Origin of the sequence: Rhodoferax saidenbachensis, from assembly GCF_001955715.1 — a bacterium.
Lineage (GTDB): Bacteria > Pseudomonadota > Gammaproteobacteria > Burkholderiales > Burkholderiaceae_C > Allorhodoferax > Allorhodoferax saidenbachensis.
Map to the genome: position 1 here is coordinate 1017692 of NZ_CP019239.1, position 115343 is coordinate 1133034.

103 protein-coding genes, 4 tRNA genes and 1 pseudogene (2 of these 108 running past the window's edge) are annotated in these 115343 nt (G+C 60.2%); 58 read left to right on the forward strand and 50 right to left on the reverse strand.

Features of this window, described 5'->3' with window-relative positions:
- A protein-coding gene (xdhA, locus tag RS694_RS04880) for a xanthine dehydrogenase small subunit (protein ID WP_029709318.1) crosses the window boundary here: on the reverse strand, window positions 1-1241 show its 5' portion. It extends 232 nt beyond the left edge of the window; 1241 of the gene's 1473 nt are visible here — the first part of the coding sequence; the start codon lies at window positions 1239-1241; the stop codon falls past the left edge of the window.
- Between the two features lie 83 nt (window positions 1242-1324).
- Here xdhA and RS694_RS04885 point away from each other — a divergent pair, with 83 nt between their 5' ends.
- From RS694_RS04885 to RS694_RS04915, 7 genes are all read left to right on the forward strand, one after another.
- Window positions 1325-2257 carry a LysR family transcriptional regulator gene (locus RS694_RS04885; protein WP_029709319.1) on the forward strand — a complete coding sequence of 311 codons (933 nt, stop codon included), beginning with the start codon at window positions 1325-1327 and terminating at the stop codon, window positions 2255-2257.
- Window positions 2258-2269: 12 nt separating this feature from the next.
- Window positions 2270-3820, forward strand: a complete 1551-nt coding sequence (locus RS694_RS04890) for an ABC transporter ATP-binding protein (protein WP_029709321.1) — start codon at window positions 2270-2272, stop codon at window positions 3818-3820.
- Window positions 3813-4907: an ABC transporter permease gene (locus RS694_RS04895; protein ID WP_029709322.1), complete on the forward strand. Its 1095-nt coding sequence runs from the start codon at window positions 3813-3815 to the stop codon at window positions 4905-4907. The genes RS694_RS04890 and RS694_RS04895 overlap by 8 nt, the downstream gene beginning before the upstream one ends.
- Window positions 4907-5827 (forward strand): ABC transporter permease, encoded by a 921-nt coding sequence (locus tag RS694_RS04900; RefSeq protein ID WP_029709324.1) that lies wholly within the window; start codon window positions 4907-4909, stop codon window positions 5825-5827. The genes RS694_RS04895 and RS694_RS04900 overlap by 1 nt, the downstream gene beginning before the upstream one ends.
- A 45-nt stretch (window positions 5828-5872) precedes the next feature.
- On the forward strand, window positions 5873-7027 hold the full coding sequence (locus RS694_RS04905; protein ID WP_029709325.1) for a BMP family ABC transporter substrate-binding protein: 1155 nt from the start codon (window positions 5873-5875) through the stop codon (window positions 7025-7027).
- A 75-nt stretch (window positions 7028-7102) separates the two neighbouring features.
- Window positions 7103-8098: an aromatic ring-hydroxylating dioxygenase subunit alpha gene (locus RS694_RS04910; protein WP_029709326.1), complete on the forward strand. Its 996-nt coding sequence runs from the start codon at window positions 7103-7105 to the stop codon at window positions 8096-8098.
- Window positions 8098-9150: an adenosine deaminase gene (locus RS694_RS04915; protein ID WP_029709327.1), complete on the forward strand. Its 1053-nt coding sequence runs from the start codon at window positions 8098-8100 to the stop codon at window positions 9148-9150. The genes RS694_RS04910 and RS694_RS04915 overlap by 1 nt, the downstream gene beginning before the upstream one ends.
- Here the strand turns inward: RS694_RS04915 and RS694_RS04920 are convergent.
- The 5 genes from RS694_RS04920 to RS694_RS04940 all read right to left on the reverse strand — a co-directional run bounded on the left by RS694_RS04920 (window position 9143) and on the right by RS694_RS04940 (window position 14641).
- A complete protein-coding gene (locus tag RS694_RS04920; protein WP_051392084.1) occupies window positions 9143-10651 on the reverse strand; it encodes an aminotransferase-like domain-containing protein in 1509 nt (502 codons plus the stop codon). The genes RS694_RS04915 and RS694_RS04920 overlap by 8 nt on opposite strands.
- Window positions 10652-11164: 513 nt before the next feature.
- Window positions 11165-11959, reverse strand: coding sequence for a tetratricopeptide repeat protein (locus RS694_RS04925; protein ID WP_076069411.1), 795 nt, complete (start codon window positions 11957-11959; stop codon window positions 11165-11167).
- A gap of 55 nt (window positions 11960-12014) precedes the next feature.
- Window positions 12015-12650 (reverse strand): flavin reductase family protein, encoded by a 636-nt coding sequence (locus RS694_RS04930; protein ID WP_029709331.1) that lies wholly within the window; start codon window positions 12648-12650, stop codon window positions 12015-12017.
- Between the two features lie 35 nt (window positions 12651-12685).
- Complete coding sequence (locus tag RS694_RS04935) at window positions 12686-13798, reverse strand: BMP family ABC transporter substrate-binding protein (RefSeq protein ID WP_029709332.1); 1113 nt, start codon at window positions 13796-13798, stop codon at window positions 12686-12688.
- A gap of 57 nt (window positions 13799-13855) precedes the next feature.
- Window positions 13856-14641, reverse strand: coding sequence for a GntR family transcriptional regulator (locus RS694_RS04940; protein WP_076069413.1), 786 nt, complete (start codon window positions 14639-14641; stop codon window positions 13856-13858).
- Between the two features lie 172 nt (window positions 14642-14813).
- On the opposite strand from RS694_RS04940, the gene RS694_RS04945 reads away from it, so the two are divergent.
- Window positions 14814-15887 (forward strand): DUF1989 domain-containing protein, encoded by a 1074-nt coding sequence (locus RS694_RS04945; RefSeq protein ID WP_051392086.1) that lies wholly within the window; start codon window positions 14814-14816, stop codon window positions 15885-15887.
- Between the two features lie 30 nt (window positions 15888-15917).
- Here the strand turns inward: RS694_RS04945 and RS694_RS04950 are convergent, their stop codons facing one another.
- From RS694_RS04950 to atzF, 14 genes are all read right to left on the reverse strand, one after another.
- Window positions 15918-16622 carry a GntR family transcriptional regulator gene (locus RS694_RS04950; RefSeq protein ID WP_029709335.1) on the reverse strand — a complete coding sequence of 235 codons (705 nt, stop codon included), beginning with the start codon at window positions 16620-16622 and terminating at the stop codon, window positions 15918-15920.
- On the reverse strand, window positions 16622-17308 hold the full coding sequence (locus tag RS694_RS04955) for a cysteine hydrolase family protein (protein ID WP_029709336.1): 687 nt from the start codon (window positions 17306-17308) through the stop codon (window positions 16622-16624). The genes RS694_RS04950 and RS694_RS04955 overlap by 1 nt, the downstream gene beginning before the upstream one ends.
- Entirely contained in the window at window positions 17305-18978 is a 1674-nt protein-coding gene (locus RS694_RS04960) for an ABC transporter ATP-binding protein (protein ID WP_051392088.1), read from the reverse strand. The genes RS694_RS04955 and RS694_RS04960 overlap by 4 nt, the downstream gene beginning before the upstream one ends.
- Window positions 18975-19700: a biuret amidohydrolase gene (gene biuH, locus RS694_RS04965; protein ID WP_051392089.1), complete on the reverse strand. Its 726-nt coding sequence runs from the start codon at window positions 19698-19700 to the stop codon at window positions 18975-18977. Before biuH ends, RS694_RS04960 begins: the two co-directional genes overlap by 4 nt.
- 24 nt (window positions 19701-19724) lie before the next feature.
- Window positions 19725-20642, reverse strand: a complete 918-nt coding sequence (locus RS694_RS04970; RefSeq protein WP_029709339.1) for an ABC transporter permease — start codon at window positions 20640-20642, stop codon at window positions 19725-19727.
- Complete coding sequence (locus RS694_RS04975; RefSeq protein ID WP_029709341.1) at window positions 20639-21733, reverse strand: ABC transporter permease; 1095 nt, start codon at window positions 21731-21733, stop codon at window positions 20639-20641. The genes RS694_RS04970 and RS694_RS04975 overlap by 4 nt, the downstream gene beginning before the upstream one ends.
- A gap of 24 nt (window positions 21734-21757) precedes the next feature.
- Window positions 21758-22876: a BMP family ABC transporter substrate-binding protein gene (locus RS694_RS04980; RefSeq protein ID WP_029709342.1), complete on the reverse strand. Its 1119-nt coding sequence runs from the start codon at window positions 22874-22876 to the stop codon at window positions 21758-21760.
- 120 nt (window positions 22877-22996) lie between these two features.
- The gene (gene hpxZ, locus RS694_RS04985) at window positions 22997-23371 is read right to left on the reverse strand and encodes an oxalurate catabolism protein HpxZ (protein WP_029709343.1); all 375 of its coding nucleotides are present in this window, start codon (window positions 23369-23371) and stop codon (window positions 22997-22999) included.
- A gap of 1 nt (window position 23372) precedes the next feature.
- Complete coding sequence (locus tag RS694_RS04990; protein WP_241464179.1) at window positions 23373-24782, reverse strand: AtzE family amidohydrolase; 1410 nt, start codon at window positions 24780-24782, stop codon at window positions 23373-23375.
- A complete protein-coding gene (locus RS694_RS04995) occupies window positions 24779-25000 on the reverse strand; it encodes an AtzG-like protein (RefSeq protein ID WP_029709346.1) in 222 nt (73 codons plus the stop codon). The genes RS694_RS04990 and RS694_RS04995 overlap by 4 nt, the downstream gene beginning before the upstream one ends.
- The gene (locus tag RS694_RS05000; protein ID WP_029709347.1) at window positions 24997-25818 is read right to left on the reverse strand and encodes an ABC transporter ATP-binding protein; all 822 of its coding nucleotides are present in this window, start codon (window positions 25816-25818) and stop codon (window positions 24997-24999) included. The genes RS694_RS04995 and RS694_RS05000 overlap by 4 nt, the downstream gene beginning before the upstream one ends.
- Window positions 25815-26651 carry an ABC transporter permease gene (locus tag RS694_RS05005; RefSeq protein WP_029709348.1) on the reverse strand — a complete coding sequence of 279 codons (837 nt, stop codon included), beginning with the start codon at window positions 26649-26651 and terminating at the stop codon, window positions 25815-25817. The genes RS694_RS05000 and RS694_RS05005 overlap by 4 nt, the downstream gene beginning before the upstream one ends.
- Before the next feature lie 3 nt (window positions 26652-26654).
- Window positions 26655-27671, reverse strand: a complete 1017-nt coding sequence (locus RS694_RS05010; RefSeq protein ID WP_029709349.1) for an ABC transporter substrate-binding protein — start codon at window positions 27669-27671, stop codon at window positions 26655-26657.
- 41 nt (window positions 27672-27712) lie between these two features.
- Complete coding sequence (gene atzF, locus RS694_RS05015) at window positions 27713-29401, reverse strand: allophanate hydrolase (RefSeq protein WP_081708710.1); 1689 nt, start codon at window positions 29399-29401, stop codon at window positions 27713-27715.
- 169 nt (window positions 29402-29570) lie between these two features.
- Between atzF and RS694_RS05020 the strand changes: the two genes are divergently transcribed.
- The 7 genes from RS694_RS05020 (at window position 29571) to RS694_RS05050 (ending at window position 37600) form a co-directional block, all read left to right on the forward strand.
- The gene (locus tag RS694_RS05020) at window positions 29571-30674 is read left to right on the forward strand and encodes a BMP family ABC transporter substrate-binding protein (protein WP_029709351.1); all 1104 of its coding nucleotides are present in this window, start codon (window positions 29571-29573) and stop codon (window positions 30672-30674) included.
- Between the two features lie 74 nt (window positions 30675-30748).
- A complete protein-coding gene (gene guaD, locus RS694_RS05025) occupies window positions 30749-32077 on the forward strand; it encodes a guanine deaminase (RefSeq protein ID WP_029709352.1) in 1329 nt (442 codons plus the stop codon).
- Between the two features lie 164 nt (window positions 32078-32241).
- Complete coding sequence (locus RS694_RS05030; protein WP_029709354.1) at window positions 32242-33489, forward strand: MFS transporter; 1248 nt, start codon at window positions 32242-32244, stop codon at window positions 33487-33489.
- A 59-nt stretch (window positions 33490-33548) separates the two neighbouring features.
- Entirely contained in the window at window positions 33549-34085 is a 537-nt protein-coding gene (locus RS694_RS05035) for a deoxycytidylate deaminase (protein ID WP_076069430.1), read from the forward strand.
- Between the two features lie 228 nt (window positions 34086-34313).
- Window positions 34314-34652 carry a hypothetical protein gene (locus tag RS694_RS05040; RefSeq protein ID WP_076069989.1) on the forward strand — a complete coding sequence of 113 codons (339 nt, stop codon included), beginning with the start codon at window positions 34314-34316 and terminating at the stop codon, window positions 34650-34652.
- A 109-nt stretch (window positions 34653-34761) separates the two neighbouring features.
- On the forward strand, window positions 34762-35661 hold the full coding sequence (ypfJ, locus tag RS694_RS05045; protein ID WP_029709358.1) for a KPN_02809 family neutral zinc metallopeptidase: 900 nt from the start codon (window positions 34762-34764) through the stop codon (window positions 35659-35661).
- A gap of 445 nt (window positions 35662-36106) precedes the next feature.
- Window positions 36107-37600, forward strand: coding sequence for a DEAD/DEAH box helicase (locus RS694_RS05050; RefSeq protein WP_029709359.1), 1494 nt, complete (start codon window positions 36107-36109; stop codon window positions 37598-37600).
- 351 nt (window positions 37601-37951) lie between these two features.
- Here the strand turns inward: RS694_RS05050 and RS694_RS05055 are convergent, their stop codons facing one another.
- On the reverse strand, window positions 37952-38809 hold the full coding sequence (locus tag RS694_RS05055) for a symmetrical bis(5'-nucleosyl)-tetraphosphatase (protein WP_029709360.1): 858 nt from the start codon (window positions 38807-38809) through the stop codon (window positions 37952-37954).
- A 24-nt stretch (window positions 38810-38833) separates the two neighbouring features.
- On the opposite strand from RS694_RS05055, the gene RS694_RS05060 reads away from it, so the two are divergent.
- Window positions 38834-40135 (forward strand): hemolysin family protein, encoded by a 1302-nt coding sequence (locus tag RS694_RS05060; RefSeq protein ID WP_029709361.1) that lies wholly within the window; start codon window positions 38834-38836, stop codon window positions 40133-40135.
- A gap of 37 nt (window positions 40136-40172) precedes the next feature.
- On the opposite strand, the gene RS694_RS05065 is transcribed toward RS694_RS05060, so the two are convergent.
- Together RS694_RS05065 and RS694_RS05070 are read right to left on the reverse strand one after the other, a co-directional pair.
- Window positions 40173-40943, reverse strand: coding sequence for a YdcF family protein (locus RS694_RS05065; RefSeq protein ID WP_029709363.1), 771 nt, complete (start codon window positions 40941-40943; stop codon window positions 40173-40175).
- A 10-nt stretch (window positions 40944-40953) separates the two neighbouring features.
- The gene (locus tag RS694_RS05070; RefSeq protein ID WP_029709364.1) at window positions 40954-41196 is read right to left on the reverse strand and encodes a hypothetical protein; all 243 of its coding nucleotides are present in this window, start codon (window positions 41194-41196) and stop codon (window positions 40954-40956) included.
- Window positions 41197-41382: 186 nt separating this feature from the next.
- On the opposite strand from RS694_RS05070, the gene RS694_RS05075 reads away from it, so the two are divergent.
- The gene (locus tag RS694_RS05075; protein ID WP_029709365.1) at window positions 41383-41970 is read left to right on the forward strand and encodes a PadR family transcriptional regulator; all 588 of its coding nucleotides are present in this window, start codon (window positions 41383-41385) and stop codon (window positions 41968-41970) included.
- Window positions 41970-42824: a siderophore-interacting protein gene (locus tag RS694_RS05080; RefSeq protein WP_051392091.1), complete on the forward strand. Its 855-nt coding sequence runs from the start codon at window positions 41970-41972 to the stop codon at window positions 42822-42824. The genes RS694_RS05075 and RS694_RS05080 overlap by 1 nt, the downstream gene beginning before the upstream one ends.
- Window positions 42825-42835: 11 nt before the next feature.
- On the opposite strand, the gene RS694_RS05085 is transcribed toward RS694_RS05080, so the two are convergent.
- The 7 genes from RS694_RS05085 to RS694_RS05115 form a co-directional block, all read right to left on the reverse strand.
- On the reverse strand, window positions 42836-43789 hold the full coding sequence (locus RS694_RS05085) for a GGDEF domain-containing protein (protein WP_051392092.1): 954 nt from the start codon (window positions 43787-43789) through the stop codon (window positions 42836-42838).
- Window positions 43790-43916: 127 nt separating this feature from the next.
- Window positions 43917-43992, reverse strand: a tRNA-Thr gene (locus RS694_RS05090).
- A gap of 38 nt (window positions 43993-44030) precedes the next feature.
- Window positions 44031-45041 carry a class 1 fructose-bisphosphatase gene (locus RS694_RS05095; protein WP_029709369.1) on the reverse strand — a complete coding sequence of 337 codons (1011 nt, stop codon included), beginning with the start codon at window positions 45039-45041 and terminating at the stop codon, window positions 44031-44033.
- A gap of 118 nt (window positions 45042-45159) precedes the next feature.
- Window positions 45160-47868 (reverse strand): aminopeptidase N, encoded by a 2709-nt coding sequence (pepN, locus tag RS694_RS05100; protein ID WP_029709370.1) that lies wholly within the window; start codon window positions 47866-47868, stop codon window positions 45160-45162.
- On the reverse strand, window positions 47852-48556 hold the full coding sequence (locus tag RS694_RS05105; RefSeq protein ID WP_029709371.1) for an HAD family hydrolase: 705 nt from the start codon (window positions 48554-48556) through the stop codon (window positions 47852-47854). Before RS694_RS05105 ends, pepN begins: the two co-directional genes overlap by 17 nt.
- 65 nt (window positions 48557-48621) lie before the next feature.
- A protein-coding gene (gene prfB / locus RS694_RS05110) for a peptide chain release factor 2 (RefSeq protein ID WP_152528891.1) occupies window positions 48622-49726 on the reverse strand; the annotation gives its coding sequence in 2 pieces (ribosomal slippage) (window positions 48622-49644 and window positions 49646-49726; 1104 coding nt in all).
- 65 nt (window positions 49727-49791) lie between these two features.
- Window positions 49792-50877: an ABC transporter ATP-binding protein gene (locus RS694_RS05115; RefSeq protein WP_029709374.1), complete on the reverse strand. Its 1086-nt coding sequence runs from the start codon at window positions 50875-50877 to the stop codon at window positions 49792-49794.
- 137 nt (window positions 50878-51014) lie between these two features.
- On the opposite strand from RS694_RS05115, the gene RS694_RS05120 reads away from it, so the two are divergent.
- On the forward strand, window positions 51015-52622 hold the full coding sequence (locus RS694_RS05120) for an ABC transporter permease (protein ID WP_051392093.1): 1608 nt from the start codon (window positions 51015-51017) through the stop codon (window positions 52620-52622).
- 92 nt (window positions 52623-52714) lie between these two features.
- Here RS694_RS05120 and RS694_RS05125 read toward each other — a convergent pair whose 3' ends face one another.
- From RS694_RS05125 to RS694_RS05135, 3 genes are all read right to left on the reverse strand, one after another.
- Entirely contained in the window at window positions 52715-53707 is a 993-nt protein-coding gene (locus RS694_RS05125; protein WP_029709377.1) for a hypothetical protein, read from the reverse strand.
- Between the two features lie 215 nt (window positions 53708-53922).
- Window positions 53923-54978, reverse strand: a complete 1056-nt coding sequence (locus RS694_RS05130; RefSeq protein WP_081708712.1) for an extracellular solute-binding protein — start codon at window positions 54976-54978, stop codon at window positions 53923-53925.
- Window positions 54979-55096: 118 nt separating this feature from the next.
- A complete protein-coding gene (locus RS694_RS05135; RefSeq protein ID WP_029709379.1) occupies window positions 55097-55999 on the reverse strand; it encodes an alpha/beta fold hydrolase in 903 nt (300 codons plus the stop codon).
- Window positions 56000-56030: 31 nt separating this feature from the next.
- Between RS694_RS05135 and RS694_RS05140 the strand changes: the two genes are divergently transcribed.
- The 5 genes from RS694_RS05140 to plsY all read left to right on the forward strand — a co-directional run bounded on the left by RS694_RS05140 (window position 56031) and on the right by plsY (window position 61202).
- Window positions 56031-57905: an acetate--CoA ligase gene (locus RS694_RS05140; RefSeq protein WP_076069992.1), complete on the forward strand. Its 1875-nt coding sequence runs from the start codon at window positions 56031-56033 to the stop codon at window positions 57903-57905.
- Window positions 57886-58719: a glycine-rich domain-containing protein gene (locus RS694_RS05145; RefSeq protein WP_029706170.1), complete on the forward strand. Its 834-nt coding sequence runs from the start codon at window positions 57886-57888 to the stop codon at window positions 58717-58719. Before RS694_RS05140 ends, RS694_RS05145 begins: the two co-directional genes overlap by 20 nt.
- Before the next feature lie 68 nt (window positions 58720-58787).
- A complete protein-coding gene (locus RS694_RS05150; RefSeq protein ID WP_029706169.1) occupies window positions 58788-59855 on the forward strand; it encodes an aldo/keto reductase in 1068 nt (355 codons plus the stop codon).
- Window positions 59856-59958: 103 nt separating this feature from the next.
- Entirely contained in the window at window positions 59959-60447 is a 489-nt protein-coding gene (locus RS694_RS05155; protein ID WP_029706168.1) for an aminoacyl-tRNA deacylase, read from the forward strand.
- A 119-nt stretch (window positions 60448-60566) separates the two neighbouring features.
- Window positions 60567-61202, forward strand: a complete 636-nt coding sequence (gene plsY / locus RS694_RS05160; RefSeq protein ID WP_029706167.1) for a glycerol-3-phosphate 1-O-acyltransferase PlsY — start codon at window positions 60567-60569, stop codon at window positions 61200-61202.
- 264 nt (window positions 61203-61466) lie between these two features.
- Here plsY and RS694_RS05165 read toward each other — a convergent pair whose 3' ends face one another.
- From RS694_RS05165 to RS694_RS05175, 3 genes are read right to left on the reverse strand one after another with little or no spacing between them, the layout of a single operon-like run.
- Entirely contained in the window at window positions 61467-62426 is a 960-nt protein-coding gene (locus tag RS694_RS05165) for an HD-GYP domain-containing protein (RefSeq protein WP_029706166.1), read from the reverse strand.
- 9 nt (window positions 62427-62435) lie between these two features.
- Window positions 62436-63083, reverse strand: a complete 648-nt coding sequence (locus tag RS694_RS05170; protein ID WP_051391697.1) for a retropepsin-like aspartic protease family protein — start codon at window positions 63081-63083, stop codon at window positions 62436-62438.
- On the reverse strand, window positions 63083-63568 hold the full coding sequence (locus RS694_RS05175) for a YajQ family cyclic di-GMP-binding protein (RefSeq protein ID WP_029706164.1): 486 nt from the start codon (window positions 63566-63568) through the stop codon (window positions 63083-63085). Before RS694_RS05175 ends, RS694_RS05170 begins: the two co-directional genes overlap by 1 nt.
- A 34-nt stretch (window positions 63569-63602) precedes the next feature.
- Between RS694_RS05175 and murB the strand changes: the two genes are divergently transcribed.
- The 9 genes from murB to RS694_RS05220 all read left to right on the forward strand — a co-directional run bounded on the left by murB (window position 63603) and on the right by RS694_RS05220 (window position 75795).
- A complete protein-coding gene (gene murB, locus RS694_RS05180) occupies window positions 63603-64673 on the forward strand; it encodes a UDP-N-acetylmuramate dehydrogenase (RefSeq protein ID WP_029706163.1) in 1071 nt (356 codons plus the stop codon).
- Window positions 64674-64705: 32 nt separating this feature from the next.
- Entirely contained in the window at window positions 64706-65704 is a 999-nt protein-coding gene (locus RS694_RS05185) for a complex I NDUFA9 subunit family protein (protein ID WP_029706161.1), read from the forward strand.
- Window positions 65705-65939: 235 nt separating this feature from the next.
- Window positions 65940-67085 (forward strand): Fic family protein, encoded by a 1146-nt coding sequence (locus RS694_RS05190; RefSeq protein WP_029706159.1) that lies wholly within the window; start codon window positions 65940-65942, stop codon window positions 67083-67085.
- A gap of 109 nt (window positions 67086-67194) precedes the next feature.
- Window positions 67195-67791 carry a restriction endonuclease subunit S gene (locus RS694_RS05195; RefSeq protein WP_029706157.1) on the forward strand — a complete coding sequence of 199 codons (597 nt, stop codon included), beginning with the start codon at window positions 67195-67197 and terminating at the stop codon, window positions 67789-67791.
- A 33-nt stretch (window positions 67792-67824) separates the two neighbouring features.
- A complete protein-coding gene (locus tag RS694_RS05200; protein WP_051391696.1) occupies window positions 67825-69435 on the forward strand; it encodes a type I restriction-modification system subunit M in 1611 nt (536 codons plus the stop codon).
- Window positions 69428-70555 carry a virulence RhuM family protein gene (locus RS694_RS05205; protein ID WP_051391695.1) on the forward strand — a complete coding sequence of 376 codons (1128 nt, stop codon included), beginning with the start codon at window positions 69428-69430 and terminating at the stop codon, window positions 70553-70555. Before RS694_RS05200 ends, RS694_RS05205 begins: the two co-directional genes overlap by 8 nt.
- A complete protein-coding gene (locus tag RS694_RS05210; protein WP_076069995.1) occupies window positions 70545-71747 on the forward strand; it encodes a restriction endonuclease subunit S in 1203 nt (400 codons plus the stop codon). The genes RS694_RS05205 and RS694_RS05210 overlap by 11 nt, the downstream gene beginning before the upstream one ends.
- On the forward strand, window positions 71744-75043 hold the full coding sequence (locus RS694_RS05215) for a type I restriction endonuclease subunit R (protein WP_029706153.1): 3300 nt from the start codon (window positions 71744-71746) through the stop codon (window positions 75041-75043). Before RS694_RS05210 ends, RS694_RS05215 begins: the two co-directional genes overlap by 4 nt.
- A 2-nt stretch (window positions 75044-75045) precedes the next feature.
- Window positions 75046-75795: a M48 family metallopeptidase gene (locus RS694_RS05220; RefSeq protein ID WP_029706152.1), complete on the forward strand. Its 750-nt coding sequence runs from the start codon at window positions 75046-75048 to the stop codon at window positions 75793-75795.
- Between the two features lie 73 nt (window positions 75796-75868).
- On the opposite strand, the gene argG is transcribed toward RS694_RS05220, so the two are convergent.
- The 4 genes from argG to RS694_RS05240 form a co-directional block, all read right to left on the reverse strand.
- Window positions 75869-77200 carry an argininosuccinate synthase gene (gene argG, locus RS694_RS05225; RefSeq protein WP_029706151.1) on the reverse strand — a complete coding sequence of 444 codons (1332 nt, stop codon included), beginning with the start codon at window positions 77198-77200 and terminating at the stop codon, window positions 75869-75871.
- A 141-nt stretch (window positions 77201-77341) separates the two neighbouring features.
- Complete coding sequence (ppnP, locus tag RS694_RS05230; protein WP_029706150.1) at window positions 77342-77668, reverse strand: pyrimidine/purine nucleoside phosphorylase; 327 nt, start codon at window positions 77666-77668, stop codon at window positions 77342-77344.
- 187 nt (window positions 77669-77855) lie between these two features.
- Window positions 77856-78215: an ArsC family reductase gene (locus RS694_RS05235; protein WP_029706149.1), complete on the reverse strand. Its 360-nt coding sequence runs from the start codon at window positions 78213-78215 to the stop codon at window positions 77856-77858.
- 11 nt (window positions 78216-78226) lie between these two features.
- The gene (locus RS694_RS05240) at window positions 78227-79378 is read right to left on the reverse strand and encodes a PAS domain-containing protein (protein ID WP_076069434.1); all 1152 of its coding nucleotides are present in this window, start codon (window positions 79376-79378) and stop codon (window positions 78227-78229) included.
- A 176-nt stretch (window positions 79379-79554) separates the two neighbouring features.
- Here RS694_RS05240 and folC point away from each other — a divergent pair, with 176 nt between their 5' ends.
- The 11 genes from folC to RS694_RS05295 all read left to right on the forward strand — a co-directional run bounded on the left by folC (window position 79555) and on the right by RS694_RS05295 (window position 88210).
- Entirely contained in the window at window positions 79555-80877 is a 1323-nt protein-coding gene (gene folC / locus RS694_RS05245; protein WP_029706147.1) for a bifunctional tetrahydrofolate synthase/dihydrofolate synthase, read from the forward strand.
- Between the two features lie 11 nt (window positions 80878-80888).
- Window positions 80889-81680 carry an SPOR domain-containing protein gene (locus tag RS694_RS05250; RefSeq protein ID WP_029706146.1) on the forward strand — a complete coding sequence of 264 codons (792 nt, stop codon included), beginning with the start codon at window positions 80889-80891 and terminating at the stop codon, window positions 81678-81680.
- A 15-nt stretch (window positions 81681-81695) separates the two neighbouring features.
- A complete protein-coding gene (locus tag RS694_RS05255) occupies window positions 81696-82181 on the forward strand; it encodes a CvpA family protein (protein WP_029706145.1) in 486 nt (161 codons plus the stop codon).
- Window positions 82182-82195: 14 nt separating this feature from the next.
- On the forward strand, window positions 82196-83698 hold the full coding sequence (purF, locus tag RS694_RS05260) for an amidophosphoribosyltransferase (RefSeq protein WP_076069438.1): 1503 nt from the start codon (window positions 82196-82198) through the stop codon (window positions 83696-83698).
- An 8-nt stretch (window positions 83699-83706) separates the two neighbouring features.
- Window positions 83707-84921 carry an O-succinylhomoserine sulfhydrylase gene (locus tag RS694_RS05265; RefSeq protein ID WP_029706143.1) on the forward strand — a complete coding sequence of 405 codons (1215 nt, stop codon included), beginning with the start codon at window positions 83707-83709 and terminating at the stop codon, window positions 84919-84921.
- A 2-nt stretch (window positions 84922-84923) separates the two neighbouring features.
- The gene (gltX, locus tag RS694_RS05270) at window positions 84924-86324 is read left to right on the forward strand and encodes a glutamate--tRNA ligase (protein ID WP_076069441.1); all 1401 of its coding nucleotides are present in this window, start codon (window positions 84924-84926) and stop codon (window positions 86322-86324) included.
- Window positions 86325-86386: 62 nt separating this feature from the next.
- Window positions 86387-86462 (forward strand) — tRNA-Ala (locus RS694_RS05275).
- A gap of 32 nt (window positions 86463-86494) precedes the next feature.
- Window positions 86495-86570: transfer RNA gene (locus RS694_RS05280), tRNA-Glu, on the forward strand.
- 95 nt (window positions 86571-86665) lie between these two features.
- Window positions 86666-86742 (forward strand) — tRNA-Asp (locus tag RS694_RS05285).
- 150 nt (window positions 86743-86892) lie between these two features.
- Complete coding sequence (locus RS694_RS05290) at window positions 86893-87429, forward strand: hypothetical protein (RefSeq protein ID WP_051391693.1); 537 nt, start codon at window positions 86893-86895, stop codon at window positions 87427-87429.
- Between the two features lie 277 nt (window positions 87430-87706).
- On the forward strand, window positions 87707-88210 hold the full coding sequence (locus tag RS694_RS05295; RefSeq protein WP_152528759.1) for a hypothetical protein: 504 nt from the start codon (window positions 87707-87709) through the stop codon (window positions 88208-88210).
- A 454-nt stretch (window positions 88211-88664) separates the two neighbouring features.
- Here the strand turns inward: RS694_RS05295 and RS694_RS05305 are convergent, their stop codons facing one another.
- Window positions 88665-88931: a helix-turn-helix domain-containing protein gene (locus RS694_RS05305; RefSeq protein ID WP_051391691.1), complete on the reverse strand. Its 267-nt coding sequence runs from the start codon at window positions 88929-88931 to the stop codon at window positions 88665-88667.
- A gap of 106 nt (window positions 88932-89037) precedes the next feature.
- Between RS694_RS05305 and RS694_RS05310 the strand changes: the two genes are divergently transcribed.
- The 7 genes from RS694_RS05310 (at window position 89038) to RS694_RS05340 (ending at window position 94519) form a co-directional block, all read left to right on the forward strand.
- Window positions 89038-89571, forward strand: coding sequence for a hypothetical protein (locus RS694_RS05310; RefSeq protein ID WP_152528758.1), 534 nt, complete (start codon window positions 89038-89040; stop codon window positions 89569-89571).
- A 171-nt stretch (window positions 89572-89742) separates the two neighbouring features.
- On the forward strand, window positions 89743-90918 hold the full coding sequence (locus RS694_RS05315) for a serine hydrolase domain-containing protein (RefSeq protein WP_051391690.1): 1176 nt from the start codon (window positions 89743-89745) through the stop codon (window positions 90916-90918).
- A gap of 27 nt (window positions 90919-90945) precedes the next feature.
- Window positions 90946-92121, forward strand: a complete 1176-nt coding sequence (locus RS694_RS05320) for a serine hydrolase domain-containing protein (protein WP_029706135.1) — start codon at window positions 90946-90948, stop codon at window positions 92119-92121.
- A 139-nt stretch (window positions 92122-92260) separates the two neighbouring features.
- The gene (locus RS694_RS05325; RefSeq protein WP_051391688.1) at window positions 92261-92611 is read left to right on the forward strand and encodes a hypothetical protein; all 351 of its coding nucleotides are present in this window, start codon (window positions 92261-92263) and stop codon (window positions 92609-92611) included.
- Window positions 92612-92654: 43 nt separating this feature from the next.
- Window positions 92655-92960 carry a hypothetical protein gene (locus RS694_RS05330; RefSeq protein ID WP_152528757.1) on the forward strand — a complete coding sequence of 102 codons (306 nt, stop codon included), beginning with the start codon at window positions 92655-92657 and terminating at the stop codon, window positions 92958-92960.
- Between the two features lie 135 nt (window positions 92961-93095).
- A complete protein-coding gene (locus RS694_RS05335) occupies window positions 93096-94046 on the forward strand; it encodes a site-specific integrase (protein WP_241463864.1) in 951 nt (316 codons plus the stop codon).
- The gene (locus RS694_RS05340; protein ID WP_051391687.1) at window positions 94043-94519 is read left to right on the forward strand and encodes an HAD domain-containing protein; all 477 of its coding nucleotides are present in this window, start codon (window positions 94043-94045) and stop codon (window positions 94517-94519) included. The genes RS694_RS05335 and RS694_RS05340 overlap by 4 nt, the downstream gene beginning before the upstream one ends.
- A gap of 91 nt (window positions 94520-94610) precedes the next feature.
- On the opposite strand, the gene RS694_RS05345 is transcribed toward RS694_RS05340, so the two are convergent.
- From RS694_RS05345 to RS694_RS05355, 3 genes are all read right to left on the reverse strand, one after another.
- The gene (locus tag RS694_RS05345) at window positions 94611-97910 is read right to left on the reverse strand and encodes a type I restriction endonuclease subunit R (RefSeq protein WP_051391686.1); all 3300 of its coding nucleotides are present in this window, start codon (window positions 97908-97910) and stop codon (window positions 94611-94613) included.
- Between the two features lie 30 nt (window positions 97911-97940).
- Window positions 97941-99221 carry a restriction endonuclease subunit S gene (locus tag RS694_RS05350; protein WP_206538090.1) on the reverse strand — a complete coding sequence of 427 codons (1281 nt, stop codon included), beginning with the start codon at window positions 99219-99221 and terminating at the stop codon, window positions 97941-97943.
- A gap of 77 nt (window positions 99222-99298) precedes the next feature.
- Window positions 99299-101623: a type I restriction-modification system subunit M gene (locus RS694_RS05355; protein WP_029706127.1), complete on the reverse strand. Its 2325-nt coding sequence runs from the start codon at window positions 101621-101623 to the stop codon at window positions 99299-99301.
- A gap of 589 nt (window positions 101624-102212) precedes the next feature.
- Here RS694_RS05355 and RS694_RS20770 point away from each other — a divergent pair.
- The 7 genes and pseudogenes from RS694_RS20770 to RS694_RS05400 form a co-directional block, all read left to right on the forward strand.
- Window positions 102213-103361: pseudogene (locus RS694_RS20770) on the forward strand (AlbA family DNA-binding domain-containing protein); the annotation flags it as partial.
- Between the two features lie 1536 nt (window positions 103362-104897).
- Window positions 104898-105158 (forward strand): DUF3297 family protein, encoded by a 261-nt coding sequence (locus RS694_RS20775; RefSeq protein WP_076069997.1) that lies wholly within the window; start codon window positions 104898-104900, stop codon window positions 105156-105158.
- 661 nt (window positions 105159-105819) lie between these two features.
- Window positions 105820-106161 carry a helix-turn-helix domain-containing protein gene (locus RS694_RS05375; protein ID WP_029706124.1) on the forward strand — a complete coding sequence of 114 codons (342 nt, stop codon included), beginning with the start codon at window positions 105820-105822 and terminating at the stop codon, window positions 106159-106161.
- Window positions 106139-106990 carry an ImmA/IrrE family metallo-endopeptidase gene (locus RS694_RS05380; RefSeq protein WP_029706123.1) on the forward strand — a complete coding sequence of 284 codons (852 nt, stop codon included), beginning with the start codon at window positions 106139-106141 and terminating at the stop codon, window positions 106988-106990. Before RS694_RS05375 ends, RS694_RS05380 begins: the two co-directional genes overlap by 23 nt.
- Before the next feature lie 89 nt (window positions 106991-107079).
- Window positions 107080-107691 (forward strand): hypothetical protein, encoded by a 612-nt coding sequence (locus RS694_RS20425; RefSeq protein WP_152528756.1) that lies wholly within the window; start codon window positions 107080-107082, stop codon window positions 107689-107691.
- A 199-nt stretch (window positions 107692-107890) separates the two neighbouring features.
- Complete coding sequence (locus RS694_RS05390) at window positions 107891-108073, forward strand: hypothetical protein (RefSeq protein WP_276324422.1); 183 nt, start codon at window positions 107891-107893, stop codon at window positions 108071-108073.
- A 249-nt stretch (window positions 108074-108322) separates the two neighbouring features.
- Complete coding sequence (locus RS694_RS05400) at window positions 108323-110518, forward strand: ankyrin repeat domain-containing protein (RefSeq protein WP_029706121.1); 2196 nt, start codon at window positions 108323-108325, stop codon at window positions 110516-110518.
- A gap of 81 nt (window positions 110519-110599) precedes the next feature.
- On the opposite strand, the gene RS694_RS05405 is transcribed toward RS694_RS05400, so the two are convergent.
- The 6 genes from RS694_RS05405 to RS694_RS05430 all read right to left on the reverse strand — a co-directional run.
- On the reverse strand, window positions 110600-111016 hold the full coding sequence (locus tag RS694_RS05405) for a hypothetical protein (RefSeq protein ID WP_037246461.1): 417 nt from the start codon (window positions 111014-111016) through the stop codon (window positions 110600-110602).
- Between the two features lie 2 nt (window positions 111017-111018).
- Entirely contained in the window at window positions 111019-112119 is a 1101-nt protein-coding gene (locus tag RS694_RS05410) for a hypothetical protein (RefSeq protein WP_029706119.1), read from the reverse strand.
- Window positions 112120-112319: 200 nt separating this feature from the next.
- Entirely contained in the window at window positions 112320-113354 is a 1035-nt protein-coding gene (locus RS694_RS05415; RefSeq protein WP_037246458.1) for an AAA family ATPase, read from the reverse strand.
- A gap of 210 nt (window positions 113355-113564) precedes the next feature.
- Window positions 113565-113945 carry a helix-turn-helix transcriptional regulator gene (locus tag RS694_RS20250; protein ID WP_152528755.1) on the reverse strand — a complete coding sequence of 127 codons (381 nt, stop codon included), beginning with the start codon at window positions 113943-113945 and terminating at the stop codon, window positions 113565-113567.
- A 295-nt stretch (window positions 113946-114240) separates the two neighbouring features.
- Window positions 114241-115170 carry a hypothetical protein gene (locus RS694_RS05425; RefSeq protein WP_029706117.1) on the reverse strand — a complete coding sequence of 310 codons (930 nt, stop codon included), beginning with the start codon at window positions 115168-115170 and terminating at the stop codon, window positions 114241-114243.
- On the reverse strand, window positions 115167-115343 hold the end of the coding sequence (locus tag RS694_RS05430) for a tyrosine-type recombinase/integrase (protein WP_241463862.1). 1098 nt of this gene lie beyond the right edge of the window; 177 of the gene's 1275 nt are visible here — the last part of the coding sequence; its start codon lies beyond the right edge, outside the window; the stop codon is at window positions 115167-115169. The genes RS694_RS05425 and RS694_RS05430 overlap by 4 nt, the downstream gene beginning before the upstream one ends.

The window sequence follows — 115343 nt, forward strand, 5'->3', positions numbered from 1 at the left end:
TTGCGCGCACGCACCGGTGTGGCGGCCACACCACCGACGCCGATGGATGCCTTTTGCACCGCGCCATCCGTGATGTGCAGGTTTAGCGCCAGGCACACGGCGGAGATGTCGTCTTCAAACCGTTTGGAAATCTTGTACACGCGGGAGCGTTCGCTGGCGGTGGCCTTGGGCACCTTGATCCACGCCAGCACCTCGTCCGGTGCCATCACGTTCTTGCGGTAGCCGGTGTACAGGTCTTCCAGCGGCAGCTCGCGGTGGCCACGTTGGCCCATCAGCACGACGTGGGCCCCCAGCGCAATCAAGAGCGGCATGGAGTCGCCAATCGGCGAGCCATTGGCCACATTGCCGCCCAGCGTGCCGGAATTGCGCACTGGCAGGCCGGCAAAGCGGTGGGCAAAGGTGGCCAGTTGCGGCCGGTCGGCCACCAAAGCGGCAAAGGCGTCGGTCAGCGTGACGGCGGCGCCAATGGCGATGTGGTGTGGGTACTGCTCCACACGGAGCAGCTCTTTGACCTGAGTCACATCCAGCACCCGCGCAAACTGCATGTGCATCTTGGTCACCCACAGGCCCACGTCGGTACAGCCGGCGACGATCTGGGCATCCGGGGATTGCGCGCGGGCTTTGAGCAGGGCTTTCAGGCTGCGCGGGGAAATATAAGAAGAATTGGCCTCCAGCCCTTGTGGGGATTGCGCAAGCAGCTGCAGTTTTGATAGCACTTTGGTGTCGTCCAAAGGCACCGCAGGCAGGGTGTGCATGGCTTGCGCGGCATCCAGAATCGGCCGGTAGCCGGTGCAGCGGCACAGGTTGCCGGACAGTGCTGCCTGTGCCTCTTCGCGGGTACAGGTCTGGCCCTGCTGGTTCTGGTACAGACCAAACAGGCTCATCACAAAGCCGGGGGTGCAAAAGCCGCACTGCGAGCCATGGCACTGCACCATGGCCTCTTGCGCCGGGTGCAGTGTGCCGTCTGCCGCGGCAATGTCTTCCACCGTCCACAGCGCCATGCCGTCGATGGAGTGCGCCATGCGGATGCAGCTGTTGATGGCGCTGGTGTGCAACTGGCCGTCGCGCTCCTCGCCGACCACCACGGTGCAGGCACCGCAGTCGCCTTCGCCGCAACCTTCCTTGGTGCCGGTGCAGTGCAGGTCGTCGCGCAGCACTTCCAGCAGCGTGCGCGTGGGCTCCACGCCGTGCAGGGTGACGACTTCGCCACGTCGGATGAATCGCAGGGGTTGGGTGTTCATGGTGCTTCCTCGTGCGGGAGGGTAAATCGGGAGACTGGCCCCGGTCATACGCATTAGCATATGGCACAAATCCACGCACCCGTATGAGAGACCAATCCCTTTTCGACAAGATCGACCTTCATTTGATAAGGGTCCTCCATACCGTGTTGACAGAACGCAGTGTTTCCCGGGCAGCGATCCGGCTGGGCATGCACCAGCCGGCGGTCAGTGCTTCCCTCAAACGCTTGCGCGACTTCGCGGAGGACCCCCTGTTGGTGCGTTCCGGCGCTGGCATGGTGCCCACCGAGACCGGTTTGCGCATGCTGGAGCCCAGTGCCAGCATATTGCGTGCCGCCGAAATGCTGTTCTCCGACGCGCGCGGTTTTGACCCCGCCACCGCACGCACCACCTTTCGCGTGGCGGCCAGCGACTACCTCGATCCGCAATTTTTGCCCCGACTGGTAGCCCAGATCAAGATCCAGGCGCCGCTGGCTGAAATCGAGATCCACCCGCTGTCCGGTGGCTCCGACTACCGCACCCAACTGGCGCAGGGGGAGGTGGATGTGGTCATCGGCAACTGGCTCTCGCCTCCGCAAGACCTGCACCTGGGCCGCCTGTTTGGCGACGAGGTGGTGTGCCTGGTATCCAAAAAACACCCGGCCGCGCGCCGTGGTTGGGACCAGGCATCTTGGCTGGAGGCGGAACACATTGCCCCGAGTGCTACCCACCCGGGCGCCAAGGGCGTGATTGACGAACATCTGGCTTCGCTGGGTCTGCAGCGGCACATCGTGGCGCGCTGCCCGCATTTCGGCCTGATTCCGGGCATGGTGGCATCAACCTTGCTGGTGTTGACCACCGGGCGGCAGTACTGCGAGCGTTTTGTGGACAGCCTGCCCCTGAAGATACTGCCTTGCCCCGTCGCCTTTCCCCGCATGATGTATTACCAGTTATGGCACACACGCACCCACACCTCAGCCTCCAGTCGCTGGCTGCGCGAGCGTGTAAAGTCGGTGGCGGCAGATCTGAAAAAAGAGTGAGACATCCCTAGCATGGCCCCTATTTCCTCTGTAACCCGACTGCAGCTCACCGGTATCACCAAGGCCTACCCCAGCGTGGTGGCCAACAGCGATATCAACCTGACCGTGATGCCCGGCGAAACCCATGCGGTGCTGGGCGAAAACGGCGCCGGCAAGTCCACGCTGATGAAGATCATCTACGGTTCGGTCAAGCCCGATGCCGGCCGCGTGATGTTCAACGGCCAGATCGCCCACATCCGCAACCCCAAGGAAGCGCGGGCCCTGGGCATCAGCATGGTGTTCCAGCACTTCAACCTGTTTGACACCATCACCGTGGCCGAGAACGTCTGGCTGGGCCTGGACAAGTCGCTGAGCCTGGCCGAAGTCACCCAAAGCATTGCCGCCAAGGCTGCCGAATACGGGCTGGACATCGACCCCAGCCGCCCGGTGCACACGCTGAGCGTGGGCGAGATGCAGCGCGTGGAAATCATCCGCGCACTCTTGACCAACCCGCAACTGCTGATCCTGGACGAACCCACCTCGGTGCTGACGCCACAGGCGGTGGAAAAGCTGTTTGTGGTGCTCAAGAAGCTGGCGTCTGAGGGCTGCAGCATTCTCTACATCAGCCACAAGCTCCATGAAATCCGCGAGCTGTGCAATGCCTGCACCGTGCTGCGCGGTGGTGTGGTCACCGGCGTGTGCAACCCTGCTGAAGAATCCAATGCCTCACTTTCGCGCCTGATGATTGGTGCCGAGCCGCCCCAACTCGAACACCGCCCGCAGAAAACCGGTGCCACGGTGCTCTCCGTCAAGAACCTGCGCCTGGCCCGTGAAGACCAGTTTGGTGTCGATCTGGACGGCATTGACCTCGACGTCAAAGCCGGTGAGGTGGTCGGCATCGCCGGTGTTTCGGGCAACGGACAAAAAGAGCTGCTCTACGCACTGTCGGGCGAAGACTGTCGCTCGCCCAAGGGCAGCATCACCATGGGCCAGACCGATGTGTCGGCCCTGCACCCGGGTGGTCGCCGCAATCTGGGGCTGCACTTTGTGCCTGAGGAGCGATTGGGCCGCGGTGCTGTGCCCACGCTGAGCCTGGCGCACAACCTGCTGCTCACGCGCACCGAATCCATTTCTTTCCCGCGGTTTGCCGGCGGCTGGATCCGCGTGAAGCAACTCGAAGAACATGCGGCACGCCTGATCAAGGGGTTCAACGTCAAGGCCGGTGGCCCGCAGGCCGTGGCGCGGTCACTGTCGGGTGGCAACCTGCAAAAGTACATTGTCGGCCGCGAGATCGATGCCAAGCCCAAATTGTTCATCGTGTCCCAGCCCACCTGGGGTGTGGACGTGGGCGCAGCGGCGCAGATCCGCGGTGAAATCCTGGCGTTGCGTGACGCGGGCTGTGCGGTGTTGGTGGTCAGTGAAGAGCTGGACGAGCTGTTTGAAGTGTGTGACCGCCTGCATGTGATTGCACGTGGCCGGTTGTCACCTTCAGTGCCAATGGCAGAGGCCACGGTAGAAAAAATTGGAGAGTGGATGAGCGGTCTGTGGGACAACCAAAAAGCGACTGAGGTGCAACATGCCTAATGTGCGCCTCAAGCTCGAAGCCCGCCCGCAGCCGTCTGCGTTCTGGAGTTATGGCTCGCCCGTGCTGGCGCTGCTGTGCACGGTCATCATTGGAGTCATCTTATTCATGGTGCTGGGCAAAGACCCGGTGCGGGGCCTGCAGGTGTTTTTCTGGGAACCCATCAAGTCCGGCTATGCCCTGGGGGAACTGGTGGTCAAGGCCACGCCGCTGTTGCTGATTGCGCTGGGCCTGGCCGTGTGTTTCCGCTCCAATGTCTGGAACATCGGTGCCGAAGGCCAGTACATTCTGGGCGCGGTCACCGCGAGTGGTGTGGCGCTGCTGGCCGAGCCGGGCACTGGGGGCTGGATCGTGGTGCCGATTGTGCTGGCCGGAATACTGGGCGGCATGTTCTGGGCCGGTATCACTGCCTTTTTGCGTGACCGCTTCAACGCCAACGAAATTTTGGTCAGCCTGATGCTAGTCTACGTGGCCGTACAGGTGCTGGGTTATCTGGTCTACGGACCCTGGAAAGACCCCAATGGCTACAACTTTCCGCAGACCAAAACCTTTGACCTCGCCACCCGCATTCCCCGCCTGTTTGAGGGTTCGCGCATGAGCATTGGCGTGCTGCTGGCCCTGGCGGGTGTGGCGGGTATGTGGATCTTCCTGTTTCGCACGCGTTCCGGCTTTGCCCTGCAGGTGGGTGGGCTGGCACCGGCAGCTTCGCGTTACGCCGGGTTTTCTTCGCGCCGCGCGTTGTGGACGGCGCTGCTGGTGTCTGGCGGTATGGCCGGTCTGGCCGGTGCGCTGGAGGTGGCGGGGCCGATTGGTCAGCTCACGCCCTATGTGCCGGCAGGTTACGGTTTTGCCGCCATCATCGTGGCCTACGTGGGGCGGCTGCACCCGGTGGGCATGGTGTTCTCGGCGGTGCTGATGAGCATGTTCTATATCGGCGGTGAGCTGGCCCAGTCGCGCCTGGGGTTGCCCAAGTCGCTGACCGGGGTGTTCCAAGGCTTGTTGCTGTTTACCTTGCTGGCTTGCGACACGCTGGTGAACTACCGCCTGAAGTGGGTGACACCACAAGTAGCGCCCAAGGGAAGCAAATAATGGAATCCTATGCACTCCTGATCGCCGCCACGCTGAACGCGGGCACCGTACTGGCCATCGCCTCGCTGGGCCTGCTGATCAATGAAAAGGCCGGCATTGTGAACCTAGGTGCCGAGGGCATGATGCTGTGCGCCGCCATTGCCGGCTTTGCCACCGTGGTGCACACCGGCAGCGATGTCATGGGTTTCCTCGCCGGCATGGGCGCAGGTGCCCTGATGGCCGCCATCTTTGGCGGGTTGGTGATCTGGCTCAACACCAACCAGTACGCCACCGGCTTGGCGCTCAGTCTTTTTGGCGCAGGGTTTTCCGCGTTTGCCGGTATCTCCTATGTGCAGGAAAAAATCCCTGAGCGCCCCAGCTTTGCCGTGCCCTACCTGTCCGACATCCCATTGCTGGGCTCGGCCCTGTTTCGCCAGCATCCGCTGGTGTACCTGACCGTGGCCTTTGCCCTGGCCCTGATCTGGTGGCTGTACCGCACGCGTTCCGGCCTGATCCTGCGCAGCGTGGGCGAAAGCCCCGAGTCTGCCCATGCACTGGGTTACCCGGTGCGGCTGATCCGCCTGGGGGCGGTGGTGCTGGGAGGCGCCTTGTGCGGCCTGGCGGGCGCCTATATTTCCGTTATTTACACACCCCTGTGGGTGGAGGGCATGGTGGCTGGCAAGGGCTGGATCGCCCTGGCGCTCACCACCTTTGCCACCTGGCGCCCGGCGCGGGTGCTGTTGGGGGCCTATTTGTTTGGTGGCGTGACCATGCTGCAGTTCCACCTGCAAGGCATTGGTGTCGAAGTCCCCAGCCAGTTCCTGACCATGCTGCCTTACGTCGCCACCATCGTGGTGTTGGCCCTGATCTCACGCAATCCGCGCTGGATTCGGATTAACATGCCAGCTTCCATTGGCAAACCGTTTTATCCGGGCTCCTGATTTTTGACCCCTGCGTTTTTTCTCTCGTTTATTAAAGGAAGTGACATGACAGATCTGCAAAAGCGTTCATTACTCAAGGTGGCAGCGCTCACCGCGGTGGCCACGGCTGCCCTGGTGGGTTGCGGCAAGAAGGAAGAGCCGGCACCTGCTCCCGCGCCCGCACCGGCTGCGGCCGCTCCCGCCAAGCCTGCGCCTCTGAAGATTGCCTTCGCCTACGTCGGCCCTGTCGGTGACGGCGGCTGGACTTTCGCCCATGACAATGGTCGCAAGGCGCTGGAAAAGGAATTTGGCGACAAGATCGTGACCTCCTTTGTGGAAAACGTGCCTGAGTCGGCCGATGCCGAACGCGTGATCCGCGAAATGGCCAGCAGCGGCAACAAGCTGATTTTCGGCACCACCTTCGGTTACATGGAGCCCATCCAGAAGGTCGCACCTGAATTCAAGGACGTGAAGTTCGAACACGCCACCGGCTATAAGCAGGGCGAGAACATCCGCACTTACGACAGCCGCACCTACGAAGGCGCGTACATGGCAGGTGTGATCGCCGGCAAGATGAGCAAGACTGGCACGCTGGGCGTGGTGGCTTCCATCCCAATTCCCGAAGTGATCCGCAACATCAACAGCTTCACCCTGGGCGCCCAGAGCAGCAACCCCAAGATCAAGACCAAAGTGGTGTGGGTGAACGGCTGGTTTGACCCACCCAAGGAAACCGAAGCTGCGACTTCGCTGATCAACGGTGGCGCCGACGTTCTGTTCCAGAACACCGACTCTCCCGCGGTGCTGAAGACCGCTGAATCCAAGGGCAAACGCGCCTTCGGTTGGGATTCCGACATGACCGCCTACGGCCCCAAGGCCCACTTGGCCTCTTCCGTGATCAACTGGGGTCCTTACTACATCCAGGCCACCAAAGCGGCACTGGACGGCTCCTGGAAGGGTGGCACAGGTTCCTGGCTCGGTGTGAAGGACGGTGCCATTGACATCGTTTCCATCGCCGAAGACGTGCCTGCTGAAACCAAGGCCAAGATCGACGAGATCAAGAAGGGCTTGACCGATGGCAGCTTCGCCATCTGGAAAGGTCCTCTGAAGGACAACACCGGCAAGGACATCCTGAAAGACGGCGAAACCGCTGACGACAAGTTCCTCTCCGGCGTGAACTTCTACGTCAAGGGCGTGGAAGGCAAGGTTCCCGGCGCCAAGTAATTGGCGGTGGAATAAACCCAAGGGCCGCCCACGAGCGGCCCTTTTTTGTTGTGGTCTGAAACAAGGAATTGAGGCATGGACTCCGCGGACAAGGAAAACACACTGTGGCATCCGGTGGCGCTGGCACACGAGGTGGCGCAAGCGCCGCTGGCCGTGCGTCTGCTGGACCAGGCGGTGGTGTTGTGGCGCGATACCGCGCAGCAGGTCCACGCCTGGGCCGACCAGTGCCCGCACCGTGGCGCCCAGCTGTCGCTGGGCCGCGTCTGTGGCGACCGGCTGGAGTGCCCGTACCACGGCTGGCAGTTTGGCAGCATCGGCCAGTGTGTGCACGTGCCTGCCTTGCCCCAGTTTGTGCCGCCCGCCACGCACACGGCGCGCACTTTTTCTGCCTGTGAGCGCTATGGCCTGGTCTGGGTGGCTCTGCAGGCGGATGCCGACGAAATGCATATACCCGCCTTTGCCGCAGAGACCGATGTACAACTGCGCACCGTGAACTGCGGCCCCTACGATGTGGCGACCAGCGCGCCGCGCATCGTCGAAAATTTTCTGGACATGGCGCACTTTGGATTTGTGCACGACGGCTGGTTGGGTATGCGCGAAGCCACCGCCATTGACGATTACACCGTAGAGGCCACACCCAACGGCCTGCGCGCCACCCAATGCAAGGCCTGGCAGCCGCAGAGCAATGTGCACTCCACCGCGCCGGCGCAAGTGGAATACACCTACGAGGTGCTGGCGCCGTACACCGCCGTGCTGACCAAGGTGCCCGATGCCGCCAGTGTGGCGGTGCAGGGCTTTCGCGAGTCGATTGGTCTGTTCATCTGTCCTGTCACGCCCGAGAGCAGCCGCGTCTGGTTTCGCCTGGCCATGGCCGACTTTGACAGCCCGGACAAAAAATTGCAGGATTTCCAGCACACCATCTTCATGCAGGACAAGCCAGTGCTGGAATCACAACGCCCCCGGCGTTTGCCGCTGGATGTGCGCGCCGAAGTACACACCGCGGCAGACCGGGCATCGTCGGCCTACCGCCGCTTTTTGAAACAACAAAACATTATTTTTGGAGTCTGCTGATGGCCTCTACACACCCCTCCGTCCAACCCGTTGCCGCAGACCGCATGCCAGCCCTGTTGCGCGCCATGCCCAAAGCCGAGCTGCATATGCACATCGAAGGATCGCTGGAGCCAGAGCTGATGTTCGCATTGGCCAAACGCAACCACGTGCCGCTGCGCTTCCCCAGCGAGCAGGCGCTGCGCGACGCCTATGTGTTCAACAACCTGCAGGAGTTTCTGGACATTTACCACGAAGGCACCATGGTGCTCAAGACCGAGCAGGATTTCTACGACATGACGTGCGCCTACCTGGCCCGCGCGCAGGCCGACAACGTGCTGCACACGGAGATCTTCTTTGACACGCAGACGCACACCGGCCACGGTCTGAGCGCGGAGGTGGTCATCAACGGTCTGTACCGCGCCTGTGCCGATGCGCCCGCCAAGTTCGGCATGACGGCCTCGCTGATCCTGTGCTTCCTGCGCCACCTGAGTGAAGAAGAGGCCTTTGAATGCCTGGAGCAGGCGCTGCCGCTGCGCGACAAGATCGTCGGCATCGGTTTGGCGTCCAGCGAAGTGGGCCACCCGCCCGAGAAGTTTGCCAAGGTCTATGCGCGCGCCAAACAACTGGGCTTCCGCCTGGTGGCCCATGCGGGCGAAGAAGCACCCCCGGCCTACATCTGGAGCGCGCTCGATGTGCTCAAGGTCGAGCGCATCGACCATGGTGTGCAGGCCATCCATGACGCCGCGCTGATGCAGCGCCTGGCCAAAGACCGTATCCCGCTGACGGTGTGCCCACTGTCCAACCTCAAGTTACGCGTGTTTCCCACACTGGCGCAGCACAACATTGGAGCCATGCTGGACGCCGGCATCATGGCCACGGTCAACTCCGACGACCCGGCCTACTTCGGCGGCTACATCAACGAGAACTTCACCCAGACCTTTGCGGCGCTGGGCCTGACGGCACAACATGCCTATACGCTGGCACGCAACAGCTTTGACGCTAGCTTCATCGATGCGAGCCTGCGAGCCAAATACCTGGAGCGGCTGGACGCGGCGTTTGAGACGTTCAGGTAGGCGCCTGGGTTTCCAGCAGTGTCGTCACGATCTGCCCCAACCGGCGCAGGCCCTGTTCCACGTCCTGCTGTTGCGGCCAGCCGCAGTTGATGCGCAGGTAGGGGTCAAAGCGCAGGCTGTTGGAAAACATCTGCCCCGGCGTGACCAGAATCTGCTGCGCCAGGGCTGCATCAAACACGCGCCGACTGGACAGTTTTTGCGGTAATTCCACCCAGAGTGACAGGCCGCCATCCGGCACATTCAGGCGCGTGCCTTCGGGGAAGTAGCTGGCAATGGCCTGCGCTGTCGTTTCACGTTGGACATGCAGGCTGCTGCGCAGGCGGCGCAAATGGCGGTCATAGGCAGGTGAGGCCATGTAGTCTGCTAGGGCCAGCTGTGACAACTCCTCGTTGCTGCGGGTCTGGCTGAACTTCAGCATCTCCACCCGCGCTTGCCAGCGACCTGCAGTCATCCAGCCCACCCGCGCACCGGGCGCCAGTATCTTGTGCAGCGAGGCGCAATAAATCACATTGCCTGTGGTGTCCCAGGATTTCATCGCCCGCAAGGGGGTGTCACCACGGGTGCTTTCGTTGACCAGCTCGCTGTAAGTGTCGTCTTCGATGAGGGCGATGCCTTGGCGCTCGCAGAGCTGCACCAGCCCTTGTTTGTGCGCGTCCGGCATGATGCTGCCCAGCGGGTTTTGCAAATGCGGTACCACCACCACGGCCTTGATGTTGTCGTAGGTCTGCATCGCCATTTCCAGCGCGTCCAGCGAGATACCGGTCTGCGGGCTGGTGGGTATTTCCAGCGCACGCAGGCCCTGCGCCTCCAGAACCTGCAGCAGGCCATAGAAGGTGGGCGATTCCACCGCAATGGTGTCCCCGGGCTGGGCCACGGCGCGCAGTGCCAGGTTCAGCGCCTCAATGCAGCCATTGGTGACCTGCACCTCGTCAGGTGACAAAGTGACGCCCAGACTCAGCGCGCGTTTGGCCAGTACCGCACGAAACACCGCGTTGCCGCGCGGGGACGAGGCCGATACCAACAGTTGGGGGTGCGTGCGCAGCACCCGCATGGCGGCCAGTTTCAGGGCCTCGGCCGGGTAGAGCTCGGGCGCGCAGCGCGCCACGGCCAGATTGGTCTTGACCATCTGCAGCCGGCCACGTGCGATGAAGTCGGATACCCGGGCGTGGATGCCGACGTACTGTGCCGGGTCGGGCGTGACGTCCATGCGTGGCTCGCTCACCGTGGCCAGCGTGTTGCGCAAGGGCCTGCGCACAAAGTAGCCGGAGCGCGGTCGCGCCTCCAGCCAACCTTCGCTTTCCAGTTGCCGACTCAACTGCATGGCCGTGGACAGACTGACCTCGTGTTGGCGCATCAGGCTGCGCAACGAGGGCATACGGTCGCCCACGACCAGCGAACCCGCCTGAATGGCGCCACGGTAGTGCGTCGCAAGGCGCTGGTAGATAGGCGCTGTTGCGGGCTGGTGGGGGCGACTTGTGGCGGTGGTCAATGCAGTGTCCATGGCCCATATTCCTAGATCTGCGGTGTAGAGAACAGATACAGATTTGTCAAAACCGTACCGTAACAGATGCCCGGTGCGGTGTCTGTTCTGGCGAAGACAGTGCGTCGCTGTGCCTGTTGCGAATGTGGGGCGACGCCTACGATTTCCCCTGTGCCCAAGCCCCATCGGACCGGGCCTTTAACGCAGAAAACAGGAGGTCGTGTATGCAAAGACGCTCAGGATCATCATTCCAAATCTATCAGCGCACGCTGGCCCGAGGGCAATCCCTGTTCGAGAAGATGCCGCGGGGCACGGTGATCCACATCGCAGTCGGAACGGCAGTCTTGGTGCAGCGTATTCCCCTGGAGCACGCCACCCTGGTGCAGCATACGGCGATGGCGCGCGGTGCGGTGCGTGGGGTGCAGGTGTCGGGCTGGCTGGAAATCGTGGCGCAGTCAGATGCCGAACTGGTGTTGCAGGTGCCCCAGTCTGTGTCCTTGCGGCCTTTGGCCCGCGCCCTGATGGCTTGGCTTGCTAGGGCGTTGCCGCGCTGGGCAGTGCGTCCAGCATCTGCTGTCCCACCGCCTGAAATGCGGCGTGGGGCGACTGCAGCAGTTGCGCACCCACCAGACGCTTGTAGCCCGGCGTGGCCGTGAGCGGCACTTTGCGCAACCACTCCAGTGCTTCGTCCATCTGGCCGCGCGCGGCCAGCATGCTGGCGTAGTTGTACTGGCCACGGAAGTCGCCACCGCGCGCGCCGCCTTCAAACCAGGTGAACGCGGCTGCGGTGTCTTGCGCCACCACGCGGCCGTCTTCGTAGAAAAAACCGATCTTGGTCATGGACTTGGCGTGGCCCAGCGCTGCAGCCTTGCGGTACCACTGCAGGGCTTCTGCAGGGTTCTGCTTCACGCCCTGGCCCGTGGCCAGCAGGTTGGCGTAGTTGTACATGCCCGCGTCCAGCCCCATGTGGGCGGCCTGGCGGTACCAGTTGGCGGCAGCAAAGTTGTCGGCGTCCGCACCCCAGCCATTCTCGAAACAGCGGCCAGCCATGTTGATGCCCATGGGGTGGCCTTGTGCTGCGGCCTTCAGAAACCAGGCCAGCGCGCCCACGGGGTCACGGTCGAGACCGTGGCCGTTCAGCAGCCACTGGCCCAGGATGGTCTGGGCATCGGCGTGGCCCAGGCGGGCACTGTGCAACATCCACTCTGCGGCCGCTACCGGCTCTGCCGCAGTGGCGGCACGCCAATCGGCGGGTGTCAGGGCAGACGCCTGCTCAAGCGTATCGGGAAGCGGTGGCAGTGGGGAAGGGGCAGCAGAAGGCGAGGACATGCGAACGATTCAAATAGGAACTGTTCTCAATTATGCCAAGCTTGTCCTTGTCTGTTTAGAGTTCGTCGATGGGCGTGACCGTGGCGTCGGCCGCGCCGGGGTCGGCAATCGCAAAGCGGTCGTTTGTTTTTACATAGAAGCTCGCGCCAAAGCGGCCCACCGGGTGGTAGTCCTGCAGGCGTACGCGCCAGGTCTCGGTGTCGATCAGGCCATCACGCGCATGCATCCACAGCACCTTGCCGATGAAGATCTGCCGGCTCGCGGTTTCCAGCGTTTCCCACAGCGTGCATTCAAAGGCCACGGGCGCTTCGACGATGCAGGGCGGTGCCACGGCTTTGGAGGGCCGCACATGCAGGCCCACACGGTCCAGTTCACTCACATCGGGCGGCAGACGCTCGCCGCAGCGGTGCATCTTGTCGGCCATGGCCTCGTCGGTCATGTGTACGACAAACTCCTTGGTGCGCACGATGTTGGCGGCCGTGTCCTTCAACGCGCCGTTGTCCAGCCGGTTGATGCTGACCATCACGATGGGCGGCTCTTCGCCCAGCATGTTGAACATGCTGAACGGGGCGGCGTTGATGACGCCGTTGGCGCCCACCGTGGTGATCAGTGCAATAGGCCTGGGAACGATCAGGCTCGCCATCAGCTTGTAGCGTTGGTATTCCGTGAGCTCGGCGAAATTGATGTCCATAGGGCCTATTGCTTGTCAGTTTGCGTGTCAGGTGTTCAGAGAGAACCGACCACACCTTCCACCAGGTAGTCCATGTGGTCCAGGAAGGGATCGTACAGACCGTAGCTCTTGTCGATGACGACCTTGCCGGTATTGCTCTTGATGGGGCCCACAAAGATCGGCTTGCCGGCCTTCATCTCGGCAATGGCTGCGGTGGCAGCATTGCGGGCTTTTTCGGTAGCACCGGCACCAAACGGGGTGCTCAGCACCATGTCCTTGTCGTAGCCACCAAAGAATGTGTTGGGCAGTTTTTCGCCGGCCGCGATCTTGGCCGCGAACGACTTGTACACGGTTTCCCATTTGTTCTCGGCGCCGGTGATGAAGCCTTTGGGCGCCAACTTGGCTTGCGACGCGTTATGGCCCAGGGTCTTCACGCCTTTGCGTTCGGCCGTTTCGATGACGATCTTGGGGCTGTCCACGTGGCAGGCAATCACGTCGCAGCCGGAGCCGATCAGCGAGTTGGTGGCTTCTGCCTCACGCACCGGCGCCGACCATTCGCCGGTGATTACCAGTTGCACGGTGGCCTTGGGGTTGACCTTGCGCACACCCATCATGAAGGCGTTGATGTTACGCAAAACAATTGGGATCGGTTTGGCCGCCACATAACCAATCTTGTTGCTGGTGGTGGACAGGCCGGCGGCAACGCCGTTGACATAGTGCGCCTGGTCCAGGAAGCAGAAATAGCCGCCCAGGTTCATGGGGTGTTTGTCGGCAGACCACAGCGATGTGGGGTGGCGGAACTCCACCTTGGGGTACTTCTTGGCCATGTCGATCATGAAGGGGTCAAAGTAGCCGAACGACGTGCCGAAGATCAGCGAAGCGCCGTCGGTCTGCACCATGGCTTCCAGGGTTTTGCGCACGGCCGTGGTTTCGGGCACGTTTTCTTCTTCCACCACTTTCACACCGGGCACCTGGCTCAGCGCCTTCGCGGCCACGGCATGGGCCTGGTTCCAGCCGTAGTCGTCACGCGGGCCCACGTAAATGATGCCCACCGTGGTGGTTTTGCCCTGCGCCAGCGCAGACAGCGGCGAGCCCCCCACGGCCAGCGCGGCGGCACCGGCGATGCTGCTGCCCAGAAACTGGCGACGGTCAAAAGAAGGTGATGTCATGGTGAACTCCTAAAGGTTAAGGACAGGCGGGAAGGGACGGCAAAAATGGAGGAAATGTCATGCGCCGGACGCGCGGCGTTTGGGCGCCGCTTTGCGCACGGTTTTCAGCACGGGTTGGAGCGCCACGGTGGTCTCGGGTGTGCTCAGCTCTTCGGTGTAGCGTGACAACACGCTGGACAGTTCCTGGCCGTCGTGGAACAGCTCGGGCAGCAGCGCACGTTTCTCAATACCGTGGATGTGTTCGGCCATCAACTGGATAGCGCGCTCGGTGTCTTGTTGGCGAAAGGCGTCGATCAGGCCGTGGTGCTCGCTGCAGGCGCAGTCGGACGAGTGGGGGCGCCCGTACACCGCCAGGATCAGCGAGCAGCGCGTCACCACCTCCGACAGGTAACGTTCCATCAGTGGGTTGCCCGTCATCTGCGCCAGCCGGGTGTGGAATTCACCGGCCAGCCGCACCGCCACGGGCGCTTTGCCGTCGCGTGCAGCCTGTTCTTCCTGGCGCACATGGCCTTCCAGGGCGGCGCCCATGGCGGGCTGCCAGCGTGCCATCACCATGCGCACGGCCTCGGCTTCCAGCGCGCGGCGCATCTCAAACACGGCACGGGCTTCGTCCAGGCTGGGCTGGGCCACGGTGGCGGTGCGTTTGTTGCCGATGTCGACCAGCGCCTCGGAGGACAAGCGACTCAACACCGAGCGAATTAAGGTGCGGCTCACACCAAACTGCAGTCCGAGTTGGTCTTCCGGCAACTTGGTGCCGGGGCCCAGGGCCTGTTCGATGATGGCGCGCCGAATCGACTTGTAGGCGAGGTCGGCTTTTTTTGCGGGGGTCAGTAAGTTTGGCACAGCAGGTATACAAAATGTGGTGTGCCTAGCAGCAAACTCTGTGCCAGCCATTTCATGCACTTTCGCACCATGGAGAGGCGCGGTCAGGTGGTGGTTCCGGGCGCATCTGGCATGTTCATTGCTCGCTTTCAATGCAATCACGTATACAAGATTTACACCGCAAAGGAGCACCATGCCAAGCCGCACCATCACCCTTCTGCTGAACCAGCAGCAGCTCACGCTGATCGACAACACCGTGGCGCTGGGCGCCGCGCCGGACCGCGCCGCACTGGTCAAGCGCGCCCTGAACGAGCGTGCGCTGCCTGCACCGGTGCGGCCGGTAGTGGCCGCACCCGATGTGAGCGGGCTGGACGCCACGCGCGAACTGCTGCAAGAACTGGTCATCGAGCCCGGCACCGGTAAGGCGCTGGAGTTGAAGCAAGGGCAGTTTTTGCGCATCGAGCAGATCGAGGGCGGGCAGTGCCTGGACTTCAACTGCTTCAACCTGCACGATTACAAGGAGTTCATGCACACCGGTCGCACAAGAACGGTGCACGGCCTGCTGCCCACCACGGGGCATTTCCTGTGGTCGGCTCCGCCGCGCGAGCGGGCCATGATGTATATCCAGGAAGACACGGCGCAGTGCAACGATGTGCTGTTCCCGCGCTGCAGTGCCTACCTGTATGAGTCCAGCTACGGCATGCCGGTGCACACCAACTGCCATGACATCCAGGCCGAGGCGCAGCGCGAATACGGCCTCACGCCCGACGATGTGCACGACTCGTTCAACCTGTTCATGAGCACCGAGGTGCACGGCGGGCGCGGCCACATCCAGCGCCAGCGCTCCAAGCCGGGAGACCACGTCGACCTGCTGGCGCTGATGGACCTGCTGGCGGTGCCCAATATCTGCGGCGCCGACATCATGCGCACCAGCAACTTTTCGCTCAAAGCCGTCAAGCTGCAAATCTGGCGTGCCAGTGCACGTGATCTGGCCAGCGTGCCGACCCTCACCAGTTACACCAACCAGCGCACCCCGGCCGATTTCAAACAACCCCAGATCAAGGTGGAGCGCGCCCTGCGGCGCGACCCGACCTACCAGGCCAGTTTCACCAATGTGCCGCTGCGTATCAGCCCGGTGGAGGTGCAACTGGACGAGGCCGAATACGCATCCCTCAAGCAAGCCGGGCTCGACGTCTACTACGGCGAAGACGACGGCGCTGCCCTGCGCGATGTGTTGTTCAGCTGGTGGGAGATGCAGCACCTTTAGGCCCCAAGCCCAGCAGGCACTGCAGCGGCACTAGACCTGCCGCGCCATGTGCATCTGGTGCAGCGTGATCTTGCGCACCTCGGCCTGGCTGGTGGCAATGTGCGCGCGCAGCAGCATGGCGGCCTGGTCGCCACGCTTGGCGCGTATCGCCTTGAGGATCTTGCCGTGTTCGTCGTAGGTGGCGTCAATACGCGCCTGCTTGGTGAAGTCCAACCGGCGGATGATGCGGATGCGGTCCGTCACGTCGCGGTGCACACGCGCCATTTCGGCGTTGCCTGCGGCCTCCACCAGCGTGCAGTGAAAGGCCTCGTCCCACTGGCTCACCAGTGCGGCGTCGGTGCTGCGTTCGGCCACGGGGACCAGCCAGCGCGCAATCAGGCCATCCAGCAGCGCGCGGTTTTTGGTGTTGGCGGCGTGCAGACCGTCTTCACACAAGCGGTGCGCAGCGGTGGACTCCAGCACCATGCGCAGGTCATAGAGCTGCTCGAACTTGTCAAAGTCAAAGGGCAGCACGCGCCAGCCGCTGCGGTACATGACCTCGACATAGCCTTCCTGCTGCAGGCGGGTCAACGCCTGGCGCACCGGGGTGCGTGACACGTCCAGCCGCGCGCAGACCGACTGCTCGGTAAAGCGGTCACCGGGCACCAGCCGGAATTCGGCCACATCACGCTTGAGTTGCTCGTACACCGTTTCGGCGCGCGAGATGCGTTCGGTGGTGGGTTTTGGGGTTGCCACTATGCTGCCAGCGCCGTCAACACCATCGTGCTGGGCGCGGTCCAGCCGACGATGGCACCTTGCGCGTGGATCATCTCCACGGCGGCAGCCTTGAAGTGCGGGAAATAACTCTCGGTGCAGTCCACCAGCAGCAGGCAGTCATAACCGCGGTCGTTGGCTTCGCGCATCGAGGTCTGTACACACACCTCGGTGGTCACGCCCATGAACAGCAAGTGGGTGATGGCACGTTCGGCCAGCATCTCCTGCAGACCGGTGGCATAAAACGCACCCTTGCCGGGTTTGTCGATGACGATCTCGCCGGGCATGGGCGCCAGCTCGGGAATGATCTGGTTGCCTGGCTCACCCGCCACCAGGATGCGGCCCATGGGGCCCACATCACCAATGCGCAGTTTCGGGTTGCCACGGTTGCGTTTGGCGGGAGGGCAATCTGACAGATCGGCGCTGTGCGCCTCGCGGGTGTGCACCACGGTGCCACCAGCTTTGCGCCAAGCGCTCAGCATAGTCTGGCAGGCCGGCACGATGGCCGTGAGCAGCGACACATCGTTGCCCAGGGTTTCGCCAAAGCCGCCGGGCTCTACAAAATCGCGCTGCATGTCGATGATGACCAGCGCCGTGTGGGCCACGGCAAAGTCGTAGGCAAAGGGCGTGGCGGGCAGTGAGAGAACGGGGGAGGAGGGCGAGGTCATGCGGCGGCTTTTTCAGCAGGAATGGTAGCAGTTGATGCGGTGTCGCCATGGGCGTCCCCATGCGCGCCGCCGCCCATGTGCGCGCCCAGCACGTGGCGGTCGGCGGCCGCGGCGCTGGTCTCGAACACGATACGGCCTTCGCTCATCACCACAATGCGGTCGGCCAGCTCCAGCAGTTCGTCCAGGTCTTCGCTGATCAGCAGCACACCGGCGCCCCGACCACGCACCTGGCGCAGGCGGCTGTGGATCTCGGCCACGGCGGCAAAGTCCAGCCCGAACACCGGGTTGGCGGCGATCAGCACATTGATGTCACCAGCCAGTTCGCGCGCGAGCACAGTACGCTGCACATTGCCGCCCGACAGGCTGCGGATGGGGGCGTTTTCGCCCTGGGTCTTGATGCCGTACTCGGTGATCCATGCGCGGGCGCGGGCCCGCCAGGTCGGGAAACGCAGCACGCCGCCGAACGCCGAACTCGCCAGCGGCGGCTGGTCAAAGTCGCGCAGGGCCATGTTTTCAGCGACGCTCAGGTCGCCCACGCAGGCATTGCGCAGGGGTTCTTCAGGCAGGCTGCGCACCTTGAGTTCGCGGTTCTCCTGGCGCGTGGCGAGGTAGGGTTGGCCCATGACGCTGACCTTGCCCGAGAGCCGGGTGCGTTGGCCCACCAGGGCCTCCACCAGCTCGCGTTGCCCATTGCCGGAGACACCGGCAATGCCGAGTATTTCGCCGGGCATGACGGACAGGCTTAAGGCCTGCACGGCCAGCGTGCCACGGTCGCCCAGCGCGTGCAGGTCTTCCACCTGCAATGCCGGGATGCCGGATTTTGCTATTGAATCAGGAGCTGCCTGCGCAGACTCCACGGGGGCTACAGGCACTTTTTCTTCTGAATCTGCGGTGGATGCGGATTCGCCCATCATGGCCTGCGCCAGCAGCGCGGGCGTGGTGTCGGCCACGCGGCAGTGGTGCACGGCCTTGCCCTTGCGCAGCACGGTGACCGCATCGGCATAGGCCATGACTTCGCGGAACTTGTGCGTGATGATGATGACGGTGCATTCGCCGCGCCGCGCAAAGTCGCGGATATGGCCCAGCACTTCGTCGGCCTCCTGCGGTGTCAGCACCGAGGTCGGTTCGTCCAGGATCAACAGGCGCGGCTTCAGGTACAGCTGTTTGAGCAACTCCAGCTTCTGTTTCTCGCCAGCCGCCAGGTCGGCCGGGCAGGCGTCCAGGTTCAGGCTGAACGGTGTGGTGCCTAAAAAGGCCTGCAGCTCGGCGCGCTTGGCTTTCCAGTCGACGAGGAACGGCACCTTGTCGGCTGCCAGCAGCAGGTTTTCGGCCACCGTCATGCCCGGTGCCAGCGTGAAGTGCTGGTACACCATGCCGATACCCAAGGCACGCGCGATGACGGGGTTGGCAATGTCCTGCTCGCGCCCGTCAATCATGATGCTGCCTTCTTCGGCACGCTGAAAGCCGGCCACACATTTCACCAGTGTGCTTTTGCCGGCGCCGTTTTCGCCGAGCAAGGCGTGTACGGTGCCGGGTTCGACCTTCATCGTCACGCGGTCCATGGCCGTGAAGCTGCCGAAGCGCTTGGTCAGCTCGTAAGTGTCCAGCGCCAGCGCGCCGGTCTGGGCGGGCAGGGCGCCAATGGGCGTGGTGAGGGTGGCAGAGGTCATTGAAGAATCCCTTCGACAGGCTCAGGGCGAACGGTGGTGTTGGACAGCGCTGCCAGAACAGCACTTGAGGGCGCATGAGCGCCAAACACGCCGCCCTGCATGGTGACCATCTTCAGCGCGGCGAGATGGTTGCCGTGGTCGGTGGCAGCGGTGCAGTCGGACAGCAGCAGGCACTCGAAACCGCGGTCATTGGCATCGCGCATGGTGGTGTGCACACACACGTCGGTGGTGATGCCCGCCAGCAACAGGTTGGTGATGCCGCGCGTGCGCAGCACCAGCTCCAGGTCGGTGGCGTAAAACGAGCCTTTGCCGGGTTTGTCGATCACCACCTCGCCGGGCAACGGTGCCAGCTCGGGGATGAGTTCCCAGCCCGGCTCGCCGCGCACCAGAATGCGCCCGCAGGGACCTGCGTCGCCAATGCCCACGCCGTTGGTGCCAATCTGCTGCGAGCGCCAGCGCTTGTTGGCCGGCAGGTCCGACAGGTCGGGGCGGTGTCCCTCGCGCGTGTGCATGACCGGGTAGCCCGCGGCACGCAGCGCGGCCATCAAAACCTTGAGCGGCTCGATAGGCGCGCGCGTCAGCGAGATGTCGTAGCCCATCTTGTCGACATAACCACCGGCACCGCAGAAGTCGGTCTGCATATCGATCACGATGAGGGCCGTGTTGTCAGGGCGCAGGTCGCCGTTCCAGGGCCAGGCGTAAGGGTTGGCGTGGATGTGCATGGTGCTGGCGGTGCTGTGGGTGGGTCAGCGGGAAGAGAGCTCGCCCGGGCTGCCCTGGGCCACGCTGCCGGGTTTGCACGTGATCACCAGAATCAGCAGCGTGAGCGCATACGGAACGGTGTTGAACAGGTGGTAGCCCCAGCCAATGCCCGCAGACTGCAGGGCAGGGCCAATGGCGCCCGCACCGCCAAATAGGGCGGCAGCCATGATGCAGCGCAAGGGGCTCCAGCGCGCAAAGATGACCAGTGCCACGGCAATCAGGCCCTGCCCGCTGGAGATGCCTTCGTTCCAGCTACCGGGGTAGAACAGGGTGAGGGATGCCCCGCCCAGGCCGGCAATCATGCCGCCCAGCGTGGTAGCCAGCACGCGAATGCCCACCACCGAATAGCCCAGTGCCCGTGCGGCATTGGCCGAATCACCGGCCATGCGCACCAGCAGCCCATAACGCGTGCGCTTGAAGGCCCACCACATCAGCACGGCCAGCGCCAGGCCCAGCGGCAGCAGCATGTTCACCTGCAGGGCCGAACGCACAGCGGAGGAATCACTCCAAAGCCCCAGCTCCATCGCCGGGATTTGCGGTGCCTGGGGCTGGATCAGCGGCTTGCCCAGATAAAAAGCCAAGCCAGTACCGAGCAGCATCAGTGCAATGCCAGTAGCCACGTCATTGACCCGCGCTAGCGAGCACAGCGCACCGTGCAGCGCTGCCAGCAAGCCGCCGGCCAGCGCCCCTGCCAGTACTCCCACCCAGGGCGAGCCACTGAGGTAGGCGCCACCGAATGCGGCCATGGCGGACAGCACCAGCACGCCCTCCAGGCCCAGGTTGATGCGGCCGGATTTTTCGGTCAGGCATTCGCCCAGGCTCACAAACAGAAACGGTGTGCCCACACGCAGTGCGCCGCCCACGATGCCCGCAAACAGGGCCACCCATTGGTCTGGTGTCATGATGGGGTTCCTTCGGTGGTTGTCTTGGCATCCGGGTCAGGGCCGGCCATGCGCATGAGCTTGGTCATCAGGCTCTTCCAGTTCACATCGCGCAGGGCTTCGCTGGCCAGAATCAGCACAAAAGCCATGCCCTGCAGCACCAGCACCGATGCGTCCGGCAGGCCCAGGCGGCGCTGCAGCAAACTGCCCGCAGCCCCGAAGCCCCCAAACAGAATGGCCACCGGAATGATGGCCAGCGGGTGGTGGCGCGCGATGAAGGACACCAGAATGCCGGTGTAGCCATAAAAGGCAATCAAGGACGCATTGGCATTGGTGTGCACCGCCAACACCTCGACCGAACCTGCCAGCCCGGCGCATGCGCCGCCAATGACACAGGCCGTCAAAATCAGTTGTGATGCAGGCAGGCCCATCAGCTGCGCGGTGCGCGGGTTGCCACCCACCACGCGGACCGAGAATCCCGACGCCGTCCAGCGCATCCACACGGCCAATCCCAGGCAGGCCAACACGCCCAGCACCAGGCCCCAGTGCACGTCGGTGCCGAAAATGCCGCCCATCAGCAGGGGTTCGGGCACGCTGTGGGTCGATGGTTTGTTCAGGCTGGCGGGGTCGCGCAGCGGGCCTTCCACCAGGTGCTTGAACAGGCCAATGGCAATGTAGGCCAGTAGCAGGCTGCTGATGGTCTCGTTGATGCCGCGGTACTGGCGCAGCCAGCCCGCCAGGCCCACCCATAACGCCCCCACCACGGCACCCGCAGCACACGCCACAGCGGTGCCGATGACGTTGCCGGGGAGTGGCAGGTAGTAGGCGGCTGCCGCACAGGCCAGCCCGCCCAATACCAGTGCGCCTTCACCGCCAATGACCACCAGCCCTGCACGGGCCGGTACCGCCACGCACAGCGCTGTGAGCATCAGCGGCGCGGCGCGCTGCAGGGTGTTCTGCCACGAGAACGCGTCGCCAAACGCGCCCTTGAACAAGAGCATCCATACGTCCACCGGGTTGACCCCGGCAAAGCTGACAAACACGCCAAACACGGCCAATGCCGCAGCGATGGCCAGAATGGGGAGCCCGATGTCGTACAGGGTGTCGCGCATGGCAGCTTTCGGCGGGTGCGGGTGTTAGATGGAACCGATCACGCCTTCGACCAGGTAGTTCATGCCTTCCAACGCAATGTCGGTCTGCTTGAAGCTCTTGCCTGCGGGGATCACCACGTTGCCCTTGTTGTCCTTGATCGGGCCCTTGAAGATGTCGAAAGTGCCGGCCAGCATCTGGGCCTTGGTGGCATCGGCATTTTTCTTGGCAGCGTCTGTGACCATCGCGCCGTACGGAGACATCTTCACGTAACCGTCCTTCAGGCCGCCACGCAGGAAGTTGGGGTGCGGCTTGCCGGATTGGGCGGCTTCGATCAGTGTCTTGTAGGCCGTGGTCCAGTTCCATTCGGCACCGGTGAGGTAGGCATTGGGAGCCAGCTTGGCCTGGCTGGCGTGGTAGCCACACACCATCTTGCCGCGTTTGGCTGCCGTCTCGACCACCACCTTGGGGCCGTCCACGTGCATGGTGAATACATCCACGCCCTGGTCGGCCAGGCTGTTGGTGGCTTCGGCTTCCTTGATGGCCATGGACCATTCACCGGTGAAGATCACGCTGCAAGTGATACCCGGCTTGACCGAGCGCGCGCCGAGCAGAAAGGCGTTGATGTTGCGCAGCACTTGGGGGATGGGCTTGGCGGCTACGAAGCCGATCTTGCCGCTCTTGCTCATGTGGCCGGCAATCACGCCGTTGAGGTATTGGCACTCGTCGATATAGCCAAAGAAGCTGCCCACATTCTTGGGGTGTTTGCCTTCGGTCCACAGGCCGCCACAATGCGCAAAACGCACGTCGGGGTATTTGGGGGCGAGTGCCAGGATGTGCGGGTCAAAGTAGCCGTACGAGGTGGGGATGACCAGCGAGGCACCGTCCTGCACGATCATGCCGGTCATGGTCTTTTGCACCGCAGCGGTTTCGGGCACGTTTTCTTCTTCCACCACTTTCACGCCCGCCATCTTCTTGATTTCGGCAGCGGCCTGGGCGTGTGCCTGGTTGTAGCCGTAGTCGTCGCGCGGCCCCACATAGATGATGCCCACCGTGAGCGGCTTCTGCGCCAGGGCGCTTTGGCTCCAGGCGCCGAGGGTGCCCGCAGCGCTCAGTGCGGCCAGGGATTTGAGGGTGTCGCGGCGATTCAGTTTGCTGGGGTGCATGTTCGGTTCTCCGGTGGATGGGGACGTTGAAAGGGATGCATCAAGATGGTGCTGAATAGGGAGCATTAATCTTGTATCCAAGATTGGATGCAATATGTGTGCCTGTTTGCAGGGTGCGTTTCAGCCCAGCAGGCTCACATGGGCGGCGACCACGCGCCAGCCCTGGGGTGTGCGCATCCAGGTCTGGCTTTGGCGGCCGGTTTTGGCACTGCCGAGGCGCTGGAATTCCACGTTCGCGGTGGCGAAGTCGCGGCCGTAGGTGGTGATCACGTTTTTCAGCACGGCGCGCTGCAAACCCTGTGATGGACGCCCGGCCCGGAACGCCGCAATCGCGTCATAGCCGTACAGGTTTTCGGTGGCGCCATACCGCAGCGTGTGCGGGCTGTTCCAGAACAGTTCGTCCAGCACATCGACCTGGTTGTTGACCAGTGCGTACTCATACCGTTCGCATTGCAGGGTGACTTCGGCCAGCACTTCGGGAATATTGATGTCCACGTTAAAGCTCCACAGTTTTGAGGTGTGCAATGCCAGCTGCCTGCAGCGCAAACGCCGCACGCAGCGCCAGGTCTTCGCGCCAGGGCGCGGCAATGATCTGCACGCCGATGGGCAGACCACCGGTGCCGCTGGGCCATACCGGTGCCGCCACCACGGGGCAACCGGCGAACGAGACGGGTTGGGTCAGCAGACCGATGGACGGGCGTGTGGGCATTTGCGTGCCGTTGATGTCCAGCCACTCGGAGCCCAGTACCGGCGCCGCTACCGGCGTGGCCGGCGCCAGCAACACATCCCAATGCTGGAAGAGGGCGTTGACCTTGTCGCGGTAGATGCGGCGAAAGCGCTGCGCGCGCAGGTACCAGGCGGCGGGGATCAGCGCACCGGCAATAAAGCGGTCTACCGACAGCGGCTCGAAGTCGTCGGCTTGCGTGCGCAGGTCTTCCAGATGCTGGCTGCCGCCTTCGCTGGCACTGATGATGAAAGCGGCAGCCCGGCCCAGTGCGGCGTCGGGCCACTCCACGGCGTCCATGGCACCGAGCATCTGTGCCGCGGTCTGTACGGCCTCACGTGCCGGGGCGGTGGCGAATTCATGGAAGTAGCCACCCAACAAGCCTATGCGCAAGCCTTGCACGCCTTGGTGCAGGGAGCCTACGGGCTGCACCTGCAGTGCATGGCTGCCGGGGTCCAGCGGGTCCGGGCCTTGCAGCACGTCGTAAGCCAGCGCCAGGCTCTCCACCGAATCGGCAAACGGGCCGAGGTGGTCAATGCTTTGCACAAACGGGTAGGAGCCGCGGCGCGACAGCCGCCCGAACGTGGGCTTCAGGCCCCAGATGCCGCAGAACGACGAGGGCACGCGGATCGAGCCATTGGTGTCCGAACCCAAGGCGATGCCCACCTGGCGTGCCGCCACCGCTGCGCCGCAGCCACCGGACGAACCGCCTGCCGTGCGCGTCAGGTCATGCGGGTTGTGGGTGGGGCCGTAGTGCGTGTTCTCGGTGGTGAAGCCGTAGGCGTACTCGTCCATGTTGAGTGAGCCCACCAGCACCGCACCGGCGGATTGCATTTGCGAAACCAAAAATGCGTCTTGTGCAGCGGGCGGGTTGTTGCGGTTGACCTTGGAGCCGGCACGCGTGACCTCACCGGCCACATCAAACAAATCCTTCACCGCATAGGGCACACCGGCCAGTGGGGGCAGCACCTCGCCGCGCGCACGTCTCGCGTCCACCGCGTCGGCCTCCTGCAGGGCGCGCGGGTAGCTGGTACTGGTGAAGGCGTTGATGGCGTCGTCGGTGCTGTCAATCCGCGTGATGCTGGCCAGCGTGGCCTCACGCGCGCTGATCTCGCCCGCCGCGATGGCCCGGGCCAGCGCAAAGCTGGTCATGTCACCGATCTCATCTGCTCCTGTTTTCATAGCTTATTGCGCATGTTGGATGCGGGCTGAAAGTCCAAAGGCTTGTAAATTTCGGCCAGCTCGTCGTGTGGCTCCATGGGGGCATCCAGCAGCAGCTGCGCCAGCGCGGCCGTGCGCGTCAGGTGTGCCGCCACACGCTGGGTGCGGCCTGCGTCCAGCGGCAGGCCCAGCGCGGCGGCGCTGGCCTGCACGTAGCTCAGGATTTCTGCCTCTGTCATCGGCGCACCTCGCGCTGGAAGATTTCCAGACTCAGCTTTTTGGTCTGGATGAAGCTGGGCTCGCTCAGCGTTTCCACGGTGCGTGGGCGCGGGTCGTTGTAGCGCAGGATTTCGGCCACCTTGGTCGGCCGTTTGGTCAGCAGCAGCACCTCGTCGGCCAGGTAGACGGCTTCTTCCAGGTCGTGCGAGACCAGCAGCATGGTGGTGCCGGTTTGCATGAACACCTCTTGCAGCTTCTCGCGGATGAACAGCGTCATCTCGAAGTCCAGCGCCGAGAATGGTTCGTCCAGAAACAGCACCTCGGGCTTGGGCGCAAGCGCACGCATGATGGACGCTGTTTGTTGTTGGCCACCCGAGAGTTCATAGGGGTAGCGGTTCAGGTCGAACTTGACATCAAACGAGGCCACCAGTTCGGCCATGCGGCGGTCCACCTCGGCTTTGGACTTACCCTCCAGTTTGAGGGGGTAGGCGATGTTGTCGATGGTGCGCATCCATGGGAACATGGCCTCACGGTAGTTCTGGAACACGTAGCCAATCTTGGTGTCCTTCAGCGACTTGCCGTCGAACAGGATTTCGCCGCTGTCGATGGGCACCAGCCCGGCGATCATGTTGATCAGTGTGGACTTGCCGCAACCGTTGGGCCCGAACACCGAGACGATCTTGTTCTTGGGGATGTCCAGGTCAAAGTTTTCGTACAGTGGCCAGCCCGCAAAGTACTTGGTCAGACCACGGATGGTGATGTGGGTGCCTGCGGGGCCCGGAGTGAAAACAGGGGCGGGTACATCGGCGTACACCGGGCCGTTGAGAACTGCGTTCATCTTCCACTCCAATGCACGATACGGCGCTCGGCCACTAAAAAGAGGATGTTGAGGGCGTAGCCCAGCGCACCGGCGGCCAGGATGGCGGCGTACATGGTCTTCACGTTGAGCACCTGCTGCGCGTCGATGATGCGGTGGCCCAGGCCGGCGTCTGAACCAATGAACATCTCCGCCACGATGACAATCACCAGCGCCATGGACACGGCAGAGCGCAGGCCCACAAAGGTCGGTTGCAGGCTCTCCCACACCAGCACATCGCGGAAGATTTGCCAGTTGGATGCGCCCATCACCTTGGCGGCCATGACACGCTGCTTGCGTGCGTTGATGACGCCATAGGCGCTGTTGAAGATCACGATCAAAAAGGCGCCAAAGGCTGCGATGGCCACCTTGTTGATATCGGACACACCAAAGATCAGCAGGAACAACGGGATCAGCGCCGAGCTGGGCGTGGAGCGGAAGAAATCGATCAGAAACTCCACGCTGCGGTAGGCCTTCTCGTTGCTGCCCAAGAGCACACCCAGCGGCACGCCCACCACGGCTGCAATCACAAAGGCCTGTACCGTGCGCCACACGGTTACGGCAAAGTCGGTCAACAGCGGGCCACCGAGCAAGCCGGTGACCAGCGTGGCCACGGTGGCCGACGGGGGTGGCAACAGGATGGCGCGTATCCAGCCCGCGCGCACCACGAGGTCCCAGACGATGAACAGCACCAGCGGGCCGATAAAGGGCAGCAGGCGCCCCCAGTTAATGCGCTTGGGTGCCGCGGTGGCCGCAGGCGCCGCGTCACCTGCGGCCCAGGGTTTGGTGGCAACGGGGGTGGATGCGTCAGCCATCGCTTAGCCTTTGAACAACATGGAGGCCACGTCGAGCTTCTTCTCGAACACGCCTTTTTCGGTGAACAGGTCAAAGAACTTCTGGAACGCAGCAATGTCGGCCGGTTTGAACTCGTTGTAGAGCATGTACGAGGCCAGTGGCACTTCACCCGTGAGCGGGCCTTCGATCGCGGTGTAGCCCTTGAGGTACTGGCGTGCTTCGTCGGGTTTGCTGCGCACCAGCTCGATGCCCTTGGCGTAGGCGGCGATGTATTTCTTGGCCTCTGCCGGGTATTTCTTGATGAACTCGGTGGTCAGCGTGGCCGAGCCGCCGTGCCATGGGGCCAGCGCATCGCCCAGGATGTACTTGGCAATCACGCCCGCTTCGAGCATGCGCGTGGTGCCGTTGAGGCGGCCTACCGTGCCCGTGGGCTCCAGCGTGTACACGGCGTCCACCTGGCCTGCGGCCAGCGCGGCGACGTGTTGGCCAATGGGCAACTCCATCACGGTGGCGCCGGTAGCGCCTGCGCGTTCCAGGACCACCGTGGCGAGTACCTTGTTCTGGATGCCGGGGCCGGAGGCCACGCGTTTGCCTTTGAGTTCGGCAATGCTTTTGACCGGGCTGTCCTTGGGCACCAGAAACTCATCGAGCACGTATTTGGCATTGCTCGGGTTGGTGGCGATGATCTTGAACAGACCGGGCGACGCCAGTTCACCCACGCCCAGGTTGCCCGAGCCGGTGCCGTTGGCGCTGCCGTCGCTGCGGCCGGCCAGCATGGCCTCCATCACCTGCTGCGCACCGGCGAACTTGAGCGCCTCCACGTCCAGGCCGGCTTCTTTGAAGTAGCCTTTCTCCACCGCCGCAAAGAAGGGCAAACCGGCTGCGACGGGCCAGTAGCCGATGCGAATCTTGAGGCCACTCTGGGCGCGCACGATGGCGGGTGCGGCCAGCACACCGAGTGCCGCTGCGCCGTGCTTGAGCAGGCTGCGACGCGTGGCTCCGGTGGTGATCTCGGAGGTGGGGGCTTCTTGTCGGGTCATGGTGGTTCCAGTTCAGGGTTAAGGGGTTTGGGTGTTTGAAATCAATTGGGTTTGCGCGATGCCACGTAGGCGCGCCAGCCGCCGTGTTCGCTGACGTCCTGGGCGGCTTCGAGGGCATGGCCTTCGCAAATGAAGCCGGTGACCCAGGTGCCGTCGGCCAGTTCCACATTGCCCAGGCCCAGCGGCTGCGGAATCAGCGCCAGAAAGCTGCCTATCTGTGCCTGTGGCATGTCCCACACTTCGAGTGCGATGGCAGCGCCACCCGCGGCAACGCGGCGCAGGCCGGGTTTGGGTGGCACGGTGCCGGGCAGGGCGTAGAGGCGGTAATTGGCAGACGTCGTGGAGGCCTGTAGCAGGCGGCCATCGCGCTCGGTCAACTGTCCGTTGAGCGGCATGCCTGAGAGGTGTGCGCCGACCACGGCGACCTTCATGCGCGAGCCACTGTCCGCCAGGCCAGCGATGGGTTCAGGTGCAGGCAGAGGCAATTGCAACGCGCCTTGCAGCATGCCGCTGGCATGGTGGTAGCGCTGGCCTAATTCGGCCAGTTGCCAGTCACTGCCGCACGGGCCGATGAAGGTGATGCCAAACGGCAGGCCGTCGGGCCGGATGCTGCTGGGGACGGAGATGGCGGCGTAGTCCAGCAGGTTCACAAAGTTGGTGTAGGCCCCCAGGTTGCGGTTCAGCACCACTGGGTTGGCCAGCATGGCGGCAATGGTGTAGTGCGTGGGTGCGGTGGGCACCAGCAGCACGTCGATGCCGCCCCACATGGCTGCAGCCTGCTGGCCATAGGCGCGCAATTGCGCCTGCGCAGTGCACAGGTCGGCGGCGCTGAAGTCGCGTCCCCGGGCAATGATGCTGCGCACCGGCTCCATCACCTTGTTTTCATGGGCATCGAAGAACGGGCGGATGGCGGCGTAGCGCTCTGCTACCAGTGCGCTTTCATACAACAGTGCAGCGGCCTGGGCCAACGGTGTGTAGTCAATGGAGACGGCCACACCACCCATGGCGGTGAGTCTCTCCAGCGCCTGTGCGAAAGCGGCTTCTGCGGCGGTATCGCCAAAAAACTCCAGTGTGGACGGCACACCAAAACGGAAGCTTTTGCCAAAGGGTTGGCTGGCCAGTTGCAAGGTGCGCGAATACGGGTCTTGTACATCTGGCCCCATGGCTGCCTGCAACACACGCGCAGCCACATCCACCGTGCGCGCGAAGATGGAGACACAGTCCACGCTCTGCGCCGCTGGCACCACGCCGCGTGTGCTCAACAGTCCCTTGCTGGGTTTGATACCAACGATGTTGTTCAGGCCCGCCGGTACGCGCCCGGAGCCTGCGGTGTCGGTGCCCAATGAAAAGTCCACCTCACCGTTGGCCACCACATAGGCCGAGCCTGCGCTGGAGCCGCCGGAGACATAGTCGGGGTTGAAAGCGTTGGGCACCGCGCCGTAGGGCGAGCGTGTGCCGTTGAGACCACAGGCAAACTGGTCCAGGTTGGTTTTGCCGACCAGCGTCGCACCAGAATCGAGCAGCTTCTGCACCACGCTGGCGTGTGCCTTGGGCAGGTAGGCAAACTCCTTGCAGGCCGCAGTCGTGGGCCAACCGAACGCGTCGATGTTGTCCTTGATGGCAAAGCGCAGCCCGGCCAGCGGGCCACTGGCACTGCCAGCCAGTGGCGGTTCAATATGTTCTATCCAGGCCTGGGGCGCTCCGGCCTTCTGGGTAATGTTTTGCACCATTGTTGGGTCCAATCTTGTATCCAAGATGGGATTGCAAGAGCTGTGCCAGAAATACCGGTGTGCGACAGCATTCCGTTTGTTGCAGAAGCACGCCGGTTAAAATACGTCCAAGGCCCGCTGCTCCGGCGGGCCTTGCCTTTTGTGTTTCGGAGCCATGTAGAGGACTACCATGTACAAAAACCTCGCAGCCACGTTCGTGGCGGCCTGCGCTTTTTCGCTGGCACCTAGCGGTGCTTTTTCCCAATCCAAAGATGCTGTCAAGGCAGAGCCGTTGAAGATCGGTTTTGTCTATGTCGCGCCCTTGTCCGACGCCGGCTGGGTGCACCAGCACGACGAAGGCCGCAAGGCGGTGGAAGCCGCTTTGGGCAAACAGGTGCAAACCAGCTTTGTCGAAAACGTGGCCGAAGGGCCCGATGCCGAGCGCGTGATCCGCGATCTGGCGCGCCAGGGCAACAAGCTGATCTTCACGCCCAGCTTTGGTTATATGGAACCCACGCTCAAAGTGGCGCAGGAGTTCCCGGACGTCAAGTTCGAGTCCGTCACCGGCTACAAGACCGCACCCAATGTGGCCGTGTCCAACGCGCGTTATTACGAAGGCCGTTACCTGGCCGGTATCGCCGCGGGCCGCATGACCCAAACCAATCTGGCCGGTTACGTGGCGGGTTTCCCGATCCCCGAAGTGTTGCAGGGCATCAATGCCTTCACGCTGGGGTTGCGTTCGGTCAACCCCAAGGCCGAAGTCAAGGTGGTGTGGCTGGGCGAATGGTTCAATCCGCCGCGCGAGCGTGATGCGGCCATGACCCTGTTCAACCAGAACGTGGACGTGATCGCCTTCCACACTGGCTCCACCGCCGTGATGGCGGCTGCCCAGGAGCGCGGCAAGATGGCCGTGGCCTACCACTCCGACATGCGCAAGATCGCGCCCGATGCCCAGATCATCGCCGTCACCCACGAGTGGGGTGCCTACTACACAGCGCGTGCCAAGGCCGTGCTGGCCGGCACCTGGAAGAGCGCGGGCGTGTGGGGTGGTGTCAAGGAAGGGATGATCCGCGTCGGCGACTTTGGCAGCAAGACCCCCAAGACCGTGCAGGCCGAAGTGCTGCAGCGCCAGAAGGATATTGCCGCGGGCAAGCTGCATCCCTTCCATGCCATCGCAGCCGTGCTGGACAACGAAGGCCACGAAGTCATCGCCAAGGGCCAGACCCTGAGCGACGACAAGATTCTGAACATGAACTGGCTGGTGGCGGGTGTGCAAGGCAAACTGAGTCGCTGATCTTGCATGCGTCGATAAGGCTTATTCGCCACGCCATATAGCCGGGCGGGGCGGCCGGTTTAAGCTTGCAACCTATGAAAGCCTACCGCGCCTCCCTTCTCTGGTTTGCCCCGCACAGCGCGGGGCCTCACGCAGCCTCGCCGCAAGCCCTGTTTGAAGAAGACGGCCTGCTGGTCGTCGGCCCCAATGCCCAGGGCGTGCAGGTGGTGCAGGCCATTGGCGCCTGGCGCGCACTTAAAGATAGCTACCCGCAGCTAGTGGTGGAGCATCTGCCGGGGCGCATCATCGCGCCCGGTTTCATCGACCTGCATATCCACTACCCACAGACCAATGTGATCGGTTCACCCGCACCCGGTTTGCTGCCATGGCTGGAGAACTACACATTTCCAGAAGAAAAACGCTTTGCAGCCCCCGAATACAGTGCGCAGGCAGCTGCATTTTTTATAGCGGAATTGCTTCGCAACGGCGTCACCACGGCGCTCACCTTTGCCACCTCGCACACCGAATCGGTCAACGCGCTCTTCACCGAAGCGCAGGCCCAGCGCCTGCGCCTGATCACCGGTCTGTGCCTGATGGACCGCCACGCCCCGGCCGATCTGCTGAACCAGGGGCAGGGCGCCGTGAGCGGTACCGAGCAAAGCCTGCGCGACACCGAGGCACTGATCCAGCGATGGCACGGCAAGGACCGTCTGGGCTACGCCATCACCCCGCGCTTTGCACCGACCAGCACCGACGCGCAGCTGCGCGGCGCGGGCGAACTGGCCCGGCAATACGCCGATGTGTGGATCCAGAGCCACGTGGCCGAGAACAAGGACGAAATCACCTGGGCGCGTGAACTGTTCCCTGCATCCCGTTCATATCTCGCCACCTACGACGACTTTGGCCTGATGCGCAAGCGCGCCATCTATGCCCACTGCATCCACTTTGACGACGCTGACCGCGCGTTGATGCGCGACACCGGCGCGGTGGCCGCCATCAGCCCGACCAGCAATCTGTTTCTGGGCAGCGGTTTTTTTGACTACGAAGGCGCAGACCGCATTGGTTTTGGTTACGGCCTGGCCAGCGATGTCGGTGGTGGTACCTCGTTCAGCCCGTTCCACACCATGCTGGCCGCCTACTACGTGGGCCGGGAAGGGCAGACCAAGCCCGGCCTGTCGCTCTCGCCCCAGCACCTCTGGTGGCAACACACGGCGGGCGGTGCGCGCGCGCTGGGGCTGGACGGTGTGGTGGGCAACCTGCTGCCCGGCTGCGAGGCCGACTTTGTCATCATCAACCCCAAAGCCACGCCCTTGCTGGCGCGCAAAACGGCGCTGGCGTCCAACCTGGACGAGTTGCTGTTCTCGCTGATCGTGCTGGGCGACGACCGCCTGATCGAGCGCACCGTCATTTCCCAAGCGATTTAGGGCGCTAACCCTTACAGGTACTGCGCAAGAAGCTCCTGATTTCATAGCATTGCTACGAAGGGTTATAGGGTAATCCCTTATAGTTCTGGCCATCCACGGGATGACGCCAAACCACGGCTCCCCGCTCAACACAAAGGTGCGACGCACCGCCCCCCAAGGAAACCATGATTGCGACAGAAGCGGTGAAAGAGGCCCAAGAGGCCAGCCCGTTGACACGGATACAGATTGTTTTGGTGATTCTGGCGCTGGCCTGCGGCGGCTTCGCCATCGGTACCGGTGAATTTGCCATCATGGGCCTGCTGCCGGATGTGGCAAGCACTTTTGCCGTCACCACCCCGCAGGCCGGTTATGTCATCAGCGCCTATGCACTGGGCGTGGTCGTAGGCGCACCGCTGATTGCCATTGCGGGCGCCAAGTCCTCGCGCCGCACGCTGCTTCTGATCCTCATGGCGGTTTTCACCGTCGGCAATCTGGCGAGCGCAGTTGCGCCGGATTTTCTGAGCTTCATCGTGTTGCGCTTTTTGTCGGGTCTGCCGCACGGCGCTTACTTTGGCGTCTCTGCGCTGGTGGCCGCGTCGCTGGTTCCATTGGATATGCGGGCGCGCACCGTCGGCTACGTGATGCTGGGGCTGACCGGTGCGACGCTGGTCGGCACACCGGTCATGGCGCTGTTTGGCCAGTACCTCAGCTGGCGCGTCATGTTCCTGGCCGTAGGACTGATCAGCGTGCTGACCGTGACGCTCATCTGGATCTACCTGCCACGCGACAAACCCGCCGTGGGCGCCAGCGTGGTGCGGGAACTGGTGGCTTTCACCCATCCGCAGGTGCTGCTGACACTCACGCTCGCCGCGACCGGTTTTGGCGGCATGTTTTCCATCTTCTCCTACATCGCCAGCACGGCGACCGAAGTGGCGCACATGCCGGTGGGCATGATCCCGGTGATCATGGTCCTGTTCGGCATCGGCATGAATGTGGGCAATGTGGTGGGCTCCAAGCTGGCCGACATCGCGCTCATGGGCACCATAGGCGGCATGCTGGTCTTCAACATCGTGGTGATGACGCTGTTCAGCCTCACCGCTGCCACGCCCTGGATGTTGTGCACGTCCGTGTTCCTGATCGGTTGCACCTTTGCCGCCGGCCCGGCCATCCAGACGCGGCTCATGGATGTGGCGGCAGATGGCCAGACACTGGCGGCCGCGTCCATGCACTCGGCCTTCAACATCGCCAATGCCCTGGGCGCCTGGCTGGGCGGTCTGGCCATTGCCTTTGGCTACGGTTATGCCGCCACCGGTTATGTGGGCGCCTTCCTGTCGTTCATTGGTCTGTTTGTGTTTGCGGCGTCGGTCCTGCTGGAACGGCGTGGCCGCCCCACGCACGGCCCGCGGGCTTTGGTGTCCATCCGGCAGGAGTGATAGGCTTGGGGGACGACCGATTGATAAAGCAAATGTCCCCCGCCTGAACCCGCCCATCCATGAAAAACCTTCCCCTGCTCCACTGGCATTCGATGTTCATGGGCGTGGCGCTGTTGGCGTCCGGCCGCTCCAAGGACGCGCGCAAGCGCAACGGGGCCTGTATCGTCAGCCCGGATAACAAGATTTCCGGCGTGGGCTACAACGGCCTGCCGCGCGGCTGTGATGACAATGACGAGCACTACTGGCAGGACGACGACAGCGACCCGCTGAACTCGCGCCACAGCTACATCGTCCATGCCGAGCAGAACGCCATCCTCAACTGCACAACGCTGCCGTTGCATGGTTCGACCATCTATGCCACCCAGTACCCCTGCCCCAAGTGTGTGCAGTCCATCATCCAGGTCGGTATCAAACGCGTGGTCTATCTGGACAAGAAGGAGCACCAGGAGCGCGTGAATGGGGCGTCTGAAAAGATGCTGGCGGACGCCGGCGTCGAGATTGCGTCCTTGCAGGAACTGCAACCCGAGTCCGCCGACTGGTCGGCTGAACTGGCCCAGTTCATAGAAAGCTCGACGAGCCAAAAAGCCACACCCTGACAGGGATTGCAACCGGGAACCGGGGCCAAGCTCGCGGGACCTCCCCTAAGGCATAAAAGCCGGACCAGACCAGTTGGCGTTCACTTACAAAGCGGTTTGAGAAAAGCTTTGTAAAAAACCTCCTTCTTTCCTACAACACGTCGGCCATTTGGCCGATGGTGGAGGGCAGTTCCATTTCCTAGTATTCAACTTGGTTCTGGACCTTGCACGGTGCAAAAGGAGTTGACCATGGCTGCTACTGATACATCTTCCAGTTTTCCCTCTGCCCCTGCGGCGGCGGACGGCTTTGCAGCGCAGTGGGACGAATGGGGCCCGGTGGCACACCCGTGCCGGTACTGGCCGTGTGAGCTGCTCTCGGCGTTCATGCTGCAAATGGCGGCCCAGGGCCAGTGTGTGAACGAGTCCATGATGCTGGGCAGCCGCCCGTACGCCGTGGAAAAACTCACCCAGGCCCGCACCTTGGACGACGCCAATTTGCGTGAGCTGGCGGTGCGCATGGTGGCCTACTTTGACGACGAACCTAGCCACGCCGTGGCCACGCTGGTTGCGGCCTCGCTGCACCACTGAGCGCATACCTATTACAAGCCCCTCTGTGGCCTGCCCGCGCTGCAGTACAGTGGCGCACACGCTGGCGCATCCGCCAGCACCACCCTGAGTACTACATGACGAGGCCAGCATGAAATGGGAAGGCAACCGCGAATCGGACAACGTCGAAGACCGCCGTGACGGTGGAGGCTCGGGAGGCGGCGGTCTGGGCGGTTTGCTCGGAGGTCTGCTGGGCGGCCGCAACATCGGTGCGGGCACCATCGTCATCGCCCTGGTCGGTGGCTGGGCGCTGGGCATCAATCCGCTGACGATTCTGGGCCTGCTCAGTGGCGACGGTGCGCCGACCGCGCAGGTGCAGCAAGCCCCGGCCAAGCGCCCACCCGCAGACGACCGCATGGCCAAATTCGTCTCCACCGTGCTGGCCGATACCGAAGACGTGTGGACCGATGTGTTCAAAAAAGGTGGTGCCGACTACCAGAAGCCCAAACTGGTGCTGTTCCGCGGCGCTACGCCTACCGCCTGCGGCCAGGGCCAAAGTGCCATGGGCCCGTTTTATTGCCCTGCTGACCAGAAGGTTTATATCGACCTGGGTTTTTACGAAACCCTGCAAAAGCAGTTGGGTGCGCCTGGCGACTTTGCCCAGGCCTATGTGATCGCCCATGAGGTGGGCCACCACGTGCAAAACCTGCTGGGCATCAGCACCAAGGTGCAGCAGGCGCGCAGCCGCGCCAGCACCGCCGAAGCCAACGTCCTGAGCGTGCGCCTGGAGCTGCAGGCCGACTGTTTTGCCGGTGTTTGGGCCCACCACGCCAATAATGCGCGCCAGTTGCTGGAAGCCGGTGATGTGGAAGAGGCCATGAACGCCGCCGCCAAAATTGGCGACGATGCCCTGCAGCGCGGCAGCGGCCACGCCGTGGTGCCCGAGAGCTTTACCCACGGCAGCAGCGCCCAGCGCCAGCGCTGGTTCAACACCGGCTTGCAGGGCGGCAGCGTGCGCGGTTGCGACACCTTTTCGACCCGGAAACTCTGAAAACGGGCGGATTTGGGGCCAATAGAGCCTGTTCAAGGTCTTTTTGGGGCCACGCAAGTGCCTTTTCGGGATGGGCTGCTAGGCGCAAAACGCAGTCGGGCTGGTGCCCGGCAAGGCTTTGCAACGCCGCAGACCGCCCGAAAAGGCACTTGCCCTTCGGGTTGGGACGAAATCGGGCGACTTGCCCACCAAACCCCTTGCATGGGCATGAGCCCACACGGCGAAATGTTGGCAGACAACTCATCCCGATTGCGTCCCAACGTGACCTCAAAAAGACCCTGAACAGGCTCTTAGAGGATAATGCGGGTTTGCCCCCAGACCTAGAGGGCGCCCCGCTATCGGATGGATAGCACACAACTGGCTATGCCTGACCGACTTGAATACTGAACTGACCCCTTCCGTTGCCCCCGCAGTTTCCAACGAACTGAACGCGGACACCCCCATCATGGCCTTTGCCCAGCTGCAACTGGCCGCCCCACTGGCGCGCGCCGTGGCCGAGATGGGCTACGAGTCCATGACCCCGATCCAGGCCCAGGCCATCCCTGTGGTGCTGACCGGCAAAGACGTGATGGGCGCCGCCCAGACCGGTACCGGCAAGACAGCCGCTTTTGCGTTGCCCCTGTTGCAGCGCCTCATGAAGCACGAAAACGCCTCCACCTCTCCTGCCCGCCACCCCGTGCGCGCATTGGTGCTGCTGCCAACCCGTGAGCTGGCCGACCAGGTCGCCCAGCAAGTGAAGCTGTACGCCAAGTACACCAACCTGCGCAGCGCCGTGGTGTTTGGCGGCATGGACATGAAGCCCCAGACCCTGGAGCTGAAAAAAGGCGTGGAAGTGCTGGTGGCCACGCCCGGCCGTCTGCTGGACCATATCGAAGCCAAAAACGCCGTGCTCAACCAGGTTGAGTACGTGGTGCTGGACGAAGCCGACCGCATGCTGGATATCGGCTTCTTGCCGGACCTGCAACGCATCCTGTCCTACCTGCCCAAGCAGCGCACCACGCTCTTGTTCAGCGCGACCTTCTCGCCTGAAATCAAGCGCCTGGCCAACAGCTACCTGCAAAACCCGGTGACCATCGAAGTGGCGCGTTCCAACGCGACGGCTTCCACCGTGGAACAGCATTTCTACAGCGTCAACGAAGACAGCAAGCGCCACGCGCTGCACCAGATCCTCAAGCAACGCGGCATGAAGCAGGCGTTTGTATTCGTGAACAGCAAGCTGGGCTGTGCCCGCCTGGCCCGTTCGCTGGAGCACGAAGGTCTCAAAACCGCTGCACTGCACGGTGACAAGAGCCAGGACGAGCGCCTGAAGGCGCTGGAATCCTTCAAAAAGGGCGAAGTGGATTTGCTGGTGTGTACCGATGTGGCCGCGCGCGGTCTGGACATCAAGGATGTGCCTGCGGTGTTCAACTTCGACATCCCCTTCAACGCCGAAGACTATGTCCACCGCATTGGTCGCACGGGCCGTGCCGGTGCGGCCGGTCTGGCAGTGACTTTTGTGGGTGGTGGCAATGATGCCCGCCTGCTGGCCGACATCGAGAAGCTGATCAAGACCAAGATCGAACTCGAAGCGGTGGAGTTTGAAGAAGACCAGCCCGATATCCGCAAGCAAGGCCGTATCAACGATGGCCGCCGCATGTACCACGAAGATGGCAGCAGTGTCGGTGGCGACAACGGCCGCAGCGCCGGTCGTGGCGAAGGCCGCGGACCCCGTGACGACTCTGGTCGCCCCCGCGTACCCCGCGCTCCGCGCAACGACTACACCCGCCCGGTGCCGGTCTCGCGCGATCCGTTCTTTGACAAACCCTACGAACCGGCTCCGGTCGTGGCTGAAGCCGCATCAACCCCGTCGTGGGAAGCTACGGCCCGTACGACCACACGGAGCATCTCGGCCAACATCAAGCCCAAGCGCAAAGTGGCGGCTCTGTTCAAGACAGAATAAGAAGTTCAGCTTCTGTGAAAACGGCGCCTTGTGCGCCGTTTTGCTTTTGGCAGGCGGGAATATGCGGCGTGTGTTCCTCGCCTGCAGAGGACCAGGGGTGAATGCCTCCGCTCATGTCCCCCGCCCGCTGTGTGGGCTCCTCCTTTACTTCGCTGCGCCACTCACCCCAGTTCCTCCGCTCGAAGCGTAGTTATCGACCGTTGCACTCCAACCAAACCGGATCGGGTGGGGTGGGCGTTCTGCGCAGGTAAAGGAGGAGCCCGCAAAGCGGGCGGGGGACACGGAGCAGAACGTCCACCCTGCCTGAGGCAGCCCACACGGGGCCTTGCGGTTGTTTAGCAAAGGACCTGTCTATTCCCCAGGCTTCTGCGACTGCTCACACTTCACCTGGATCAACTCGGTCTTCCAAGGAGCATCCGCACCAGAAGCTTCCACGCGCAACGCACTCAGACACCCGCCCCACACACAACCGGTATCCAGCGCCAGCACGTCCGGGCGGTCCAGCCAGCCCAGCGTGGACCAGTGGCCGAAGGCTACTGTTACATCGCGCGTTTGCCGGTCCGGCACGTCAAACCAGGGCAGGTAGCCCGCAGGCGCGGTGTCGACATTGCCGGTGCTTGCAAACTCCATAGCGCCTTGCGGTGTGCAAAAGCGCAGGCGCGTGAGGGTGTTGACGATCACACGCAGCCGGTCTGCACCGGTTAGCGCATCGTCCCAGGTGTGCGGGCCATTGCCATACATCTGGTGCAGAAAGTCACCGTACGCCGGTGAGCGCAAAACAGCCTCCACTTCGCCCGCCAATGCTATTGTTTTGGTAGCTGTCCACGCAGGCTGGACGCCAGCGTGGACCATTAAAAGCACTCGATTCCCCAGGTTCTCCTGTATCGCCAGGCGCTGCTGACGCAGCCAGTGCAGCATGGCTTCACGGTCGTCGGCCTGCAGGATGCTGTCCAGTGTGTCGTTGCGCCTGGGCTTGCGCACACCGTGGGCCACAGCCAGCAAATGCAGGTCGTGGTTACCTAGCAGGCAGCGTGCGGCCGCGCCATACCCCATCAGGCGGCGCAGCACGGCAGCCGAGTCCGGGCCGCGGTTGACCAGGTCGCCCAGCAGGTACAGCGTGTCGCGGCTGGGGGAGAAAGCGAGGGTGTCGAGCAGGCGCTGCAGGGCAGCGTCGCAGCCTTGCACATCGCCAATAAGGTACATTGCCATGGTGTTCATTCTCGCTTGGGTTCCATGGATTTTTTGCTGATCATTGTTCTGACTTTGTTGAATGGCGCGTTCGCCATGTCAGAGCTGGCGCTTACCGCCAGCCGCAAAGTGCGGCTGCACACCATGGCCGATGCTGGCGACAAGGGGGCCAAGGCCGCCCTAACGCTGATGGACAACCCCACGCAGTTTCTCTCGTCCGTGCAGGTCGGCATTACCTCCATCGGCATGCTCAACGGCATCGTGGGAGAGGCTGCGTTCAGCGATGACGTGGCCCGCTGGCTGGGCGCCACGCTGCCCATTTCGCACCGTGCAGCGGAAATTTCTGCCACCGCGCTGGTGGTCACCATCATCACCTTCATTACCATTCTGTTTGGCGAACTGGTGCCAAAACGCATCGGCCAGCTCTACCCCGAGACCGTGGCGCGCATCATGTCCCGCCCGATGACCTGGGTGGCCACCGGGGCCAAGCCTTTTGTGCGCCTGCTCTCCATGTGCACGCACGGCATGCTCAAGCTGCTGCGCATTGACACCACCGACACCCGCGCCGTGACCGAGGCCGAAATTTCTGCCAGCCTGGAAGAGGGCGTGGACGCCGGCATCATCGAAGAGCACGAGCACCAGATGGTGCGCAACGTGTTCCACCTGGACAACCGCCCACTCACTTCCATCATGCTGCCGCGTGTGGACATCGAATGGCTGGATGCCTCGTCCACGGTCGCCGAATGCCTGGCGCAGGCCAGTGATGGCGGCAACAAGGGCGCGCATTCCTGGTACCCGGTCTGCCGCGGTTCGCTCGATGACGTGGTCGGACTGGTCAGCGTGGCGCGTCTTCTGGAGCGTGGCGTGCGCTATCCCTATGCCGTGGGCGCCCTGGTGGAGCCCGCCGTGTTCGTGCCCGAAACCCTGAGCGGCATGGAGCTGATCGAACAGTTCCGCGCCAAGTCCGCGCGCATGGTGTTTGTGGTGGATGAGTATGGTGTGGTGCAGGGCCTGCTGACTCCGCATGACGTGCTGGAAGCCATTACCGGCGAGCTGCAGCCCGATGCCCAAACCCAGGCCTGGGCCACGTTGCAGGCTGATGGTTCCTGGCTGCTCGATGGCCTGATGCCGGTGGGTGAACTCAAGTCCCGACTTGACATTGAAGACGACCTGCCCCAGGAAGACCGGGGCCGCTACAACACGCTGGCTGGCCTCTTGATGGTGGTGGCCGGTGATCTGCCCGCCAAGGGCGAATCCATTGTCTGCGCCAACTGGCGTTTTGAAGTGGTGACGCTGGAAGGCCGGCGTGTCGACAAGGTGCTGGCCCGCCGCACCCTGGATAACTGACCGCTCTCCCTACCCGCAACCGCGCGATCTGCGGTGGCTACATGCGCCCGGTGACGCGGTAGGCCAGCAGGCCCACCCATTCGTGCAGGGCTTGTTCCCAACGGCTCGCACCACCCAATAACGAATAGCTGAACCAGTCCATTGGGCCGCCGGTCTGGTAGTCCACCGGATAGGCCGTCACGTTCCAGCCCGCCTTGATAAACGTGCCCATGGAACGCGGCATGTGCGCGGCAGAAGTCACCAACAGCCAGGCTTGTGTTTTGTCCACGCCGGGCAGCTGAGCCGACAGCACCGCGTTCTCATAGGTATTGCGAGAGGCCGATTCGTACTGCACCTGGCCTGCATTCCATCCCACGCTTTCGTAAAAAACGCGCGCCCGGTCGGCTTCGCTGGGCCCGATGCCCATGAGCGCGCCCTCGCCACCGGTGTAGAGCACACGCAAGTGGGGGTTGTGCCGCAGCATGGACAGTGGCGCCGTAATGCGTTCGGCCGCGCCATTGAACAGGGGCTGGGTGTGGACCTGCTGCACCCGGCCGGATTCGGTGGCACCGCCCAGCACCACCACACCCACGTAGCCACGCAAATCAGCCTGGGGCGTGAATTCGGTGTACTGGCCTTCCAGATGCCGTATCAGCAGCTCGGGCAGCGGCATCCAGCCCACGAACAACATCAGCGCCAGTGCGGCCCAGGTAATGCGCAGCCCGGTACGCGGCCAGCGGGCTTGCAACAACAGGCCGGCCAGCAACAGCATAGCGACCCAGAGGAGGGGCTGCGTCAGCAGCGCAATGACTTTGGAGATAAAAAACATCGTGGCTTGTTTATTTGTTGTCGTCTGGCATGGGGCGCGCTTGCATCGCACCCTCCACAGATTGTTGGACCTGCTGCTGTATCTGTTGGCTTTGTTGCTGCGGTGTGGCGTCAGGTGTGACCACCGGCATGGCGACGCCCGAGGTGTTGGGTACTGCAGGCTTGGCACGCATGCTGCCCAATTGCGTCTTGGCCAGCAGGCCCACGATGGCCAGCACGATCAGCAGACCCAACACTCCAACAATGGCACGCATGGCGGCTCCTTCGCAAATAGCAGAGTGCGATTGTGACGCAGGGCTTATGCCTGTCCGGTTGCGGGAGTCAGCGGAGTGCAGGAAGTGCCTGGAACTGAAAAGTCGATGTAAAGACCACGCTCTAAACTTGTTTTAGATGTAATTTAGATATATCATAAATAAATCTAAATAAGACAAGAGAAATCTATGCGACACCATTCCAGACACTTCCATTACCAAATGCGCCATACGGAACATGGCGACGATGGCACGGCCGGCGGTCGGGGCGGCCGACACGGCGAGGGGCTGCACGGCCGCCGCGGGGGCGGGCGCATCTTCAGCCACGGTGGTTTGCGGTTTGTCCTGCTGCAGTTGATCAGCGACAAGCCCAGCCACGGGTATGAGCTGATCAAATTGATCGAAGACCGGCTGGGCGGCAGCTACAGCCCCAGCCCGGGCACGGTTTACCCCACTCTGACCTTGCTCGAAGAACAGGGCTACCTGAAGGGCGAGAGCGCCGACGCAGGCGGGCGCAAGAGTTACGCCATCACCGATGCAGGCCAAGCCTTCCTCGAAGAAAACCGCACCATTGCCGACGCCATGCTGGAGCGTATGAACGGCGGTGTGGATGGTGCTGGTGCCCGGGGCGGCCGCCCGCCACAGGTGATGCGCGCCATTGAAAACCTGAAGCTGGCCATGCGCATGCGCTTGTCCCGCGAAGCGTTGACTCCCGACCAGGCCAATGCCTTCGCCGCCGTGCTGGACCACGCCGCCCAACAGTTGGAGAAAATCTGATGCAAGTCGCAACTATCACGCTGCCGGGCCCTGCCGGCCAGGACGGAGCGGACCTGACACCCACACGTGTGCGCCATCCATTGCGTTTTCGTGTGCTGGATGTGTGCAAGGTTGATCGCCTGACACCGCACCTGGTGCGCGTCACCCTCTCGGGCGATGCACTGGAAGGCTTTGTCAGCGCGGGTTTTGACGACCATGTCAAACTCTTCTTTCCCGACCCCGTGACCGGGCTGGTCACCACCCCCACGCTGGGTGCCGATGGCCCCGTGTGGGCGGAGGGCACGCGCCCTGTCATGCGCGACTACACGCCCCACCACTTTGACCCGGTGGCACATACGCTGGAGATCGACTTTGCGCTGCACCACCCCGGCGGCCCCGCCACGCAGTGGGCAGAGCAGGCCCAAGTGGGTCAGAAACTCGGCGTGGGTGGCCCCAAGGGCTCCTTCATCGTGCCTACCGGTTATGACTGGCATTTGCTGATCGGTGACGACACCGCCTTGCCCGCCATCGCCAGACGGCTGGCCGAACTGCCAGCCGGTGCGCATGCAGAAGTGCTCATTGAAGTGGACAGCCCTGTCGACCATATTCCGTTGCCCAGCGCCGCAGGGGTGGAGGTGGAATGGGTCTACCGCAGTACTGCTGGTGCCCATGAACAGCCCTTGGTCGAAGCGCTGCGCCGCATGCGCATGCCAGCCGGGTTTTTCCATACCTGGATTGGTTGCGAGTCTGCGCAGGCCAAGGCTTTGCGGTCGTACCTGATCACCGAATGTCTGGCAGACCCCAAACGGATTCGCGCGTCAGGTTACTGGCGCCGGGGCAGTGCGGGCACGCACGACGCGCTGGACAACGGATAGCCGCTTCCGGGCTACGCAACAGGGGCAGCAGGCTGCGGGGTGTAGGGCGCAATGCGGTTACGTCCATCGGCTTTTGCGGCGTACAGGGCCTGGTCGGCCAACGCCAGCAGGTCGCTGCCGCTCTTGCCCGGCGCTGCACCGTGCTGCACCAGCCCGCCTGAAAACGTGTAGCTGAAGTCCGCAGCCACCTCGGGCAGGCGTTCCGCCTGCAGCCGCTCCAGTACGCGGTTGAGTACCAGTTGTGCAACGGGCAAGCTGCTATTGGGCAGCAACACGCCAAATTCCTCCCCACCCAAGCGCCCCAACACGTCTTCGGCACGCAGATGCTGCTGCACAAAATTGGCAAAGTGCTTCAGCACCTCATCACCAGCTGCGTGGCCAAAGCGGTCGTTGACCTTCTTGAAGAAATCGAGATCCAGCATCGCCAGGCAAAAAGGCTCCGCGCTGCGCTGTGAACGCGATATCTCCTGTGCCAAGCGTTGCATGAAATTGCGCCGATTGGGAACGCCTGTCAGGTCGTCTGTCAGCGCCAACCGCTCAATATCGCCATGGGCCTTTTTGAGCGCGTTCTCGGTTTCCTTTTGGCGTGTGATGTCAGAGCAAAACATCACCAGCTCGCCATCCGGGCACACCTGTTCGGTCATCAAAATCCAACGCCCACCTTTCAGGTCGACCTCAAAACTGCGAAACGGCGCCGAGCGCTGGCGGCTGCCCGCGTATTCCAGCCAGTCCTGTAGGTTGGCCCACTCGATGTTGGAGCCACGCTGCTGCATGTACATCCACTCCATCAGGTCCCCGTGTGTCTTGCTGATCATCGACTGGTCGGCGAAGTCAAACATCTGCGCGAACGCCGGGTTGTAGTACACAAACCGGTTCTCGGCATCCAGCACCGCAATGCCGTTCTCACTCAGGCCCGCGTACTGCAGTAACAGGTCTGCGAGCTTGGGGTTGTGCGAGGGGGACATAGGTTGGGCGTTTGGACTACGTGAATTTCAGCATAGCGGGTTTTTGCGCGGGCGCCTAGCCTGCGACTTCTCAAACGTAGATTGTTGAGTAGACGAAAAAAATCCCACAGCAAGTGTGGGATTGATTTGGTGCCGCTTGACGGAATCGAACTGTCGACCTTCTCCTTACGAAGGAGCTGCTCTACCAACTGAGCTAAAGCGGCAACTCAGCCCACAATTATAGCGGGCCACCAGAGGAGAATCAGCCCGCTTCGGCGTGGTAACGCGTTACACGTTCCACTTCGTTTTTGCTGCCCAGAATCACGCTCACACGTTCGTGCAACTTGCTGGGCTGGATGTCCAGCACGCGGTCTTTGCCGTTGGTGATGGCGCCGCCGGCCTGTTCCACGATCCAGCCCATGGGGTTGGCTTCGTACAGTAGGCGCAGCTTGCCGGGTTTGTCCGGCTCACGCTTGTCCCAGGGGTACATGAAGATGCCGCCGCGGGTCAGGATGCGGTGTACGTCGGCCACCATGCTGGCAATCCAGCGCATGTTGAAGTCCTTGCCGCGCGGGCCTTCCTTGCCGGCCAGGCATTCGTCCACATAACGCTTGATGGGCGGTGCCCAGTGGCGCATGTTGCTCATGTTGATGGCGAATTCTTTGGTGTCGGGCGGAATCTGCAGATTCTCTTGCGTCAATACAAACGAGCCTTGCTCGCGGTCCAGCGTGAACATGGCCACGCCGTCACCCACCGTCAACACCAGCGTGGTCTGTGGGCCGTAGATGCAGTAACCCGCCGCGACCTGTTTCACACCGGCCTGCAAAAAGTCTTCTTCCGTCACACCGGGTTGGCCTTCGGGCTTTTTGAGCACGCTGAAGATGGTGCCGATGCTGACGTTCACGTCGATGTTGCTGGAGCCATCCAGGGGATCAAACAGCAGCAGGTATTCACCCTGCGGGTAGCGGTTGGGCACCAGGTAGATGCCTTCCATTTCCTCGCTGGCCATGGCAGCCAGGTGACCGCCCCATTCGTTGGCTTCGATCAGCACTTCGTTGGAAATGATGTCCAGCTTTTTCTGGATTTCACCCTGGATGTTTTCGGTTTCGGCCGTGCCCAGCACGCCACCCAAGGCGCCTTTGTTGACGGCGTGGCTGATGCTCTTGCAGGAGCGCGCCACCACTTCGAGCAGCAGGCGCAGTTGTGATGGGATGTGCCCCTCCTGGCGCTGCTGCTCAACCAGGTAGCGGGTAAGGGAAATTTTGGAACTCATGTTTTTCCTTTCTATCCGTTCGCCCTGAGCCTGTCGAAGGGCTTCGACAGGCTCAGCCCGAACGGTTGTTTGGTTCAGCTTGAACAGTGGTCGGGTTCGGGGCTGGACGGTTTGTTTGCTAGTCGGCCAGCGCGCGGTCTACAACCTCGCGGACATCGTTGCTCAAATCAGCTTTGGCAGCCACGCGGGCCAAGGCCTCGCGGGCAGCGTTGCGGTACGGGTCGGCCAGCTTCTTCCAACGGTCCAGCGCGCGTGCCAGGCGGGCGGCCACCTGGGGATTGATGCTGTCCAGCTCCATGACACGGTCGGCCCAGAACACATAACCTGCGGCGTCAGGGCGGTGGAAGCCACCGGGGTTGGCGCTGCAGTAGCTGAAGATCACACTGCGTGCGCGGTTCGGGTTGCGGATGCTGAAGTCCGCGTGCGTGAGCAGTTGGCGCACGGCGGGCAAGATCTGGCCGCCGCGGTCGGGCGCTCCGGCCTGCAGTGCAAACCATTTGTCCAGCACCAGCGCCTCGTCCTTGAACATCGCGTGAAAGCGTGCCAGCGCGGGCACCGCCAGCGCGTGGCCACTGCCGACCAGCGCGGACAGTGCGTTGAAGCGGTCGGTCATGTTGCTGGCGTCCTTGAAGCGCTGCAACACCTTGCCGGGCCAAACGGCGTCACCACTCTGCACCGCGGCCAGGCACAGATAGGTCAGCGCCATGCCAGCCAGCGCGCGGCGGCCGCTGGAGAGCGGGTCGGGGCTGTAGGCACCGTTGTCGTGGTGGGCTTCATACGCCCACTCCCAATCGACTTGCAGGGCGGTGGCCAGTTGCAGGCGCATGGCTTCGCGCACGGTGTGGATGCGCTGCGGGTCGACCACGTCCAACTGCTCGGCGATGTAGGTCTCGCTTGGCAGCGTCAACACCAATTCCTTGAACGCGGCGTCCAGGGTGGGGTGACGCAGCACCGAGCGCATGGCTGCAATATAAGCATCATTTAGGCCTCCAGCCCCCGCAGGGTCTGCGTGCGCAGCTATCTGTTTGATAGCGCTGCGCAGCGCCAGGCGTTGCCCGGCTTCCCAGCGGTTGAACGGGTCGGGGTCATTGGCCAGCAGCGTTAGCAACTGCGCGTCGGTGTACTCAAAGTCCAGCACCACGGGCGCCGAGAAACCGCGCAGGATGGAAGGCACGGGCTCTTCCTGGATATGGGTGAAGGTGATGCTGGCGCTCTCTTCCGAGACCACAAACAGGTAGTTGCTGTAGGCCTCGCCCGGGCCATCCTGTGCATGCAGGGCCAGTGTCTGGCCGCTGGTACCACCCACCAGGCCCAGCAGGATGGGGATCACATAGGGCTGTTTGCTGGGTTGGCCGCTGGTCGGTGCGCAGCTCTGCGTGAAGTGCAGGGTGTAGGTCTGTGCCTCTGCGTCATAGGTGCCGCGGGCACCCACGCGTGGTGTACCCGCCTGGCTGTACCAGCGCTTGAACTGGGGCAGCAGGTTGGCCAGGGCCGAGCCGGGGTTGGCGTCGGCAATGGCCTGCGCAAAGTCGTCACAGGTCACAGCCTGGCCATCAAAGCGTTCGAAGTACAGTGTCATGCCTTTGGCAAAACCGGCGCGGCTGGTCAGCGTCTGCATCATGCGCACGACCTCGGCACCTTTTTCGTAAATGGTGACGGTGTAGAAGTTGCTGATCTCGATGTAGCTGTCGGGCCGCACCGGGTGGGCCATGGGGCCTGCGTCTTCGGGGAACTGGGCGGTGCGCAGTACACGCACGTCTTCGATGCGTTTGACGGCGCGGGCCGACGGGTCGGCACACAAGTCTTGGCTGAATTCCTGGTCGCGGAAGACGGTGAGGCCTTCTTTCAGCGAGAGCTGGAACCAGTCGCGGCAGGTGATGCGGTTGCCGGTCCAGTTGTGGAAGTATTCGTGGCCGACCACGCTTTCGATGTTGGCGTAGTCCACATCGGTGGCAGTGGCCTGGTTCGCCAACACGTACTTGGTGTTGAAGATGTTCAGGCCCTTGTTTTCCATCGCGCCCATGTTGAAGTCGCTGGTGGCGACGATCATGAAACGCTCCAGATCCAGCGGCAGGCCAAAGCGGGCCTCGTCCCAGGCCACGGAGGCCATCAGCGAGTTCATCGCGTGTTCGGTCTTGTCCAGATCGCCGGGACGCACATAGACCTGCAGCAGATGCTCTTTGCCATTGCGCGCGGTGATGCGCTGCTCGCGCGCCACCAGTTGGCCTGCAACGAGTGCAAACAGGTAGGCGGGTTTCTTGTGCGGATCAACCCACTTGGCGAAGTGGCGGCCTTCGTCCAGATCACCATGCTCCACCAGATTGCCGTTGGAAAGCAGCACCGGGTACTTGGCCTTGTCCGCACGCAGGGTGACGGTGTACATGGCCATCACATCGGGGCGGTCCAGGAAATAGGTGATGCGGCGAAAGCCCTCGGCTTCACACTGTGTGAAGAACGAGTCATTGCTGACGTACAGGCCCATCAGCTTGGTGTTCTTGGCCGGGCAGGTCGTCGTGAAGATTTCCAGCGAGAAGGGCTCAGTGCCTTCGGGCAGGTTTTCCAGCACCAGCTGGTTGCCGTCCATCTTGAAGCTGGTGCCCTGGCCGTTGACCAGCACGCGGGCCAGGTTCAGCTCTTCACCGTCCAGGCGCAGGGCCTGTGCCGCTACGTCGGGGTTGCGGCGCAGCGTCATCTTGTTGAGCACGCGGGTCTTGGTGGGGTCCAGGTCGAAGCTCAGGTCGACCGTGTCGATCCAGTAGGCCGGCGCCACATAGTCGGCACGGTGGATGGCGGTGGCAGGGCCTTGCCCCTCACGAAGTAACAACATGCAGATTCTCCAGAAAGTTCGATTCCATCAATTCGTCGAAATTGCGGGCCCAGGCCAGCACGTGCGGCCCGGCCAGCTCAGCCGCGCTGTAGCTGGTGCCTATGCCCACGGCGCGCATACCTGCGCGCCGGGCGGCTTCAATGCCAAAGGGAGCGTCTTCAAACACCACGCAGTGTTCGGGCGCAACACCCATGCGCTGTGCAACCGCCAGAAAGATGGCCGGTGTGGGTTTGCCGCTCAGGCCTTCATCGCCCCGCGCAATCGCGTCGGGCGGCGGATTCATCTTCAGGTGGGAGAGCGCGAACTCCACATTGTGGATGTCGCCCGCCGTGCCTACACCCGCCTTCAGGCCCTGCGCCCGTGTGGCCGCATAAAACTGGCTGAACCCTTTCACCTCGGCAAACACCGGGCCGAAGATGTTGCGGTACAGCTGCTCTTTTTCAAACAGCAGGTCCCAGGCTTGCGCATCCGGCATGTCGGGCTGCTCCAGCAGCAGGCGCACACATTCCATGCCGGTGCGGCCGGTGGTGCGGCGCATCAGCTCGTCTATGGGCATCGTCAATCCATGCTTGCGCGCAAAGTCACCCCAGGTCGACGTATGGGTCGGCATCGAGTCGACCATGGTGCCGTCCATATCAAAGATGAAGGCCCCCACGCTCCCCGCTGCGCGTGGTTCGCTGCCCCCCAGGGGGGCTAATTTCCCTTGGGGCGTCCCGGCGGGAAATTGAGCCTCTACGGGTGCCTGCAAATCCATCACACGCCTTGCTTGAGCGACGCCTGGATGAATACATCCAGATCACCGTCCAGCACCTTTTGCGTGGCCGACACTTCGACGTTGGTGCGCAGGTCCTTGATACGGCTGTTGTCCAGCACATAAGAGCGGATCTGGTGGCCCCAGCCCACGTCGGTCTTGGTGTCCTCCAGCTTTTGCTGCGCTTCCTGCTGCTTGCGCAGTTCAAAGTCATACAGGCGCGAACGCAGGCGCTTCCACGCTACGTCGCGGTTGCTGTGCTGGCTGCGGCCGTCCTGGCACTGCACCACGATGCCGGTCGGGATGTGGGTCAGGCGCACGGCCGAGTCGGTCTTGTTGATGTGCTGGCCGCCGGCGCCAGACGCACGGAAGGTATCGGTGCGCACGTCGCTGGGGTTGATCTCGATTTCGATGGAGTCGTCGATCTCGGGGTAGACAAACACCGACGCAAACGAGGTGTGGCGGCCACCGGACGAGTCGAACGGGCTCTTGCGCACCAGGCGGTGCACGCCGGTCTCGGTGCGCAGCAGGCCGAAGGCGTATTCACCTTCGATCTTGATGGTGGCGCCCTTGATGCCGGCGGTGTCGCCTGCAGTCTCGTCTTCGATGATGGTCTTGAAGCCCTTGCGCTCGGCGTATTTGAGGTACTGACGCAACAGCATGCTGGCCCAGTCACACGCCTCGGTGCCACCGGCGCCGGCCTGGATGTCCAGGAAACAGTTCAGCGGGTCGGCCGGGTTGTTGAACATACGGCGGAATTCCAGACCTTCGATAACGGTGGCCAGCTTGGCGGCTTCGGCTTCGATAGTCTGCAGGCCGGTCTCGTCGCCTTCTTCCTTGCTCATCTCGTACAACTCGGAGTTGTCGGAGAGCTCGCGTTCCAGGTCATCCAGCGTGACGACGATGCCGTCCAGCGCTTTTTTCTCTTTGCCCAGTTCCTGGGCCTTTTTGGGGTCGTTCCAGACGGTGGGGTCTTCCAGCGAGGCGTTAACCGTCCTCAGGCGTTCTGCTTTGGCAGCGTAGTCAAAGATACCCCCGGAGCTCGACCGTGCGAGCGCTCAGGTCTGCGAGTTGGGTGCCAATCTGGTTGATGCGTTCTGCGTCCATGGTGCGGGTCCTGCGGTGCGATGTGTGATTAACCCGCTATTTTAGTTGCCAGCCCAATGGACGCCCTATGAAGAGGCTGGTTCGCAGGCGAACGTCACCACGTGGTCGACTTCGGGGCGTATGCCAATCCACTCCCCCAGCCGGTGGTCGTGGTGGCTGGGGACGTGGGCCATGACGGTCTCGCCGGTCTTGAGCTGCAGGGTGTACAGGAACTCATTGCCGCGAAACGCCTTATTGATGATCTTGGCTTGTACCGTGGCCGCATCGTCGTGCACGATGTCATCGGCACGCAGCAACACGTCGCAGGGGCCCAGCGTCAGGCGATCCTGCTCTGCCAGGTTGATGCCATGCAGTTCGCCCAGCGGTGTCACCACGTGTTTATGCGTGACACCGTTTTCCTCATGCAGCTCCACCCGCGCCGGGGCAAACACGCCGTGGCCGATGAAGTCCGCCACAAAACGTGTGGCCGGGCGGTGGTACAGCGTGTAGGCGTCGGCCCACTGGTGCAAGCGGCCTTCATGCATCACACCAATCAGGTCACCAATGGCAAAGGCCTCAAGCTGGTCATGGGTCACAAACAGGGCGGTGGCACCGGCTTCCTTGAGGATGGTGCGCAACTCCTGGGCCAGGCGCTCGCGCAAATCGACATCCAGGTTGGAGAAGGGTTCGTCCAGCAACAGCAGCTTGGGGCTGGGCGCCAGTGCGCGTGCCAGCGCCACACGCTGTTGCTGCCCACCCGAGAGTTCATGCGGATAGCGGCGGCGCTGGGTGCCCAGGCCCACCAGGTCCAGCACATCGGCCACACGGGCGCGGCGTTTGTCGGTGGGCCAATGGTGGATGCCAAAGGCCACGTTCTGGCCCACGTCTAGGTGCGGAAACAGGGCGTAGTCCTGAAACACCATACCCATGTGCCGGGCCTCGGGTGGCACCGATTGTGTGGGGCTGCTGACCAGCGCGCCGCTCAGCGAAATGTTGCCGGCATGGATAGGCTCCAGCCCGGCGGTGGCACGCAATAGCGTCGTCTTGCCGCAGCCCGAGGGACCAATCAGCACACCGATCTGCCCGGCCTTCAGGCCGAAGCTGACCTGGTTCACGGCCGGGTGCGCCTGCCCCGGGTATTGCACGCTGAGTTGCTGGAGTTCGAGGTACATGCCCGAAATTGTAGGTGCCGTAAGCAGGCTCATACAATTCTCATTCGTCTTTCAACTCTCCCCTTCCATTCTTCTTTCCACACCCAGTGCCCAACCCATTTCTCCGGCTTTTTCCACCTGCTGCATGGAAACGGCTGATGGCCGTTTTGTTACTGCTGGTGGCAGTCGTGGTGGCACTGCCGATACTGGCCATTGTTGCGGCGGTTTTGCAATGGGATGCGCTGAGTACCCAACTCCTGCGCGAGATGGCCGAGACGGTGCTGCCGCAGTACGCAGGTACCACTGTGGTGTTGTGCCTGGCGGTGGCGGTGGGTACCGGTGCGCTTGGCGCTGCCACAGCCTGCGCAGTGGCCCTGTTTGACTTCAAGGGGCGGCGCACGTTCGAGTGGGCCCTGTTGCTGCCACTGGCCATGCCGGCCTACGTGGTGGCCTATGCCTATACCGATTTTCTGCAGTACAGCGGGCCCGCGCAGACGGCCATCCGTGCCGCGTTTTCGATAGAAGGGCGGGTATTCCCCGAAGTGCGCAGCGTCGGCGGTGCGGCGGTGGTGTTTATCTTCACGCTGTACCCCTATGTCTACCTGCTGGCCCGTGCCGCACTGACCCAGCGTGCCGCACATCTGATGGAAGCGGCGCGCCTGATGGGCGCCCCCTTGCGGCGGCGCATTCTGGTGATTGCGCTGCCACTGGCGCGCCCGGCCATCGCCGCCGGTATTGCGCTGGCGCTGATGGAAACGCTGGCCGACTATGGCGTGTCCAGCTACTTTGGCATCCAGACTTTCACCGCCGGTATTTACAAAGCCTGGCTGGTGCTGGACAGCCCGATTGCGGCGGCGCAATTGGCCACTTTGCTGCTCGTGCTGGTGGCGGGACTTTTGCAAATGGAGCGGCATGCGCGGCGCAAGCTGCGTTTTGCCAGCAGCCGGGGCGCACGTGCCAACAGCGCAGAGGCCAAGCCCATTGTGTTGCGCTGCCACCAGGCCTGGACGGCGCAGGCGCTCTGCGTCTTGCCCGTGCTGCTGGGTTTTGTACTGCCGGTGCTGTGCATGTTGCGTCCCTTGTTGCTGGCCTGGGGGCAGGCGGATACACCGCTGCCCTGGAGTGGATTTGTGGGTTGGAGCCTCAACAGCTTGAAGCTCGCAGCCATCACTGCGGCATTGACGACAGCACTGGCATTGGCGCTGGCTTTTACCGTGCGGCGCCGGCCGACGCGGCTCACGCGTGGCGTGGTGCAAATGACCAGCATGGGTTACGCCGTGCCCGGCGCAGTGATTGTGGTGGGCCTGCTGATCCCCGTGGGCTGGCTGCAGGCGGCCCAGCCGGGCTGGGGCGTGGGTAACTGGATCAGCACCACGGTGCTGGGCATCACCTGGGCCTATATGGTGCGCTTCAGCGCGGTGGCGCTGCAGAGCGTGCAAAGCGGCTACAGCCAGGTGCCCATCAGCATGGACGACACCGCACGCACGCTGGGCGTGGGCGGCTGGGGCCTATGGTGGCGCATCCACCGCCCGCTGTTGCAGCGCTCCACCGTGGTGGCGGCCTTGCTGGTGTTTGTCGATGTGATGAAGGAACTGCCCGCCACGCTGGTGCTGCGCCCGTTTGACCACGACACCCTGGCCGTGGTGGCGTATCAGCTGGCGCGTGATGAGCGCCTGGGTGAGGCGGCCTTGCCTGCGCTGGCGCTGGTGTTGGTGGGACTGATACCGGTGGTGTTGCTGAGCCGCGCACTCAACAAAAAGGCCTGAACGCTTTCTTGCGGAGTGACGAACCCACGGTCGAACACGCAGTTCAGTCAGTCTTGTTTCAGTGAATCTGGGAGATTCTCCAGCAGCGGGGGCTACTGGGTTGTCACTGTCTTCATCAGGTTTTGCTTAGCCTTCAGGTCATAGAGAACACAGGGAGTGCCTTCGGTTCGCTTGTTCTTGGTGCAGTTTTCTAGCGCTTTGGATGCGGCCACTGCCTCGGACTCTTCCTCATCCACAGAGTTCCAGGAAATGCGATTTCCTCCCCACTTGGAATAGGCAATAGCCTTATAGCCGGGTGCGTACCGTACGCTCTCCACGGCACCGATGAACTGCTGTGAGAATGTGCCGTCAGCCAAATCTTCAGATACATCCATCAGTGTTCTGTAAGAGGGGACGCCAGCATAAGCATCTTTGGGCTTGTCAAAGCGGATTGCCGATTGGTTGGCCTCTTGTAGCTTTGTCCCGAATTGCTTCAAACGCTCAATGAACTTTTGCCTGGCAGGATTCTGTGCCACGGATTCAGCCGACCATGAATCCGTAGTGGTTCCGCGAAAACCCAAGAGCTCGGGGTTGAGCCTCAATTCCATGAAAATCCGACGCCCAGCGGAAGCCGTGTGTGTAAATAGGAGCGACAAATACACCCTCTCGCTTGTCCCGGATTTGTAGCTGCTCGCCTTGAGCGCCTGACAGTTGTCGTCCGTACGAACACTCTTATCGACTACGTAGGTGAAGTTACCCTTGCAAGGCGAGCCCGTGGTGTATTGAGCGGTGCCAACCGTCGAAGCGTTCACCCGTAGAAACATAATTGCGAACCAACTGCCATCCGGCTCTATTTGTTCGACGTCAAGGCTTGCAGTTTTTACAGGTTCCGCATTGCCTAACGCGCCCGCCTCCCCCGTAGAAGAGCGCAAAAATGTCCAGCCACCACCCCCGCCATACATGGGGTATCCCGAGAGCGTTGAAGACGGTGCCACAGCAGCGCCTTTCTCCAATCCTTCGATTTTCCCGTCTTTGAGTAATTCCCCGGCTACGGCCGAGTGCAAAAGCCCAGCAAGCAAGATGGCAAAAAAGCTGACGCGGTACATAGAATTCCTCCCGTTGGTTTATTGATTTCGTTTGCGGGAAATATACCAAAGCAGGGAAATGGGGAGGGTTCTGAACCCGTGAAAAAGCCGCACCTCCAGCAGGAGAGATGCGGCTTTTGAAGCAGACCATTGTTGGCCTCAACCATCAACACTTTGGTCGCGGCTTAGGCCAAGTGATGCCCCGGTCTTTCTGGTCGGCAAGTACCTCGTGGTGCTTACTTGTAACCCACACGGTCCAGCATCTGCTGCACCTTGACCTGGTTCATGCCGACCACGCTGATTGGAATGGTTTCGGACTTGAAGCTGCCACCGGACATCGTGTCCAGCGCGGCGTTGTCCACTTTCACGCCCTTGGCGGTCGGCCATTCGTTGTTGCCGTTGGCAAAGTAGTTTTGTGCCTGCGGGCTGGCCAGGTATTCCAGGAACAACACGGCGTTGGCTGGGTTCTTGGCATGTTTAGCCATCGCGCCACCGGCGATGTTCATGTGGGTGCCCCAGCTCGACTGGTTGGGGAACACCACGGCCACCTTGTCCATGACAGCCTTGTCTTCGGGCTTGTCGCTGCGCATCAGGCGTGCCACGTAGTAGCTGTTGCTCAATGCCACACCGCATTCGCCGGAGGCCACGGCCTTGATCTGGTCGGTGTCGCCGCCCACGGGTTTGCGCGCCATGTTGTTGACCAGTCCCTGCAGCCAGGTTTCAGCAGCGGCAGCGCCCAGATGCTCGGACACTGCGCCAAACAGGCTCAGGTTGTAGGGGTGTGAGCCCGAACGGGTGCACAGCAGGCCCTTGTTCTTGGGGTCGGCCAGTTTTTCGTAGGTGTCGACGTTGTCGCGCTGTACGCGGGCCTTGTCATAGACCACCACACGGGCGCGGGTGCTGAAGCCAAACCAGGGTGTGCCCTCAGGCGTGGCCTTGCCGCGCAGGTGCACGGGAATGGCGTCGTTCAGCACCTTGGAATTCACCGGCGCAAACAGGCCTTCGGTCTCGGCTTTCCACAGGCGCGCAGCGTCTACCAGCAGGATCACGTCGGCCGGGGATGCCGTACCTTCGGCCTTGAGGCGCTGCAGGATGCCTGCGTCATCGGCGTCCACCCGTTTGATCTGGATGCCGGTCGCCTTGGTGAAACCTTCGTACAACTGGGTGTCGCCGGGGTAGTGGCGTGCCGAATAGATATTGAGCACTTTGTCCTGGGCGTGGGCCGTGTGCAAAACACCGCTGCCCAGCAATACACCACCGGCCACCAGAGCCGCATTGAGAAGTTTGTTCATACCGTGAAGCCTTAATCGTAGGTCGTTCAAATGAGAGGAATTCTCATTATAGGAATGCACCACCCACGGCAAAAACAGGCGACCCCAGAAAGCGTGGGGCCTTGGTGCGGGCAGGCTTTCAGGCGATGAAGCGCTCGATCAGCGCGGCCAGCACCTCGGGCTGGTCGTGGTGCATCATGTGGCCCGCATCCTCAATGCGCGCGACTTCCACATGGGGCACAACCTTCAGCCGCTCGTGGTATTCGGCCAGCGTGAACTTGCCGCGCCACCACATGTCCAGGCTGTTGTCACTGGCCTCCACGGCCAGCACCGGCATGCTCAGGCGTTTGTAGAGTTCCAGCACCTCTTCCACGCGGTACAGGCTGGCGTTGGTCAGCTTGTGTGCCGGGTCGCCCTGGATGGTCCAGGTGCCGTCCTGGTTCTCCGCCGCCCAGTGGCGGGCCAGCCATTCGGCCTTGTCCTGGCTGAGGCGCGGGTTGGTCTTCATGAGGCGGCGGGCCACGCCCGACACCATGTCGTAGGGGCGCAGGTCCATCTCACCCCCGTGTAGCTTTTTCAGCTCGTCCATCCACTTGCCCAGGCGCGCGGGCGCCATGTCGGGGGTGGTGGCGGGCATGCCAAAACCTTCCAGATTGACCAGACGGCGGATGCGCTCAGGGCGCACACCGCCGTACCACATCACCACATTGCCACCCATGCTGTGGCCGACCAGATTGACCTGCTGGCCGGGGACATAGTGGTCCAGCAAAAAGTCCAGGTCCGCCAGGTAGTCGGGGAACCAGAAGTTGTCCACGCCCCCGGCGGCAGTCTTGCCATAACCGCGCCAGTCCGGCGCGATGACATAGTGGTCGTGGCCCAGCGCGTCCACCACAAACTGGTAGCTCGCCGCCACGTCCATCCAGCCGTGTACGAGGACCAGGGGCGTTGTGTCGGGGGAGGGCTCGCCCCACACCTGCACGTGGTACTGCAGGTTGCGGATAGGGACAAACTCGCTGCGGGAAATGCGTTTGACTTGGTACATTTGACCCATCATAAGGAGGCACACCGTGCACATCCGTCAAAGCAGAGACACCCCCCGCCCGCCCCAGGCCTACGCCCCAGACGCCTATGCCCGCCTGCACGCCAGCTTTGGCTGGGCTGTACCCAAGCAGTTCAACATGGCCCAAGCCTGCTGCGCACGCTGGGCGGCACTGCCGGATGCTACTAAAAGAGTAGCTGTTCGCGCATATTCCACAGGGGCTACAGGCCAATTTCATATTCAATCCCACACGTTTGCAGAGCTGCAGGCGCAGGCCAACCGCCTCTCCAATGTGCTCACCGGGCTGGGCGTGCAGCGCGGTGACCGGGTCGCCATCGTGATGCCGCAGCGGTTTGAGACAGCGGTGGCCTACATGGCGGTGTTGCAGATGGGTGCTGTGGCCATGCCGCTGTCCATGCTGTTCGGCCCCGATGCGCTGGAGTACCGGCTGCAAAACAGCGAGGCCGTGGTCGCCATTGGCGACGCGGCCGCGCTGGACAGCTTGCAAACTGCGCGCGCCACCTGCCCGCTGCTGATCAGTGTCATCGGCGTGGGTGACTCCAAGGCCACACAAGGCCGGGCCGATGTGAACTACGCCGCCGCACTGACCAAGGCGCCCGCCACCTTCAAGCCCGTCGCCACGCAGGCCGATGAAGCCGCTGTGCTGATCTACACCAGCGGCACCACGGGCAACCCCAAGGGCGCGCTGATTCCGCACCAGGCGTTGATTGGCAACCTCAGCGGTTTTGTCTGTAGCCAGAACTGGTTTGGCTTTGAGCCGTTCGCCGGAGGGAGCACTCCCTCCCCCGCGCGGGGGAGGGCTGGGGTGGGGGCGAGCCGTCTTGGGGCAACGCCCAGTCTGCCGGAACCAAAGACGCAAAGCGTCTTTTGGTCACCGGCAGACTGGGCGTGGACCGGAGGGCTCATGGATGCCTTGCTCCCCTCGCTGTACTTCGGCCGCCCCATCGTGGCCTACAACGGCCGCTTCAGCCCGCAGACCGCGCTGGAGCTGATGCGCGACTGCGGCGTGACGCACACCTTTTTGTTCCCCACGGCGCTCAAGGCCATGATGAAGGCCAACCCGGGTGTGAAGGGCAAGACCGTGCGCCAGCAGTTCAAGCTGAAGCTGCAAGCCATCATGAGCGCGGGGGAGGCGGTGGGCGACGCGGTGTTTGGCTACTGCGAGCAGCAGCTCGGCGTGCGGCCCAACGAAATGTTTGGCCAGACCGAGATGAACTACATCGTCGGCAACTGCAATGCGCTGTGGCCGTCCAAACCCGGCAGCATGGGCATGGGTTACCCTGGCCACCGCGTGGCGGTGATTGACGACAACGGCAACGAATGCCCCGTAGGTGTGCCTGGCGACGTGGCGCTGAACCGCTTTGACGTGCACGGCCAGCCCGACCCCATCTTCTTCCTCGGCTACTGGAAAAACGAGGCCTCCACGCGCGGCAAATTCACCGGTGACTGGTGCCGCACGGGTGACTTGGCGGTGCGTGATGCCGACGGTTACCTCTGGTACCAGGGCCGCAGCGACGATGTGTTCAAGGCCGCGGGTTACCGCATCGGCCCCGGTGAGATCGAGAACTGCCTGGTCAAACACCCGGCCGTCATCAACGCCGCCGTGGTGCCCAAGCCCGACCCTGAGCGCGGCGCGCTGGTCAAGGCGTACGTCGTCATTGCTCCTGATTTCATAGCTGCTTGCGCAGGTGATACGGGGGCTACAGCCCGATTTCATGCCCAACTCACGGTGGAGTTGCAAGTCCACGTGAAAGGCCTGCTGGCCCCCTACGAGTACCCCAAGGAAATCGAATTTGTCGACGCCCTGCCCATGACCACCACCGGCAAGGTGCAGCGCCGTGTGCTGCGCCTGCAGGAGGAGGCGCGTTATGCGGCTGCCCGCGCTTAGTGTCCCGTTTCGACCAACGCTGCTGCGGCGCATTGCCTGGCTGAGATGGAGCAAGTGGCTGGCGGTGCCCTTGTTCACCCTCTTGCAGTACGCGCTCAGTCCCTGGCGCAGCCTGTTTTTCCTGGCGCTGGTGCTGAGCGCTGGCTTGTCCGTGTTTCTGTTTCTGGCTTTGCGGGCCTGGGAACTGAGCCTGCGCCGCCAGTTTGTGCGCGAGGCGCCGCTGCCGCGTTTTCTGGGTGCCAAGCTGATCGCGCAGTACCCGCAGCTCAGCGCGCGCGACACCGAGCTGGTGCTGCACGGCCTGCGCCAATTCTTCATCGCCTACCTGCGCAGCAAGCGCCAGTTTGTGGCCATGCCCTCCAAGGTGGTGGACGCGGCTTGGCACGAGTTCATCCTGCACACGCGCGGCTACGAACAGTGGTGCCACGCCGCGTTTGGCAGCCTGCTGCACCACAGCCCGGCCGAGGTGCTGGGCCGCGACGCCAAACGCAACAGCGGCCTGCGCCGCGCCTGGTTTTGGGCCTGTAAAGAGGAAAGCATTGACCCACGCGCGCCGACGCGGCTGCCGCTGCTGTTTGCACTGGACAAGAAGTTCGCCATTGCCGGCGGCTTCACCTACGTGCCCAACTGCCGCGACATCGACAACAAGGCCGGTTCTGACGCTTACTGCGGCACCAGCTTTAGCGACGGCGGCGGTGGATGTGGGGGAGGGGGCGATGGATCGTCCGACGGCTTCAGCTTCAGCTCCGACAGCAGTTCGGACAGCGGCTGTGGCGGCGACAGCGGTTGCGGGGGAGGCTGTGGTGGCGACTAGGTCTTTCACTCCGCGCTACCATCGTTCAATTCGCCTTTTCTTCACCCTGTCTTTTGAGTAGCTCCTGCATGAAAACTGTACAACTCGGTCAAAGCGACCTCCACGTCACCCCCATCTGCCTGGGCACCATGACTTTTGGTGAGCAGGTCGATGAGCCCACGGCCCACACCATCCTGAGTCGCTCCCTGGAGCGCGGTGTCAACTTCATCGACACGGCCGAGATGTACTCCGTGCCCCCGCGGGCCGAGACCTTTAACCTCACCGAAAAAATCATCGGCAACTGGCTGGCCAAGACGCCTGGCGCACGCGAGAAGCTGTTGATCGCCACCAAGGTGGCTGGCCCTTCGCGCGGCATGCCCTGGGTGCGCGGCGGCAGCGCCAACCTGACGGCGGCCGACATCGTGGCCGCCTGCGAAGGCAGCCTGCAGCGCATGAAGACCGACGTGATTGACCTGTACCAGATCCACTGGCCGGTGCGCAATGTGCCGATGTTTGGCGGTGTGTACTATGACCCGACGCAGGAACGCCCGAACAACAGCAGCATTGAAGAGCAACTGCGCGCCATGGACACGCTGGTCAAGGCCGGCAAGGTGCGCGCCATTGGCCTGTCCAACGAGACGCCATACGGCGTGCACGAGTTTGTGCGCTTGGCCGAACAATTGGGCCTGCCACGCATCGCCACCATACAGAACAACTACAGCCTGTTGGCCCGCGGTTTTGAGAACGGGCTGGACGAAACCTGCCACCGCCTGGGCGTGTCGCTGCTGCCGTATTCGCCACTGGCCTTTGGCCTGCTGACCGGCAAATACGACGCTGAAGGCCTGACCGGCGCCAATGTGTCGCCCGACGTGCGCCTGCGCAAGTTCGAGTCCACCCGCAAGCAGCGCTGGGGCCGCCCCGAAGCGCTGGTGGCCGCGCGCCGCTATAACGCGCTGGCCCAGGAAAACGGCATGACGCCGAGCCAATTGGCCCTGGCCTTTTGTTACACCAAATGGCAGGTCGCCAGCACCATCATCGGCGTGCGCACACTGGAGCAACTGGACCAGAACATCGACGCCTGGGGCACCACGCTGTCGCCCGAATTGCTGGCCCAGATCGACGCCATCCGCTGGGAAATTCGCGACCCGGCAGTCTGAACCAAAGGGTCCAGGCTGCGGACTCCGGTGTACTAGCGCGTATTGATGGCGTAGCGCGTTTGTCCGGCAGCCTGAGGCGTCTTCGCGTGGAAAATAAGCCTCTATGGCCAAAAAAGACCACGTGAGTGAAACCCCCGCCACCCAGATGCTCAAGGCACACAAGGTGGCGTTTACCGAGCACCCCTACGAATACCTGGAGCACGGCGGCGCGCAGCACAGTGCCGAGGTGCTGGGCTACGACCCGTTCACGGTGGTCAAGACACTGATCATGCAAGACCAGGACGCCAAGCCGCTGGTGGTGCTGATGCATGGCAACCGCAAGGTGTCGACCAAAAACCTGGCACGCCAGATCGGCGCCAAGTCGGTCGAGCCGTGCGCGCCCGAAGTCGCTAACCGGCACAGCGGCTATTTGGTGGGTGGCACCTCGCCGTTTGGCACCCGCAAGACCATGCCGGTGTTCATCGAGGAAACCATATTGGCCCTGCCCGGGATACTGATCAACGGTGGGCGGCGTGGTTACCTGGTGGGTATTAACCCTGCCGTGTGTCTCCAGTTGTTGGGCGCAAAAGCGGTACAGTGCGCGCTGGACTAGCCTAGCCCCCACGCTCCACCGTTGCACGGGTCGCTGCCCCCCAAGGGGGAGCAAGCCCAGCTTGGGGCGGCCCGGCGCTGGCTTTGAACGATTGAGATTGAGATTGAAGGAGACAGGTTTTGGATTCTCTCGCTGTGTTGTACCCCGTGCTGGCTACTGTGGCCGCCTACCTGGTGGGTTCGCTGTCGTTTGCGGTGATCGTGAGCCGCGTGATGGGCCTGAACGACCCGCGCACCTACGGCAGCAAAAACCCGGGCGCCACCAATGTGCTGCGCTCGGGCTCCAAGGCCGCGGCCGTTGCCACTTTGCTGCTCGATGCGATCAAGGGCTGGTTACCGGTGGTGCTGGTCAAGTGGTACGGGCAGCCGTATGGGCTGGATGACGGCACGGTAGCGCTGGTGGGCCTGGCGGCTTTTCTGGGTCACCTGTTTCCGGTGTTCTTCCGCTTTGTCGGCGGCAAGGGCGTGGCCACTGCGCTGGGCGTGCTGGTGGGCATCAGCGGTGTGCTGGGGCTGGCGACCGGTGCCACCTGGCTGATCATTGCCTTCTTCTTTCGTTATTCCTCGCTCGCGTCGCTGGTGGCAGCGGTGTTTGCGCCGGTGTATTACGTGTTTGGTGGCGGCGTGGCCTGGTACCTGGACGCCAGCATCCTGATGGCCACCATCACCATGTCGGCACTGCTGGTTTGGCGCCATGCGGAGAACATCACCCGGCTGATTCAGGGCAAGGAATCGAAGCTGGGGAAAAAGAAGTAGCGGGCACGCATTTCTTCCGCCGGATCGGGTGGTTTGGGCGTTCTGCTCCGTGTCCCCCGGCCTTCGGCCTCCGCCTTTACCTGCGCAGAACGCCCAACCCACTCGATTCGGTTATGGCGTTGGCCAGCCTGTTTGCAAACCCGCCCTCAAGCAGAAGGGTTGGGGTGAGTGTCGCAGCGAGGTAAAGAAGGAGCCCGCAGGGCGGGTGACACGAGCGGAGGCGCTCACCTCAGCCCTTATGCGGGCCAACACACAATCTTCAACTCAAGGCTGCGTAGCCGCGTAAGCACCCAGTTGCAACACGTGGAAGTGGTTGAGCCTGGCCCGCACGGATGAAGAGGCCAGCGCTGCCCGGATACGTGGGTAACTTTGTGCCGTGGCATGCAGCCGCGGCACCGGGAACATCTCTCCGTTGGACTTGCCGACGATGGCCACATACGGCTGGTTGTGCTTGCTGCTGCGCCGCACCACGATGGCCAGCTCGTCATTGTCCAGGCGCACATAGGTACCGGGTGGGCACAGCCCCACGGAGCGCACCATGGCGTGGCCGATTTCATCGGATTTGACCGACACATTGGCCATCACCGCGCGGGCCGATTCGGTCGCGCTGCGGCCAGCCCGTGACATGCGCGGGCTGATCATGGCGGCGTAGCGGTCCACCACTTTGAGGATGCGCGTCAGGCGGGTCAAGGTCGGTGCGGTACGCCACTCCACTTTCTCCACCGCATCGTCGTGGTGCGAGGTCACAATTTCCAGCCAGTTGTCATCCGCCACGCCCAGATTGGCCAGCATCATGGCGCCCTTGACCGAGTGCACACGGATGGCGTCCTGCTGCTGGGGCGTGGGCTTTTCGACCTGGGTGGCCAGTTCGTCCTGCAGCGCCGTCATGGCAATGTTCATGGTCAGCGCGGCCTGCACCAGGCTGTCACGCTCTTTGGGGGCAATCAGCAGTTCGGTGGCGATCAGGTGGCACAGCACGGCACACACCAGCGAGTGCGAGGCGCTGTAGCCCACGGGCGAATTACCTGCCAGCTGGAACAGCAGGTACAGGCCCACATCGGGGTCGCGCTGCATCAGGCCCTGCATCCAGCGGTCGTACTGGCGCACCCGGTGGGTGAATTCCTGGGTGCTGGCGGGGCTGCTGAGAATGATGCCCAAGCCGGATTCGAGGTCAGACCACTGGCTCAGCAGGTCTTCGTATTCGTTTTCGTTCTGGACGCTCATGGCCGGGGCTCAATAGCGCTTTTCCAGCACCATCTGGTCATTGGTGCGGGTCATCTGGAAACGGGAGAGAAAGCTGTTGCCCAGCAGCACGTAAGGCATGGCCCCGCTGGAGACCACGGCATCCACGTCGTAGACCACCACGTCGCCGACGCGCACCGACGCCAGCTTCATGCGCCAGCCGGGGATCACACCATTGGCCGTGCTCATTTGTATCCGCTGGCCACCCTGGTAGTTCAGGCCAATGCGCTCCGCGTCTGGCACGCTGAGGGACACTACACTGGCGCCGGTGTCCACCACCAGTTGCACACTGCGCCCGTTGATCTGGCCTTGGGTAAAAAAGTGCCCGCCGCTGCCCGCAGTGAGCACCACGGTGGTACCGCCCGTGCCACCCGTACCACCGCCACCCACGCTGGCCGGGGCGTCACCCACGCGCAGGGTGTGTTTTTTGCCCGCGATCTCTACAACCGCCTCCTCCCCCTGGGTGGAGACGATTTTCACGCCGCGCCAGGTCTCGCCCGGTGCCACGCTTTTGGGCGCGCTGCCGTCCACGATCACCAGCGCCTTGCCACCCATCATTCCCGACAGCGCCACGGTCTGCGCCTGGCCTGTCTGCAGGAGAAAGAGCAGGGCGGTGAACGCCAGGGGACGGAGGAACATCAGTCGCGGAAGTTATCGAAGCTCAGCGGAATATCGGTAATTTCTTTGCGGATCAGGGCCATGGCGGCCTGCAGGTCGTCGCGCTTGGCGCCGGTGATGCGCACTTTTTCTTCCTGGATGGCGGCCTGCACCTTGAGTTTGCTGTCCTTCATGAGGCGCTGGATCTTCTTGGCCAGTTCGCTCTCGATGCCGTTGCGCACCTTGATGACCACCTTGACCTTGTCGCCGCCCATTTTTTGTACATCGCCACGGTCCAGGAAACGCACGTCCACTTCCTGTTTGGTCAGCTTGTTGCGCAGCACGTCTTCGATCTGGTCGAGCTGGAATTCAGCGTCGCCGATCAGCGTGATCTCCTTGTCCTTGATTTCAATCTTGGCAGAGGTGCCCTTGAAATCAAAACGCGTGGTGATTTCCTTGACAGTGTTTTCCACGCCATTTTTCACCTTGACCAGGTTGGCTTCGCAGACGGTATCGAAAGAGGGCATACGGGTACTCAAATAGCAGTGAGACAATCCCGGCATGTTAGTCGAGAAAAACGTCCCGCTTCAAGCCTTTAACACCTTCCACATCGTTGCCAAGGCCCATACCCTCGTGCGTGTGGCCGATGAATCCGACGTGCAGGCCGTGCTGGCCCACCCCGAGCTGGGCGTGGCGCCCAAGTTTGTGCTGGGCGGCGGCAGCAATGTGGTGATCACGGGTGACGTGAAACCCGTCGTGCTCAAGGTCGAAGTCCCGGGCCGCCGCCTGGTGGGCGAGACCGCCCGGGCCTTCATCGTGGAAGCCGGCGGTGGCGAGGGCTGGCACGACTTTGTGGCCTGGACGCTGGGCCAGGGCTGGTCGGGCCTGGAAAACATGGCCCTGATCCCCGGCACCGTGGGTGCAGCCCCCGTGCAAAACGTGGGCGCCTACGGTGTGGAGCTGCAAGACCGCTTCGACTCGCTGGACGCCATCGACCTGCAGACCGGCCAGGTGTTCACGCTGAACGCGGCGCAATGCGCGTTTGGCTACCGCGACTCGGTCTTCAAACACGGCGGCACCATGCAGACCTTGGGTGCGCCCACGCTGGGCCTCAAAGACCGGGCGCTGATCCTGCGCGTGCGTTTTGCCCTGCCCAAAGTCTGGAAGCCTGTGCTGGGCTACGCCGACATCGAGAAAAAAATGGCCGAGCACCACTGCACCCAGCCCACGGCGCAGCAGATATTTGACTGGGTGTGCGAGATCCGCCGCGCTAAGCTGCCCGACCCCGCAGTCATCGGCAACGCGGGCAGCTTCTTCAAGAACCCTACCGTCACGCCCGAGCAGTGCGCCGACATCATCGCGCGCGACCCCAAGGTCGTGCACTACCACCTGGACAACGGCTCGGTGAAGCTGGCCGCCGGCTGGCTGATCGACTCCTGCGGCTGGAAGGGCAAATCCATCGGCCAGGCCGGTGTCTATGAGCGGCAGGCGCTGGTGCTGGTCAACCGCGGCCCCGGCGTCAACGGCGAAGGCGCCACCGGCGGCGAGGTCATGACGCTGGCCAAGGCCATCCAGACCAGCGTGTACGAGCGATTTGGCATCCTGCTGGAGCCAGAGCCCGTGGTGGTGTAGCTCCTGTCGCCCAAACAGAGTAGATTGCCCCCATGAAAAACATTCTCGTTCTAGGCGGCACAGGTTTTGTCGGTGCCCACGTCTGTGAAAAGCTGGTGCAACAGGGCTACCACGTCACCGTGCCCACACGGCGCCGCAACAACGCGCGTTACGTCATGCATTTGCCCGGCCTCACCGTGCTGGAAGCCAATGTGCACGACGAAGCGGCGCTCACCCGTCTGGTCGCCGGGCACGATGCGGTCGTCAACCTCATCGCCATCCTGCATGGCAATGCCGCCGCGTTCGATAAGGTGCATGTCAACCTGCCACAAAAGCTGGCGCGCGCCTGTATTGCCAACGGCGTGCACCGTGTGGTGCACATCAGCGCCCTGGGTGCCGACGACCAGCGCCCCGGCGCCGCGCCGTCCGAATACTTGCGCAGCAAGGGGCGCGGCGAAGCCGTGCTGCTGCACCCCGCCAACCCGGCCGAAGCACTGGACGTAACGGTCCTGCGCCCCAGCGTGATCTTTGGCGCGGAGGACAAGTTTTTGAACCTGTTTGCCAAGCTGCAAAATGTCTTCCCGTTCATGCCACTGGCCGGTGCCAACGCGCGCTTTCAGCCGGTGTGGGTGCAAGACGTTGCCGCCGCGGTGGTGCTGAGCCTGCAGCCGAGCAAGCCTATGCCCATGCCCATGTCCGTTAGCGAGCCGATACAGCGCGTCTACGAACTCGTGGGCCCGGATGTGTTCACGCTCAAGCAACTGGTGCAACTCGCCGCCCGCCTCAGCATCGGCCGCGAGCGCCCGGTGATCCCGTTGCCCCAGTGGCTGGGCCGCATCCAGGCTGCTGCGATGGAGCTGGCCCCCGGCGAACCCCTGATGAGCCGCGACAACCTCGATTCCATGCAGCAAGACAACGTCGCCAGCGGCACGCTGCCGGGCCTGCGCGCGCTGGGCATTGACGCTGCGGCGCTGGCGCCGATTGCCGCGCAGTACCTGACGGCTGATCAGGCCAACGCAGGTCTGCTCGCCATGCGACAGGTCCATCGCTGAGCCAAACCGCCGCCGGGGAAGCCTTGGTTTGATCGCAATTTCCCTGCGGTTACTATGTTTTTGATAGCGTCTTGCGCATATTCCACGGGGGCTACGGGCCGATTTTTCTTAGAAAATGCCGCCAAGCCGGGTTTCTGATCATCCGACTCTCTGTTAAAGCTTGCTTTCATACTTGCGCTTTTTATTAAAGATTGCTTTAATGTGATTCAACTCCATTCAAGAACTCTTTTGCACCATGCGCAGCACTGGTACCTACGCAATCTCCACAACTCTGGGCGAGCCCGTGCAGGCATTTGTGCCGAACGCTCTGCCGCCAGCCAAGCCCGTGTTGGCACCCGAGTGCTATGTGGAGGCCAACCGCGCGGCTGAGCTGGCGCTGGCCCGGCTGTCTGGAGTGGCTGGATTGGTGCCGTCGGTGGACTGGCTGCTCTACAGCGCCATCCGCAAAGAGGCGCTGCTGACCTCGCAAATTGAAGGCACCCAAGCCACGCTGGCAGACCTGTTTGACGAAGAAGCGGGCTTTGCGGTGAGCAACACCGACGACGTCGAAGAAGTCACCAACTACCTGCGCGCCTTTCGGCTGGTCCAAGCGCAACTGCGTGACCCTGCCGGTCTCCCTTTAAGTGTGCGCTTGTTGTGCGATGCACACCGGCTGCTATTGGACGGCGCCCGCGGCAACGGCAAGCAGCCCGGCGAGCTGCGCCGCTCGCAAAACTGGATCGGCGGCACTCGGCCCGGCAACGCGGTGTTTGTGCCGCCCCCGCCCGAGCGCGTGCCTCCGTTGCTTGCAGACCTGGAGCGGTTCATACATGACCCTGCACAACCCTTGCCGCCGCTGGTGAAAACGGCGCTGATCCACCTGCAGTTTGAGACGATCCACTCGTTCCTGGATGGCAATGGCCGTATCGGGCGCTTGCTGATTGCCGCGCTACTGGAGCACTGGGGCTTGCTGCCCGAGCCTTTGATGTATCTGAGCGGCTACTTGAAACAACACCAGACAGAGTATTACCGCCGCCTCTCCAACGTGCGCCTTGAGGGCGACTGGGAGGGCTGGGTGGCGTTCTTCCTCGAAGGCGTATCGACGGCAGCGCAAGATGCCGAACGCAACATTGTGGCCATCGCCACACTGCTGGCCACTGACCGCCGCAGTTTGCTGGCTGCGCCCAAAGCCGGGCCCAGCAGCTACCGCTTGTTTGAAATGCTGCCCATGATGCCGCGCTTCACGATTGACCAGGTGCGCCAAAGGCTGGCCACCAGCTTCCCAACCGCCACCGCGGCGGTCAAGGTACTGGAGGATTTAGGCATCGTTACCGAGCTGACCGGGCAGAAGAAAAACCGCAGCTACAGTTACGCGGCTTACATTACGCTGCTGGCTGAATAAGAGTTTCGAAGGCAGTTTTCTGACAAAAACTGCGCAACAAAATAATAAGCATCATTGGCTATGACGCAAAAATTATTGCAATTGCAAAAAATTGCTGTAGCATTGCGTCATGACAATTGATGCAAATGTTTTAACTATCTTTGATTTAACCGATTTGCAAGGCGGCTATCCCTTTCGGGGTTCCATTGAGGAGTCGGCGGACGGAGATGTTTTGGCTGTGCAGATGAAAGACGTCGATCCCGAGCATGGAGTCGCTTGGTCTGGTGCTACGCGCACCACGCTTCTAGGGCGCAAACAGCCCGATTGGCTCAAAGCAGGGGATGTCCTGTTTGTTTCCAAGGGAGCCCGCTTCTACGCCGTTTGCATTGACGAGCCTCCTAGCCCCGCCGTATGCAGCCCTCATTTCTTTCACCTGAAAGTGAAGTCTCCGGCGGCGCTTATGCCAGCCTTTCTGGCCTGGCAGATCAATCAACCCCCTTTTCAGCGACAACTTCAGCAGGCCGCCGAAGGCAGCAGTCAACTCAGCATCCGCAGGCCAGTTCTGGAATCCTTGACGCTTTGCATTCCAACAATGGCAGATCAACGCCGTATCGTCGCGCTCGCCGAACTTGCGCACCAGGAACGCAGAACACTCACCCAACTCATTCGCAACCGCGAGCAGCAGCTCCATGTGCTCGCGGACAGCCTGTTCCGGGCTATGACCTAATCATTTGCAAAGAAGCCTAAAAATAAGACCGCTATGAACGACACCACTACAACCCAAACCTCCTTGGCTTCTGCAGTCAGCCAAGACGAAATCAACGCTGCAGTTTGGGCCGCGTGCGATACCTTCCGTGGCACCGTGGATCCCAGCATTTACAAGGACTTTGTCCTGACCATGCTGTTCCTCAAATACGTGTCCGATGTCTGGCAAGACCATTACGACACTTACAAAAAGCAATACGGCGACCACCCCAAGCTGATTGAAGAAATGCTCAAGAGCGAGCGCTTTGTATTGCCACCCAGCGCCAGCTTCTACGCCCTACACAGCCTGCGTCACAGCCCCGGGAATGGCGAACGCATCGACAAGGCCCTGCACGCCATTGAAGAAGCCAACATCACCAAGCTGCGCGATGTGTTTCAGGACATCAGCTTCAACCAGAACAAACTGGGCGATGAGCAACAGAAGAACGACATCCTGCGCCACCTGCTGGAAGACTTTTCCAAGCCAGCGCTGGATCTGCGCCCCAGCCGCGTCGGCCAGTTGGATGTGATTGGCAACGCCTACGAATACCTCATCAAGAACTTTGCCTCCACCAGCGGCAAAAAAGCCGGTGAGTTCTACACGCCACCCGAGGTGTCATCACTGATGGCGCGGCTGATGAACCCGCAAGAGGGTGATGAGATTTGCGACCCCACATGCGGCTCAGGCTCCCTGCTTATGAAATGCGGTCGCTTGATTCGCGACAACACGGGGTCCCGCAAATACGCGCTGTATGGGCAGGAAGCCATTGGCAGCACCTGGGCGCTGGCCAAGATGAACATGTTTTTGCATGGCGAGGACAACCACCGCATTGAGTGGGGTGACACCATTCGCAACCCCAAGCTGCTGGAGGGAGATGCACCTTCTTATGATTTTTTTGCTGCGGCGCGAGGCGTGAAAAAGCCGCCTGCAGCAGCGCCTGCCAAACTCCTAACGCTCAAGCATTTCGACATCGTGGTGGCGAATCCGCCCTTCAGCCTGGAGAAGTGGGGTCACGAAGGGGCAGAAGCTGACCAGTACAGCCGCTTCCGCCGTGGCGTGCCTCCGCGCACCAAGGGTGACTATGCCTTCATCCTTCACATGATTGAAGTCATGAAGCCCGGCACCGGGCGCATGGCGGTGGTGGTGCCACACGGCGTATTGTTCCGTGGCGCAGCAGAGGGGCGCATTCGCCAAAAGCTGATTGAAGAAAACCTGCTGGACGTGGTGATTGGCCTGCCAGAAAAACTGTTCTATGGCACCGGCATTCCAGCCGCCATTCTGGTGTTCCGCAAGAACAAGACGGACGACAAGGTGCTGTTCATCGATGCCAGTCGTGACTTCGAAGCAGGCAAGAACCAGAACTACCTGCGTGAGTCCGACCTGCAACGCATCCTGAGCACTGCATTCACACGGCAGGGGTCAGATAAATACGCCCATCTGGCCACCCCCGCCGAGATTGCTGAGAACGACTTCAACCTCAACATCCCGCGCTATGTGGACACATTCGAGGAAGAGGCGGAGATTGACCTCATGGCCGTGCGCAAAGAGCGCGAGCAACTCAAGGCCGAGTTAGCGACCCTGGAGGCACAGATGGCCGTGTACTTGAAGGAGTTGGGCTATGAGTAAGCGCGAGAGTGCCGGGAGCAAATCCGCTGGCAAGGCTTCAACGCCTGCGCACAATATCACCCGCTCATCGGCAGCCGAATACCTGACCTTTGTTGCGGCTGCGGGTAAGGGCGGCGTAGAGGCCATCTACGCCGACGAAAACGTCTGGCTGACGCAGAAGATGATGGCGCAGCTCTATGACGTGAACGTCCGTACAGTCAACGAGCACCTCAAGAAGATCTTCTCGGACAGGGAGCTGTCCGAAGATTCAGTTATCCGGAAATTCCGGATAACTGCCAGCGACGGCAAGACATACGACACCCAGCACTACAGTCTGGCCGCCATCATCGCTGTCGGCTACAAGGTCAACTCCGAGCGTGCGGTGCAGTTCCGCAAATGGGCCAGCGCCATCGTCGAGTCCTTCACCATCAAGGGCTTCGCGATGGACGACGAGCGTCTGAAAAACGACGGCTCGGTACTCACCAAACAATATTTCGAAGAGCAACTGCAGCGCATCCGGGAAATCCGGCTTTCCGAGCGCAAGTTCTATCAAAAAATTACCGACCTCTATGCCACGGCCATTGACTACGACAGCCAGGCCCAGGCCACCCAGCGCTTTTTTGCCACCGTGCAAAACAAGCTGCACTGGGCCATCCACGGGCAGACAGCGGCCGAGGTCATCTACAGCCGCACCGACGCGAGCCAGGACCACATGGGGCTTACCTCCTGGAAGGATGCCCCCGCCGGCAAGGTCCAGAAATTTGACGTGGTCGTCGCCAAGAACTACCTGACGACCAGCGAACTGGCGCAACTGCAGCGCCTGGTGTCCGCCTACCTCGACGTGGCCGAAGACATGGCGCTGCGCCAGATCCCCATGACCATGCAGGACTGGGAGACGCGCCTGAACCGCTTCATCACCGCCACCGACCGGCAGGTGCTGCAGGATGCCGGTCAGGTTACGGCAGAGATTGCGCGAGCCCACGCCGAGAGCGAATTTGAGAAATACCGCATCGTGCAGGACCGCCTGTACCAGTCTGACTTTGACAGACTGTCGGCAGGAAGAAGCGAGATGGGCGTGACGCCCTTGGTCGAAGTGGAGCCGCTGCCGACGAAGAAGAAAGGTGGGCGTGATGCTTCCTAAGGATTGGCAACGCAGCACGATCGGGGATTGCACCAAGCTCCTTTCCGGCAATACCCCGAGTAAAGAAAATCCAAACTACTGGTCTGGCGACTTTCCATGGGTGACCGTGAAAGACATGAAAACGCCTTGGCTCCACAAGACCGGCTTAACTCTCACCCTGTCGGGGAAGGCCGCGGCATCGATCGCACCCGCAAATTCAGTGTTGGTTGTGACACGTGGAATGGCATTGCTGAAGGATCTCCCTATCAGTCTTGCCATGCGAGATGTTGCTTTTAACCAAGACATCAAGGCGATTGTTCCCAAGGACTGCTTGGACGCACGATTTTTTGCATACCAACTACAGAGCAAAAAGCATGTCGTTCTAGGCATGGTCGATACGGCGGGTCACGGCACGGGGAAACTCGATACAGACTTGTTGAAATCCGTCGATGTGGTGTTACCCCCGCTTCCGGAACAACGCCGCATCGCCAAAATCCTCTCCACCTGGGATCAAGCGATCGCCACCACGGAGCAGTTGCTATCCAATAGCGAACAGCAGAAGCTCGGATTAATGCAAGGATTGCTACTTGGAAAAATTCGAGTGAAAGGGGACACCGAAGGTTGGAAGCAGCATGCACTCGGCGAAATATTTTCAGAGCGAGTTGAGTCAAGCCGAGATGGTTTACCGCTACTTTCCATTACACGGGACCAGGGTGTCATTCCGCGAGAAGATGTAGGACGAAAGGACACTTCAAATGAAGACAAGTCGAAGTATCTGAGGATCTGCGCCGGCGACATTGGCTACAACACCATGCGAATGTGGCAAGGTGTCTCAGCTGTCTCCAGGCATGAAGGAATCATCAGCCCTGCATACACGGTCATAACACCAAGTGCTTTGATTGACGGGACGTTTGCGTCCTACCTCTTTAAGTCTCAGTCGCTCATCTTCCTCTTCTACCGCCATTCGCAAGGGCTTGTTTCAGATACGTGGAATCTAAAATTCTCTCACTTCGCGAAGATCAAGATTCGAATTCCAGGCGTCCAGGAGCAGCGCAGCATTGCAGCCGTCCTAGAAAAAGCCGATCAGCAGATCGCAGTCATTCGGGACCAATTGGCGGTGCTTCGCCAAGAAAAGGTGGCTCTTATGTCCCAACTCCTCACCGGCAAGCGTCGCGTCAAGCTGCCAGAAGCTGAGGCAGAGGCGCAGGCATGAACACCACGCCCAACTCCCGCGAGCAATACAGCACCCACATTCCCGCGCTGCACCTTCTGTGCAACCTAGGCTGGAACTTCATCTCCACCGCGCAAACTCTGGCCATGCGTGGCAGCACACGTGAGGTGCTGCTCAAAGGCCGCTTGATCGAGGTCTTGCAGACCCGGCGCTATGAATACAAGGGCGAGTGGTACCCGCTGTCCCCCAGTGGCATTGACCAAATCGTGCGCGAACTATCAGCGCTGAGTTTGGCCGAAGGCTTGCTACCTGCCAACGAGCGGCTGTATGGCAAGCTGGCTTTGGGCATCACCGTAACCGAGTTCATGCCCGATGGCAAGAAGCATCAGCCCACGATTCATGTGATCGACTGGGTGGACACAGCGGCCAACCGCTGGGATGTGACGGAAGAACTGGAGGTCTTGGCTGCGCAAGGCACGCACACGCGGCTACCGGATGTGGTTTGTTATGTGAACGGCATACCGCTGGTGGTGATCGAGGCCAAGCGCCCCGAATCATCGGGCGGCAGCAACCCGGCCAAGGCGATGGTGGAAGAAGGCATCAGCCAACACCTGCGCAACCAGCGGCCAGACGAAATTCCCAACCTGTTTGCCTATGCGCAGTTGCTGCTGTCCATCAGCCAGACCGAAGGGCGCTATGGCACCACACACACGGCTGCCAAGTTCTGGGCCAAGTGGCGGGAAGAAGAGTTTGACGAAGCACAGATCAGCGCCTGGAAGAACGCCGCGTTGCAGCCGGGCACGCGTGCTGCGTTGTTCGAGGGAAAGCCAGCAGCTTTGGCGGCTTACTTTGATTCCCTGTGGGCGCAAACCATGCAGCCCACCGACCAGGATCGCTTGCTGGCCAGCCTGTTGACACCGGCGCGGCTGCTGGAGTTTTTGCGCGGGTTTGTGCTGTTTGACCGCAAGGTCGGCAAGATCGTCGCGCGCTACCAGCAGTTCTTTGGCATCCGCGCGCTGCTGGACCGCATTCGTCAATTGCGGCCGGACGGTGGGCGGCAGGGCGGTGTGGTGTGGCACACCACGGGTTCGGGCAAGAGTTTCACCATGGTGTTTTTGACCAAGGCCTTGTTACTGGTGGATGCCCTCAAGGAATGCCGCGTGGTGGTTGTGACCGACCGGATTGACCTGGAAGGGCAACTGTCACGCAACTTCATATCGAGCGGTGCATTTGGCTCCGCCATTGCCATCAAGAAAGACGGTGAAAAGAGCCGGGCTTTGTCGGGCCGCGATCTGGCCAAGCGCATTGGCGGCGGCACGGAGCGCATCTCTTTTACCTTGATTCACAAGTTCAACACGGCATCCAAGTTGCCCGAGTGCCGCAATGACTCGCCCAACCTGATTGTGTTGGTGGATGAGGGGCACCGCAGCCATGGCGGCGAGACGCATGAGCGTATGAAGAAGGCCTTGCCCAAGGCCGCCTACATCGCTTTCACTGGTACGCCCTTGTTGAAAAATGAAAAGACTGCCAATAAGTTTGGCCCCATCGTCCATGCGTACACCATGCAGCGCGCCGTGGAAGATGAAACGGTGGCCCCGTTGCTGTACGAAGAGCGGGTGCCCGAGCTGGACATCAATGAAGAGGCGGTCAACCGCTGGTTTGAAAAAATCACGGCCAACCTGAGCGATGCGCAGCGCACCGACCTGAAACGCAAGTTTGCGAAAAAGGGTGCTATCTACGGTGCTGCCAATCGCATCGAGCTGATTGCCTGGGACATTGCCACGCACTTCAGCGAAAACATCAAGGGTTTGGGCACGGGCTTGAAAGGGCAGGTGGCCACCGACAGCAAGCTGGATGCGATTCGCTACAAAAAGGCCTTGGATGACACGGGGCTGGTAAGCAGTGTCGTCATTATCTCGCCGCCCGACACGCGGGAGGGCAATTCTGACGTAGACGAAGACAAGCTGCCGGAGGTGCAAAAGTGGTGGAAGCAAAACATGGCTTCCTATGCTGACATGGAAGCCTACGAGAAGCAGGTCGTCAGCGACTTTGGTACGGACGGGGCGCCGGACTTGCTGATCGTGGTGGACAAGTTGCTGACCGGGTTTGATGAGCCCCGCAATGCGGTGCTGTACATCGACAAACCGCTCAAGGGCCATAACCTGATTCAGGCCGTGGCGCGGGTGAATCGCCTGCACGACGCCAAGCGCTATGGCGTGCTGGTGGACTACCGGGGCATTTTGAAAGAGTTGGATACGGCTATTCGCGCCTACCAAGACCTGGAGACTCGTACCCAGGGCGGTTTTGATATGGCGGATATTGAGGGGCTGTACCAGCAGTTCAGCACCGAATACAAGCGCCTGCCCGCCTTGCATGACCGCCTGTGGTCGTTCTTCAAGAGTGTGGAAAACAGGCTGGACCGCGAGCAATACCGACAGGTGCTGACGCCCAAGTTTGTCAAAGGCGTGGATGGGGAAGACTATGACGAACGCCAGAAGCTGCGTGACGACTTTTATGAAGCGCTGACCGCTTTTGGCCTTTGTCTGCAGACCGCGCTTTCTTCGCGCAGCTTTTTTGAAGACAAAAGTTTTTCAGAAAATCTGATTGCACGTTACAAGTCTGACCTTGGCTTCTTTTCAGAACTGCGGCAGACGGCCCGACGCGACGCCATGGAAACGGTGGACTACAGCACCTATGAAGAGCAAATCCGTAAGCTGGTGGACAAACAAGTCATTGGCACCGAAGTGCGCGAGCCCCAGGGCGTGTACATGGTCCACCAGTTGGGCAAGGCAGAAGATCCTAAAGATTGGTCCGAAGAAAAGACGCGCAACGAGACGGACATGATCCGTACCCGCTTGCGCAAAACCATTGAACAGGAACTGGCGGGCGACCCCTACGCACAGAAGGTGTTTGGCGAGTTGCTGAAACAAGCCATTGCTGAAGCCGAAGCCATGTTTGACCATCCGCTCAAGCAGTACGCGTTGTTTCAGGAGTTTGCACAGAAGCTGGAGGTGCGCGCAATTCCTGGCGTGCCCGATGCACTAGCAGACAGGCCGCATGCCAAGGCATATTTTGGTGCGATGCGTCTGGTCTTGGGTGATGAGGCCCTTGCGGGTCTTGGCAAAGAGGCGCACGACACATTGGTCGATCAAGCCGTCGCCATGGACGCCATGGTGCGGGATGCAGTTGCCGAAAACTCGCTGAATCCGCAGAACATCGAAGCCGCAATTCGCAAGGGCTTGTTGCCTTTGTTGTTTGGCACGCTGGGTTTGGACAATGCGAAGCTGGTGGTGGAGCAGGTCATTCAGATCACTCGCGTTGGCTTGAGCAAGTCGTGAACATGCTGGTATCTGAGCGCTTGTCCCAGCATCACCTGAGCTACGGGGACGAGGTCATCGCCTTCAGTTTGCGCCGCCAGCCATCACGGACGGTGACGCGCGTGGCGATTCATGTGGAGCCGGATGGCCGCGTACTGGTGGATGCGCCAGATGCCGCGCCTTTGAGCACGGTATTGGCCGCCGTGAAAAAACGGTCTCGCTGGATCAGTCAGCACGTTGGTGCGGCGAAGCAGCGGTTAGCTCACCTACTCCCACGCGAATACGTCAGTGGCGAGTCGTTGCACTATCTGGGGCGGCGTTATCGGCTGAAGGTGTTCGCACAGGCCAAGGCAGCACCCCAGGTTCGCATGCGCGGGGCTTTTGTTGTCGTGACGGTGCCAGAGCGCTCACCAGCCATGGTTCGGACCGCGTTGGAGGCATGGTATCGCTTGCGTGCCCGTGAACTGTTTGCTGATCGCCTCGCCGCTGTGGCGGCGCCACTGCGTTGGGTGAAGCAGCTTCCCCCCACGCGTCTTCAGTTCATGACAGTGCAGTGGGGAAGTTGTTCGCCGTCAGGCCGCATTACGCTGAATCCGCTGTTAGTCAAAACACCGCGCGAATGCATTGACTACGTTTTGCTGCATGAGTTGTGTCATTTGCTGCACCACAACCATAGCCCCAAGTTCTATGGAGCACTGGATAGGCACATGCCGCGTTGGCGTGAGGTCAAGGTGAAGCTGGACAACATGGCGGAAGATGTTTTTCGGGTGTGAAACCGCAAGAGATCGGCCGCCAAAAACAAAGCCCGCTTTCGCGGGCTTTGTCTTGTGGGAAGTCGGAATTGGCTTACTTACCCAACTTTAGGAAATCCTCACCCTTGCCCAGCTCCAGCATCCCGGCGTTGGAATAGACCTGCAGCTTGGCACGTGTATCGGTGATGTCCAGATTACGCATCGTCAGTTGCCCAATACGGTCCAGCGGCGAGAACGGCGCGTCTTCCACCTTTTCCATGCTCAGGCGCTCAGGCGCGTAGGTCAGGTTGGGGGATTCGGTGTTCAAGAGCGAGTAGTCGTTGCCGCGGCGCAGTTCCAGCGTCACGGTGCCGGTGATGGCGCTCGCGATCCAGCGTTGGGCGGTTTCGCGCAGCATGATGGCCTGGCTGTCGAACCAGCGGCCCTGGTACAGCAGGCGGCCGAGCTTCTTGCCGTTCATGCGGTATTGCTCGATGGTGTCTTCGTTGTGGATGCCGGTGACCAGGCGCTCGTAGGCGATGAACAGCAGCGCGAGGCCCGGGGCTTCGTAGATGCCGCGGCTCTTGGCTTCGATGATGCGGTTTTCGATCTGGTCGCTCATGCCCAGGCCGTGGCGGCCGCCGATTTCGTTGGCCTTGAGGATCAGGCTCACGAGGTCGGGGTATTGCACGCCGTTGAGCGCGACGGGGCGGCCTTCTTCAAAGGTGACGCTGACTTCTTCGGCCTTGACCACGCAGTCGTCTTTCCAGAACGGCACGCCCATGATGGGGTTGACGATCTTGATGCCGGTGTTGAGGTTTTCCAGGTCTTTGGCTTCGTGCGTGGCGCCCAGCATGTTGCTGTCGGTGCTGTAGGCCTTCTCGGCGCTCATCTTGTAGCCAAAGCCGTTGGCCGTCATGAACGCGCTCATCTCAGAGCGGCCGCCCAACTCGTCGATGAACTGCTGGTCCAGCCAGGGTTTGTAGATCTTCAGCGCGGGGTTGGTCAGCAGGCCATAGCGGTAGAAGCGCTCGATGTCGTTGCCCTTGAACGTGGAGCCGTCGCCCCAGATGTTCACGTCGTCCTGCTTCATGGCCGACACCAGCATCGTGCCGGTCACCGCGCGGCCCAGCGGCGTAGTGTTGAAGTAGGTGACGCCAGCGGTGGTGATGTGGAACGCGCCGGACTGCAGCGCGGCAATGCCTTCAGCGGCGAGCTGCGGGCGGCAGTCCACCAGGCGGGCCTTGATGGCGCCGTATTCCATGGCCTTGCGCGGGATCTCGTCGTAATCCGCTTCGTCGGGCTGGCCCAGGTTGGCGGTGTAGGCGTAGGGCAGGGCGCCCTTCTGTTTCATCCACAACAGCGCGGCGCTGGTGTCCAGGCCGCCGGAGAACGCGATACCGACCTTTTGGTTGGCGGGGATGTTTTGCAGAATGGTGTTGGACATGAAATGTGCCTCTAGCCCGCGTGGAGTGTGCGCAAGCAGCTATTAAATTAGGAGTGGTTGTGGAGGGGGTGACCGTTCGCCCTGAGCTTGTCGAAGGGCTGGCAGGGCTTCGACAGGCTCAGCCCGAACTGAGGTTGGGTCTTAGCCAAAGTGACAGATGTAGTGATAAGCCTCAAAGCCCTCGGTCACGCGGATCTGGAACTTGGCGTTGCTGGGCACGCTGAATTTTTGGCCTTCACCGGAGGTGACCCATGCGTCGGTGCCGTCCAGTTGGTAGTCGCAGCTACCGCCCACGCATTCCATGATCTCGGGGGCGCCGGTGTTGAAGGTCAGCGTGGCGGGCAGGATCACGCCCACCGACTTCTTGGTGCCGTCGGCCAGGGTGAAGCCGTGGCTGACGCACTTGCCGTCAAAGTAGACATTGGCCTTGGTGGTAACGGTGACGCCGGGGATCTGGGTGGTGGTCATGGTGCGAGGGAAGGGTAGGAGGGGGAAACCCGCAATTTTAGGGCTTTGCGGATCCAATCCGTTCGCGTTGAGCTTGTCGAAACGCAGCCCAGACAAATCCAGGCCTTGTGGAAGGCTTCGACAGGCTCAGCCCGAACGGGGCGGGGGGAATGTTGGTGCGCGCTACTCCGGCCGAACGGATATGGGCTCAGACGGGGCGCCCGGCGAAGCTTTCCGGGCTGAAGCCCACGGTCACGCTGCCATCGCGCCACACCACCACCGGGCGTTTGATCACGCTGCTGTGTTCCTGCATCACCGCCATGGCGGACGGCGTGTCCACCACGCTGGCTTGGGTGGCGTCGTCCAGCTTGCGCCAGGTGGGGCCTTTGCGGTTGATCAGCTTGTCCAGGCCCACGGCGTCTATCCAGCCGGGCAGCAGCGCGGTGGGGACGCCTTGCTTTTTGAAGTCGTGGAAGCTGTAGTCAACGCCTTGCGCTGTGAGCCAGTCGCGGGCTTTTTTGACGGTGTCGCAGTTGGGAATGCCGTAAAGGGTAATCATGGGCGGCATTGTAGGGATGGCTAATGCACCGACGGCAAGCCCGAGCGGCTATCGGCCCACAGTGACAGGCGCGCGTCGGGTTCGCGGTCTGTCACGTCAACCAGCGCCGCAATGGTGCCGAGCTGGGCACCGCTGCGGTTGAAAAATGGTGCCCGGAAATAGAGCATGTAGCGGGTCTCGCCGTTGACATAGAAACGGTGAACCTCTTGCTTTGTGGCCTTGAGGCTGCCCTCTTCTTCGGCGGTGGTGATGTCAATGACGTTGTCTTCCAGGTCATCGAATTCACTCGGCATCGGGTTGCCGATCGCCACCTCTGCAGGGATGCCGAACATGCGCTCCCAGGCGGGATTGACGACAAGGCAGATGTCGCGCGCACTGCGCACAAAAACCGGCAGTGGAAACGCGTCCACCAACTGGCGGGTGAAGTACAGCTGGTCGGCCTGCTCGGCTTCGGAGTTCTGCAGCGACGTGATCAATTGCTGGATCTGGGTGGCCATCGCATTGAAGGTCTCGGCCACGGTCTGCACCTCCAGCGTGCCCTTCACCTCCATGCGCGTATCCAGAAAGCCGCTCTGGAACGCCACCGTGGCGTCGGACAGCCGACTCAGCATGCGCGCGTTGGCGCGCAGCAGCAGCGTGAGGGCGACGAAGATGGTGACGATGTTGAGCGCGGAGATGCCGATTTGCGAGGCCACCACGTTCCAGATATCCGCCAGCGAAGCGTCTGGCCAGACGGCGACGGTGAAGACCGCCTGTTGCCCATCGGCCAAGGTCGTGCTGAATTGCTTTTCAATGCGCTCGGTATGCGCCAGGGACGCAAACCATTGCGGCACGGCGGGGGGCGGCAGAGCAGGGCTTTTGGCGGTGACGGTGAACGCGCCAGCCTGCCACACCATGCCCGCCAGCCCGGGCGTGAACTGGAGCGTTTCGTCCAGCTTGCTTTGAATCGCCTGCGCATCGCCCGGCGCCCGGCGCAACTCGGGCAGCAGAAAGAACCCCATGCGGTTGATCTCGGTCACCCAGCGCTTTTGCGCCTCTTCCACTTCAGACGCAATGAGGAAGTGGTAACGCGTCAGCACGGCCAGCAGAATCAACAACACGATAGGCACGTACAGCCGAGGGTAGGTGCCCTTGGACAGCCAGGTGCGGAGGTTGATTTTGGACGCGGCCATGATTTTGGGATGACGCGCGCATTTTCTGCCCAAATGTGCCGGAGCGCCATAGCGAAATTCCAGGGGTTGTGGCGCGCTTTCGCCCGCTGACGGCGGACGTGTGCCTACGCCTGGCCCAGAAGGGGAGTGCCCCTACGCGCCACCTATGCCGAGCGCTAAGCGACAATCCCCCCGCCATGACTGCCAACTACACCACGCTTGACGAATGGCTCGCCCACTGCGAGCGCCTCCACCCCCTCGGCCAGCAGGGCATTGAACTCGGTCTGGAGCGGGTCGGCGCCGTCGCCCAGCGCCTGGGCCTGCGGTTTGACTGCCCGGTAATCACCGTGGCCGGCACCAACGGCAAGGGCTCCACCTGCGCCATGCTCGAATGCATCCTGGGCCAGGCGGGGTACAAGACCGGGGTCTACACCTCGCCGCATCTGGTGCACTTTGAAGAGCGCATGCGCCTTCTGGGCGAGGCTGCACCTGCTAGCAAATTTATAGCTGCTCTCGCAGACGTGGAGGGGGCTAGAGGCCAAAATGGCTCTGAAATCTCGCTCAGCTACTTCGAATTCACCACCCTGGCCATCCTGCTGGCCCTGTCCCGCGAGGGGCTGGACGTGGTGATTCTGGAGGTCGGCCTGGGCGGGCGGTTGGACGCGGTGAACATCATCGATGCCGACTGCGCCGTCATCACCAGCATTGACCTGGACCACATGGAGCTTCTGGGCAACACCCGCGAGGCCATTGGCCGCGAGAAGGCCGGCATCATGCGCACCGGCCGCCCCGTCATCGTCAGCGACCCCATGCCGCCGCAAAGCGTGCTGGACCACGCCATGGAAGTGGGCGCTGACCTGTGGCAGGTGGGTAAGGATTTCAACGTGTCTGGCGACAAGCAGCAATGGGGCTGGGCCGGGCGCGGGCGGCGCTACAGCGGCTTGGCCTACCCGGCGCTGCGTGGGGCCAACCAACTGGTCAACGCATCGGGCGTGCTGGCCGCGCTGGCCGCGCTGCGCGACAAGCTGCCGATCACCGCCCAGGCCGTGCGCAACGGGCTGGCGTTTGTGGAGCTGCCGGGGCGTTTTCAGATCATTCCCGGCCAGCCCACGCTGGTGCTGGACGTGGCGCACAACCCGCATTCCGTCGCTGCGCTGGCGGCCAATCTGGACGCTATGGGCTTCTTCCCCACCACCCATGCGGTGTTTGGCGCCATGGCCGACAAGGACCTGGCGCCCATGTTTGCCAAGGTCGGGCCCATGGTGGACCGTTGGTATTTCACCGATTTGCCCACGGCCCGTGCGGCCAGCGGCCAGGACTTGCAAACCCGGTGGCAGGCCCAAAATACCCGCAAGGATGTGGCTGCGCAGGCGTGCGCAGACCCCATGCAAGCCCTGCATGCGGCCATGGCTGCGGCAGACCCCGCTGATAGAATTGTCGTCTTTGGGTCGTTCTACACCGTGGGTGGCGTGCTGATAGAAGGCGTACCCCGGCTGCAAGCCAAACATCTGAACTCCTGAGTCACCCATCCATGCCATTTTTCAAGTTTCGCAAAGGCGGCGACGCGCAACCTGCCCCCGCACCGGCACCCGAGAGCGTGGAGGCTTTGCGCAGGCGAGCCCGCCACCGCCTGATTGGTGCGGCTGTTCTGGTGCTGATGGGGGTGATTGGCTTCCCGCTGGTGTTTGACAACCAGCCGCGCCCGATTGACGTAGACATTCCCATCGAGATTCCGGACCGCAACAAGGTCAAGCCGCTGGGCGCCGCGCCCGCACCGGCTCCCTCGGCACAAGCCAGTGGCGCGGTCGATGCGCCCCCGGCCGCTACGGCTGCAGCGACTCCTGCTGCCCCTGCGTCTGCCGCACCGCCCGCGCGCGTGGCGACAGGTGTGGTTTCTCCCGCGCCTGCCCCCAAACCAACTGTCGAGGCGGCCAAACCTGCGCCCAAGCCAGAACCCAAACCGGTTGAGAAGCCGGCCGAAAAAGTGGCCGAAAAGCCCGCTGCCAAGCCAGACGACGGCGCCAAGGCCCGTGCCTTGCTCGATGGCAAGGAGGCTGCTGCCAAACCCGCCAGTTCCGCCTCTGCCGCAGCCACAGGCCGCTTTGTGGTGCAGGTGGGCGCCTACGCCGAAGTGACCAAGGCGCGTGAAGCGCGCATGAAGGTCGAGCGCGCTGGCCTGAAAACCTATACCCAGGTGGTGCAGTCCTCCGAAGGCAAACGCATCCGGGTGCGCGTGGGACCGTTTGAAAACAAGGCGGCTGCCGACAAGGCGGCCGACAAGATCAAGAAGCTGGACTTGCCCGCCGCGATTCTGGAACTCTAGAAGCGGTCTGAGACCATGCCCGCTCTGGACTGGATTTTTATAGGCGTGCTGCTGTTCTCCCTGTTGTTGGGAGCGTGGCGCGGGCTGGTGTACGAAGTGTTGTCGTTGCTGGGCTGGATTGCGGCGTTTGTGCTGGCGCAATGGTTTGCGCCCGATGCCGCGCGGTGGCTACCGATGTCGGGCGCCACAGAGCCCATCCGTTATGCGGCCGGTTTTGTGCTGGTGTTTATTGCCACCGTGTTTGCCTGCAGCGTGCTGGCGTTTGTGATCAAGAAGCTGATGGCTGCCGTGGGGCTGGCCCCTGCAGACCGCGTGCTTGGTGCCGTCTTTGGCCTGTTGCGCGGCGTGATCATTCTGCTGGCCGTGACGGTGGTGGTGGGCATGACGCCCCTGCACACGGCAGATTGGTGGCAAGAGGCCGCAGGGCCCAAAGTTGCGACGGTGGTAGTGCAGGGCATCAAGCCCGTACTGCCGCAGGAATTCGGAAAATATCTACCTTGAATGAGTAACAAACCATGTGCGGAATAGTCGGCGTTGTCAGCAACGCACCGGTCAATCAGTTGATTTATGACGCTCTGCTGCTGTTGCAGCACCGCGGGCAGGATGCAGCCGGCATCGTGACCCAGCAGGAGCGCAAGTTCTTCATGCACAAGGCCAAGGGCATGGTGAAGGATGTGTTCCGCACGCGCAATATGCGCAGCTTGCTGGGCAACTGCGGCCTGGGCCAGGTGCGTTACCCCACGGCGGGTAACGCTTTCAGTGAAGAGGAGGCCCAGCCCTTTTACGTGAACGCGCCCTTCGGCATCGTGCTGGTGCACAACGGCAACCTCACCAACGCCCATGCCCTGAAGGCCGAGCTGTTCAGTACCGATCACCGCCACATCAATACCGAGAGCGACTCCGAAGTCCTGCTCAACGTGCTGGCGCACGAGATCGAAAAAACCACGCGTGGTCTGCCGCTGCAGCCGCTTGACATCTTTGCCGCGGTGCGCAACGTGCACAAGCGCGTGAAGGGTTCGTACGCCGTGATCGCGCTGATCGCTGGCCACGGCGTGCTGGCGTTCCGCGACCCGTTCGGTATTCGTCCCCTGTGCATAGGCAAGAACGGCGACGGCCAGGTGATGGTGGCCAGTGAGTCCGTGACGCTGGAAGGGACCGGTTTCCAGTTTGAGCGCAATGTGTTGCCCGGCGAGGCTGTGTTCATTGATCTGCAGGGCAATGTGCATGCCCAGCAATGCGCCGATGCGCCTGTGCTCAACCCCTGTATCTTTGAATTCGTCTACTTGGCCCGCCCGGATTCGGTGATGGACGGCATCTCGGTGTACCAGGCGCGTCTGAATCTGGGCGAGGCACTGGCCAAGCGTGTGATCTCCACGGTACCGCCGAACGAAATTGATGTGGTCATTCCGATTCCCGAATCCAGCCGCCCCAGCGCGGCACAACTGGCGCAACTGTTGGGTCTGCCGTACCGCGAAGGGTTTGTGAAGAATCGCTACGTGGGCCGCACCTTCATCATGCCCGGCCAAGGCGTGCGCAAAAAGTCCGTGCGCCAGAAGCTCAACGTGATCGCCAGCGAATTCAAGGGCCGCAATGTGCTGCTGGTGGACGATTCCATCGTGCGCGGCACCACCAGCCGCGAGATCGTGCAGATGGCGCGTGACGCCGGTGCCCGCAAGGTCTACCTGGCCAGCGCCGCGCCACCCGTGCGTTACCCCAACGTGTACGGCATCGACATGCCTACCAGCAGCGAGCTGGTCGCACACGACCGCACGGTGGACGAGATTCGCGAGATCATCGGTTGCGACGCCCTGATTTACCAGGACGTGGATGGCATGAAGAAGGCCATTGGTTCGCTGAACAAGAAGCTGGTGGGTTTTGACGCCTCCTGCTTTGACGGCGTGTATGTCACCGGGGATATCACCGCAGGCGACATTGAGCGCCTGAATGAAAACCGGGTGGGCGGCGAAGAAGGGCAGGAGGACACCTCCCGCCTGGCGCTGCCCAACCACGTGGATTGAAACCGCCTATGACACAGAAGCAACTCCCCCCCGGGCTGCACCCGGACACCCTGGCCGTGCGCTCGGGCGCGGATCGTAGCCAGTATGGCGAAAATTCCGAAGCCCTGTACCTGACCAGCGGCTACGTGCAGCCTGATGCTGCCTCCTCCGCACGCCGCTTTGCGGGCGAGGAAGAGGGCTACACCTACGGCCGCTACGGCAACCCCACCGTCACCAGCTTCGAAGAGCGCCTGGCGGGCATGGAGGGCGCAGAGGCGGCCATTTCTTCGGCTTCGGGCATGTCGGCCATTTTGATGATGTGCATGGGCCTGCTGCAATCGGGTGACCATGTGGTGTGCTCGCAGTCCATGTTTGGCTCCACGATCAAGCTGATCGGCTCGGACCTGGCCAAGTTTGGTGTGCAGTCCACCTTTGTCTCGCAGACCGATGTGGACGCCTGGAAGGCGGCCGTGCGGCCCAACACCAAGCTGCTGTTTGCCGAAACCCCGACCAACCCGCTGACCGAGGTGTGTGACATCGCTGCGCTGGCGGATATCGCCCACGGCGCGGGCGCCTTGCTGGCCGTGGACAACTGTTTTGCCACACCCGCCTTGCAACGCCCGATGCTGCTGGGTGCGGACATCGTGATGCATTCGGGTACCAAGTTCCTCGATGGCCAGGGTCGCGTGATGGCCGGTGCGCTGTGTGCCAGCCAGCAACTCGTGACGGAAAAGTTTTTGCCCATCCTCAAGAGCGGTGGCATGACGCTGGCGCCCTTCAACGCCTGGGTGGTGCTCAAGGGCATGGAAACACTGGGCATCCGTATGCGCGCCCAATCCACCAGTGCGTTGGCACTGGCGCAGTGGCTGCAAGAGCAGCCGCAGGTGGAGCGTGTGTATTACCCGGGGCTGGAAAGTCATCCGCAGCATCGCCTGGCCATGGCGCAGCAAGGCGGGCAGGGCGGTGCCGTGTTGTCGGTGGCCATGAAAGCGGACAGCCCGGAGCAGGCGCGCGCGCGCGCCTTCCATGTGCTGGACTCCATGCAGGTGTTGTCGCTGTGCACCAACCTGGGCGACACCAAGACGCTGGCAGCCCATCCGGCCAGCACATCGCACGGTCGCCTGACCGAAGTGCAGCGCCAGGCCGCAGGTGTGACACAAGGGCTGATCCGCTTGAGTGTGGGCCTGGAACACCTGGATGACATCAAGACTGATTTATTGCGCGGGCTGAGCAGCCTGCATTGAGAATGACAAAAATACGTACGCGCATTGCGCCCTCTCCCACCGGTTTTCTGCATCTGGGCACCGCCCGTACCGCTTTGTATTCCTGGGCCTATGCCCGCCACTTTGGTGGCGAGTTTGTGCTGCGTATTGAAGACACGGATGTGGCCCGTTCCACACAGGATTCGGTGGACCAGATCCTCGCCTCCATGCAATGGCTGGGACTGGAGTACGACGAAGGCCCGATTTACCAGATGCAGCGGCTGGACCGCTACAAGGTGGTGGTCGATCAAATGATCGCGGAGGGCAAGGCCTACTACTGCTACAGCACGCCGGAAGAGCTGGACGCTGTGCGCGAAGCCAAGAAGGCGCGCGGTGAAAAGGCGCTGTACGACGGCACCTGGCGCCCCGCGCCCGGCAAGACCTTGCCGCCCGTGCCCGAAGGCGTGAAGCCCGTGGTGCGTTTCTGCAATCCGCAGGACGGCGACGTCACCTGGAACGATCTGGTCAAAGGCCCCATCACCATCAGCAACCGCGAGATCGATGACCTGATCATCGTGCGCACCGATGGCATTCCCACCTATAACTTTGCGGTGGTGGTGGACGACTGGGATATGCAGATCAGCCACGTGTTTCGCGGCGACGAGCACATCAACAACACGCCCTGGCAAATCAATATCTTCAACGCGCTGGGCGCAGCGTTGCCACAGTTTGGCCATTGCCCGGTGATTTTGGGTGACGATGGGCAGAAGCTGTCCAAGCGCCGCGGCGCGGTCAGCGTCACCGCCTATGAAGACGGCGGCTACCTGCCCGAAGCCATGCTGAACTATTTGGCCCGCTTGGGCTGGAGCCACGGCGACGAAGAGCTGTTCACGCGTGAGCAACTGGTGAGCTGGTTTGATGGCACACACTTGAACAAGAGCCCCGCGCAGTGGGACCCGGCCAAACTGCTGTGGGTCAACGCGCAGTACATCAAGCAAGCGGATAACCTGCGCTTGGCGAAGCTGGTGGCCGCGCAACTGGTGAAGCTGGGTGTCACGTTGTCTGCTGAAACCATCGAATCCCATTTGCCACTGGTCTGCGCCTTGTTGAAAGACCGCTGCGACACCACGGTGGCTTTGGCTGCCTGGGCCGCGAAGTTCTATGCAGATGTGGTGGTCGATGCGGCAGAGAAAGCGCAGCACGTCACCGATGCAGTCAAACCCGCCATCGCCATGCTGCGTGAGAAGCTCTCCACCACGGCTTGGGACAAGGCCAGCATTGCGGCGGTCATCAAGGAAGTATTGACCGCCAACGGTCTGAAGATGCCGCAATTGGCCATGCCGGTGCGTGTTTTGGTGGTGGGTACACCCCAGACGCCATCGCTGGATGCGGTGCTGGAATTGTGCGGACAAGAAAAAGTCATCGAGAGGTTGGCCAAGGTTTGATTTTTCAGGTTATAATTTGAGGCTCGGAAATAAGATGACTTGTAAGAGTTGTCTTCGGTTTAGGGGGTATAGCTCAGCTGGGAGAGCGCTTGCATGGCATGCAAGAGGTCAGCAGTTCGATCCTGCTTACCTCCACCAAAATTTCTGAGAACGGATTAGTCCAAGGTTTTGACCCCATCGTCTAGAGGCCTAGGACATCACCCTTTCACGGTGAGTACCGGGGTTCGAATCCCCGTGGGGTCGCCAAGATTTATCGCAAGATAATCGAAGCGCAAGTTGGTAACAGCAAGTCCGAAAGGGTTTGCGACTTGGCTCGCAAGAGCAAATGGTTACCGCTACCAGGAGTGGTAGTTCAGTTGGTTAGAATACCGGCCTGTCACGCCGGGGGTCGCGGGTTCGAGTCCCGTCCACTCCGCCAGTTATGCTTGTAAGTTGTTGATTAATAAAAGTTTTTCACTTTATCAGTTTTCAACTAGCAAAGCAACTATCAAAAAGCCACTGCGGTTTCGCAGTGGCTTTTTTCTTTCATGGTTAGGCGGGACGTCCATTCACAAGCTAGGCTTTGAAGATGGACAAGTTCAATCAAATTTTCATTGAAGGCACAGCGAAAGTCGCAGCCGACTACATGCAGCTTCCGGTTTCAGGCATGGAAAACCCGATCTATCGGGAGCGTGTGTATTGCTATGAGCTCTACCACCAACTGCGCAGTCGATGGCCGCCCAATTGCGATTACTCACTCGGTGGCGAGGTAGACAAGAAAAGTCACCCTCTCATACGTGGCAATAATCTGGATAACGTGAAGCCTGATTTGCTCGTCCACCGGCCGGGTGACATGGGCGGAAACTACGCCGTCATTGAAGTCAAACCTGTGTCAGCTAGTAATGCTGGTCTTAAAAAAGATCTAAGAACGCTTACAGCGTTTCACCGATACGGTGAGTACGCGCGAACTCTACTGCTTGTATACGGTAATGCTGCGGATATTGAGCCTTTGCTTCAGCGGGTGCAAATAATGGCTCACCAGGACAACGGGGAAAACATCGATGTTGCCTGTGTTGAGATATGGTGGCACCGTCTTGCGGGGCAGCCAGTAGAACGCGTTGGATGACAAGGCTTGAGAGTTGAAAAATGCGCTGCCTGGCAAAGTCATATAGTCACCCCCTAGTCAAAGCAGGCGGCTAAAATTTAGTTGTCGAATCAAACTTTCGCACACCGAACGGCAAGATTCGACCCAAGCCCAAAACGGCACAGCCAGACGCGAACTGAGGCCCAGCCCTCACCACTCGCAGACTCGAATCCCTTTCCTCTTTCAGTTTTTGGATTCCACCAATCCCGGTGTGGCTGCCGCATGGACGCTTGATTTCAACCTAACCAGGAACGAGACCATGGCAACTTCAAAATCCGCAACTCATACCGGCCTCCCCGAAGGCTTTGAATCCCCTCTCAAGAGGGTCGCAATGGAGGAGCGCTGTGATGACATCATCGCGTCGATAGCCACGCTCAGTCAAAAATCCTTGGCCGATGTCCACAAGATGGCCGCGCAACTTGGCGTCCCAGCGGTAGGGCCGTACTTCATTTACGAATCCAAGATTGCCGCCATTCTTATCAACCTTGCGGGCCTTGTCGCCACAAGTTACAAAGAGTTCAGTTCATACGGAGAACTTGGCAACGCGTCTATCTTGCTTGTTGACTACGACGAGATCACAGAAATGGGGCGTCACGTAGTTTTCGTACGTGTTCCTGGTCAGAAGGGCTCACCCGAATGGAGCTACATCATTGATGTGGGCAACTGGATCGAACCCGAATATCACTACACCACGGCGCTGAACAAGTACAAGCCCGCGTACTTCATCAACGTCACGCCTCGGCCGCAGGCCAAAGGCAAGTAAGGGTGTTGCCTGCGGAACTGATCGGAGCCAAGGTCAGGCACGTCATGGTGCACGACGTCAAGGTGATGCATTTGGCCGATGGAGCCATGGTGCAACGTTATGGGGCGGTGGACATATGGACCGAAGGCGATGCCATCGTGCTTCGCTCTTCACCGCTGTACAGGTGCCCGCCCCTGTCCTCGGGTATGGCGGGCAGGGCGTCAACCGGCGCTACGGTCACAGTCTGTTCCCATGAGGAAGCTGATCACCTATCGAGCAGACTGAGCCCACGCTGGGAGCCCATGATGATGCACAGCCAAGTGATCGCAGCATTCAACCCCGACGAAGCTGCAGTCTGCCTGCGGTCAAGTGACGGTGAGGCCACCTGGATTACCTACAGTGCAGACTTAAGGCGGTTCGTTGTTGATGGCTTGGTGCGGGAACCCCAGCCGTAGGTTCCTTGGTCTAACGCGCGCTATCGCGCGGGCGGGCGCACTGTTTCAGCAATGGCAAACAGTTCAGCAGGTGAGGTACCCAGACCATGTGCAACGCGCACGATATTGAACAGCGACAAATTCTTTACGCCACGTTCAATCTGGCTGATGTAAGTCACATGCATATCGCTGAACTCTGCAAGCTGTTCCTGCGTGAATTTTTTGTCGTCACGCACTTGGCGGACGGCCGCACCAAAGCCATGCAGAACTACGTCCTTGCTTGGCGGTTTGGCAATCGACTTCCCCATCCGGGGAGTCTCATTTCTCTAGGCTTATAAATCCATAGACGATGAATCTATATCTGGCAAACTATGCACGATAACTAGATCAATAAATCTATAAACAGGAGGATCAATGTTCATTCCCACGCCCCTACTTCGACCATGGGTGCTTGTTGCACCTGCTGCCGCTCTTTTGACCGCGCTACTGTCAGGCTGCGCCCCCAAACCCCCGGGCTGCGATGACCCGCAGATCGTTGATAGATTCCGTCTGGGCATTGCGGACGACGGCGTCAAGCAGATCAGCAACAACATTGAGGCCGCTGGAAACTGGCGCCGCGCAGGGGCCAACCAATTGCGCGCTCAACTCGACGCATTCGGGAAGTCCATAAAGGTGGAGATGGTGACCATCACCACGAACGGTTATGACGCTGATGCCAAACTACATTCCTGCTCGGCAAACTTGATGGTGGCAACAGACGGTTCGCCCGTGCAGATCGAACGCATGCCGTACAGCATCCAAGGCACGGCTGATGGCAAGGATTTCGTGCTGAGCTCGCCGCAGTACCAGCTCGTTGTTGCCGGCATCATGGGCGCTTTTGATGTCTATCAGAGCAAGGCTAGGCGCGCTGCAAATAGCGGTCAGGCGCCAGTTGAAGAAGCTAAGTGAATTCGAGTGGCTGGAAATCTCCATCTCTCAACCATGCATAGGTAACCATGAAACGCTTGCATTCTTCAAAGAGCACATGAGTGCGGCGGACTGACACAGAAGTTCGAGCGCATTTTCGGTCAACCGACATCGCGGATTCTTCATTTTCGTTTCAACCCTCTTGAGTTCAACATGACACGTCTTATCAAGTCTTCGATTATTTATGCACTTGTCTTAGCGTGCGCAGCGACGCATGCAGAGAGCCCCAGCGAAAACGGTGTCGCAGCAATACCCGATTCGTGGCTGCTTGCAAGCAAAGGGCCGTCATGGTGGTACACGTCCAAGCCCAGTCCCAGTCCGGTTCAGCTTCAAGAACGCACACCCTCTGGTGCCGAGCAAGTGGTCATCGACAAGGCACGCGCTTTGGTAGCGACGAATCCCGCAAAGGGGTTCGCTTTAATGGATGGCAATACCGTCCTGTACACCGAGTTCAATGCCCCGGCGAATGCGGACTCCCTGTTCATGGGCATGTCTATGGGCAAGACTGTGACGGCCATGGGTGTTGGCAAAGCCATTTGCGCTGGTCATCTCCGCTTTGATACCAAAGCTGGTGATGCCGTGCCTGAACTAGACGGCACCGCACTCGGAAAGGCGACCGTGCGTGAACTGTTGCGTATGTCGTCTGGGACGGCTACTTTTAATGCGGATGCTTCTGTATGGACACCTGAACAAAACGATGCATGGAACCGGGGAACGCTGAACATCTTGGAAATGATTGCAGCAGACCGCGTAAGCAAGGCGGCTAAGGGCGTCTTCTCAGACTACAAGCCTGGCGAAAAGATGGAATACAAAGCCACAGACCCCATGACACTTGCAGTGGTCACGGCGCGCGCAACCGGGACGGCATGGTCGCAATGGCTGCAGGAAGAAGTGTTCAACCCTATGGGAGCGGCGAAACCCGGTCTCTATGGTCAAGACCGAAGCCTCAACGGGCTGGCAGATAGCGGGATGCGCCTGCGGATGGAGGACTGGATGCGATTTGCACTATGGGTCAAGCAGTCCTCCAAAGAGCCAGGATGCTTCGGTGACTATGTGCGTGCCGCTATGACGACGCAGATCACCAACGGACCTGCATCAACCAGAAAGAGTGGCAAATTGTTTGGTGGCTATGGCTACTTGATGTGGACGGAGAACGAAGTTGCTCCGAACACCGCATGGGCCGTTGGCTGGGGTGGTCAGCGTATCAGTTGGAATACAAAGAATGACCGCATGCTGGTGCTGTTTTCCAGCAGAGAAGATTTCATGGGCAAGGTCTATGCACTTGCGAAAGAGTGGGGCGCTATACCGGCCCAAACGGCAAAACCATAAATAGAAAAGCACCGGAGTACCCCTAACATGACACCACGCTTTATCAGATCTTCAATTGCCATCGCCGCTAGCACCTACATGCTGCTGGCCCTCGGAATCTTCTCGGTGACCGGAGCAGTGCATGCAGCATCCGTTCCAGATGGATCACTTTTGGCAAAGCAGCAGAACTTGCCTCGCTGGTGGTATGTCTCTAAGCCGAGCCCCAAGGCCGTTGCGCTGTACGAGCGTGCGCCGTCTGAGGCTGAACAGTCAGTGGTTGACAAGGCCAACGCCATGCTTGCTTCTGGAGAACTGCGCGCCTTCGCCATGTTGGAGGGCGACAAAGTGGTGCACAGCGGCTTTTCCGGCCCAGCCAATCCAGACTCTCTGTTCTACGGGTACAGCATGGGAAAAACCATCACCGGTATGGCAACTGGACAGGCCATCTGCGCTGGAAAAATGGAACTCACTAGCAAAGCCGGTGACGTTATTCCTGAACTGGCCGGAACCGACCTCGGAGAGTCGACTGTTCATGACTTGCTGCGCATGGCCTCCGGAACTCGCATGAACAACAACCACCCTTCGCTAATCCTCCCGTCGCAAGAGAGTGAACTGATACTCAAGAAATCCAGCTTCTTTGACCTGATGATGGACAGCGCGGTCACGAGTGCCCATAAATCAGTCTTCGGAAACAAGCGCAAGCCCGGAGACGCTTTTGAGTACAAGGGCACCGAACCGATGACTTTGGGCGTGATGATTGCGAAAGCTACAAGCATGCCGTTTAGTCAGTGGATGCAAGAACAAGTCTACGACCCGATGGGTGCCGCCAAGACGGGAAACTTTCTCGAAGATCCGCAACGTATTGGCATGACCTCTGGCGGTTCGCGTCTGCGCTTCGAGGATTGGCTACGCTTCGCCGTGTGGGTGAAAAAATCCAGCAAAGCCCCAGGCTGCCTTGGTGACTTTGTTCGCGCCTCAATGACGAAGCAGATTAAAAATGACCCTCTAAAACAGCGCCGCGCTGGATACTACTATGACAGCTACGGATACTTGATGTGGACAGAAAACACTATTGCTCCAAATACCGCTTGGGCGGTCGGATTGGGCGGCCAACTCATTGGGTGGAATCTCAGTAGCGACCGCATCATCGTAGCGTTCTCGAACGACGATTCGTCGTCTGCCAAGGTGTATGCCATGTCCAAGGAATGGAACGCCATCAAATGACCAGCACACTCAGACTGAATCGCTAGCACCCCATCTTTCCACCCGGCCAAAACCGGTTCATCCAAGCACTTAGCCCGCGCCCACTCAGGCGCGGGCTAAGTGCTTTTTGCATTTCTGATTCCACTTGAAAGGCTCAACCATGGGTACTGATCATGTTCCCGTGCCGGATCGGCACGTCCAAACCGTCAAAACCAACGGGCCAGCCCTGTTCGATTTAGGCGAGGTCGTGGCAACACCAGCGGTGCTGGCCCATCTCGACAAGCACGGTGTTTATCCCTCGGTCCTGCTGAGTCAGCATTGCCACGGCGATTGGGGCGTAGTGGACGCCCATGATGCCAAGTGCAACAACGAGGCGATCCACAACGGCGGCAAGATTGTGAGCGCCTACGACGTGGAGGGCATACGCATTTGGGTGATCACCGAGGCCGAGAGCGGTGCCCCCAACCGACAGCGCGCCAGCACGTGTTTATTGCTTCCCGATGAGTACTGACATGACCAGCCGAATGGTTGCCCTGAGGCCGATGCGAGACTTGATGACCCGCCTTCCCACACTTCCAGTCACCGGCGGGCAGAAAGTGGACTATGCCGCTGCAGATCCCGCGCTCCTAGTGGCCATTGCTGAGGATGCGGAAATCCTAGTGGGCACGATGCACAACGGTGTCAGTGCCATCGGGCAGTTGCTGGCGAACTCCGCCGTCATGGTGGAAGACGGAACCATCAGCGCCGATTGCCTGGAAGCGCTTGGCTTCCTCATGTCCGAGCTGGGTGATATGGCCGCAAGCTGTATGGCCCTGGCCGCGCATTGCCGCCGGGAAACCGCCGACTACAACCCATCGTAAGCAACGGCGCAGGCGGCCAGCAAAACGCGGCCAGGCGCTGCAACAGTTCTTCGGCCGTACGCATACCGGCCACCACTTCCCCCTGAACCCTCAAAACGCGGCCACGTGCGCCGCGCAGTGACCCATGGAAGACGCATGAATACGCAACACCCCACAACCACCAAAACCCCAAACCCGAAGCCAAAATCTTCGCAGCTTGTCCTTAGCTACACCGATGCCGCCCAGTCGGCCTCGACCAAGCGCAGCTATGCGCAGGATGTGCGGCACTTCAAGGCCCACGGGGGGAGGATTCCGGCCAGACCCGAGATGGTGGCCGAGTACCTGGCCAAGTTTGCCGGGGTGCTGGCAGTGGCCACATTGGCCCATCGTCTGATTGCGATCCACAGGGCGCATACAGACCGAGGGCTGGAAAGTCCCACCAGAGACCGGCTGGTCAAACGCACGATGCAGGGCATACGCCGAACCCTCGGGGTGACGCAAAGGCAGGCGAGGGCGCTCGTTAAAGACGATCTTGTTGAATTGCTCGTACAAGTTGCTAAGCAGAAGCCCTTGAAAGCTGCGAGAGACAAGGCGATTCTCTTGCTCGGTTTCGCCGGTGCATTTCGGCGATCTGAACTCGTTGCTTTGCGGATGGAGGACATCACGCCGCACGCCCACGGCATCGAGTTGCTGATTCGTCGGTCTAAGACTGATCAGGAGGGTGAGGGCAGGACGGTGTTTGTGCCGCTGGCCAAATCGGAAGAGCGCTGTCCGGTCAAGGCCTTGGACCGCTGGCTAGAACTGGCGGGTATCGGCGAGGGCCCCTTGTTTCGACCCGTGAATCGGCATGACCGGGTAGTGAGAGAGCTGGCCCTGACGCCGCAGTCCGTAGCGCTGATTGTGAAGTCGGCGGTTGGAAAGGCCAAAGGTGCCGATGCTGCCAAGCTGGTATCAGGTCATTCGCTGCGGGCTGGGTTTGTGACGGAGGCTGCAACAGTGGGCATGCCGACAAGCGCCATCATGGGGCAGACCGGGCACAAGTCTCTTGAGATGGTGTATCGCTACATCCGGCCTGTTGAAAAGCGCCGCATACAGAGTTTGCTATGACGCATACGAATCTTCCCAACCCAGCCGGTTCGCTGCGCAAGATTCTGTTTCTGGATTTTGATGGGGTGCTCCACCCCGCTTGGGGCAACAGCCTGCCTGAATTCGTACACGCGCATGCACTGGCGCAGGCAATAGCGGGACGGCCCTGCGAGATTGTGATTTCGTCTACGTGGCGTGAGCATTACCCATTGGCTCAGCTCAAACAGTTCCTCGTGCCTGAGTTGGCTGGGCGTGTCATTGGGGTGACGGGACAGGACCCTCCAGGCCGCTATCCCCGCCACAAGGCGATCCTGCAGTATCTTGCGACAGTGGGCGAGGAGGTTGATTGGCGCGCATTGGATGACTCGGGGGCCGAATTCCATGAATGTCCAAATCTGATCCTGTGTGACGGCGCCGTCGGACTGCAAAGGGCTCAAGTTGAGCAGGTGTCTGAGTGGCTCGACGATGGGAGTTTCACGTGTGGCAGCGCATGACAACCTGTTGGCATTTGCGAGAAGGTCTGAAGCCCCCTTGAATTCTTGTTCCAGTTAGAAGTGGTGTTTTGGGAATTGTTTCACACGATACTCAACCGGTGGAATGCGGCCCAGAGATTCGTGTGGTCGGTGGTGGTTGCATCTGTTGCCCCTGCACCAGCAAATCAAACACAACCCGAGCAAAGTTCGCGGCCTTCTTCGGGTCGGCCAGTAACTGCATCATCTGGTTCTGATGGGCTTCACTGCTGTCCATGATGGCATCGTCTATTGCCTTGGAGAAATCGCCCAGCATGGCCTGTTCGGGCGAGTTGTTCTCGATCTGCTTCATCACCTTTAGGTTTTCGCCCACTTTGTCGCGGATCGTATAGGCGTAGTTCACCATGTCCTTGTCGGTCAGCTGGTCGGTCACAAACACCTCATTGAGACGATTGATGATCTGCGACAGAAGCTCTTCCGTCTTGTCTTTTGGTTTGGCCGTACCCAGGCCTTCGCCTGGCACCAGCTTGTACTCCGCACTATTTTCTTTGAGCACCAGATCCTGCTGGCGTATCTTGGCCACGCGGTAGTGGCTCAGCACCACGTTACCGAGGTCGATGTCGTCTTCATCGAGCAAAGTTTCGCGCAGCATGGGCCGCAGGTTGCGTGCGTAGAGGCTGAGCTTTTCCAAGTCGGTGTCGTCGTAATCCACGATCTGAGACATGAACTCGTAAAAGCGCACAAACGTGCCCAGGTCTTTCTTGAAGATTTCCAGCGCGTCTTTTTCTTTCTGGCATTCCTTCAGGCTTTTCTCGGCGTTCGCAATCAGCACCGCATCGCCCGTCTTCTGGGTGCGCTCAAACATCTCCTTGGCGATCTTGAAAGCCTCCACCGCCGATTTGTAGCGCAGCTGCCAGCGTTGCACCGCAGGCTTGCAGATATTGGCAATCGCCGCATTGCTCTTGTTCTTCACATAAAACGCCGCGCAGAACTGCTCCACCTCCTGCCAAGTAAAAATGCCACCCGCACGTAGCTTGTCCTGCAGCACAAAGATCAGGTTCGGGTCCGAGACATCCAGTAGTTCAGCGGTCTGGAAATACGGCTGAAACGCTTCCAGAATCTCATCCGGGTCATTGAAGAAGTCCAGCACATAGGTGCCCGTCTCGGCCTTATTCGGGTAAGTGCGGTTCAAGCGCGACAGCGTTTGCACGCACTCCACCCCGGCCAGTTTCTTGTCCACATACATAGCGCACAGCTTGGGCTGGTCAAAGCCGGTCTGGAACTTGTTGGCGACGATCATCACCTGATAGTCGTCCGAATCAAAAGCCTTGCGCATGTCGCGGCCCTTGAGGTTCGGGTTCATATTGGTTTCGGTGAACTTCTCGCCCATCAGGTCGGCGACATTCGGGTCTTTTTCGGTGAACTCCACCTCGCCAGAAAACGCCACCATGGCATGAATTTTCTGGTAACCATTCTCCGAGATGTACTTGTCAAAACACAACTTGTAGCGCACCGCTTCCTTGCGCGAGCTGGTCACCACCATGGCCTTGGCTTGCCCGCCCAGCAAACCCATCACGTTGTCCTTGAAGTGCTCCACAATCACCATCACCTTCTGGGCGATGTTGTGGTCGTGCAGACGCACCCATTGGTTGAGCTTCACCTTCGCCCGCTTGCTTTCTACTTCCGCGTCGGCATCCTGCACCTTCAGGGCCAGCTTGTACGCCACCTTGTAGTTGGTGTAGTTCTTCAGCACATCGAGGATGAAGCCCTCCTCTATAGCCTGCCGCATGCTGTACACATGAAAGGCCGCTGGCTTGTTGGTGACGGAAGCCACCTCATCCGGCCGCGGCACGCGGCCAAACAGCTCCAGCGTCTTGGGCTTGGGCGTGGCGGTAAAAGCAAAGTAGCTCAGGTTGCCCGATGCACGGCGCGAGGCCACCGTGGCGGCGATGATGTCGTCGCTATCCAGCTCCTCAGTCTCTTCCCCCGCTTCCTTCATCAGCACCTCTTTGAGCTGCCGCGCCGTCGAGCCGCTTTGCGACGAGTGCGCCTCGTCGGCAATGATGGCGTAGCAGCGCTCCTTCAGGCTCACGCTGTTTTCAATCGCCCGTAAAACAAAGGGAAAGGTCTGGATAGTGACAATGATGATGGGCTGGGCCGACTCCAGGGCGGCAGCCAGCTTCTCGGACTTGGACCCGTCGCCTTCGTTGTTGTTGATGCGCCCTACTACGCCATCGGTATGCTCAAACTGGTAGATCGTGTCTTGCAACTGCGCATCCAGCACCGTGCGGTCGGTCACCACAATGACCGAGTCAAACTGCTTCTTGCCATCGGGTTTGTACAGCGACGAGAGCTGGTGCGCCACCCAGGCAATCGAGTTCGACTTGCCCGACCCCGCGCTGTGCTGAATCAGGTACTTCTGCCCCGGCCCTTCGCTGCGCGCCGCCGCCAGCAGCTTGCCCACCGCATCCCACTGGTGGTAGCGCGGGAAGATCATGCTTTCCTTCTTGTATTTGCGGCCTTCCCAGTCTTCCTTGTCCTCAATCTGCAAGTGCACAAAGCGCGCCAGGATGTTGAGCAGGTTGTCCGGCAGCAGCACCTCGTTCCACAGGTAATCGGTGGCGTAGCGGTGGATGTCGTCCGGCACATCGTTGCCCGCGCCACCATCGTGCGTGCCTTTGTTAAAGGGCAGAAAGTAGGTGCCCTCCCCCTCCAGCCGCGTGGCCATGTGCACCTCGTACTGGCTGACTGCAAAGTGCACCAGCGCACCGCGCTTAAAGGTCAGCAGCGGCTCCGCTTTCTTGGCAACCGGGTCGATAGGCAGGCGCGTGGTCTTGTACTGCCAAATGGCGCGTTCCACCGCCTGCTTGAATTCGCTCTTCAGTTCCAGCGTAGCCACCGGCAGGCCATTTACGAACAGCACCAGATCAATGCGCCAGGCCTTGGCCTTGGTTCCACTTTCGGCCAGATGAGCTTCGGACGCCCACGGGCTATACACCAGCTCCGGCACCACACGCAGGCGGTTCTTGGCGTAGCGGGCCAGTGTGTCCGGGTTAAGGTCGTGCTCAGGTTTGAACTGGCACAGCGACAAGCGCGCATTGCGGTCGCGCAGCTCGTGGCGCAGCACCCCCAGCGTGCCAAAGGTGCGGCTGTCCTTGTGCGTGGCATTTGGGTCGGCCTTGCCCAGTTGCACGGCAATCAGTTGCAAAAACTTCTGCTCCGCATCCTTGGGGTGGTTGGCGCAAAACTTTTGCCACTGCGCATCTTGCGTCTCTTGCACAAAGCCCAACGCATCCTCGGGGTACAGAGCCAGTTCACGGTTGTACTTGTCCGGCGAACCGAGCAGCCAGCCATTCGCCAGTAGTTGGCGAATGATGTCGTCTTGAAAGATGCGTTCGGTGGCTTGGTCGCTCATGGCTGGGGGCTCTATGTGGGTTAAGAGGTGTCAGGCGGCGGCTTGCCAGTCGCGCACGTCGATCTTGCCGGTGACGGCGGCGGAGATCAAGGCGGTGCGGCGTTCTTGCAAAAGAGAGACCTTACTAATTGCCAAATTTATAACAACGTCCATTTTGGAAAGACGTTGCTTTATAGATGTTTCTATCTCAAGCTGCTCAGATTTGGGAGGGATCAACAAACTCATCTCTCGCACGGTCTCGATGGACACCTCACTAAATGTGCTGCCCTGTTTGCTCAACTCCCAATAGCGACTAACAGCGTCAGTCCCAAAGAAGAGGACCAAATAACTGGATACCAAACTCATGCCGGGAATTATTCGCGCAACGCCTCTGGAGAGATTTACACCCTTAAGGCTTTCTGGAACAACGTAGGCGGCTCCAATTGATGCACGTATTCCTAAAATTACCTCGCCACCTTCAAGCGTCGATCTTGGGTAAGCAGCAGCAATATCTTTTGTAGTTTTCTGAAGATCATCAATCCCGAAGGTGCCACGACTCATATTTGTTGTTTGCACAAATGGGACCCCATCATCTAGCGGCTCTCCAGGCTGAACAATCCCGTAGGAGATCGAGGAGCCGGATTTAATTGCATGCTTAAGCCTACAAACAGTCCAATGCGCAGGCACTTCGCCTAGCCACTCCACGCCGGAGTCTTTCATCGGGGCGTTGGGGTTGAGGCCTTTGGTGACGGCGTGGCTAATGACGGCTTGGCGCTTTTCCTTGAGCAACTCAATCAGCCGCTGCTGCTTCTCGATCAAGGCATCAATCTTCGCCGTTTCGTAGTCGAGGAAGGCGACGATTTTTTGTTGCTCATGCAAAGAAGGAAAACCAAACTTCTCGGACAGATATGAAGCGGAGTCTAGATTCTGGATACCTGTGTTTTGCTTAATAGAGCAGTAGTTAATGTTGCCACTGTAAAAACGGCTAAATACATAGTTCAGGTAGCTACCGGAAAAACTAGGATTGGGCGTCATTTTTGCAACGAAGTTTGATGTAACCGCTGCAAAATCTTTGTTGAAAAGAACCACCTGACCAACGAGCGTTTTTTCGCCACCACCTGACTTCTCAAGCAGTAAATCCCCATGTCTCAAAAGCCTCGATCGCTTTTCCTTTGGGTCGATTTTTCGGTGTGTAAAGCCCTCATCAACGATTGAAAGCCTCAGCCGATCAAAGTCGGCGACACGAATGACTATGGTGTCATTGCCATCATTCTCGGGTTCACTACCCCATATTCCGTTCACACAATCGAGTACGCTGCGCTTAAGTTGCATAACCTCCCAAGCGCCAGGGATTGCTCCAAGATTATTAACCCTTGAGTTTTTGTACTCTGGATAGGCCTTATACCGACTCACGAATGCACCTCGCGGAGCAGTGCCATGATCTCGGCACTCACGGCATCCAGATCGGTGTCAATATCTTCCAGCGGCCGTGGCGGTTGGTACTGGTAGAAGTGGCGGTTGAAGGGAATTTCATACCCCACGATGCCGATCTCGCCATCCTTGGCGTCGCGCTTGCTGGCGTCGATCCACGCATCGGGCACATGGGGCTGCACTTCGGCGATGAAGTAGGCCTCTACGCTGGCAGTCACGCTGCGGCTGGGGTCTAGGGCCACGTTTTCAAAATCGCGCAGCTCGCCATCGGCTTGGTATTCGATGATGTCCTTGTTCACCGCAAACAGGCCATACAGTGGCTTGGCCTTGCCTTTGTGAACCTTCTTGATCACCTTTTCGGCGGCGGGGTTCTTCCAGCTCACGGCATCGCCAATCTGCTTTTTCTCTCTGGCGTCCAGCGTAGTACCCGCCCGCTTGCTCGCGGCCTTGATGGCTTCGTCGTAGCCATTGAAGTCGTCGCACTGCGCAGTGCCGATCTCGCCTTGCAGGGCGCGGGCTTTGCGCAGCACAGCCTTTTGCGCCAGCCAGGTGTTGGCATCGAGCAGGTCTTTGATCTGCTTTTCCTTGAGGTCGGCAAAGTGGCTTTTGAGATAGGCGCGGATTTCGACGTGGTGCTCGCCTAGCTGGCCGTAGTGCGGGCAGTCTGCGTCGTCGCTCCACTGCGCTTGCCCATATTCGCTGTAAATCCACTGCATGGCGCTGCCGAGTGCGCCAGACTCAAAGCGCAGACTGGCTATGCGTTCATTGCTGAACTGCCACGACAAGCGCAACGGCCGCTCGATGGTGATCCGGCGGTAGCCAAATTCGTACGTGGCAAAAATTTTGCTGGAGAAGGTTTTGGCAGCTTCGGGCTTGGGGTTGGCGGCTTGGCGGCCACGGTTGCTTTTTGGCTCGGCGGGCTTGTCCAGCGCCTGCGCATCGACCACCTCAAAGCTGCCAAAGCAGCGGGTGATGGTGGCGATATCGGCCTCGTCCATGACATTGCGCTTGCTGCCCAGTGATTTGCGCATCTTGCCGCAGAGGTTGACGCCGTTGATGAGCTGCACCTTGCCTTTGCGCTCAGCGGGCTTTTTGTTCGACAGCACCCACACATAGGTGGCGATGCCGGTGTTGTAGAACATGTCGGTAGGCAGGGCGACAATGGCTTCGAGCAGATCGCTTTCCAAAATATGGCGGCGGATTTCGGACTCGCCCGAGCCTGCGCCGCCGGTGAAGAGAGGCGAGCCATTGAGGATGATGCCGATGCGTGAGCCGCCGTCCTTCACATCGCGCAGCTTGCTGATGAGGTGCAGCAGAAACAGCAGGGAACCGTCGGACACACGCGGCAGGCCAGGGCCAAAGCGGCCGTCGAAACCCTTGAGGGTGTGTTCGTCGGCAATGTCGCCTTCGATCTTTTTCCAATCCACGCCAAAGGGTGGGTTGGAGAGCATGTAGTCGAACTTGCTAGCGTAGAGGTGATCGTTGGATAGCGTGTTGCCGAGCTTGATGTTGCTGACATCCTGCCCCTTGATGAGCATGTCGGCCTTGCAGATGGCGTAGCTCTCGGGATTAAGCTCCTGACCGAAAGCGCGCATGGCAGCCTGTGGGTTCAGCTCGTGCACATACTCCATGCCCGCCGAGAGAAAGCCGCCGGTGCCTGCCGTGGGGTCATAAATAGTGCGGATGATGCCGGGCTTGGTGAGGGCTTCGTCATCTTCCATGAACACCAGCGACGTGGTGAGGCGCACGATATCGCGCGGGGTGAAGTGCTCCCCCGCCGTTTCATTCGAGCTTTCAGCAAACTTGCGAATCAGCTCTTCAAACACCAGGCCCATCTCGTAGGGGGAAACCGCCTTGGGGTGCAGGTCCATAGTGCGAACCTTTTGCACAACCTTGTAGAGCAAGTTGGCGTCGTTCAGCAGGCCAATGAATTCGGCGAACTTGAAGTGGTCAAAAATCTCGCGGGCGTCATTGGAAAAGCACTGGATGTAGCGCTCCAGATTGGCCTTGATGCCCGACTCGCCCAGGGTGCCGAGGTCCATGGGCGAGGTGTTGAAGAAAGACAGGCCGCCGGTGGCACGCAGAAGCAGCTTTTCCTTGGCCTCTTCGGCGATGGCCATCTTTTCCACCTTAGCCGCTTCGGCCAGCACGGCGGGCTTGCTGCTCTCCAGCACACATTCCAAACGGCGCAGCAGCGCAAAGGGCAGGATGACGCGGCCGTATTGGCTCTGCTTGAAGTCGCCGCGCAGCAAATCAGCCAGCGCCCACAGGTCGGCGGCGAGGTTATTGGTTTCTTGGGTCATGTATTACGAACGAGGGGTTGGGGTTTCAACCGTGTGAGAGCGAGTATTGCACGGGCTTGGGGGTGAATTGCCGAACCGATGCACAGGCGCTAGCCTACAAAACACAAAGCCTGAACCGTTAGCCAATGTGCAGCCCCTAACGCTAAAGAACTCTGGTGGCTAGTTGACCACCGTTAGGGTTGGCCAGACTCATGCTTCCCGGCTGAAGTCCGCAATAATGGAACGTCAGCTTTAGGAATTCTTGTAATTCGGCCTTGCCGCGACAGCCGACAATGCCATGCTCAGTCCCGGCGTTAAGACTGGGCCATTTGCCGTAGTCGGCGAATGACGGCTTTGAGGCATCGAATTTAGTACTTCACCGGACTTGGGACTTCGTCTTCCAAGATCCCTCTCTAGGCTGAAAGCTACCACCAAGACCTGCAGGCCGAGGGGGTACAACAGTCGAATTCGGAATCTCATCGGACTGCCTCCCGTCATGGGATTCTAGGGCGTCCGGGAGAGTCAGCTAACAGCTGGACGCTGCGCGCCCACAGCATGGTGCTATCGGTCAGTTATATTGCCAAAATAATAGAACATGGGACGGGACAATATGGGTAACTGGCCACTTACTGAAGTCAAGTTAAAGATCGCGGTGCTTGCCAAGAGCGGAGTGGGAGGAACCAAACTTCTTGAGGTGCTGGCCAACGGTAGCTCTTGTGCTCCCACAGAGTGTGACCAACTCGACTTCAAGCGACAGGTTAACGACGATGAAATTGGAATTGCCGAAACCTGCAGAGATGTTGCCGCTTTTTACAACATGTATGGCGGATTCATCGTTGTTGGAGTTGCTGAAAACGGCAATGAGACCTTCGAGGTAGTGGGTGCAACAACAGGGTTCGAAGTCGAACGCATAAAGAATAAGTTGAAGGACTTTACGGGTGAACGGGTACTGATTACACAAGAGGCCTGTACTTGGACAGTATCTCCAAATGACTCCGTTCAGGTTTTTGTATTGAATATTCCGGCCAGGAGTAGTGACGATCCTCCAATTGCCTTTCTAAAAGATGGACCGGCCAAGGGCGCCAAGGGCAAGCGAATCTTTGAGAAGGGAGAGATCCCAATTCGGATCGGAGATGAAACCACTACTGCGCTAGGAGCAAAGGTTGTGGAGATTTGGGCGAGTAGGCCTCATCCATTACTTTCAAAAGCTGATGGGAAAGTCACTGCCCCACTTTCTCGCATCTCACACAACTTACCTGACCGCAACATCATTTGCCCACAGGTTATGGGCCGCAAGGAAGCGCTAGAGCACCTTTGGAGGTGGTTACCTGACGACCTCTCACACGTCAAAGTGTTAGCTGGCGAAGGCGGTATCGGCAAATCAAGTGTGGCATACGAATTTGCGGATCAGGTTTCTTTGCTGAGTCAGCAAGTTTTTCAGCAAGTTGTTTGGTTAAGTGCAAAGCAACGGCAATTCAGACCACTAACGAATACTTACAACGAGATGGCTGAGACTCATTTCGGGACATACGATGAGCTCTTGGATCGAGTATGCGATTTTTTGGCAATTACTGATGGAGAACGCTCTGAATCAAACCGACAGAAGAAGTTGAGATTGATTAAACAAGGCTTTGAAATCGTACCTTCGTTGGTTGTAGTCGATGACATTGATTCGCTTGAAGAAAGCGAGCAACGCCAGGCTCTGGAGCTAGGATTTTTACTAAGCGGAACAAAAACAAAACTGTTGCTCACGACGCGAAATAACATTATTTATTCCGGAGATGTCTGTTACACAGTTCGAGGAATTGAGAAGCAAGAATTTCCGGCATTCTTTGAAGCTCTTCAAGTTAGGTTTCCCTCCCCTACCCGGCGAACCCCAAAGCCGTCAGAAGTTGACAGAATTTGGGAGGCGTCGAGAGGTAGTCCACTTTTTGCGGAATCCATCCTGAGGCTTCTTGCATATCAAAATGTTGGGGAGGCAATTGGTCATTGGAAGGGCGCGGCAGGAGATGACGTTCGCAAAGCCGCACTCCACAGAGAGATCATGCAATTGTCTCCGGAAGCAATGCGAATTTTGTTGACACTAGCTCTGCTTAGTGAAGCTTCTCTCGCGGAGCTTGCGGAAGTAACGGGTTACGACTCCGCTCGCGTAGCGGCAGCAATTCAGAATCTGTCTAGTCTGTTTCTTGTGGAGGCACCCAAACTAGGGGGCGAAAATCGGATCAGAGTTAGCGAAACTACTGGGCGCTTAGTTCTGTCGATCAGACGCGAACTTGCTGCAGATCATGTGCGAATTGAGAAAGCTATTAGGGACTTTAGAGCCATTGCGCCCGAAGGGCAACAACGAACGGCAAACAAGTTAATAGGTGCTGCAATTCTGCAAGCGTCTGCTTTGGAGCGTCAAGGGAGAATTAGTGAGGCACTTGATACGCTAACCCACGCCATTAGAAAGACTGCCAAGGGCAAGCGGGGAGACTTGCTGGCTTATGTGGGCTACCTGCATTCTAGAAAAGCGCCTCCAGAGTTCGAACATTCTCGACGAGCATGTCGAGAAGCGTTCAATGAAGCATGTTGTAAACCACGACTCTTCGAAACCTGGTTTGGCGCTGAATGGGAGCTGGGGAATTTTCCCGGTACGGAGGAGGTTGCGCGTGCGGCCATTGACAAGAATATAGAACCTATTTTTGAATGGCGAATTCGCCTAGCTGCAGCATTGTCTTCGAAGGCACATGCGCAGAGTGGCGGCAGAATTTCTGTTTCAGTTCTGCCTGCTTATCTTGAGGCAAGTCGGGAACTCTCAGAGGCCATTCACCTCGCTCCGTCGGATGAAGCGCATAAGTGGCGTAGTAACCTTGAAGATACGAATGACTCCATTTATCGAGCTTCGCTTGAGGCTGTCGCTAGTCCACTAGATAGGCTAGCAGTAATTCGACACCTATCAACATTTGTTCGCCAAGGAGACTGGCGAATTCGTAACTATTCGCGAATACTTGGGCTTATTGAAGAGCTTTTAGCAATTGCTTCAAAAAGTGCGCATGTAAACCCTGGTCAATTTTTGTCAGCACGCTCTTCGTTCGAGGAGCTTCGAAGCCTATTGAGTGAACGCATTGAGCGGTTCCCCAACGATGAACGGCATGAATCTCTACTTTATAGGTGCGACATCCTTGGCGCGCAGCTCTTCAGTACCAGTCCACCTGAGAGTTCACTAGACGCTCCCAGTGACCCAGATAGTGGGCTGCATTCCGCGGACTTCCAGATAACTGAGAGGCAAGAACACTCCTTGGATGGCGTTTTGATTTCGTCTGCGAGTGTCGAAATTCGGCGTCCCACACTGCCTGATCATCTATCTAACGATAAAACCAGTCCGCACTACAACGCTGATTGCTTCAAATTTCGAATTGGAATCAGGCTCAATGGCAAAGAGCGAGCAGATGTTGAGGAGTACTGCATTAGTGAAGGTTGGGTAATGGTGCCCTCTGGAAAGACTCGCGATAGGCGCGGAAGGCGTCTGTTAATCAAGCTCAAAGGTACTGTTGAATCGTTTTATAGGGATTGAAGTCTCCTTGAAAACCTGATCCAGTTGGAAGCAGAGAACTCAGTCCAAAAATCCAATTTGCAAAATATCGGAGTCTGCTTTGTAGTGAGGAATTTTTGGGGCCTGTAGGACTACTTTGGGTCGGAACGCCGCTTTGCACCATGAGCAATCGAAGCAGCTTACTGTCAATAATCGAACATTGTCGATATTCAGCCGCATTGCTACAGCGGTATTCGACCCAAAGCCAGATAGCAGACATCCGCGAGATATGTCAGTTGATGCGGATAGGTGGCTGAAATGCAGGAAAGGCTACAAGCCCAGCGTGTGTCCCAAACCAACCGGCAGTGGGGTACTCGCTGTTCAAAAAAAGCGGGACCCTAAGGTCCCGCTCTCCACCTGCTCACCCTTTCGCTTAGGCGTGCTGGACCAAAGTCCACGTCGTCGCCTGCTGGTTGTACGGCGGCATCCGGTTGCCAACGGCAATCGGAGCAGTCGTATTTCCATTGGCGGGACGCCACACACCACTTTCAGGACAGGTTTCGCCCGTGCGGGCAGTAGTACCGAGAGGCTTACGCATTTGGATTTCTCCAGTTACACGGCGAGATTGCCGTGCCGTAATGATTAATCAGTACGATTTCGTTGTCAAGATGTATCTTTACGAATTCGTCTGTATCATGCGCCGATGGCTTCCACATTTGGTGTTCGGTTAAGAAAATTTCGCATGGCAAAAAATCTCTCTCTGCAGCAGCTTGCGGATGAGGTTGGCGCGTCAAAGGCTCACATTTGGGATTTGGAGCAGGGCAAAACCAGCAATCCGACATTGGCTCTGCTGACCGAGTTGTCCAGAGCTTTGGCCATACCCATCAAAGAGTTGATTGGAGAGGTAGATGCTTCTGCCGATGAAGAGAATCTCGCGCCGCTCTTTCGTGACCTCAGAGGGCTTACGCCAGAGCAATTGGAAGTAGTGCGCGGGCTCACCAAGAACCTTAGGGAGATGGGCAATGGAGGTAAATCTAGAAGTTGATCGAAGCGATCTAGCGGATACTGCCCAGCCGGACAGGCTGGCCTCAATCCTTATTGGTCAGGTAAAGCAGCAACTCGAGACGTTGCTCCCATTGCCTATAGAAGCAGTCGCCAAGGCATGCGGCATCCTGGAAATTCAGGAGATGGAGACGGACGCATTTGAGGGTGGCCTAATTCAGGATGAAGCCAAGAGCCACGGCTATATCCTTCTGCGCGCTGGGCGGGGAATCCAACGCAGCCGCTTCACCATTGCTCATGAGTTAGGCCACTTCGTAAACCTGCGCCATGTTGCCCCGCCTGGTAGCGACAGGATGCTGTGCAACAAGGATGATCTACGCAATTCAGAGCTGACGAGTCGTGGCCAGCATGGCATGGAGGCTCAGGCAAACGAGTTTGCATCGTGCTTGTTGATGCCAGCGAAAGAGATCATGGCGCACTCATCAATGCGGGGCAGTGCTGAGATGTCGCGTCTATTGGAGTTGCATACGCTATGCGGTGTTAGCAAGGAAGCGGCCGCTCGACGGTATGCCCAACTTCATGGCGATGATTTCGCCGTCGTGTTCTCAAAGGATGGCAAGTACATTTACTCGATCAGGGGCGGTGAGTTCCCTTGGATTGATCTCCGCAAAGGGCAGGAACTGTTTCACAAGACTCATGCTCGTGGGTTTAATGGGGAGACCGGGGTCATTTCTGACCAAGAAGATTCAGATGCGCACTGGTGGCTGAATGATCGAGACGCTAAGCGCTGGAATCTCTGGGAGGAGGTTCTCATCCAAGACAGTGGATTCCGCATGACTCTAGTATTAGGTGAGCGTGAAGACAATGAATAGAAATCTACCTTCAGCTCGTGCAGCCTAAAGCGGGCAGCCACCATGGTCCGCCTTAACGCTTCGCTCCAGCTCAAACGTTAGGCCGCAGAATGACGCACACTCCACTGCTTTGGCCTTCAATTCTCACTCCGGCCGCTGAGATAGCCGAAGTCAAATCCCTCTACGCCCTCCTGACCGGCGTTGAGTGCAGCGCCAAGGGGTGGGATGCGGCATTGGCTCTCTATCGGACATCACTCTCCCCACCAAACTCAATCTCTAAAGACGTTGCAAGCCGCTGGCGATGGATCGCATGTAACGAATGCATCCTTGAGCTGTATCACCTTCGCTCTCGAATGGAGAAGATTCAAGCAGTGCAGCTGCGAAAGTGTCCTTCGCTTCTGCCTTGGATCGACTCAGCCGTCACCCGCAGCGCTCGAAAGCGCCTGGACGATCACTTTCCAGACATCGAAGCACTTCGTCATGCGACGGCACACAAAGGAGAGAACGAAGTCAATCCAAATGCGCACGCACCGGAGGGGCAGCAGTTCGCGCTTACTGGCTTCCGCGAGCCGCACAGGTACAGCACGCCCTACCTTGGCAAGATGCGTTCGCTCGACATTACAAATGAGTCTCTTATCAAGGTGGTAGAGGTCGTTGATGCATACCTTTCCGCCTTCGAGCCGGCTGCCGAGGAACTCGAACGACAAGGCCACCTGGAGTGAACAAGCTGCGGCCTACTGCCCGAAAGCAGACGTTCACCGACGACCGCTTCCGGCCCCTTACCCGCTATTGACTAGGTCGCAAGGATCATTGCCGAGTAGCCAACTTTCAAATATTGAAAATATTTGAGCAACGGCGCGGCAGACGAATCCGAGGCCTATCTCTAACCTTTCAACTGTTGCCGATCCGAGCAACGTCACTATTGAAAGGGTTCTCATGTCCAAATCTTCTGCAAAATCCACGCCCATGACCGGCCAGGGCGCTGCTCGCATCCAGTCTGCTGCCGCTAAGGTCAACGGCGGGCAAGTCAAAGCTGGCACCTTTGCTGCACGGGCACAGCGTGCAGCTGCTACCAACCAAGGTACGCCTAAGAGCTCCAAGTAAGGGGCTGGGATCAGCGTCAGAAATGGCGCTGATCCCGACAATTACCATGCGATACAGCAACGACAAAGAGATCTCCGCCATCGTGCGGAAGCTATTGAACACAGGATGGCGGTACATGGCAGGAACAAAGCACGGCAAGATCATTGCACCAAACGGCCGGAAACTACCGGTTCCAGGTACGCCCAGCGACTGGCGAGCCAGCAGGAATTTCAGGCGCGATGTGCGTCGCATTGATTTGATTGCGCATCCATGAGCAAGGATTTGCCTCCATACCCAAGATTTGGCGAGTGCATTTCCACACTGGCTGGAGCGCTGGACATCAATAAGACTGACAGCAATGTTGGTCGCTTGGCACGCGAGGGCGACTTTGATTGGGAGAAACTGGACGCCGTTATCGGTGACCTTCTGATTAACGGCTCTGCGCGGGTTATTGGCGATGCCGCACGAGAAATCATCTCCCCTTGGATCTCCACGATGAGAGTTGAGTACACCAACTTGGTATTGGATGTTCCGCTCGATGCATTAGGCAGAAGTGATGCGCTACCGATCTTGATCGAAGAGTTCTTTGCGCCTGCTACGGCCAGCTTGCTGCATCGAGCCGGTGCTCGCATTCCCGGCCCAGATGTTCGCGATCTGCTTGGTGGGAAACGGTCACCTATCACGGCGACCCTCCAATGGCTCGATGGCATATTGAATGCGCCTGTAGAGCAGGAGCTTTTCCCGGAAAGCACCGGTTCAGATCGTGTCGAACAGGAGAAGATCAGAAAGTGGCGCAATGGAGTTGACATTCCGTCGTCGCAGAGCATCAAGCTCCTTTGCACCAGGTTAGCTGGGCATTCTGCGCGGACTTCCTCGGCTGCTTTTTGGCTTTTGATTTCTTCTGCGCTGTCAAGACTCGAACGCCCTTGGGGCGGAGCACTTGGTTCACTGATGCTTCCATATGCTTTGGGGCAGGCTGTAGACCTGAAGACTGTCACTTCACGTCTGACAGCATTAGTCCAGTGCAAGGGAAATGCTTGGCCTGAATTGGCAGAGCCCGGCAGAAAGCTTTGGAATGACCTCATGCGCACGTCACAAAAGCGAAGCGGCGATCAAGCCCGTACGTGGCATGAAATCGAGGCACTGGAAGCTATGGCCAGATTGTGTGATCCGCAGGGCCAAACGGCCTATCACTATGAGTGGATGAAGGGTCGTTGGAACGTGCTGTCTGGGCATTACAAGGAGGCACTTCCATACTACGAACTGGCTTTTAATCTGGCCAGCTATCGGGCGGGGCATCAATTAAAAGACCTGATTTCCGAAGCGACTTGTGTTGCAGCCTTCTTGGAAAAGAGGCCTTTTCTAAAACGACTCAAGCACGTGGGAATTGCACTAGGCCTATTCCGCAAGCCAGACTCGTCGGATGTTCTGGGGGAATGGGAGGTCGATCAGTTTGCAAACCAGTTGCCGCTGCGATTTCCCGCACAAGGACGCTTTATTGAATGCGAGGCCGATCTGGCTATGCAGCCGATGCCCGGAATGATGTTCATATCCACAGAAGAAATTGCCAGCATCAAGGTTGACCTCAAGACACCGAATCGTGTGCGAGCCGTGCATTTTGCTGACGGTGGCGTGCGACGCTGGCCGCAGCTACGGCTGTTTGCAGCTTTTGGCATGTTGGACCGTGTCAAGGTACTGCTGGAGGCCGGAGCCTCTGTTGATGACCTCGACAGTTCCGGAGGGTCAGCCTTGCTGTGCGCCTTGCAAAATGCGATGGCAACCGGCAAGCGTGAAGTGCTTGACCTGCTGTTGTCGCAGCCTCATCAAACTGCGACGCTCAATGCCACGACCCAAAGAAAGCGCCTGACACCGTTGATGTGCGCCATTGATCTCGGTTTGCCAGATGTTGTTGAGGCGCTCCTGGCGCAAGGGGCGGATGTTGAGAAACGGGCATTGACCGAGGATCAATCGCCGCTGTACTACTTGGTGTCCCAACTGTTCTGCAAGGTCAACCCCGCAAGGATGTTTGAAACGGTAACTGCGAAGCTATTTGAAGAGCCCGACAGCATGCAGCAAGACACTTTGCGGCGTTTCGGCGTTGGACTAACAGGCACCTTTGGCTCTGATACCTCTGCGCTGAGTTTGCACGCCGACGTAGCTTTGGCAACTGCAGAACATTTGGTGAGCAGGCATGTCGCACAGCACACAGTCGCCAATCTGATCGAGATTGCTGCATTGCTCCTGAAGGCGGGCGCTAAACCCAATGCAGTGCATCAGTATCCAGTTCCAGGACGTACCCCGCTCATGCTGGCAGCAGAGAGTGATCTTCCAGAGTTATTTGACTTGATGATCCGAAATGGTGGCGAGCCTGTTCAGCCGGATGCAATGGGGCAAAACTGTTTGCAGATTGCACAGGCGTTCAAGTCGCGAAAGATCTTGGATTACATGCAGCGCACTACACATTGAGGAACAAATGTCATTTCAGCATTTGCAGGGCATAGCTTGAACCTAAAGTTACGCTAATGCCCTGCAGCATTTGCTTCGGTTTTAGTGCAGATTGGTCCTACTTTTGAATGGGTTCTCCATTGCAGACCTAGCTCCAATATCGAAATTCAACTCCCAATCCGTCTTGATGTGCTGGCCATTGAGCTCAAACTGAAACCAAGACTTTCCGCTTTTTTTGCAGAAGGCGACCAACTGATCCGTGAAGACAACATCGCGACCTTCAAGCGAGACAATCGCCAAAGCTCTCATATCTATGCACATCTCTTCGTTCTCCTCTTGTCTTCGTGCTGCGGTAACTAGGTTGTTCAGGTCTTCGCGGTTTTTGATTGAGAGGAAGATGTCGATTCCACTCATATAGGGAACTACACCGAAGGCTGCGTAGTGCTGCTCATACCTTTCACCAGCTTTTAGATAGTTGCTGGGATCGAACTTTCTTCTCTTCCGTATGGTTTCCGTCATGCTCATGCTCCCTTGCTCTTGAAGTTGTTCCACCACTGCCTGAAGAGATCAGGGTTGCGCCGTAGCTCCAAGGGAAGTTCTGCCGCGCGATCCGCTCGCAAAATCTCATGCAGGCCATGGACAAGGAACTCGTGGCGCTCGAAAGGTACGTCCACGTCGTAGCCGTGCTCCAACATGTACTTTTTGTAGCGGGGCGTGGAGCCGCTGCGGGGGTTGAATGCGGATCCCTTCTTACCGTTACTGAAGAAGTGCCGCGCGTACTCGACGAACGTAGGGTGCTGGGCATACACCGATGCCGGGGTGAAGCCCTCCTGGTCAGCCCGAAACGCCACGCTCAAGCCGAAACGCTGATAGCGGCTCTCAAGCAGACGCATGACGGTGGCAGAATCTTCCCAACCGGCGATGGTGTCAAGCCCGGCAGACTCCAGTTCACGCTTGTTGAACATGATTTCCACCCGCAGATGCCACTCTATGGCGTTGCACAGCGAGGTCCACGCTTCGACTGGGATGTGCGCAGGTCGGCCGTTGTTCTTCTTCTGGATAAATTTGATGCAAGGATCGTAGGTTCGGCAGGCTCGGCTACTTTTGGACTTGCCGATGCGGATCGTTCCTGGGTTGTCGAGAGTGCGACCCTCATTCGAGTACCGGGAGGGGAGTAAGACCATCTGCATTTGATCGATTCTGCGCAGAGCATCCGCCTTGTCGATGCTGTCTGGGATGATGTGGTGCCGGGTCAACTCTGCCCGCTCGATCACGGGTTCAAACTGCTCGGGCAACAACAGACCAGTTAGGTCACGCAAGGGGTTAGACACGATCTGCGTGATGGCACGCAACTGTGCAGCCTCATTAGTGAAGACGTGCAAGTTGTGGCCGAAAAACGTAGTTGTGACGCCGCCTGAACAGCCAATGCTCCGGTCGGTCAGGTTGACGCGGTACAGCCAGCGGCCCTTGTAGGGCCCGATGGGCAGCGAAAACAGTATCTCTTCGGTGTTCCTCTTCGGGTCAGTGCGATGAGTCACCTTGATCTTGCGTTGCGCCAAAGCGGTGACAAGCTCGAAAGAGTTGATGGCCGTATCTAAGATACGAAAAGAAGTGTTGTCCATGATGATTCCTTTTTGGTTCTGCCGATGACCGGCAAAGACTGATTCACAGTTCCGTTAATGGCGAATGGGTGGTGCATGACGGCACGGTGAAGGCCGCATGCTTGGTGGCGTTTTGCTGACGTAAGCGCGCATTCCCGCCACGCCTCCAAAGAGTTGTGATTTCACGGTTTCAGCGCTTAAGTGTTGAAACCGTGAAAGACCTAGTTCGGCGTCTCCGGCCGTGATTCGCGGTGCTCCTTGAGCCTGCGCGAAACCGTGGCCTCGCTCAGTCCCGACGCTTTTGCGATCTCCTTGCCCTTCAAGCCCTGTTCGTGCAGCGAAACGACCAGGTCGAGCTGCTTCTGCGAATCCAGGATGACGGCCTCGGCGGAAAAGCGCATGGCACCGTCTGCGGTCCGAATGCGAAAGCTATATGGACTTTTCAAATGCGGAAGCTGGTCGCGCAGCTTCTTGTGTTCCACCCGGAAAGCCGTGGCTTCTGGTTCGTCCTCCAGGAACATGGGCGACACCTCAATCGAGTAATCAACCAAGTCTTCGTGAGCGCTCGTTCCGCGTTGTCCTCCGCCTTTGCCGGCATGGTGGATGAGAAGAACGGCGATGCCGCGCAACCGTAGTTGGATAAGCCAGGTTTTGACAGCCTGCCACCCGTGCAGGTCTTCACCCCCGCCGCTCGTCCACGCAGAAAGGTTGTCGATGATCAGAAAACGCATTTTGGGCGGGAAGTAGGCTTCGATGGATTTCTGCCCTTCCTCCGTGTCTAGCGTGCCCACGAGGTCACCGATCAAATGCCGACTCACGATCCAGAGCTTTTCGCGGACGGCCGACTTGGATTCTTCATCGGTATTGAAGGCATGCAATTGCTCAAGTCGTTCTTGGAAGCCGTGGATGCGCATCTCGCCGTCGAGATAGCACACCGCGTCACCGCTGCCTTGCCCCCAGGGTGTGACGAACTTGCGGCCAGCGATGGCATACGCGATGATCATTGCGAGCAGCGATTTGCCGCCGCCGCGCATGCCATAGAGAAGACCTAGTGTGCCGGCCAGGATCAGGCGACCCAGGAGTTCAATGTCCGGAGGAAGGCGCAAGACGAGAATCTCGGAGAGAGAAAGAGCACGTTCACGAATATGGCGGGAAACTGGGCTACCCGAATCCGAGAGATCGGGATTTGCAGGGGTTTGTGCAGCACTTGCAGGTTTGGCAGCTTTGCCACCCTTGGGGTGGGGGATGTAGGACATAGGAATTCCAAAAAAAAGGACGAGCTATCCCGCCCACCAGCGTTGTGGTGGTTTTCAGTTACGGGGAAGAGGAAGGGTCTTAAGGCTTGCGCGGTGGGTCACGAGTAGGTGGCCGGATCAGCAGGGCGACGTGCTCCCTTCTGGTGCAGCGACGAATCGGGCCGTTGGGGCTGATGAGGGCCTGCTCAGATGACTTCGATAGGGAAGTCATTAACGGCTCCCTTTGGAGGGATTAATAGGCGAAATCTCTGCACGTGCCGCTGCCTTGCCCAAGACGAATGCCACGATCTCGTGCTCCAACCACCTTGCCGCGGCTCTGCGGCTGGTTCCGAATTTGATGGGTGCCGGCAACTCGCCTGTCGCAACCTTGGCATGCACTGCCGACCGTTTGAGCCCAAGCATGTCGCAGACGCGCTCGATGACGATGAGCTTTGGTACACCGTCTAAGGGGTAGCCGGCAACCGTAGTGTGCGAAGCAACGGCCACCTGGCCCAGTGATGCACGTGCAACAGCAGAGGAGATCGGCGTGGGGGCAGTCTTGAGCTTTTTAGTGCCGGTCCGTGGTAGCTGGCGTGGTGCTGAATCGATCATCAAGAACTCCATCAATATGTGCCATCGACTGGCATTGATGTGATTGTTCTTTAGCGAGCGATTGGGCGGAAGAGGCGCGAAGGCGGGTAGGCGTTAGCTACTCTTTCTGCAAATATCCAAGAGAGCACGTAGTCTTGCAACGTCAGACGTGATCTGTGTATTTCCGGTTGGCAGGTCAATAGGTTTTGGTAAGAAATGGTCGAGTCAGCGCGTTGTTTGGGAATTTGGTAGGGGTGGAATTTCCGAGCCATGGCGCCAAGAATTTTCAAGCCCAAGACCGTGTCCTGTTGCCGATCTACAACGGTACGGTTTTCGTGATGGGAGGTGGCTCCCATTCGCTGAATTTGAGAAGACTTAGGCATTCCCATCCATAGATTAGCTTCCACGCCTTATCGGCATACCTGTAGGCGCGGTCTCTACGTTGATCATCCGTGATCGTTTGTCGCTTATCGTCAGTCACGTCATAGTCGGGCATCAGGGCTGCGGCCTGCTCAATCGTGAGCAGCCCTGGCTTGCCGCGCCGCTTCGCCATAGGCAGATCGGTGTTCTCTGACAAAAGTGTCTGTGGATTTGACAGGACATCGGCCAGTCTGAGGTAGCCGCGTAGCAACTGTCGGTTGGGCCTGTTGGTGGGCTCCTTCACCGTTTCATCATCCGATGCATGGAATGCCTGCGACAGATTGCCTGTGCTCAGCAAGCGTTCAAGGTACTTAACGGCAAAATCCGCCTGCGTTTGGAGAGCAACCGTTCCAGGGCCGAAGACAGGTGCCAGATCGAAAACGACCGCCACTTGCGCGCCGGGATATTCGATGGGTGACTGATGATGTTTGAAATGGGTGATGGTGTGTTGCATACGGCCTGCCATCATCATGATCGGAGCCCAGTGTGGAAGAGATTCCTCGTGGCTTTCGCTGTAGTGCTTGACATGCGTCAGCCCAAAACTCGGCTCGTGTGCAGGTGTGGGACGGTATCCCCACTGGGCAAGATCGAACGATGGGCAGAGGTCGTCTACCATGGCTTGGTAGAAACGGTTTCGCCTGAGAAACTCCCATGCGTACATGGAGTAGGTGGAGTCGTCGTTGAGATCGGCATATTCCTTCGCGTTTCCCGGTTTGGGCGCCCCGAGTTTCGTTTGGGGCTCGAAATGCTCAACTACCGTTGGGTGAATGCGGCCGACCTCGCGGGCGAAAGTTGTGTTTGACGTGGCCATTCCTTTTTCTTTCATCTTCGTTTTCCGGATTTTGAGGCTGCTTTTCCAGCCACCTGACCCGTGTAGCAATAGCGTTCCCAATCAACCATGAGCGCCAAGCGCTTGTCATACAAATCGCTGCGGGCATAAGCTGCAGCGACCTTGTCTCGCAGCTTGTGGGCTAATGCTTCTTCAGCGGTACGGAAATC

Bases quoted from the DNA above. Each gene is read 5' to 3' on its own strand.
- RS694_RS04885 (WP_029709319.1), top strand. From the start codon at position 1,325: ATGAGAGACCAATCCCTTTTCGACAAGATCGACCTTCATTTGATAAGG.
- RS694_RS04890 (WP_029709321.1), top strand. From the start codon at position 2,270: ATGGCCCCTATTTCCTCTGTAACCCGACTGCAGCTCACCGGTATCACC.
- RS694_RS04895 (WP_029709322.1), top strand. From the start codon at position 3,813: ATGCCTAATGTGCGCCTCAAGCTCGAAGCCCGCCCGCAGCCGTCTGCG.
- RS694_RS04900 (WP_029709324.1), top strand. From the start codon at position 4,907: ATGGAATCCTATGCACTCCTGATCGCCGCCACGCTGAACGCGGGCACC.
- RS694_RS04905 (WP_029709325.1), top strand. From the start codon at position 5,873: ATGACAGATCTGCAAAAGCGTTCATTACTCAAGGTGGCAGCGCTCACC.
- RS694_RS04910 (WP_029709326.1), top strand. From the start codon at position 7,103: ATGGACTCCGCGGACAAGGAAAACACACTGTGGCATCCGGTGGCGCTG.
- RS694_RS04915 (WP_029709327.1), top strand. From the start codon at position 8,098: ATGGCCTCTACACACCCCTCCGTCCAACCCGTTGCCGCAGACCGCATG.
- RS694_RS04920 (WP_051392084.1), bottom strand. From the start codon at position 10,651: ATGGACACTGCATTGACCACCGCCACAAGTCGCCCCCACCAGCCCGCA.
- RS694_RS04925 (WP_076069411.1), bottom strand. From the start codon at position 11,959: ATGTCCTCGCCTTCTGCTGCCCCTTCCCCACTGCCACCGCTTCCCGAT.
- RS694_RS04930 (WP_029709331.1), bottom strand. From the start codon at position 12,650: ATGGACATCAATTTCGCCGAGCTCACGGAATACCAACGCTACAAGCTG.
- RS694_RS04935 (WP_029709332.1), bottom strand. From the start codon at position 13,798: ATGACATCACCTTCTTTTGACCGTCGCCAGTTTCTGGGCAGCAGCATC.
- RS694_RS04945 (WP_051392086.1), top strand. From the start codon at position 14,814: ATGCCAAGCCGCACCATCACCCTTCTGCTGAACCAGCAGCAGCTCACG.
- RS694_RS04955 (WP_029709336.1), bottom strand. From the start codon at position 17,308: ATGACCTCGCCCTCCTCCCCCGTTCTCTCACTGCCCGCCACGCCCTTT.
- RS694_RS04960 (WP_051392088.1), bottom strand. From the start codon at position 18,978: ATGACCTCTGCCACCCTCACCACGCCCATTGGCGCCCTGCCCGCCCAG.
- biuH (WP_051392089.1), bottom strand. From the start codon at position 19,700: ATGCACATCCACGCCAACCCTTACGCCTGGCCCTGGAACGGCGACCTG.
- RS694_RS04970 (WP_029709339.1), bottom strand. From the start codon at position 20,642: ATGACACCAGACCAATGGGTGGCCCTGTTTGCGGGCATCGTGGGCGGC.
- RS694_RS04975 (WP_029709341.1), bottom strand. From the start codon at position 21,733: ATGCGCGACACCCTGTACGACATCGGGCTCCCCATTCTGGCCATCGCT.
- RS694_RS04980 (WP_029709342.1), bottom strand. From the start codon at position 22,876: ATGCACCCCAGCAAACTGAATCGCCGCGACACCCTCAAATCCCTGGCC.
- RS694_RS04990 (WP_241464179.1), bottom strand. From the start codon at position 24,782: ATGAAAACAGGAGCAGATGAGATCGGTGACATGACCAGCTTTGCGCTG.
- RS694_RS04995 (WP_029709346.1), bottom strand. From the start codon at position 25,000: ATGACAGAGGCAGAAATCCTGAGCTACGTGCAGGCCAGCGCCGCCGCG.
- RS694_RS05000 (WP_029709347.1), bottom strand. From the start codon at position 25,818: ATGAACGCAGTTCTCAACGGCCCGGTGTACGCCGATGTACCCGCCCCT.
- RS694_RS05005 (WP_029709348.1), bottom strand. From the start codon at position 26,651: ATGGCTGACGCATCCACCCCCGTTGCCACCAAACCCTGGGCCGCAGGT.
- RS694_RS05010 (WP_029709349.1), bottom strand. From the start codon at position 27,671: ATGACCCGACAAGAAGCCCCCACCTCCGAGATCACCACCGGAGCCACG.
- atzF (WP_081708710.1), bottom strand. From the start codon at position 29,401: ATGGTGCAAAACATTACCCAGAAGGCCGGAGCGCCCCAGGCCTGGATA.
- RS694_RS05020 (WP_029709351.1), top strand. From the start codon at position 29,571: ATGTACAAAAACCTCGCAGCCACGTTCGTGGCGGCCTGCGCTTTTTCG.
- guaD (WP_029709352.1), top strand. From the start codon at position 30,749: ATGAAAGCCTACCGCGCCTCCCTTCTCTGGTTTGCCCCGCACAGCGCG.
- RS694_RS05030 (WP_029709354.1), top strand. From the start codon at position 32,242: ATGATTGCGACAGAAGCGGTGAAAGAGGCCCAAGAGGCCAGCCCGTTG.
- RS694_RS05035 (WP_076069430.1), top strand. From the start codon at position 33,549: ATGAAAAACCTTCCCCTGCTCCACTGGCATTCGATGTTCATGGGCGTG.
- RS694_RS05040 (WP_076069989.1), top strand. From the start codon at position 34,314: ATGGCTGCTACTGATACATCTTCCAGTTTTCCCTCTGCCCCTGCGGCG.
- ypfJ (WP_029709358.1), top strand. From the start codon at position 34,762: ATGAAATGGGAAGGCAACCGCGAATCGGACAACGTCGAAGACCGCCGT.
- RS694_RS05050 (WP_029709359.1), top strand. From the start codon at position 36,107: ATGGCCTTTGCCCAGCTGCAACTGGCCGCCCCACTGGCGCGCGCCGTG.
- RS694_RS05055 (WP_029709360.1), bottom strand. From the start codon at position 38,809: ATGGCAATGTACCTTATTGGCGATGTGCAAGGCTGCGACGCTGCCCTG.
- RS694_RS05060 (WP_029709361.1), top strand. From the start codon at position 38,834: ATGGATTTTTTGCTGATCATTGTTCTGACTTTGTTGAATGGCGCGTTC.
- RS694_RS05065 (WP_029709363.1), bottom strand. From the start codon at position 40,943: ATGTTTTTTATCTCCAAAGTCATTGCGCTGCTGACGCAGCCCCTCCTC.
- RS694_RS05070 (WP_029709364.1), bottom strand. From the start codon at position 41,196: ATGCGTGCCATTGTTGGAGTGTTGGGTCTGCTGATCGTGCTGGCCATC.
- RS694_RS05075 (WP_029709365.1), top strand. From the start codon at position 41,383: ATGCGACACCATTCCAGACACTTCCATTACCAAATGCGCCATACGGAA.
- RS694_RS05080 (WP_051392091.1), top strand. From the start codon at position 41,970: ATGCAAGTCGCAACTATCACGCTGCCGGGCCCTGCCGGCCAGGACGGA.
- RS694_RS05085 (WP_051392092.1), bottom strand. From the start codon at position 43,789: ATGTCCCCCTCGCACAACCCCAAGCTCGCAGACCTGTTACTGCAGTAC.
- RS694_RS05095 (WP_029709369.1), bottom strand. From the start codon at position 45,041: ATGAGTTCCAAAATTTCCCTTACCCGCTACCTGGTTGAGCAGCAGCGC.
- pepN (WP_029709370.1), bottom strand. From the start codon at position 47,868: ATGTTGTTACTTCGTGAGGGGCAAGGCCCTGCCACCGCCATCCACCGT.
- RS694_RS05115 (WP_029709374.1), bottom strand. From the start codon at position 50,877: ATGTACCTCGAACTCCAGCAACTCAGCGTGCAATACCCGGGGCAGGCG.
- RS694_RS05120 (WP_051392093.1), top strand. From the start codon at position 51,015: ATGGCCGTTTTGTTACTGCTGGTGGCAGTCGTGGTGGCACTGCCGATA.
- RS694_RS05125 (WP_029709377.1), bottom strand. From the start codon at position 53,707: ATGTACCGCGTCAGCTTTTTTGCCATCTTGCTTGCTGGGCTTTTGCAC.
- RS694_RS05130 (WP_081708712.1), bottom strand. From the start codon at position 54,978: ATGAACAAACTTCTCAATGCGGCTCTGGTGGCCGGTGGTGTATTGCTG.
- RS694_RS05135 (WP_029709379.1), bottom strand. From the start codon at position 55,999: ATGTACCAAGTCAAACGCATTTCCCGCAGCGAGTTTGTCCCTATCCGC.
- RS694_RS05145 (WP_029706170.1), top strand. From the start codon at position 57,886: ATGCGGCTGCCCGCGCTTAGTGTCCCGTTTCGACCAACGCTGCTGCGG.
- RS694_RS05150 (WP_029706169.1), top strand. From the start codon at position 58,788: ATGAAAACTGTACAACTCGGTCAAAGCGACCTCCACGTCACCCCCATC.
- RS694_RS05155 (WP_029706168.1), top strand. From the start codon at position 59,959: ATGGCCAAAAAAGACCACGTGAGTGAAACCCCCGCCACCCAGATGCTC.
- RS694_RS05165 (WP_029706166.1), bottom strand. From the start codon at position 62,426: ATGAGCGTCCAGAACGAAAACGAATACGAAGACCTGCTGAGCCAGTGG.
- RS694_RS05170 (WP_051391697.1), bottom strand. From the start codon at position 63,083: ATGTTCCTCCGTCCCCTGGCGTTCACCGCCCTGCTCTTTCTCCTGCAG.
- RS694_RS05175 (WP_029706164.1), bottom strand. From the start codon at position 63,568: ATGCCCTCTTTCGATACCGTCTGCGAAGCCAACCTGGTCAAGGTGAAA.
- murB (WP_029706163.1), top strand. From the start codon at position 63,603: ATGTTAGTCGAGAAAAACGTCCCGCTTCAAGCCTTTAACACCTTCCAC.
- RS694_RS05185 (WP_029706161.1), top strand. From the start codon at position 64,706: ATGAAAAACATTCTCGTTCTAGGCGGCACAGGTTTTGTCGGTGCCCAC.
- RS694_RS05190 (WP_029706159.1), top strand. From the start codon at position 65,940: ATGCGCAGCACTGGTACCTACGCAATCTCCACAACTCTGGGCGAGCCC.
- RS694_RS05195 (WP_029706157.1), top strand. From the start codon at position 67,195: ATGACAATTGATGCAAATGTTTTAACTATCTTTGATTTAACCGATTTG.
- RS694_RS05200 (WP_051391696.1), top strand. From the start codon at position 67,825: ATGAACGACACCACTACAACCCAAACCTCCTTGGCTTCTGCAGTCAGC.
- RS694_RS05205 (WP_051391695.1), top strand. From the start codon at position 69,428: ATGAGTAAGCGCGAGAGTGCCGGGAGCAAATCCGCTGGCAAGGCTTCA.
- RS694_RS05210 (WP_076069995.1), top strand. From the start codon at position 70,545: ATGCTTCCTAAGGATTGGCAACGCAGCACGATCGGGGATTGCACCAAG.
- RS694_RS05215 (WP_029706153.1), top strand. From the start codon at position 71,744: ATGAACACCACGCCCAACTCCCGCGAGCAATACAGCACCCACATTCCC.
- RS694_RS05220 (WP_029706152.1), top strand. From the start codon at position 75,046: ATGCTGGTATCTGAGCGCTTGTCCCAGCATCACCTGAGCTACGGGGAC.
- argG (WP_029706151.1), bottom strand. From the start codon at position 77,200: ATGTCCAACACCATTCTGCAAAACATCCCCGCCAACCAAAAGGTCGGT.
- ppnP (WP_029706150.1), bottom strand. From the start codon at position 77,668: ATGACCACCACCCAGATCCCCGGCGTCACCGTTACCACCAAGGCCAAT.
- RS694_RS05235 (WP_029706149.1), bottom strand. From the start codon at position 78,215: ATGCCGCCCATGATTACCCTTTACGGCATTCCCAACTGCGACACCGTC.
- RS694_RS05240 (WP_076069434.1), bottom strand. From the start codon at position 79,378: ATGGCCGCGTCCAAAATCAACCTCCGCACCTGGCTGTCCAAGGGCACC.
- folC (WP_029706147.1), top strand. From the start codon at position 79,555: ATGACTGCCAACTACACCACGCTTGACGAATGGCTCGCCCACTGCGAG.
- RS694_RS05250 (WP_029706146.1), top strand. From the start codon at position 80,889: ATGCCATTTTTCAAGTTTCGCAAAGGCGGCGACGCGCAACCTGCCCCC.
- RS694_RS05255 (WP_029706145.1), top strand. From the start codon at position 81,696: ATGCCCGCTCTGGACTGGATTTTTATAGGCGTGCTGCTGTTCTCCCTG.
- purF (WP_076069438.1), top strand. From the start codon at position 82,196: ATGTGCGGAATAGTCGGCGTTGTCAGCAACGCACCGGTCAATCAGTTG.
- RS694_RS05265 (WP_029706143.1), top strand. From the start codon at position 83,707: ATGACACAGAAGCAACTCCCCCCCGGGCTGCACCCGGACACCCTGGCC.
- gltX (WP_076069441.1), top strand. From the start codon at position 84,924: ATGACAAAAATACGTACGCGCATTGCGCCCTCTCCCACCGGTTTTCTG.
- RS694_RS05290 (WP_051391693.1), top strand. From the start codon at position 86,893: ATGGACAAGTTCAATCAAATTTTCATTGAAGGCACAGCGAAAGTCGCA.
- RS694_RS05295 (WP_152528759.1), top strand. From the start codon at position 87,707: ATGGCAACTTCAAAATCCGCAACTCATACCGGCCTCCCCGAAGGCTTT.
- RS694_RS05305 (WP_051391691.1), bottom strand. From the start codon at position 88,931: ATGGGGAAGTCGATTGCCAAACCGCCAAGCAAGGACGTAGTTCTGCAT.
- RS694_RS05310 (WP_152528758.1), top strand. From the start codon at position 89,038: ATGTTCATTCCCACGCCCCTACTTCGACCATGGGTGCTTGTTGCACCT.
- RS694_RS05315 (WP_051391690.1), top strand. From the start codon at position 89,743: ATGACACGTCTTATCAAGTCTTCGATTATTTATGCACTTGTCTTAGCG.
- RS694_RS05320 (WP_029706135.1), top strand. From the start codon at position 90,946: ATGACACCACGCTTTATCAGATCTTCAATTGCCATCGCCGCTAGCACC.
- RS694_RS05325 (WP_051391688.1), top strand. From the start codon at position 92,261: ATGGGTACTGATCATGTTCCCGTGCCGGATCGGCACGTCCAAACCGTC.
- RS694_RS05330 (WP_152528757.1), top strand. From the start codon at position 92,655: ATGACCCGCCTTCCCACACTTCCAGTCACCGGCGGGCAGAAAGTGGAC.
- RS694_RS05335 (WP_241463864.1), top strand. From the start codon at position 93,096: ATGAATACGCAACACCCCACAACCACCAAAACCCCAAACCCGAAGCCA.
- RS694_RS05340 (WP_051391687.1), top strand. From the start codon at position 94,043: ATGACGCATACGAATCTTCCCAACCCAGCCGGTTCGCTGCGCAAGATT.
- RS694_RS05345 (WP_051391686.1), bottom strand. From the start codon at position 97,910: ATGAGCGACCAAGCCACCGAACGCATCTTTCAAGACGACATCATTCGC.
- RS694_RS05350 (WP_206538090.1), bottom strand. From the start codon at position 99,221: ATGCAACTTAAGCGCAGCGTACTCGATTGTGTGAACGGAATATGGGGT.
- RS694_RS05355 (WP_029706127.1), bottom strand. From the start codon at position 101,623: ATGACCCAAGAAACCAATAACCTCGCCGCCGACCTGTGGGCGCTGGCT.
- RS694_RS05375 (WP_029706124.1), top strand. From the start codon at position 105,820: ATGGCTTCCACATTTGGTGTTCGGTTAAGAAAATTTCGCATGGCAAAA.
- RS694_RS05380 (WP_029706123.1), top strand. From the start codon at position 106,139: ATGGAGGTAAATCTAGAAGTTGATCGAAGCGATCTAGCGGATACTGCC.
- RS694_RS20425 (WP_152528756.1), top strand. From the start codon at position 107,080: ATGACGCACACTCCACTGCTTTGGCCTTCAATTCTCACTCCGGCCGCT.
- RS694_RS05400 (WP_029706121.1), top strand. From the start codon at position 108,323: ATGAGCAAGGATTTGCCTCCATACCCAAGATTTGGCGAGTGCATTTCC.
- RS694_RS05405 (WP_037246461.1), bottom strand. From the start codon at position 111,016: ATGACGGAAACCATACGGAAGAGAAGAAAGTTCGATCCCAGCAACTAT.
- RS694_RS05410 (WP_029706119.1), bottom strand. From the start codon at position 112,119: ATGGACAACACTTCTTTTCGTATCTTAGATACGGCCATCAACTCTTTC.
- RS694_RS05415 (WP_037246458.1), bottom strand. From the start codon at position 113,354: ATGTCCTACATCCCCCACCCCAAGGGTGGCAAAGCTGCCAAACCTGCA.
- RS694_RS20250 (WP_152528755.1), bottom strand. From the start codon at position 113,945: ATGATCGATTCAGCACCACGCCAGCTACCACGGACCGGCACTAAAAAG.
- RS694_RS05425 (WP_029706117.1), bottom strand. From the start codon at position 115,170: ATGAAAGAAAAAGGAATGGCCACGTCAAACACAACTTTCGCCCGCGAG.